This is a genomic window from Enterobacter sp. PL_is514 (genome assembly GCF_055816715.1).
The window spans coordinates 230049-345391 of sequence record NZ_JBVPGN010000030.1 but is presented as its reverse complement, the minus strand read 5'-3'; the positions used below and the strand labels follow the sequence as shown (position 1 = coordinate 345391).

The 115343-nt window shown below is 57.3% G+C and carries 102 protein-coding genes (1 of these 102 only partly in view); 69 read left to right on the top strand and 33 right to left on the bottom strand.

Annotated elements, in window-relative coordinates:
• The 3 genes in view from recO to acpS are tightly spaced (at most 33 nt apart) and all read left to right on the top strand, a layout consistent with a single transcriptional unit that may run on beyond the window.
• On the top strand, positions 1–254 hold the end of the coding sequence (gene recO, locus AC0TNG_RS10870; protein WP_473713475.1) for a DNA repair protein RecO. It extends 454 nt beyond the left edge of the window; the window shows 254 of its 708 coding nt (coding positions 455–708); its start codon lies off the left edge, out of view; its stop codon occupies positions 252–254.
• Between the two features lie 33 nt (positions 255–287).
• Positions 288–1019, top strand: a complete 732-nt coding sequence (gene pdxJ / locus AC0TNG_RS10865) for a pyridoxine 5'-phosphate synthase (RefSeq protein WP_024908623.1) — start codon at positions 288–290, stop codon at positions 1017–1019.
• On the top strand, positions 1019–1399 hold the full coding sequence (gene acpS / locus AC0TNG_RS10860; protein ID WP_023294331.1) for a holo-ACP synthase: 381 nt from the start codon (positions 1019–1021) through the stop codon (positions 1397–1399). The genes pdxJ and acpS overlap by 1 nt, the downstream gene beginning before the upstream one ends.
• Here the strand turns inward: acpS and AC0TNG_RS10855 are convergent.
• Both AC0TNG_RS10855 and AC0TNG_RS10850 read right to left on the bottom strand, forming a co-directional pair.
• Complete coding sequence (locus AC0TNG_RS10855; RefSeq protein ID WP_008502177.1) at positions 1396–1656, bottom strand: YfhL family 4Fe-4S dicluster ferredoxin; 261 nt, start codon at positions 1654–1656, stop codon at positions 1396–1398. The genes acpS and AC0TNG_RS10855 overlap by 4 nt on opposite strands.
• A 46-nt stretch (positions 1657–1702) precedes the next feature.
• Positions 1703–2551, bottom strand: coding sequence for a MurR/RpiR family transcriptional regulator (locus AC0TNG_RS10850; protein ID WP_023333056.1), 849 nt, complete (start codon positions 2549–2551; stop codon positions 1703–1705).
• Positions 2552–2668: 117 nt separating this feature from the next.
• Between AC0TNG_RS10850 and murQ the strand changes: the two genes are divergently transcribed.
• From murQ to tadA, 4 genes are read left to right on the top strand one after another with little or no spacing between them, the layout of a single operon-like run.
• Positions 2669–3562: an N-acetylmuramic acid 6-phosphate etherase gene (gene murQ / locus AC0TNG_RS10845; protein ID WP_157189601.1), complete on the top strand. Its 894-nt coding sequence runs from the start codon at positions 2669–2671 to the stop codon at positions 3560–3562.
• 11 nt (positions 3563–3573) lie between these two features.
• Positions 3574–4935 carry a PTS transporter subunit EIIC gene (locus AC0TNG_RS10840; protein ID WP_473702153.1) on the top strand — a complete coding sequence of 454 codons (1362 nt, stop codon included), beginning with the start codon at positions 3574–3576 and terminating at the stop codon, positions 4933–4935.
• A 3-nt stretch (positions 4936–4938) separates the two neighbouring features.
• On the top strand, positions 4939–5574 hold the full coding sequence (yfhb, locus tag AC0TNG_RS10835) for a phosphatidylglycerophosphatase C (RefSeq protein WP_024908626.1): 636 nt from the start codon (positions 4939–4941) through the stop codon (positions 5572–5574).
• A gap of 24 nt (positions 5575–5598) precedes the next feature.
• The gene (gene tadA, locus AC0TNG_RS10830) at positions 5599–6138 is read left to right on the top strand and encodes a tRNA adenosine(34) deaminase TadA (protein WP_032645359.1); all 540 of its coding nucleotides are present in this window, start codon (positions 5599–5601) and stop codon (positions 6136–6138) included.
• Here the strand turns inward: tadA and mltF are convergent.
• Positions 6026–7576, bottom strand: a complete 1551-nt coding sequence (gene mltF, locus AC0TNG_RS10825; RefSeq protein WP_032648672.1) for a membrane-bound lytic murein transglycosylase MltF — start codon at positions 7574–7576, stop codon at positions 6026–6028. The genes tadA and mltF overlap by 113 nt on opposite strands.
• Positions 7577–7843: 267 nt before the next feature.
• Between mltF and purL the strand changes: the two genes are divergently transcribed.
• From purL to glnB, 5 genes are all read left to right on the top strand, one after another.
• The gene (purL, locus tag AC0TNG_RS10820) at positions 7844–11731 is read left to right on the top strand and encodes a phosphoribosylformylglycinamidine synthase (protein ID WP_048991357.1); all 3888 of its coding nucleotides are present in this window, start codon (positions 7844–7846) and stop codon (positions 11729–11731) included.
• Positions 11732–12262: 531 nt separating this feature from the next.
• Positions 12263–13690, top strand: coding sequence for a two component system sensor histidine kinase QseE/GlrK (qseE, locus tag AC0TNG_RS10815; RefSeq protein ID WP_024908630.1), 1428 nt, complete (start codon positions 12263–12265; stop codon positions 13688–13690).
• A 1-nt stretch (position 13691) separates the two neighbouring features.
• Positions 13692–14429 (top strand): two-component system QseEF-associated lipoprotein QseG, encoded by a 738-nt coding sequence (qseG, locus tag AC0TNG_RS10810; RefSeq protein ID WP_024908631.1) that lies wholly within the window; start codon positions 13692–13694, stop codon positions 14427–14429.
• Positions 14416–15753: a two-component system response regulator GlrR gene (glrR, locus tag AC0TNG_RS10805; protein WP_021241871.1), complete on the top strand. Its 1338-nt coding sequence runs from the start codon at positions 14416–14418 to the stop codon at positions 15751–15753. Before qseG ends, glrR begins: the two co-directional genes overlap by 14 nt.
• Before the next feature lie 65 nt (positions 15754–15818).
• Positions 15819–16157 carry a nitrogen regulatory protein P-II gene (gene glnB / locus AC0TNG_RS10800; RefSeq protein WP_003860685.1) on the top strand — a complete coding sequence of 113 codons (339 nt, stop codon included), beginning with the start codon at positions 15819–15821 and terminating at the stop codon, positions 16155–16157.
• A gap of 80 nt (positions 16158–16237) precedes the next feature.
• On the opposite strand, the gene hmpA is transcribed toward glnB, so the two are convergent.
• Complete coding sequence (hmpA, locus tag AC0TNG_RS10795; protein ID WP_024908633.1) at positions 16238–17428, bottom strand: NO-inducible flavohemoprotein; 1191 nt, start codon at positions 17426–17428, stop codon at positions 16238–16240.
• A gap of 304 nt (positions 17429–17732) precedes the next feature.
• On the opposite strand from hmpA, the gene glyA reads away from it, so the two are divergent.
• The gene (gene glyA, locus AC0TNG_RS10790; protein WP_008502165.1) at positions 17733–18986 is read left to right on the top strand and encodes a serine hydroxymethyltransferase; all 1254 of its coding nucleotides are present in this window, start codon (positions 17733–17735) and stop codon (positions 18984–18986) included.
• 54 nt (positions 18987–19040) lie between these two features.
• Here the strand turns inward: glyA and AC0TNG_RS10785 are convergent, their stop codons facing one another.
• Positions 19041–19463 (bottom strand): DoxX family protein, encoded by a 423-nt coding sequence (locus tag AC0TNG_RS10785; protein ID WP_024908634.1) that lies wholly within the window; start codon positions 19461–19463, stop codon positions 19041–19043.
• A gap of 173 nt (positions 19464–19636) precedes the next feature.
• On the opposite strand from AC0TNG_RS10785, the gene AC0TNG_RS10780 reads away from it, so the two are divergent.
• A complete protein-coding gene (locus AC0TNG_RS10780; RefSeq protein ID WP_463727040.1) occupies positions 19637–20782 on the top strand; it encodes a 3-phenylpropionate MFS transporter in 1146 nt (381 codons plus the stop codon).
• Here the strand turns inward: AC0TNG_RS10780 and csiE are convergent.
• The gene (gene csiE / locus AC0TNG_RS10775) at positions 20777–22054 is read right to left on the bottom strand and encodes a stationary phase inducible protein CsiE (RefSeq protein WP_032648681.1); all 1278 of its coding nucleotides are present in this window, start codon (positions 22052–22054) and stop codon (positions 20777–20779) included. The two genes, AC0TNG_RS10780 and csiE, sit on opposite strands and share 6 nt — an antisense overlap.
• 125 nt (positions 22055–22179) lie before the next feature.
• On the opposite strand from csiE, the gene AC0TNG_RS10770 reads away from it, so the two are divergent.
• Both AC0TNG_RS10770 and AC0TNG_RS10765 read left to right on the top strand, forming a co-directional pair.
• Positions 22180–22818, top strand: coding sequence for a DUF1007 family protein (locus AC0TNG_RS10770; RefSeq protein ID WP_024908637.1), 639 nt, complete (start codon positions 22180–22182; stop codon positions 22816–22818).
• Complete coding sequence (locus tag AC0TNG_RS10765; protein WP_032648684.1) at positions 22809–23789, top strand: nickel/cobalt transporter; 981 nt, start codon at positions 22809–22811, stop codon at positions 23787–23789. Before AC0TNG_RS10770 ends, AC0TNG_RS10765 begins: the two co-directional genes overlap by 10 nt.
• A gap of 40 nt (positions 23790–23829) precedes the next feature.
• On the opposite strand, the gene suhB is transcribed toward AC0TNG_RS10765, so the two are convergent.
• Positions 23830–24633 carry an inositol-1-monophosphatase gene (gene suhB, locus AC0TNG_RS10760; protein ID WP_024908639.1) on the bottom strand — a complete coding sequence of 268 codons (804 nt, stop codon included), beginning with the start codon at positions 24631–24633 and terminating at the stop codon, positions 23830–23832.
• Between the two features lie 131 nt (positions 24634–24764).
• Between suhB and trmJ the strand changes: the two genes are divergently transcribed.
• From trmJ to sseB, 11 genes are all read left to right on the top strand, one after another.
• The gene (gene trmJ, locus AC0TNG_RS10755; protein WP_024908640.1) at positions 24765–25490 is read left to right on the top strand and encodes a tRNA (cytosine(32)/uridine(32)-2'-O)-methyltransferase TrmJ; all 726 of its coding nucleotides are present in this window, start codon (positions 24765–24767) and stop codon (positions 25488–25490) included.
• A gap of 218 nt (positions 25491–25708) precedes the next feature.
• Positions 25709–26200: a Fe-S cluster assembly transcriptional regulator IscR gene (iscR, locus tag AC0TNG_RS10750; RefSeq protein ID WP_024908641.1), complete on the top strand. Its 492-nt coding sequence runs from the start codon at positions 25709–25711 to the stop codon at positions 26198–26200.
• A gap of 119 nt (positions 26201–26319) precedes the next feature.
• Complete coding sequence (gene iscS, locus AC0TNG_RS10745) at positions 26320–27534, top strand: cysteine desulfurase (RefSeq protein WP_008502157.1); 1215 nt, start codon at positions 26320–26322, stop codon at positions 27532–27534.
• Positions 27535–27558: 24 nt separating this feature from the next.
• The gene (iscU, locus tag AC0TNG_RS10740; RefSeq protein ID WP_003860661.1) at positions 27559–27945 is read left to right on the top strand and encodes a Fe-S cluster assembly scaffold IscU; all 387 of its coding nucleotides are present in this window, start codon (positions 27559–27561) and stop codon (positions 27943–27945) included.
• Between the two features lie 13 nt (positions 27946–27958).
• Complete coding sequence (iscA, locus tag AC0TNG_RS10735) at positions 27959–28282, top strand: iron-sulfur cluster assembly protein IscA (protein ID WP_003860659.1); 324 nt, start codon at positions 27959–27961, stop codon at positions 28280–28282.
• 79 nt (positions 28283–28361) lie between these two features.
• On the top strand, positions 28362–28877 hold the full coding sequence (gene hscB / locus AC0TNG_RS10730) for a co-chaperone HscB (protein ID WP_473713473.1): 516 nt from the start codon (positions 28362–28364) through the stop codon (positions 28875–28877).
• 14 nt (positions 28878–28891) lie between these two features.
• On the top strand, positions 28892–30742 hold the full coding sequence (gene hscA / locus AC0TNG_RS10725) for a Fe-S protein assembly chaperone HscA (protein WP_024908643.1): 1851 nt from the start codon (positions 28892–28894) through the stop codon (positions 30740–30742).
• A 1-nt stretch (position 30743) separates the two neighbouring features.
• Entirely contained in the window at positions 30744–31079 is a 336-nt protein-coding gene (gene fdx / locus AC0TNG_RS10720; protein WP_003860652.1) for an ISC system 2Fe-2S type ferredoxin, read from the top strand.
• 1 nt (position 31080) lies between these two features.
• Entirely contained in the window at positions 31081–31281 is a 201-nt protein-coding gene (iscX, locus tag AC0TNG_RS10715) for a Fe-S cluster assembly protein IscX (RefSeq protein WP_003860650.1), read from the top strand.
• 60 nt (positions 31282–31341) lie between these two features.
• Positions 31342–32628, top strand: coding sequence for an aminopeptidase PepB (gene pepB / locus AC0TNG_RS10710; RefSeq protein WP_248165389.1), 1287 nt, complete (start codon positions 31342–31344; stop codon positions 32626–32628).
• A 141-nt stretch (positions 32629–32769) separates the two neighbouring features.
• Positions 32770–33546, top strand: a complete 777-nt coding sequence (gene sseB, locus AC0TNG_RS10705) for an enhanced serine sensitivity protein SseB (protein ID WP_032648693.1) — start codon at positions 32770–32772, stop codon at positions 33544–33546.
• Between the two features lie 17 nt (positions 33547–33563).
• Here the strand turns inward: sseB and AC0TNG_RS10700 are convergent, their stop codons facing one another.
• The 4 genes from AC0TNG_RS10700 to AC0TNG_RS10685 all read right to left on the bottom strand — a co-directional run bounded on the left by AC0TNG_RS10700 (position 33564) and on the right by AC0TNG_RS10685 (position 38197).
• A complete protein-coding gene (locus tag AC0TNG_RS10700; RefSeq protein ID WP_024908646.1) occupies positions 33564–34334 on the bottom strand; it encodes a MurR/RpiR family transcriptional regulator in 771 nt (256 codons plus the stop codon).
• Positions 34334–35182, bottom strand: a complete 849-nt coding sequence (sseA, locus tag AC0TNG_RS10695) for a 3-mercaptopyruvate sulfurtransferase (RefSeq protein WP_024908647.1) — start codon at positions 35180–35182, stop codon at positions 34334–34336. The genes AC0TNG_RS10700 and sseA overlap by 1 nt, the downstream gene beginning before the upstream one ends.
• A gap of 90 nt (positions 35183–35272) precedes the next feature.
• Entirely contained in the window at positions 35273–36640 is a 1368-nt protein-coding gene (locus AC0TNG_RS10690) for a 6-phospho-alpha-glucosidase (protein WP_473713472.1), read from the bottom strand.
• A 12-nt stretch (positions 36641–36652) separates the two neighbouring features.
• Complete coding sequence (locus AC0TNG_RS10685; protein ID WP_267217601.1) at positions 36653–38197, bottom strand: PTS transporter subunit EIIC; 1545 nt, start codon at positions 38195–38197, stop codon at positions 36653–36655.
• Positions 38198–38483: 286 nt separating this feature from the next.
• Between AC0TNG_RS10685 and AC0TNG_RS10680 the strand changes: the two genes are divergently transcribed.
• The 13 genes from AC0TNG_RS10680 to AC0TNG_RS10620 all read left to right on the top strand — a co-directional run bounded on the left by AC0TNG_RS10680 (position 38484) and on the right by AC0TNG_RS10620 (position 58115).
• Entirely contained in the window at positions 38484–43436 is a 4953-nt protein-coding gene (locus AC0TNG_RS10680) for an alpha-2-macroglobulin family protein (protein WP_267217602.1), read from the top strand.
• A 1-nt stretch (position 43437) separates the two neighbouring features.
• Positions 43438–45762: a peptidoglycan glycosyltransferase PbpC gene (pbpC, locus tag AC0TNG_RS10675; RefSeq protein ID WP_024908651.1), complete on the top strand. Its 2325-nt coding sequence runs from the start codon at positions 43438–43440 to the stop codon at positions 45760–45762.
• A gap of 156 nt (positions 45763–45918) precedes the next feature.
• Positions 45919–46350, top strand: coding sequence for a nucleoside-diphosphate kinase (gene ndk / locus AC0TNG_RS10670; RefSeq protein ID WP_003860625.1), 432 nt, complete (start codon positions 45919–45921; stop codon positions 46348–46350).
• Between the two features lie 169 nt (positions 46351–46519).
• Positions 46520–47686, top strand: a complete 1167-nt coding sequence (gene rlmN / locus AC0TNG_RS10665; protein WP_014171168.1) for a dual-specificity RNA methyltransferase RlmN — start codon at positions 46520–46522, stop codon at positions 47684–47686.
• A gap of 293 nt (positions 47687–47979) precedes the next feature.
• Positions 47980–48993, top strand: a complete 1014-nt coding sequence (rodZ, locus tag AC0TNG_RS10660) for a cytoskeleton protein RodZ (protein WP_024908652.1) — start codon at positions 47980–47982, stop codon at positions 48991–48993.
• Between the two features lie 26 nt (positions 48994–49019).
• Complete coding sequence (gene ispG, locus AC0TNG_RS10655) at positions 49020–50138, top strand: flavodoxin-dependent (E)-4-hydroxy-3-methylbut-2-enyl-diphosphate synthase (RefSeq protein ID WP_023308814.1); 1119 nt, start codon at positions 49020–49022, stop codon at positions 50136–50138.
• Positions 50139–50218: 80 nt separating this feature from the next.
• The gene (hisS, locus tag AC0TNG_RS10650) at positions 50219–51493 is read left to right on the top strand and encodes a histidine--tRNA ligase (RefSeq protein ID WP_023333028.1); all 1275 of its coding nucleotides are present in this window, start codon (positions 50219–50221) and stop codon (positions 51491–51493) included.
• A gap of 13 nt (positions 51494–51506) precedes the next feature.
• The gene (locus tag AC0TNG_RS10645) at positions 51507–52127 is read left to right on the top strand and encodes a YfgM family protein (RefSeq protein ID WP_473713471.1); all 621 of its coding nucleotides are present in this window, start codon (positions 51507–51509) and stop codon (positions 52125–52127) included.
• A 10-nt stretch (positions 52128–52137) separates the two neighbouring features.
• Positions 52138–53316: an outer membrane protein assembly factor BamB gene (bamB, locus tag AC0TNG_RS10640; protein ID WP_024908654.1), complete on the top strand. Its 1179-nt coding sequence runs from the start codon at positions 52138–52140 to the stop codon at positions 53314–53316.
• A 112-nt stretch (positions 53317–53428) separates the two neighbouring features.
• On the top strand, positions 53429–54904 hold the full coding sequence (der, locus tag AC0TNG_RS10635; protein ID WP_024908655.1) for a ribosome biogenesis GTPase Der: 1476 nt from the start codon (positions 53429–53431) through the stop codon (positions 54902–54904).
• Positions 54905–55205: 301 nt separating this feature from the next.
• A complete protein-coding gene (locus AC0TNG_RS10630) occupies positions 55206–56750 on the top strand; it encodes a peptide MFS transporter (RefSeq protein WP_024908656.1) in 1545 nt (514 codons plus the stop codon).
• Positions 56751–56808: 58 nt separating this feature from the next.
• Positions 56809–57843 (top strand): Gfo/Idh/MocA family oxidoreductase, encoded by a 1035-nt coding sequence (locus tag AC0TNG_RS10625; RefSeq protein WP_473713469.1) that lies wholly within the window; start codon positions 56809–56811, stop codon positions 57841–57843.
• 50 nt (positions 57844–57893) lie between these two features.
• Complete coding sequence (locus tag AC0TNG_RS10620) at positions 57894–58115, top strand: zinc ribbon domain-containing protein (RefSeq protein ID WP_024908658.1); 222 nt, start codon at positions 57894–57896, stop codon at positions 58113–58115.
• Here AC0TNG_RS10620 and AC0TNG_RS10615 read toward each other — a convergent pair.
• Genes AC0TNG_RS10615 through xseA form a run of 3 tightly spaced genes read right to left on the bottom strand, consistent with a single transcriptional unit; the run spans position 58112 to position 60914 of the window.
• Positions 58112–58462 carry a protealysin inhibitor emfourin gene (locus AC0TNG_RS10615; RefSeq protein WP_024908659.1) on the bottom strand — a complete coding sequence of 117 codons (351 nt, stop codon included), beginning with the start codon at positions 58460–58462 and terminating at the stop codon, positions 58112–58114. The genes AC0TNG_RS10620 and AC0TNG_RS10615 overlap by 4 nt on opposite strands.
• Positions 58463–59482, bottom strand: a complete 1020-nt coding sequence (locus AC0TNG_RS10610; RefSeq protein WP_473713468.1) for a M4 family metallopeptidase — start codon at positions 59480–59482, stop codon at positions 58463–58465.
• Between the two features lie 58 nt (positions 59483–59540).
• On the bottom strand, positions 59541–60914 hold the full coding sequence (gene xseA / locus AC0TNG_RS10605; RefSeq protein ID WP_417927682.1) for an exodeoxyribonuclease VII large subunit: 1374 nt from the start codon (positions 60912–60914) through the stop codon (positions 59541–59543).
• A gap of 159 nt (positions 60915–61073) precedes the next feature.
• Here xseA and guaB point away from each other — a divergent pair, with 159 nt between their 5' ends.
• On the top strand, positions 61074–62540 hold the full coding sequence (gene guaB, locus AC0TNG_RS10600) for an IMP dehydrogenase (RefSeq protein ID WP_417927681.1): 1467 nt from the start codon (positions 61074–61076) through the stop codon (positions 62538–62540).
• A 67-nt stretch (positions 62541–62607) separates the two neighbouring features.
• A complete protein-coding gene (gene guaA, locus AC0TNG_RS10595; protein ID WP_024908661.1) occupies positions 62608–64185 on the top strand; it encodes a glutamine-hydrolyzing GMP synthase in 1578 nt (525 codons plus the stop codon).
• A 146-nt stretch (positions 64186–64331) separates the two neighbouring features.
• Here the strand turns inward: guaA and AC0TNG_RS10590 are convergent, their stop codons facing one another.
• The gene (locus AC0TNG_RS10590; RefSeq protein WP_024908662.1) at positions 64332–64550 is read right to left on the bottom strand and encodes a DUF7661 family protein; all 219 of its coding nucleotides are present in this window, start codon (positions 64548–64550) and stop codon (positions 64332–64334) included.
• A gap of 278 nt (positions 64551–64828) precedes the next feature.
• Positions 64829–64999 carry a PAAR domain-containing protein gene (locus AC0TNG_RS10585; protein WP_155267921.1) on the bottom strand — a complete coding sequence of 57 codons (171 nt, stop codon included), beginning with the start codon at positions 64997–64999 and terminating at the stop codon, positions 64829–64831.
• A 222-nt stretch (positions 65000–65221) separates the two neighbouring features.
• Here AC0TNG_RS10585 and AC0TNG_RS10580 point away from each other — a divergent pair, with 222 nt between their 5' ends.
• The gene (locus tag AC0TNG_RS10580; RefSeq protein ID WP_473713467.1) at positions 65222–66769 is read left to right on the top strand and encodes a hypothetical protein; all 1548 of its coding nucleotides are present in this window, start codon (positions 65222–65224) and stop codon (positions 66767–66769) included.
• Between the two features lie 39 nt (positions 66770–66808).
• On the top strand, positions 66809–67402 hold the full coding sequence (locus AC0TNG_RS10575; RefSeq protein WP_237187866.1) for a hypothetical protein: 594 nt from the start codon (positions 66809–66811) through the stop codon (positions 67400–67402).
• Positions 67403–68000: 598 nt separating this feature from the next.
• Here the strand turns inward: AC0TNG_RS10575 and AC0TNG_RS10570 are convergent.
• Complete coding sequence (locus tag AC0TNG_RS10570) at positions 68001–68543, bottom strand: helix-turn-helix domain-containing protein (protein ID WP_024906931.1); 543 nt, start codon at positions 68541–68543, stop codon at positions 68001–68003.
• Positions 68544–68634: 91 nt separating this feature from the next.
• Here AC0TNG_RS10570 and AC0TNG_RS10565 point away from each other — a divergent pair, with 91 nt between their 5' ends.
• Positions 68635–69555: an NmrA family NAD(P)-binding protein gene (locus AC0TNG_RS10565; RefSeq protein WP_024906932.1), complete on the top strand. Its 921-nt coding sequence runs from the start codon at positions 68635–68637 to the stop codon at positions 69553–69555.
• 114 nt (positions 69556–69669) lie between these two features.
• On the top strand, positions 69670–70272 hold the full coding sequence (locus tag AC0TNG_RS10560) for a site-specific integrase (protein WP_024906933.1): 603 nt from the start codon (positions 69670–69672) through the stop codon (positions 70270–70272).
• 71 nt (positions 70273–70343) lie between these two features.
• Here AC0TNG_RS10560 and AC0TNG_RS10555 read toward each other — a convergent pair whose 3' ends face one another.
• A complete protein-coding gene (locus AC0TNG_RS10555; RefSeq protein WP_024906926.1) occupies positions 70344–71732 on the bottom strand; it encodes an MFS transporter in 1389 nt (462 codons plus the stop codon).
• A gap of 237 nt (positions 71733–71969) precedes the next feature.
• Between AC0TNG_RS10555 and AC0TNG_RS10550 the strand changes: the two genes are divergently transcribed.
• Both AC0TNG_RS10550 and AC0TNG_RS10545 read left to right on the top strand, forming a co-directional pair.
• Positions 71970–72371 (top strand): MarR family winged helix-turn-helix transcriptional regulator, encoded by a 402-nt coding sequence (locus AC0TNG_RS10550; protein WP_024906927.1) that lies wholly within the window; start codon positions 71970–71972, stop codon positions 72369–72371.
• A 110-nt stretch (positions 72372–72481) separates the two neighbouring features.
• Positions 72482–73492: an aldo/keto reductase gene (locus AC0TNG_RS10545; protein WP_024906928.1), complete on the top strand. Its 1011-nt coding sequence runs from the start codon at positions 72482–72484 to the stop codon at positions 73490–73492.
• Between the two features lie 99 nt (positions 73493–73591).
• Here AC0TNG_RS10545 and eamB read toward each other — a convergent pair whose 3' ends face one another.
• Positions 73592–74179: a cysteine/O-acetylserine transporter gene (eamB, locus tag AC0TNG_RS10540; protein WP_024906929.1), complete on the bottom strand. Its 588-nt coding sequence runs from the start codon at positions 74177–74179 to the stop codon at positions 73592–73594.
• Between the two features lie 105 nt (positions 74180–74284).
• On the opposite strand from eamB, the gene AC0TNG_RS10535 reads away from it, so the two are divergent.
• From AC0TNG_RS10535 to AC0TNG_RS10520, 4 genes are all read left to right on the top strand, one after another.
• Complete coding sequence (locus tag AC0TNG_RS10535) at positions 74285–75163, top strand: LysR family transcriptional regulator (RefSeq protein ID WP_024906930.1); 879 nt, start codon at positions 74285–74287, stop codon at positions 75161–75163.
• A gap of 547 nt (positions 75164–75710) precedes the next feature.
• Entirely contained in the window at positions 75711–76046 is a 336-nt protein-coding gene (locus tag AC0TNG_RS10530; RefSeq protein ID WP_323138570.1) for a YcgJ family protein, read from the top strand.
• A gap of 204 nt (positions 76047–76250) precedes the next feature.
• Entirely contained in the window at positions 76251–77447 is a 1197-nt protein-coding gene (locus tag AC0TNG_RS10525) for an NAD(P)/FAD-dependent oxidoreductase (RefSeq protein ID WP_473713466.1), read from the top strand.
• Complete coding sequence (locus tag AC0TNG_RS10520; protein WP_417927679.1) at positions 77447–77827, top strand: DUF1641 domain-containing protein; 381 nt, start codon at positions 77447–77449, stop codon at positions 77825–77827. The genes AC0TNG_RS10525 and AC0TNG_RS10520 overlap by 1 nt, the downstream gene beginning before the upstream one ends.
• A 70-nt stretch (positions 77828–77897) precedes the next feature.
• Here the strand turns inward: AC0TNG_RS10520 and AC0TNG_RS10515 are convergent, their stop codons facing one another.
• On the bottom strand, positions 77898–78731 hold the full coding sequence (locus tag AC0TNG_RS10515) for a MurR/RpiR family transcriptional regulator (protein WP_023338648.1): 834 nt from the start codon (positions 78729–78731) through the stop codon (positions 77898–77900).
• 292 nt (positions 78732–79023) lie between these two features.
• Here AC0TNG_RS10515 and AC0TNG_RS10510 point away from each other — a divergent pair, with 292 nt between their 5' ends.
• The 10 genes from AC0TNG_RS10510 (at position 79024) to iolB (ending at position 92146) form a co-directional block, all read left to right on the top strand.
• On the top strand, positions 79024–80529 hold the full coding sequence (locus AC0TNG_RS10510) for a CoA-acylating methylmalonate-semialdehyde dehydrogenase (protein ID WP_420278576.1): 1506 nt from the start codon (positions 79024–79026) through the stop codon (positions 80527–80529).
• 11 nt (positions 80530–80540) lie between these two features.
• Positions 80541–82466 (top strand): 3D-(3,5/4)-trihydroxycyclohexane-1,2-dione acylhydrolase (decyclizing), encoded by a 1926-nt coding sequence (iolD, locus tag AC0TNG_RS10505; protein ID WP_473713465.1) that lies wholly within the window; start codon positions 80541–80543, stop codon positions 82464–82466.
• A 301-nt stretch (positions 82467–82767) separates the two neighbouring features.
• The gene (gene iolG, locus AC0TNG_RS10500) at positions 82768–83754 is read left to right on the top strand and encodes an inositol 2-dehydrogenase (protein ID WP_473713464.1); all 987 of its coding nucleotides are present in this window, start codon (positions 82768–82770) and stop codon (positions 83752–83754) included.
• 31 nt (positions 83755–83785) lie between these two features.
• Entirely contained in the window at positions 83786–84715 is a 930-nt protein-coding gene (locus tag AC0TNG_RS10495) for a sugar ABC transporter substrate-binding protein (protein WP_008502118.1), read from the top strand.
• A 48-nt stretch (positions 84716–84763) separates the two neighbouring features.
• Positions 84764–86311 carry a sugar ABC transporter ATP-binding protein gene (locus tag AC0TNG_RS10490; protein WP_024907543.1) on the top strand — a complete coding sequence of 516 codons (1548 nt, stop codon included), beginning with the start codon at positions 84764–84766 and terminating at the stop codon, positions 86309–86311.
• A gap of 11 nt (positions 86312–86322) precedes the next feature.
• Entirely contained in the window at positions 86323–87351 is a 1029-nt protein-coding gene (locus tag AC0TNG_RS10485; RefSeq protein ID WP_473713463.1) for an ABC transporter permease, read from the top strand.
• 8 nt (positions 87352–87359) lie between these two features.
• Positions 87360–88493, top strand: coding sequence for a Gfo/Idh/MocA family protein (locus tag AC0TNG_RS10480; protein ID WP_473713462.1), 1134 nt, complete (start codon positions 87360–87362; stop codon positions 88491–88493).
• A gap of 12 nt (positions 88494–88505) precedes the next feature.
• Positions 88506–90410 carry a bifunctional 5-dehydro-2-deoxygluconokinase/5-dehydro-2-deoxyphosphogluconate aldolase gene (locus AC0TNG_RS10475; protein WP_473713461.1) on the top strand — a complete coding sequence of 635 codons (1905 nt, stop codon included), beginning with the start codon at positions 88506–88508 and terminating at the stop codon, positions 90408–90410.
• Between the two features lie 11 nt (positions 90411–90421).
• On the top strand, positions 90422–91312 hold the full coding sequence (gene iolE / locus AC0TNG_RS10470; protein ID WP_032675314.1) for a myo-inosose-2 dehydratase: 891 nt from the start codon (positions 90422–90424) through the stop codon (positions 91310–91312).
• Between the two features lie 9 nt (positions 91313–91321).
• A complete protein-coding gene (iolB, locus tag AC0TNG_RS10465) occupies positions 91322–92146 on the top strand; it encodes a 5-deoxy-glucuronate isomerase (RefSeq protein WP_090420154.1) in 825 nt (274 codons plus the stop codon).
• Between the two features lie 54 nt (positions 92147–92200).
• Here the strand turns inward: iolB and AC0TNG_RS10460 are convergent, their stop codons facing one another.
• From AC0TNG_RS10460 to AC0TNG_RS10450, 3 genes are read right to left on the bottom strand one after another with little or no spacing between them, the layout of a single operon-like run.
• Entirely contained in the window at positions 92201–92944 is a 744-nt protein-coding gene (locus AC0TNG_RS10460; RefSeq protein WP_473713460.1) for an alpha/beta fold hydrolase, read from the bottom strand.
• Positions 92945–92955: 11 nt separating this feature from the next.
• On the bottom strand, positions 92956–93423 hold the full coding sequence (locus AC0TNG_RS10455; protein ID WP_032646800.1) for a DUF6130 family protein: 468 nt from the start codon (positions 93421–93423) through the stop codon (positions 92956–92958).
• A gap of 51 nt (positions 93424–93474) precedes the next feature.
• Complete coding sequence (locus AC0TNG_RS10450) at positions 93475–94704, bottom strand: MFS transporter (RefSeq protein WP_463727059.1); 1230 nt, start codon at positions 94702–94704, stop codon at positions 93475–93477.
• Between the two features lie 97 nt (positions 94705–94801).
• On the opposite strand from AC0TNG_RS10450, the gene AC0TNG_RS10445 reads away from it, so the two are divergent.
• Positions 94802–95692 carry a LysR family transcriptional regulator gene (locus AC0TNG_RS10445; RefSeq protein ID WP_473713459.1) on the top strand — a complete coding sequence of 297 codons (891 nt, stop codon included), beginning with the start codon at positions 94802–94804 and terminating at the stop codon, positions 95690–95692.
• Here AC0TNG_RS10445 and AC0TNG_RS10440 read toward each other — a convergent pair.
• Positions 95689–95877: a YfgG family protein gene (locus AC0TNG_RS10440; protein WP_021241815.1), complete on the bottom strand. Its 189-nt coding sequence runs from the start codon at positions 95875–95877 to the stop codon at positions 95689–95691. The two genes, AC0TNG_RS10445 and AC0TNG_RS10440, sit on opposite strands and share 4 nt — an antisense overlap.
• A gap of 351 nt (positions 95878–96228) precedes the next feature.
• Between AC0TNG_RS10440 and AC0TNG_RS10435 the strand changes: the two genes are divergently transcribed.
• A complete protein-coding gene (locus AC0TNG_RS10435; RefSeq protein ID WP_473713458.1) occupies positions 96229–98469 on the top strand; it encodes an EAL domain-containing protein in 2241 nt (746 codons plus the stop codon).
• 4 nt (positions 98470–98473) lie between these two features.
• Here AC0TNG_RS10435 and ppx read toward each other — a convergent pair whose 3' ends face one another.
• The 4 genes from ppx to purM form a co-directional block, all read right to left on the bottom strand.
• Complete coding sequence (gene ppx, locus AC0TNG_RS10430) at positions 98474–100012, bottom strand: exopolyphosphatase (protein WP_473713457.1); 1539 nt, start codon at positions 100010–100012, stop codon at positions 98474–98476.
• Positions 100013–100015: 3 nt separating this feature from the next.
• Positions 100016–102076: a polyphosphate kinase 1 gene (gene ppk1, locus AC0TNG_RS10425; RefSeq protein WP_024907554.1), complete on the bottom strand. Its 2061-nt coding sequence runs from the start codon at positions 102074–102076 to the stop codon at positions 100016–100018.
• 207 nt (positions 102077–102283) lie between these two features.
• Positions 102284–102925, bottom strand: coding sequence for a phosphoribosylglycinamide formyltransferase (gene purN / locus AC0TNG_RS10420; RefSeq protein ID WP_032646794.1), 642 nt, complete (start codon positions 102923–102925; stop codon positions 102284–102286).
• Entirely contained in the window at positions 102922–103959 is a 1038-nt protein-coding gene (gene purM / locus AC0TNG_RS10415; RefSeq protein ID WP_024907556.1) for a phosphoribosylformylglycinamidine cyclo-ligase, read from the bottom strand. The genes purN and purM overlap by 4 nt, the downstream gene beginning before the upstream one ends.
• A gap of 266 nt (positions 103960–104225) precedes the next feature.
• Here purM and AC0TNG_RS10410 point away from each other — a divergent pair, with 266 nt between their 5' ends.
• From AC0TNG_RS10410 to AC0TNG_RS10395, 4 genes are all read left to right on the top strand, one after another.
• Complete coding sequence (locus AC0TNG_RS10410) at positions 104226–105656, top strand: 6-phospho-beta-glucosidase (protein ID WP_048991281.1); 1431 nt, start codon at positions 104226–104228, stop codon at positions 105654–105656.
• A gap of 215 nt (positions 105657–105871) precedes the next feature.
• Positions 105872–106498: a uracil phosphoribosyltransferase gene (upp, locus tag AC0TNG_RS10405; protein WP_008501641.1), complete on the top strand. Its 627-nt coding sequence runs from the start codon at positions 105872–105874 to the stop codon at positions 106496–106498.
• An 86-nt stretch (positions 106499–106584) separates the two neighbouring features.
• Entirely contained in the window at positions 106585–107874 is a 1290-nt protein-coding gene (uraA, locus tag AC0TNG_RS10400; protein WP_267217613.1) for a uracil permease, read from the top strand.
• 95 nt (positions 107875–107969) lie between these two features.
• Entirely contained in the window at positions 107970–108671 is a 702-nt protein-coding gene (locus AC0TNG_RS10395) for a DnaA inactivator Hda (RefSeq protein WP_166792068.1), read from the top strand.
• Positions 108672–108760: 89 nt separating this feature from the next.
• On the opposite strand, the gene AC0TNG_RS10390 is transcribed toward AC0TNG_RS10395, so the two are convergent.
• The 3 genes from AC0TNG_RS10390 to celB are packed head-to-tail and all read right to left on the bottom strand — an operon-like array spanning position 108761 to position 112458.
• A complete protein-coding gene (locus tag AC0TNG_RS10390; RefSeq protein WP_473713478.1) occupies positions 108761–110179 on the bottom strand; it encodes a leucyl aminopeptidase family protein in 1419 nt (472 codons plus the stop codon).
• Positions 110179–111135 (bottom strand): glycosylasparaginase, encoded by a 957-nt coding sequence (locus tag AC0TNG_RS10385; RefSeq protein WP_024907561.1) that lies wholly within the window; start codon positions 111133–111135, stop codon positions 110179–110181. Before AC0TNG_RS10385 ends, AC0TNG_RS10390 begins: the two co-directional genes overlap by 1 nt.
• 3 nt (positions 111136–111138) lie before the next feature.
• Positions 111139–112458, bottom strand: a complete 1320-nt coding sequence (gene celB, locus AC0TNG_RS10380; RefSeq protein WP_024907562.1) for a PTS cellobiose transporter subunit IIC — start codon at positions 112456–112458, stop codon at positions 111139–111141.
• Positions 112459–112604: 146 nt separating this feature from the next.
• Between celB and AC0TNG_RS10375 the strand changes: the two genes are divergently transcribed.
• Positions 112605–113429, top strand: coding sequence for a transposase family protein (locus AC0TNG_RS10375; protein WP_473713456.1), 825 nt, complete (start codon positions 112605–112607; stop codon positions 113427–113429).
• Here AC0TNG_RS10375 and arsC read toward each other — a convergent pair.
• Together arsC and bepA are read right to left on the bottom strand one after the other, a co-directional pair.
• On the bottom strand, positions 113426–113782 hold the full coding sequence (gene arsC, locus AC0TNG_RS10370) for an arsenate reductase (glutaredoxin) (RefSeq protein ID WP_024907564.1): 357 nt from the start codon (positions 113780–113782) through the stop codon (positions 113426–113428). The two genes, AC0TNG_RS10375 and arsC, sit on opposite strands and share 4 nt — an antisense overlap.
• 18 nt (positions 113783–113800) lie before the next feature.
• Complete coding sequence (gene bepA, locus AC0TNG_RS10365) at positions 113801–115264, bottom strand: beta-barrel assembly-enhancing protease (RefSeq protein WP_024907565.1); 1464 nt, start codon at positions 115262–115264, stop codon at positions 113801–113803.
• Positions 115265–115343: the final 79 nt, after the last annotated feature.

Sequence of the window (115343 nt, the reverse complement as noted above, 5' to 3'; positions counted from 1 at the left end):
CGGGCAGCGGTGACGAAGTGGAAGACACCATGACCTACCGCTACCGCGAAGAAAAGGGCTTCATTGCCAGTATCGTGATAGACAACAGCACCTTTACCGGGCGCCAGCTCCGGGCGCTGTATGAGCGCGAGTTTCCCGATCAGGATACCCTGTGCGCAGCAAAACGCTTTACCCGGATTGCCCTCAAGCCGTATCTTGGCGGCAAGCCCTTAAAGAGCCGCGAATTATTCAGGCAGTTTGTACCGAAACGTTAGACCACAGAATCGAAAAGAAAACCGAGGATTGTCATGGCTGAATTACTGTTAGGCGTCAATATCGATCACATCGCCACGCTGCGTAATGCGCGCGGCACGGCGTATCCCGATCCGGTTCAGGCGGCGTTTATCGCTGAACAGGCTGGCGCCGACGGCATTACCGTTCACCTGCGTGAAGACCGTCGCCACATTACTGACCGCGACGTGCGCATTCTGCGTCAGACGCTGGACACCCGTATGAATCTGGAGATGGCGGTCACCGAAGAGATGCTGACCATCGCCTGCGAGACCCAACCGCATTTCTGCTGCCTGGTGCCGGAAAAACGCCAGGAAGTCACGACCGAAGGCGGGCTGGATGTGGCCGGTCAGCTCGACAAAATGCGCGATGCCTGCAAGCGCCTGGCGGATGCCGGTATCCTGGTTTCGCTGTTTATTGACGCCGATTTCACCCAGATTAAAGCGGCAGCTGACGTGGGCGCGCCGTATATCGAAATCCACACCGGCTGCTATGCCGATGCCAAAAATGATGCCGAGCAGGCCAAAGAGCTGGAGCGTATTGCTAAAGCGGCCACCTACGCGGCGAGCCTGGGGCTGAAGGTTAACGCCGGTCACGGCCTGACCTACCACAACGTGAAGGCCATTGCCGCCTTGCCTGAAATGCACGAGCTGAACATCGGCCACGCCATCATTGGCCGCGCGGTGATGAGCGGCCTGAAAGAGGCGGTTTCAGAAATGAAACGCCTGATGCAGGAAGCGCGTCAGTAATGGCCATTCTGGGCTTAGGCACCGATATCGTTGAAATAGCCCGCATAGAAGCGGTGATCGCCCGCAGCGGCGATCGCCTGGCGAGACGCGTGCTGAGCGATAACGAATGGGCCATCTGGGAAGCGCATCAGCAGCCGGTGCGCTTTCTGGCAAAGCGCTTTGCGGTAAAAGAGGCGGCCGCTAAAGCCTTCGGAACCGGCATTCGTAACGGTCTGGCGTTCAACCAGTTTGAAGTGTTTAACGATGAGCTGGGTAAGCCAAGCCTGCGCTTATGGGGTGAGGCGCAAAAGCTGGCAGAAAAGCTGGGGGTGAATCACATGCACGTGACGATCGCCGATGAACGCCACTATGCCAGCGCGACGGTGATCATCGAAAGTTAAAGCTTGTCCGCGTGGTGCATCAGGACAAACTTATCCCACAGCTGTTCTTCGCTCTCGACGTGTGCCGGATCCTTCAGGATGGTATTCGGGATCGGGCACACTTTTTGACAGGTCGGCGTTTCATAGTGGCCGATGCACTCCGTGCAGCGGTCGCTGTTAATCTCATAAATGCTGTCGCCCATCGAAATCGCCTGGTTTGGGCATTCGGGCTCGCACATATCGCAATTAATGCATTTTTTGGTAATTAACAGCGCCATCAGGAAATTCTCAGAAACAACACAAACTGGGCGGGCATTATACGCGTCAAACCAGTTTCTTTACCAGTTCTTCGCTGTGACGAATGCGTTCGGGCGCACGCTCCAGATCCTGCTGCACCAGCGCCATAAACAGCAGGTCCGTCAGCATCATTTGTGCGCTGGTGGACGAGATAGCCGCGCTGCGCGTGGCCTGCTCCTCGGCAATGGTATATAAACAGCGCGTGGCCCGCTGCTGCAGGGCATTCGGCGTAAAACCGGTGATCGCCAGAATTTTACCGCCGACGCGCAGCGCTTCATCGGTGGCCATGTTGATCTCGCGGCGCTCGCCGGAATAGGAGATCGCCAGCAGCAGATCGTCAGGATCCATCGCCTGTACGGTCGCCAGCAGGGCGTGCATATCCTGCTCGACGATGGCGTTAAGCCCAATTTTTGTCAGCTTCCAGCCAAAGTTACGCGCCACAAGCCCGGACGCGCCGATGCCGGTCAGAATGATCCGCCGCGCGCCACGTAGCATCGCCACGCTCTCCAGCAGCTTCTCTTCCGTATTCACATCCAGCGTCGCATGCATGGCAGCCACGTTTTCTTTGATCAGCTTTTCGCCGACCAGCCGCATCGGGTCATCGCCGCGAATCTGATTATGCACCGGCATGGACTGCGGGTTAGGGTTACTGACCAGCGCTTCACTGATTGCCAGCTTGAGGGCAGGGAATCCCTTAAAGCCAATCTTCTGCGCAAATTTCACTACGCTGGACTGGCTCACGCCGGCCTCACTCGCCAGCTGCTGCGAGCTGAGATGGCGTGCGCGATCGGGTTGAGAAAGCAGAAAATCCGCCAGCTTCTTGTCGCTTTGGGCAAAGCCTGCGTAGCGCTGGCGAATGCGAATTAAACAGTTCATACGGTCTCCTGGCGAAAATGTGATTATCTGCGCAAATACGGATTTTGCTCGCCTGAATGAATTTTATATTCCATTATAGTGTGATTATTATGAATTAAAAATTCTTGAGGTACAAAAATGAATCTTGGCTCACTTGTTTCTGAAACGCGTAACCCGCAAACCATGGATCTGGATGCGCTCTCCACCCTGGAGCTGGTTCACCGCTTTAATCAACAGGATACGCTGGTCGCGCAGGCTGTGAAAGAGACATTACCCGAGGTGGCGAAAGCGGTCGATGCGGCGGCGAAATCCCTCAAGGCCGGTGGACGCATTATTTACATGGGCGCGGGCACCAGCGGGCGTCTTGGGGTCCTGGATGCGTCAGAATGCCCGCCAACCTTTGGGGTGCCGCATGGTCTGGTGGTTGGGCTGATTGCCGGTGGACCCGGTGCGCTGCTGAAAGCCGTTGAAGGGGCGGAAGATAACAAACAGCTCGGTGAAGATGATCTCAAAGCGCTGAACCTGACCGCGCAGGATCTGGTGGTTGGGCTGGCAGCATCCGGGCGCACGCCGTACGTCATTGGCGGGCTGGAATACGCTAACCAGACCGGTTGCACGACGGTCGCCATCTCCTGTAACCCAGGATCACCGATTGCACAGGTGGCCGCTATCGCTATCTCTCCGGTGGTTGGGCCGGAAGCGCTCACCGGCTCCACGCGCCTGAAATCCGGGACCGCGCAAAAGCTGGTGCTCAATATGATCTCCACCGGCGCGATGGTGAAGTTTGGGAAGGTGTATCAGAACCTGATGGTGGATATGCAGGCCACCAACGTCAAGCTGGTGGACAGAGCCTGCCGCATGGTGATGGAGGCGACGGGCGCAGGACGTGAAGAGGCAGAAGCGGTACTCAAGCAGACCGATCACGATGTTAAACCGGCCATTCTGATGATCTTAAGCGGGCTGGATGCGGCAAGCGCCAGAGCCAAACTCGATGCGCATAACGGCTTCTTACGGGCGGCATTAGAAAACTAACAGAGGCGTGTATGGACAAAACAGCAGCGCTCGCCAGCGATATCCTGCAGGGGATCGGTGGGGAACAAAATATTCAGCGTCTCGAAAACTGCATGACGCGCGTGCGCGTCGAGGTGCATAACGACGACCAGCTTGACGTGCCGCGCCTGAAGCAACTGTCCGGCGTCAGCGGCTACGTGAAGCAGGGGCAGCAGCATCAGCTGATCGTCGGGCCGGGGAAAGCGGCGCAGGTTGTCGATGCCATGCGGGCGCTGATGGGCGTTAGCGCGAGCGTGTCGATTGACGATGCGGAGCGCACCAAAGCGCAGGCGAAAGCCAAATACAAAGCCCCGATGAGCGATGCGCTGCGTCAGCTGGCAAACGTCTTCATTCCGCTGATCCCGGCGTTTATTGCCTCAGGCCTAATCACCGGGATCATCAATATTCTCAAGCGGCCGGATATTGTGGGGGATTTCGCCACGCAGTATCCGAACCTGCTGGGGATTCTGGGGATCTTCGGCAGCGCTGTTTTCGCCATCATGAACATTCTGGTTGGGGTCAATACCGCGAAGGTGTTTGGCGGATCGCTGGCCATGGGCGGCGTGATGGCGGGCATCTTGTCCAGCCCGCAGCTGGCGCAGATCACGCTGTTTGGTGAGGCGCTCCAGCCGGGCCGCGGTGGGGTGATCGCCGTGCTGCTGGTGGTCATCCTGATGTGCTGGATCGAGAAAAGGCTGCGCGCGGTTCTGCCCGGCTCTATTGAGCTTATCCTCAACCCGCTGCTGACTACGCTGATTACCGGTAGCGTAGCGATTGTCGCCCTCCAGCCGTTAGGCGGGTGGATCTCTGAAGCCATCGCCCACGGTGCGTCGCTGGCGATTGATCGCGGCGGCCTGTTAGTGGGCGCGGTGCTGTCGGGTACCTTCCTGCCCCTGGTGCTGACGGGCCTGCACCAGGGGCTGGTGCCGATCCACGTTGAGCTGGTGCAGTCGCACGGCTATAACGCGCTGCTGCCTATCCTGTCGATGGCGGGCGTGGGGCAGGTCGGCGCGGCGATTGCCGTACTGATGAAAACCCGCAACGCGCGACTGAAGAAAGTGATTAAAGGCGCACTCCCGGTTGGACTGCTCGGCATTGGCGAGCCGCTGATTTTCGGCGTTACGCTGCCGCTGGGTAAACCGTTCCTCGCGGCGTGTCTGGGCGGTGCGGTAGGTGGGGCATTGATCAGCTACTGGAAGGTCGCCACCGTTATCACCTTTGGGCTTTCCGGTTTACCGCTGGCATTAACCATCGTGACCGGAAAAGTGATGTTCTATCTGTTAGGCTATTTAGTAGCGGTGATCGCCGGGTTCCTGTTTACCTGGCTGTTAGGTTTCAACGATCCAGAGGAGTAAGGTTTGGCAAATCACGCGCGTCGCGTTGTCTTTTTCGACCTGGATGGAACGCTGCATCAGCAGGATATGTTTGGTACGTTTATGCGTTACCTGCTGCGGCGTCAGCCCCTGAATGCGTTGCTCGTGCTACCGCTCTTACCGGTTATCGGTATCGCGCTGCTGGTGAAAGGTCGTGCGGCGCGATGGCCGATGAGTCTGCTGCTGTGGGGATGTACCTTTGGGCACAGCGAAGCGCGCCTCAAACAGCTCGAAAAGGATTTTGCGCACTGGTTCCGCGGCCACGTCGCCGCCTTTCCGGTGGTGCAGGCGCGCCTGACTGGCTACCTCGACGCGAACGATGCCGACATCTGGCTGATTACCGGCTCCCCGCAGACGCTGGTGGAGCAGGTCTATTTTGATACCCCCTGGCTTCCGCGCGTGAATCTTATTGCCACGCAAGTTGCCCGCGGTTACGGCGGTTGGGTGCTGACCCTGCGCTGCCTGGGGCATGAAAAAGTGGTCCAGCTGGAGAAACGCATCGGTACGCCGCTGCGCCTGTACAGCGGCTACAGCGACAGTAAACAGGACAACCCGCTGCTCTATTTTTGCCAGCATCGCTGGCGCGTCACGCCATCAGGTGAACTCCAGCAACTCGAATAGTCTTATCCATAATGGGCGTGTATAATGCCGCCCGCTTTTCGACTGGAGTATCAACCGTTGTCCAACCCTGAACTCGACCATGAATACTGGATGCGCCATGCGCTGACGCTGGCTCAGCGTGCCTGGGACGAGGGCGAAGTGCCCGTAGGCGCCGTGCTGGTCCACAATAACCAGGTGATTGGTGAAGGGTGGAACCGTCCGATTGGCCGCCACGATCCTACTGCACATGCCGAAATCATGGCGCTTCGCCAGGGCGGTCTGGTGCTGCAAAATTATCGCCTGCTTGATACTACGTTGTATGTGACGCTGGAGCCGTGCGTGATGTGCTCCGGCGCGATGGTGCACAGCCGGATCGGGACTCTGGTCTTCGGTGCGCGGGATGAAAAAACCGGTGCGGCCGGTTCGCTGATGGACGTGCTGGGTCACCCGGGGATGAACCACCAGGTGAAGACTATCGGCGGGGTGCTTGCACCAGAGTGTTCGGGGCTATTAAGCGATTTCTTTCGAATGCGCCGTCAGCAGAAAAAGCAGCAAAAGGCAGAATTGAAGCTGTCGGACGATTAAGCTCGTCCGGCGCCACGACTGGGTAACTTTGGGCCAGCTGTTTGGCCTCTGTTGCCTCTTTCTCTTTCTCCAGCAGATACCCGACCAGGCTAATTTGATATTTACGGATATTTTCCACGTAGGCGTAGGCTTCATGTCCGCGCGCGTAGCCGTAAGTCAGCTTGTTATACCATGGCTTCTGGCTCAGCAGCGGCAGGCGCTGCTTAACGTCTGACCAGCTGTCCGGGTTACCTTTCGTTTTGGCCGTCAACGCCCGCGCATCCAGCATATGTGCGTAGCCCATATTGTAGGCCGCCAGCGCGAACCAGATCCGCTCCTCTTCCGGCACCGTTTCCGGGACTTTGGCCATCATATCCTGCAGGTAGCGCGCGCCGCCGCTGATGCTCTGTTCCGCATCGGTACGGTCATTGACGCCCAGGCTCAGCGCGGTATTTTTGGTTAACATCATCAAACCACGTACGCCCGTGGGAGACGTGGCCTGGGTATCCCAGTGGGATTCCTGATACGAAATAGCCGCCAGCAATTTCCAGTCAATCTCCTGGGCGTATTTTTCGAACAGCGGCTGCAGATCTGGCAGGACGCTGTCTACCGCGCGCAGGAAGCTGCGGGTGTCAACGTAGTCAAAGTCGTCACCGTGACCGAGGTACTTCTCCTCCAGGCGCGCCAGGGTACCGTCTTCATTGATGGTGTTGAAGAAATCAAGCATCGCGGCAGAGAAGGTCTGATCGTCATCAAGCTGGCTAAACCAGGTCACAGGCTGCTCGTCGGTGACGTCCAGCGCCACGGCGATTTCAGGATGCACCCGCTGGAACAGGCTGATCGCGACCGAATCGGCGATGGTGTAGGGCACTTTCTGGTCTTTTACCTGCTCCAGCAGCTCCGTCGTGCCGAGTTTCGGATCCACAGTCCAGCTCAGGTCGGGATATTTCTTCTCCTTGAGCTCACGCAGATCGTCAATCACCACGTGGCCAGGCGCAATCGTCAGTTGCCGATCGTCAATCGAGGCCAGCGAACGCGGGCGCAGGCCCCCGACGCGGTAAACCAGCTGCTGCGAAACGGAGTAGTAGGTCGGGCCTGGCTGGTAGTTTTTGCTGCGCTCGCTGTTATACACCAGCCCGGCGGCAAGCATATCGGCATCGTCGTTATCGAGGTCGTCAAACAGCTGGTTGATATTCTGGCGGACGGTGATTTTAAGCTTCACGCCAAGATAATCGGCGAACTGTTGTGCCAGCTCGTAATCCAGACCAATGATTTTACCGTTGATGTCGCTGTAAATCAGCGGAGAGTTGAGGGTACTGACGCGCAATTCCCCCCGCTCCTGAATGGCGGCGATACGGTTTTCGGCTTTGCCGAACCAGGGGATGGAAGGCCAGAGGGCCACTGCCAGCAGCAACGTTACAATGCCGATGAGCAGATAATTAATCTTTAATTTTTTCAATTAGTTAATTCTCTGCGACGCCGGTTGCCTCAGTCTGCTGTAGCCATGTTAATCATAAGGTTTGCCATTGAATGAGCGGCATTTTGCGTAAACTTGCGCCACTTGGCAACCAATTAGAGAGACTGGTCACATCTATTGTTAAATCTCTGTGCAAATTTTATTTCGACGCAAACGGTTTCGTCGGCGCTCAGGATTCTCTATAATGACGCCCGTTTTCCCCCCTTGCGCACACTGTAAGCGCCCCGGCGCTTCGAAGACGAGAGACTTATGATGGAAATTCTGCGTGGTTCGCCTGCACTGTCTGCCTTCCGTATCACTAAACTGCTGGCACGTTTTCAGGCGGCCGACCTTCCGGTAAGCAATATTTACGCTGAGTATGTCCATTTTGCTGACCTGAATGCCCCCCTGAATGCAGAGGAGCGCGTACAGCTGGAACGCCTGCTCAAGTATGGCCCAAGTCTGAGCAGCCATACGCCAACCGGCAAACTGATCCTTGCGACGCCTCGTCCGGGCACCATCTCCCCCTGGTCTTCCAAAGCCACCGACATCGCCCACAACTGTGGCCTGAGCCAGATTAACCGTCTGGAACGCGGCGTGGCGTACTACGTGGAAGCCTCTACCCTTAGCGAAGCACAGTGGCAGGCGGTTGCGGCTGAACTGCACGATCGCATGATGGAGAGCGTATTTGCCTCTCTCGATGACGCGCAGAAGCTTTTCTCTCACCATCAGCCTGCGCCGGTACAGAGCGTAGACCTGCTGGGGCAGGGCCGTCAGGCGCTGATTGACGCCAACCTGCGTCTCGGCCTGGCGCTGGCAGAAGACGAAATCGACTACCTGCAGGATGCGTTTGTTAAGCTCAACCGTAACCCGAACGACATAGAACTCTATATGTTCGCGCAGGCAAACTCTGAGCACTGCCGCCACAAGATTTTCAACGCCGACTGGATTATTGACGGCGAACAGCAGCCAAAGTCGCTGTTCAAAATGATCAAAAACACCATGGAGCAAACCCCTGACCACGTGCTGTCTGCCTATAAAGACAACGCCGCGGTGATGGAAGGTTCCGAGGTGGGCCGCTTCTTCGCCGATCGCGAAGCAGGGCGCTATGACTTCCATCAGGAGCCCGCGCATATCCTGATGAAGGTTGAAACCCACAACCACCCGACCGCGATCTCCCCGTGGCCGGGTGCGGCGACCGGCTCCGGCGGTGAAATCCGCGACGAAGGGGCGACCGGTCGTGGTGCAAAACCAAAAGCGGGTCTGGTCGGTTTCTCCGTCTCCAACCTGCGTATCCCGGGCTTTGAACAGCCGTGGGAAGAAGATTTCGGCAAGCCAGAGCGCATTGTGACCGCGCTGGATATCATGACCGAAGGCCCGCTGGGCGGCGCGGCGTTTAACAACGAATTTGGTCGTCCGGCGCTGAACGGTTACTTCCGTACCTATGAAGAGAAAGTGGACAGCCACAACGGCGAAGAGCTGCGCGGCTACCACAAACCGATCATGCTGGCGGGCGGGATCGGCAACATCCGTGCCGATCACGTGCAGAAAGGCGAGATCGTCGTCGGCGCGAAGCTGATCGTGCTCGGCGGCCCGGCGATGAATATCGGTCTGGGCGGCGGAGCGGCCTCTTCTATGGCCTCCGGCCAGTCTGACGCGGATCTCGATTTCGCCTCCGTGCAGCGTGACAACCCTGAGATGGAGCGTCGCTGCCAGGAAGTGATCGACCGCTGCTGGCAGTTGGGCGACGCTAACCCGATCCTCTTCATCCACGACGTGGGCGCGGGCGGTCTGTCTAACGCCATGCCGGAGCTGGTGAGCGACGGCGGCCGCGGTGGTCGTTTCAACCTGCGCGATATCCTGAGCGATGAGCCGGGCATGAGCCCGCTGGAAATCTGGTGTAACGAATCCCAGGAGCGCTACGTGCTGGCGGTTGCCGCGGACCAGCTTCCGCTGTTTGACGAGCTGTGCCGCCGCGAGCGCGCGCCGTATGCCGTCATCGGTGAAGCGACCGAAGAGCAGCACCTGACTCTGAGCGACACCCATTTCGACAACCAGCCTATCGATCTGCCGCTCGACGTTCTGCTCGGTAAAACGCCGAAGATGACCCGCGACGTAACAACCCGTAAAGCGGCGGGCAAAGCGCTGGATCGCCAGGGCATTACCGTAGCTGAAGCCGTTAATCGCGTGCTGCACCTGCCGGCAGTCGCTGAGAAAACCTTCCTGGTGACCATCGGCGACCGTACCGTGACCGGTATGGTATCGCGCGATCAGATGGTTGGCCCATGGCAGATCCCGGTGGCGAACTGCGCCGTGACCACCGCGAGCCTCGACAGCTACTACGGCGAAGCGATGGCGCTGGGCGAACGTACCCCGGTGGCGCTGCTGGACTTCGCGGCCTCTGCCCGTCTGGCGGTCGGTGAAGCGCTGACCAACATCGCCGCGACGCAGATTGGCGACATCAAACGTATCAAACTCTCCGCAAACTGGATGGCCGCTGCCGGTCACCCTGGCGAAGACGCAGGCCTGTATGAAGCCGTGAAGGCGGTGGGCGAGGAGCTGTGTCCTGCTCTCGGCCTGACCATTCCGGTGGGTAAAGACTCCATGTCGATGAAAACCCGCTGGCAGGAAGGCAGCGAGCAGCGCGAGATGACCTCTCCGCTGTCGCTGGTGATTACCGCGTTTGCCCGCGTGGAAGACGTGCGTCATACCGTTACGCCGCAGCTTTCCACCGAAGACAACGCCCTGCTGCTGATTGACCTGGGTAAAGGCAACAACGCGCTGGGTGCCACCGCTCTTGCGCAGGTTTACCGTCAGCTCGGCGACAAGCCAGCCGACGTGCGCGACGTGGCGCAGCTGAAAGGCTTCTACGACGCCATCCAGGCGCTGGTGGCGCAGCGTAAGCTGCTGGCCTACCATGACCGTTCCGACGGCGGCCTGCTGGTGACGCTGGCAGAGATGGCCTTCACCGGCCACTGTGGGGTTGAAGCCAACATTGCAACGCTGGGCGAAGACCGTCTGGCGGCGCTGTTTAACGAAGAGCTGGGCGCCGTGATTCAGGTGCGCGCGGCAGATCGCGACGCGGTTGAAGCCATTCTGGCGAAGCACGGTCTGGCAGACTGCGTGCACTATCTGGGTAAAGCCGTTCAGGGCGACCGCTTCGTCATTGAAGCAGACGGTCACGCCGTGTTCAGCGAAAGCCGCACCACGCTGCGTATGTGGTGGGCGGAAACCACCTGGCAGATGCAGCGCCTGCGTGATAACCCGGAATGTGCCGATCAGGAGCACAACGCGAAGGCCAATGACCAGGATCCAGGCCTGAACGTGAAGCTCTCCTTCGACATCAACGAAGACATTGCCGCGCCGTACATTGCGACCGGCGCGCGTCCGAAAGTGGCCGTGCTGCGCGAGCAGGGCGTTAACTCCCACGTTGAGATGGCGGCTGCCTTCCACCGCGCGGGCTTTGACGCTATCGACGTTCACATGAGCGACCTGCTGGCCGGACGTACCGGTCTGGAAGATTTCCAGGCGCTGGTGGCGTGCGGCGGCTTCTCCTACGGCGACGTGCTGGGCGCGGGCGAAGGCTGGGCGAAGTCCATCCTGTTCAACAGCCGCGTGCGCGACGAGTTCGAAACCTTCTTCCACCGTCCGCAGACCCTGGCGCTGGGCGTGTGTAACGGCTGCCAGATGATGTCTAACCTGCGCGAGCTGATCCCGGGGAGCGAAGCCTGGCCGCGCTTTGTGCGTAACCAGTCTGACCGCTTCGAAGCGCGCTTCAGCCTGGTGGAAGTGACCCAAAGCCCGTCTCTGCTGCTGCAGGGAATGGTCGGTTCACAGATGCCAATCGCGGTCTCCCACGGCGAAGGTCAGGTAGAAGTGCGTGATGCCGCGCATCTGGCTCAGCTGGAGAGCAAAGGTCTGGTGGCGCTGCGCTTTGTCGATAACTTCGGCAAGGTCACGGAAACCTACCCGGCCAACCCGAACGGCTCCGCCAACGGTATTACCGCGGTGACCAGCGAAAGCGGTCGTGCGACCATCATGATGCCGCACCCGGAACGTGTGTTCCGCACCGTGAGCAACTCCTGGCACCCTGAAAACTGGGGCGAGGACAGCCCGTGGATGCGTATCTTCCGCAACGCGCGTAAACAGCTGGGTTAAGTTTTAGGCAACTCCTGCAGGCCCGGTAAGCGTGAGCGCTACCGGGCTTTTTTGTCTCTGTCGCAAAATCGCGACAACCCTCTGGTTGGAGTGTCTCCAAAAGGAGACATTTAACTTATTGATTTATATATGGCAGTAAAGGTTCCCGTTAAGGTGTTGCTTAATAGCGACACTTAGCCTGGAAATCATTCAACCGATAATTAACCGGTTAAACGAGTAAAAATTATATATTTCAATGTGTTAACATTTTGTTTTGCGTTCTGGCACGGGTGTTGCATAATATTAATCAGTGGCTCATTCACCTTCTTATGTCAGCCCCTTCGGGACGCGCTACATAAACTTCGAATGACGCACAAAAAGGTGCCTGCCGTCCAACTACTGATCATAGCGATGCTTTATCAGGCCAGGGCGAAACGTCGAGTTAGGCACCGCCTCATTCCATGACAAAGCCGGGTTTTTACCCGGCTTTGTTGTATCTGAAGGGCAGACTCAGTTACGCTCTGCGTAAACCCCCATTAAGAGAGTAATGCGTTGAAACGCTGGCCCGTTTTTCCCCGCTCCCTGCGACAGCTTGTCATGATGGCCTTCCTGCTGATCCTGCTGCCGCTGCTGATCCTTGCCTGGCAGGCGTGGCAAAGTCTGAACGCGCTGAGCGCGCAGGCGGCTTTGACCAACCGCACGACGCTCATCGACGCCAGACGCAGTGAAGCGATGACCAACGCCGCGCTGGAGATGGAACGTAGCTATCGTCAGTATTGCGTGCTTGACGATCGGACGCTGGAAAAGGTGTATCAGAGTCAGCGCAAGCGCTATAGCGAAATGCTGGACGCCCACGCCGGCGTATTGCCTGACGACAAGCTCTATCAGGCGTTACGTCAGGATTTAAACGATCTTGCGCAGCTACAGTGCAGTAACAGCGGCCCGGATGCCGCCGCCGCCGCGCGTCTTGAAGCTTTTGCCAGCGCCAACACCGAGATGGTGCAGTCAACGCGCACGGTGATTTTCTCTCGCGGCCAGCAGCTCCAGCAGGAGATTGCCGAGCGCGGCCAGTTCTTCGGCTGGCAGGCGCTGGTGCTGTTCCTCGTGAGCCTCGGGCTGGTTCTGCTCTTTACCCGCATGATCATCGGCCCGGTGAAGGGGATTCAGCGGATGATCAACCGCCTGGGTGAGGGGAAATCGCTCGGGGATACGGTCGCCTTTAAAGGTCCGCGCGAGCTGCGATCCGTAGGCCAGCGCATTATCTGGCTGTCCGAGCGCCTGGCGTGGCTTGAATCACAGCGTCATCAGTTCCTGCGCCATATCTCCCATGAGCTTAAAACGCCGCTGGCCAGCATGCGCGAAGGGACGGAGCTGCTGGCGGACGAAGTGGCAGGACCCCTTACGCCAGAACAGAAAGAAATTGTCGAGATCCTGGATAACAGCAGCCGCAATCTGCAAAAGCTGATTGAGCAACTGCTGGATTACAACCGCAAGCTGGCTGACGGGGCGGTCGTTCTGGAAAACGTTGAGATTGAACCGCTGGTGGATATGGTGATATCCGCCCATAGCTTGCCAGCAAGAGCTAAAATGATGCATACCGGTGTAGAACTGAATGCGCCGACCTGTCTCGCTGAACCCATGCTCTTAATGAGCGTGCTGGATAATCTTTATTCCAATGCGGTGCACTATGGTACTGAATCCGGTAACATTTATATCCGAAGTTATACGAAGGGTTCCCGGGTGTTTATAGACGTCGCTAACACCGGCACCCCGATCCCCGATGACGAAAAAACCATGATCTTCGAGCCCTTTTTCCAGGGGAGTCATCAGCGGAAAGGTGCGGTGAAAGGCAGTGGTCTGGGCTTGAGCATCGCCCGGGACTGCATACGACGCATGCAGGGTGAGCTAAACATTGCCACGGACGAACGTTCGGATGTTTGCTTCCGTATTGAACTGCCCCTGAGCCGGAAAAATCAATAAAATGAATCTATGTCTGGTGAGTATGTCACACGTCTTTTCCCGCGCCGTACGCGCGGTGTTTTCCCGCAACACGCTTCGCCTGAGCCTGCCCTGTTTATTTCTGGCAGGGTGTGTTTCCCATGCGCCACAAAGTGCAATTAGCGATAAACAAGAAGATAAATGGCCCGATAACCAGCTGGCCGATTTCCTCTCAACCCGCTGTGACGATATCTGGAATCTGTCAGGTCATGACGTTGAAAGCAACCCGCTGTTCTGGCTGCGTGGAATAGATTGCGCCCAGCGTCTGGCCCCGGTAGACGCTCGCTCGAAGGCGGCGATGCTGGATGACGACACCTGGCAGGACGCCTTCAAGCGCGGCATTTTGCTGGCTGATGCGAAAATCACCCCCGTCGAACGGCGCGCCAACGTGACCCGACTGGACACGTTCGTGGTCAATCTTCCCGTGCAGGTACGCCCGGTATACCAGCTCTGGCGCGATGGGCAGACATTACAGCTTCAGCTGTCTGAAGAGCGCTCCCGCTACAGCAAGCTGCAACAGTCAACCGACAGCGAGCTTGATACGCTGCGTCAGCAGCAGCAACATTTACGTACGCAGCTCGATACCACAACGCGTAAGCTGGAAAACCTGACCGATATCGAAAGGCAGCTCTCGTCGCGCAAATATCAGCCGGGGAGTTCATCTGCGGCACCGGACAGCGATACGCCGAAACAAGAGGATGTGAAGCATGACGAGCCGTAAACCAGCCCATCTGTTACTGGTGGATGACGATCCCGGGCTGTTAAAGCTGCTGGGCATGCGTCTGGTGAGTGAAGGTTACAGCGTCGTGACCGCGGAAAGCGGGCTCGAGGGGCTTAAGATCCTCAGCCGCGAGAAAATCGATCTGGTGATAAGCGACCTGCGGATGGACGAAATGGACGGCCTGCAGCTGTTCGCGGAGATCCAGAAGCAGCAGCCGGGGATGCCCGTGATTATCCTGACCGCGCACGGGTCGATCCCGGATGCGGTTGCCGCGACGCAGCAGGGAGTATTCAGTTTCCTGACCAAGCCGGTGGACAAAGACGCGCTGTATAAGGCTATCGACAGCGCGCTGGAACATGCCGCCCCGGCGGGGGATGAAGCGTGGCGGGAGTCTATCGTCACCCGCAGCCCCGTGATGCTGCGTCTGCTTGAACAGGCCCGGATGGTGGCGCAGTCCGACGTCAGCGTGCTCATCAACGGCCAGAGTGGTACCGGGAAAGAGATCCTGGCCCAGGCGATCCATAACGCCAGCCCGCGCAGCAAGAACGCCTTTATTGCGATTAACTGCGGCGCGCTCCCGGAGCAGCTGCTTGAATCTGAACTGTTTGGTCACGCCCGCGGCGCATTCACCGGGGCGGTAAGCAGCCGGGAAGGGCTGTTCCAGGCCGCGGAAGGCGGCACGCTGTTCCTGGACGAGATTGGCGATATGCCCGCGCCGCTGCAGGTCAAGCTGCTGCGCGTGCTGCAGGAGCGCAAAGTCCGTCCGCTGGGCAGCAACCGCGACATTGATATTAACGTGCGAATTATTTCCGCCACCCACCGCGATCTGCCGAAAGTGATGGCCCGCAACGAGTTTCGCGAAGATCTCTACTACCGCCTGAACGTGGTGAACCTGAAGATCCCGGCGCTGGCGGAACGGGCGGAAGACATTCCGCTGCTGGCGAACCATCTTTTGCGCCAGGCGGCCGATCGCCATAAACCGTTCGTGCGCGCGTTTTCCACCGATGCAATGAAGCGGCTGATGGCCGCAAGCTGGCCGGGCAACGTGCGTCAGCTGGTCAACGTGATTGAGCAGTGCGTGGCGTTGACCTCTTCACCGGTCATCAGCGATGCGCTGGTGGAGCAGGCGCTGGAAGGGGAAAACACGGCGCTGCCGACGTTTGCCGAAGCGCGGAATCAGTTTGAGCTCAACTATCTGCGCAAGCTATTGCAGATCACCAAAGGCAATGTGACCCACGCCGCGCGCATGGCCGGACGCAACCGCACCGAGTTCTACAAGCTGCTGTCGCGCCACGAGCTGGAAGCAAACGATTTTAAAGAGTAATGCCGTATGGTACTGTGAGCAATCGATTACGAGGCAGCTTACAGGCAAGATTTTAAGGACCCACCATGAAAAAGATTGATGCGATTATTAAACCTTTCAAACTGGATGATGTGCGTGAAGCGCTGGCGGAAGTCGGCATCACCGGGATGACCGTGACGGAAGTGAAAGGTTTTGGTCGTCAGAAGGGCCACACCGAGCTTTACCGTGGCGCAGAGTACATGGTCGACTTTCTGCCGAAAGTAAAAATTGAAATCGTGGTCAGCGACGATATCGTCGATACCTGCGTGGATACCATCATCCGCACCGCGCAGACGGGCAAAATTGGCGACGGTAAAATCTTCGTCTTTGACGTGGCGCGCGTGATCCGTATCCGTACCGGCGAAGAAGACGACGCGGCGATTTAACGTTCTTGCCGGGTGGCGCTGCGCTTACCCGGCCTACAAAACTCTTCGTAGGCCCGCGCAAGCGAAGCGCCGCCGGGCGATTACAGCACCTTATGCGGGCCGAAGCACTCGTAATGAATGCTGTCTTTGTTCACGCCCAGCTCAACCAGCTGCTGAGCGGCATACTGCATAAACGCCACCGGCCCACAGACGTAGAACTGCATGTCCGGCGCGCTAAACGCCCCTTCCATCTGGCTTAAATTCATCAGACCTTCGCTGTCAAAGCGGGCATCTACGCGGTCTGCCTCCGTCGGCAGGCGATACCAGGTGTGCGCGGTGAAGCGCGGCAGGGACGCCCCGAGCGTTTTCACCTCATCCGCAAAAGCGTGCACGTCGCCGTTTTCCGCAGCGTGGAACCAGTTCACCTGCGCACCGTGGTGTGATTTTGCCAGCGTATCGAGCATCGCCAGCATTGGCGTTTGGCCGACGCCCGCAGAGATCAGCGTGACCGGTGTATTAGTGTCAACGGCCATAAAGAAGTCGCCCGCCGGTGCGGCCAGATGGACCACGTCGCCCACGTTCGCTTCGTTGTGCAGCCAGCTGGAAACCTGACCGCCGTCCTCACGCTTCACCGCAATGCGGTAGCCTTTGCCGTTTGGCTTGCGGGTAAGAGAATACTGGCGGATCTCCTGATGCGGGAAGCCTTCTGGCTTCAGCCACACGCCCAGATACTGGCCTGGCTGGTAATCGGCCACCGGCTGTCCATCCACCGGCTCAAACTCAAAGCTGGTAATCAATGCGCTGCGCGGGGTTTTCTCGACGATGCGGAACGCCCGCGTGCCTTCCCAGCCGCCGTTCTTGCTGGCGTTTTCGCTGTAGATCTGTGCTTCACGGTTGATAAACACGTTTGCCAGCACGCCGTAGGCTTTACCCCACGCGTCCAGCACCTCCTGGCCCGGGCTGAACATCTCGTCCAGCGTCGCCAGCAGGTGGCCACCCACAATGTTGTACTGCTCGGGTTGGATCTGGAAACTGGTATGTTTCTGCGCAATCTTTTCTACCGCAGGCAGCAGTGCAGCCAGGTTTTCAATATTGCTGGCATAGGCCGCGATGGCGTTGAACAGCGCTTCACGCTGATCGCCGTTACGCTGGTTGCTCATGTTGAATATCTCTTTGAGCTCCGGGTTGTGCGTGAACATGCGATCATAGAAATGGGCGGTGAGTTTAGGGCCGGTTTCCACCAGCAGAGGAATGGTGGCTTTTACGGTAGCGATGGTTTGAGCGTCGAGCATGAGCGCGTCCTTCTGATGTCACTTTAATGATGTATTTTAAATGCATCTTATAAAAAATACCCCTGCGTTGTAAATGGTTCTTTGCAAGATGAAAAATATGCATCACAAACCTGAAAAGAAATCCGCTGGAAAGGGCGAGAGCTTTATTCCTCAAACCCTTGCGTGGCGGGTAGGAAAACGTTTGCGTAAAATCGTTTGTCAAGACCTGTTATCACAGAACTAATCAGTTATACTGTTGCCCGTCGTCCAACAGGACTGCCTTTTCAGGCCAAAATTTACTTGTTAGCTGAGTCAGGAGATGCGGATGTTAAAGCGTGAAATGAACATTGCCGATTATGATGCCGAACTGTGGCAGGCTATGGAGCAGGAAAAAGTACGTCAGGAAGAGCACATCGAACTGATCGCCTCCGAAAACTACACCAGCCCGCGCGTTATGCAGGCGCAGGGTTCTCAGCTGACCAACAAATATGCTGAAGGTTACCCTGGCAAACGCTATTACGGCGGTTGCGAGTACGTTGATATCGTTGAGCAGCTGGCTATCGACCGTGCGAAAGAACTCTTTGGCGCTGACTACGCGAACGTGCAGCCGCACTCTGGCTCTCAGGCTAACTTCGCGGTCTATACCGCGCTGCTGCAGCCGGGCGATACCGTTCTGGGTATGAACCTGGCGCAGGGCGGCCACCTGACTCACGGCTCCCCGGTTAACTTCTCCGGCAAACTGTACAACATCATCCCTTACGGTATCGATGAGTCCGGTAAAATTGACTACGAAGACATGGCGAAGCAGGCTAAAGAGCACAAACCGAAGATGATCATCGGTGGCTTCTCCGCTTACTCCGGTATCGTTGACTGGGCAAAAATGCGTGAAATCGCAGACAGCATCGGTGCTTACCTGTTCGTTGATATGGCGCACGTTGCGGGTCTGATCGCCGCAGGCGTTTACCCGAACCCGGTTCCACACGCTCACGTTGTGACCACCACCACCCACAAAACCCTGGCGGGTCCACGCGGTGGCCTGATCCTGGCGAAAGGCGGTGACGAAGAGCTGTACAAAAAACTGAACTCCGCGGTGTTCCCAAGCGCGCAGGGCGGCCCACTGATGCACGTTATCGCGGCAAAAGCGGTCGCGCTGAAAGAAGCGATGGAGCCTGAGTTCAAGGTTTATCAGCAGCAGGTTGCTAAGAACGCCAAAGCGATGGTGGAAGTGTTCCTGAACCGTGGCTACAAAGTGGTATCCGGCGGTACTGAAAACCACCTGTTCCTGCTGGATCTGGTTGATAAGAACCTGACCGGTAAAGAAGCTGACGCTGCCCTGGGCCGCGCCAACATCACCGTGAACAAAAACAGCGTGCCAAACGATCCGAAGAGCCCGTTCGTGACCTCCGGTATCCGTATCGGTTCTCCGGCCGTGACTCGCCGCGGCTTCAAAGAAGCAGAAGTGAAAGAGCTGGCTGGCTGGATGTGTGACGTTCTGGACAACATCAATGACGAAGCGGTTATCGAGCGCGTCAAAGGTAAAGTTCTGGATATCTGCGCACGCTTCCCGGTATACGCATAATTCCTCTGCTTTGCAGAAATAAAAAAGGCCGCGCATGCGGCCTTTTTTTATGGCTTAACGCCGGTCAAGGGAAATAGCTCCTGGACCGACAATGGCCAGCAAAATAAAAGCACCGGCAATGCTGATGTTCTTGTAGAAGTTAATCATATTCGGTACGACCGCATCACCGGTCATATCCCAGTAGTGATGCCCAATCACCGCCGTTCCGAGGGTGTAGAACACAAACAGTACCGCGAGAGGACGGGTGAAAAAGCCCAGTACGATCAGAATGGCGGCAGGTACTTCCATCACCACCGCAATAATGGCCGCCAGCATGGGCATCGGCGTTCCCAGCGAGGTCATGTATTGTACGGTGCCGCTAAACCCCGTCAGTTTTGGATAACCAAAGATAATAAACAGCACGACAAGTGCGATGCGGCCAATGAGCAGCAGCAGGTGACGTGACTGGCCGAAATCGAGATAACGTAGTGAGTTCATGGCAGAAAAACCTCTGCAAGTGGAGTAATTTAAACGTAATACATATTTCCATTCCCTGCCATACGCCAGGCGACTGCACAAGATGTTAATTTTTCGTTAATTTATAGCAGGCTATCTACTTGCTTAATTTTTATATTCTCGCCAGACTATGGCCTCGATTTCGGGAGGGATTCATGGTCTTGTATTCCACGCGCTGGCTGGCGCTGAGTTATTTCACCTATTTCTTTAGCTACGGTATTTTTCTGCCCTTCTGGAGCGTCTGGCTCAAGGGTATCGGCCTGACGCCCGAGACCATCGGCGTCCTGCTGGGGGCCGGGCTGGTGGCGCGTTTCCTCGGCAGCCTGCTGATTGCCCCGCGCGTCAGCGATCCCTCCTTACTGATCAAGGCCGTGCGCATTCTTGCTCTGCTGACCCTGATCTTTGTGGCCTGCTTCTGGGTCAGCCACCAGTTTGCCTGGCTGATGGTGGTGATGGTCGGCTTTAACCTGTTCTTCTCACCGCTGGTGCCGCTGACGGATGCCCTGGCGAACACCTGGCAAAAGCAGATCACCATGGACTATGGTCGCGTGCGCCTGTGGGGCTCTATCGCCTTTGTGATTGGCTCGGCGCTGGTGGGCAAACTGGTCAGCCTTTACGATTATCGCGCCATTCTTGCCCTGCTGAGCATCGGTATTGCCTCGATGCTGCTGGGCATGCTGTTGCGACCGTCGGTGATGCCACAAGGGGAAAGCCGCCATCAGGAGAGCGCCGGCTGGCCCGCATGGCGGAGCCTGGTCGCACAAAGCTGGCGTTTTCTGGCGTGCGTGTGCCTCCTTCAGGGGGCACATGCGGCGTACTATGGTTTCAGCGCTATCTACTGGCAGGGGGCAGGGTATTCCGCTTCCGCCGTGGGCTATCTATGGTCGCTGGGCGTGGTGGCCGAAGTCATTATCTTTGCCCTGAGCAAAAAACTGTTCCGTCGCTTTGGCGCGCGTGACCTGCTGCTGCTTTCCGCCATGTGTGGGGTGGCGCGCTGGGGGATTATGGGCTGGACGACCGATCTGCCGTGGCTGATTGTGGCGCAAATTCTTCACTGCGGCACCTTTACCGTGTGCCATCTGGCAGCCATGCGCTATATCGCTGCGCGCGAGGGCGGGGACGTGATTCGCCTGCAGGCCGTCTATTCGGCAGTGGCAATGGGGGGCAGTATCGCGATCATGACGGTGTTTGCGGGATTCCTCTATCAGCATCTGGGGCACGGCGTCTTCTGGGTGATGGCGCTGGTCGCCTTGCCCGCCATCGTTGTTCGCCCTAAAGTGGCCGCCCGCGCGTCGCTATGATTCCAGCATGGCGCGAATATGTTCTTGCTGCTGCGCGTTCAATGTCTCAACGGCATGAATCAACGGCGGCGAGAACAGCGGCAGGGCCGTAGGGTAGGGGGTGATAACCAGCGCGGCTTCGCGCGGCGCTCCCTCTTTCTGAAAGGCCTGCAGCGTCAGGTAGCGAATATTGAGCGGCAGCAGCGTCAGCTCGCGAAGCTGCTGTTCGATCTGTTCCTCACTGGCTTTATCGTCTCCCGTCAGCAGGATCACCTGTTTTTCATGCAGGTCAGTCTCCTGCATCAGCCAGGCACCAAAAATCACCGCCACGAGGCTCATCTCTTCATCGGAAAAACGCAGGCCAAATTCCGCCTCCAGTTCAAACAGCGCCTCTTTCGTGGTGCGTAACAGTCGGGGATAAAGGCGGTGGATCTCCTCCGGCAGGTTATTGTCGATGCCGATCTCAAACAGCGAACGGTCCAGCGCCTGAGCCAGATGGATATACAGCTGATCGGTCAGCCCTTGTTCATCGCTGAAGTTCATCCCGGTCTGGGAACGAAAGCGGGCCACCATGCGCACGATGGCCCGGCGTAGACGCTGATCCTGCTGGTGCTTATCAAGCACCGGATCGGGGGTGCGGAGCATCATAAACAGCAGCGCCAGAAACAGCTGTTCATCCCCGTGGGCACCCTGCGGGACGCGCCGTCTCCAGTGGCGCACGATCTCCTGCGCCGTAAAATACTCCCCTCTCGACTGGGTCCAGCTGCGCTGAACGTGGGAAAACTGCGGCGTATTCCCGAGCTGGTGCTGAATAAGGCAGTATTGCAGATAAAGCTGTAAAAACTGGACGTCGCGGCATTCAAACTGGCGCTGGAGCTTGCGTGAGCAGAAGCCGATCAGTGCCCGCAGGTTCGCATCGTCGTAAAGCGGACGCGCAATGCCGTGTTGTTTAAGCGCGGTTTTTAATGCGGGGGTAAACTGGTGCGAGACGAACTGCGGGCAAAGCCGCAGCGCCCGGCGCAGCCAGTGCAGCAGGCATAAACGCTGATTCAGGGCTGTGCCTTCAATCCGGTAGCAGCCGTCGTGGTGCGTAACGATATCCAGCCGGTGATAGCGCTGGATTTCATCGCGCGTCTCGGCTATATCTTGCCGTGCCATCGCGTCATCCACGCCGTTGGCAGCGATTATGCTCTGTGCGGTGACGGCAGCATCGGGCAGGTAAAGCATCAAAAGCACCTGGCAGCGGCGCTGCGAACTGGAAAGCACAGATGGAATTTCAAGCGTCGTCATCATCTGTCGGGTATCCAGTGTGAATGTTTGATAAGAATAGCTAAAGGATGAGCGCTGAAAAGCGCGCCGGCAGGCCTTTCACTCAGGATTGCTGGGGAACATCACAGAATTTTTGACGTGAGGAATTGATGCAAACAGTTAAACAATGTGCGATGGCGTTATTTTTGGCGGTTATCAGCTTAACCGCCAGCGCACACCCTCACAGCTTTATCGACCTCAAAACCGAGCTTGTCACCGACGGCACGCAATTGAGCGGCCTGAAAATGCGCTGGACGATGGATGAAATCACCTCGGCCGATCTGCTCTACGATGCGGGAAATGCGAAGCCCGGCGATGAAATCTGGAAAAAGCTGGCGGCGGAAGTAATGGCCAACGTGCTCGGCCAGCACTACTTCACTGAATTCTGGCACAACGGGCAAAAGGTCAAATTTCTGAACCGACCCACGGAATACGGGATGACGCGTGAAGGGCACCAGGCGGTGCTGACGTTCGTGCTTCCGCTGGCGCATCCGCAGCCGCTGGCGGGGCAAACGTACCGCTTTTCCACCTTTGACCCTACCTACTATGTTGACATGCGCTATGACAAAGACAGCGACGTACGGCTGCCGGACGCGCTGCAAAAAAGCTGCAAAATTGGCGTACACACCCCGAAACCGAGCGAAGAGACGCTGAACTTTGCGGTCTCGCTTGATAAAGAAGATGCCCCACCCGAGGATATGGAATTGGGTAAACAGTTTGCGCAGGAGGTGACGTTACAATGTCAGTGATCTCCTCTCCGGTTCGGAAACCGCGCCGCTGGCTGCACCTCTGGCCGCTGGCGCTCTTTTTACTGTTAGCAACTGGCGGTGCGCTGTGGCTGTGGCAGGCCTGGCCGCAGGTCATGATGAAAAGCATTATCTGGCAGCGTGAGGTTAACCAGCAGATGAGCGGTCTGCTGAAGGCGGTGGCGGAGAACCCGACCAAAGCGGGTGGTTCCCTGCTGGCGTTCAGTTTTGTCTATGGCGTTCTGCACGCCCTGGGGCCGGGGCACGGCAAAATCGTCATTACGACCTGGCTCGCCACCCATCCGTCAAAGCTGAAATCGAGCATCGGCCTGACGCTGGCCTCCTCGCTGCTGCAGGGCGGCGTGGCGATTGCGCTGGTCGTTGTTGTGCTTTCACTTTTGCAGCTTCCGGCGCGCCAGCTGCACATGAGCAGCTTCTGGCTTGAAAAAGGGAGCTATGCGCTGGTGGGCCTGCTGGGGCTGATCCTCTGCTGGCGGGCGCTGAAAAAGCTGCGCGTGCTGCTGCAAAAGCCGAAATTCAAAACCTTTACGCCGCACCACGTTCATGATGAAAACTGCGGCTGCGGACATCAGCATTTGCCCACGCAGGAACAATTACAGAACGGCGACGACTGGCGCGCGCGGCTGGTGATTGTTCTCTCTATGGGCATGCGCCCGTGTTCGGGTGCCATCATGGTGCTGCTGTTCAGTAAGGTGATAGGCGTGTTCGGCTGGGGCATGCTGTCCGCGCTGGCGATGGCGGCAGGAACCTCTCTCACCATTTCGTCTTTAGCGCTGCTGGTACACAGCTTCCGTCAGCTGGCGGTCAAACTCAGCGGCAATAAAACGCCGGTGCTGTGGCGGCAGGTTGGCTGGACAACGCTCGCGCTGGCGGGCGGGGTGATTCTGCTGGTAGCGGCGGTAACGATGTGGATGAGTGCGGTGCCGGTGGGAAGGGGATTGCGGCCTTTTTAGTTTCAATTCCCTCTCCCACAGGGAGAGGGAATTACCGGGATTAACGCTTCAGCGCATCGCTCAGTTCATCACGCATGTTTGCCAGCATGGCTTTAACAACGCGTGGGTTACCCGCAACGATGTTGCCGGTAGACAGATAGTTATGGCCGCCGGTGAAGTCGCAAACAATGGCGCCTGCTTCACGTGCGATCAGCTCGCCCGCTGCAAAATCCCATGGCTTCAGTGAGAGTTCGAAGTAACCGTCAACGCGGCCGGTGGCAACATAGGCCAGATCCAGCGCAGCAGAACCGGTGCGACGGAAGTCCGCGCATTCGGTGAACAGTTTGCCCAGGATATTCATATAGGTGGTCGCGTGCTGTTTTGCCTTGAACGGGAAACCGGTCGCCAGGATGGTGCCGTCCAGATCGCGTGCGTTGCTGCAGCGCAGACGGTAGCCGTTCAGCTGTGCGCCCTGACCGCGGGTCGCGGTGAACAGTTCGTTACGCATTGGATCGTACACAACGGCGACTTCAGTACGGCCTTTAATGCGTACTGCGATAGACACAGAGAAGTGTGGCAGGCGTTTGACGAAGTTGGTGGTGCCATCCAGTGGATCGATAACCCATTGAACATCCTGATCGGTACCTTCATGTTCACCGCTTTCTTCGGTGATGATGGTGTGCTGTGGGTAAGATTTGCGGATCGTTTCGATAATAATCGCTTCTGCGGCTTTATCGACGTTCGTCACGAAATCATTGCTGCCTTTCTGGCTGGTTTCTACGGAGTCTGGCGTTTCGTAGTGTTTGGCAATTACATTACCCGCCTTGCGCGCTGCGCGCACGGCGATGGTCAGCATCGGATGCATCGGTCTCTCTCACTGGATGTTAAAGAACAGGAAAATCGGCGCAGAGTATAGCAGTGGGATCGGATTATGTCTCCCGTTTATGATAATATGCCCGAATATTCTTCAGACGCTGAATTCAGACATTAAAAATTATGCTGCAAAACATTCGAATCGTGCTGGTCGAAACATCGCATACCGGCAACATGGGCTCCGTTGCCCGCGCTATGAAAACCATGGGCTTAACGAACCTGTGGCTGGTTAACCCGCTGGTGAAACCCGACTCGCAGGCTATCGCGCTGGCGGCCGGGGCCAGCGACGTGATCGGCAATGCCCAGATCGTCGACACCCTTGACGAAGCGCTGGCCGGCTGCAGCCTCGTTGTGGGTACCAGCGCACGTTCGCGCACGCTGCCGTGGCCAATGCTCGATCCGCGCGAATGCGGCCTGAAAAGTGTCTCGGAGGCAGAACAGGCGCCGGTTGCGCTGGTGTTTGGCCGCGAGCGCGTTGGCCTGACCAACGACGAGCTGCAGAAGTGTCATTATCACGTCGCGATTGCGGCAAACCCGGAGTACAGCTCGCTGAACCTGGCGATGGCGGTGCAGGTTATCGCTTACGAAGTCCGTATGGCGTGGCTGGCAACGCAGGAAAAAGAGGTCGAGCCGAAAGAAGAGACGGCTTACCCGCTGGTGGACGACCTTGAGCGTTTCTACGGTCACCTGGAGCAGACGCTGCTCTCAACCGGCTTTATCCGTGAAGGCCACCCGGGCCAGGTAATGAACAAGCTGCGCCGTATGTTTACCCGCGCGCGTCCGGAAAGCCAGGAGCTGAACATCCTGCGCGGGATTCTGGCGTCGATTGAGCAGAAGAATAAAGAGTAGTGCCGGTTTGTTTTCTCTCTCCCTGTGGGAGAGGGGCGGGGTGAGGGCATCAGGCCGCACCTGTATTATGAAGGCACAGAAGGTTAAATACCTGACTAAAACAGTCAAGTAAATAGTTGACCATTTTAGTCAGGAATGTCAGACTTGGCCCTGCTATGCAATACCCCATTTTACTATAAAAAACCCCGGGCAGGGGCGAGTTTGAGGTTAAGTAAGACATGAGACTGACATCTAAAGGGCGTTATGCCGTGACCGCGATGCTGGACGTTGCGCTCAACTCCGAAGCGGGCCCGGTTCCGTTGGCTGATATTTCTGAACGACAAGGGATCTCCCTCTCTTATCTGGAACAGCTGTTCTCCAGACTGCGTAAAAATGGACTGGTTTCCAGCGTTCGTGGCCCAGGCGGCGGTTATCTGCTGGGTAAAGACGCGGGCAGTATTGCAGTTGGTGAAGTGATTAGCGCAGTTGACGAATCCGTTGACGCGACCCGTTGCCAGGGTAAAGGCGGCTGCCAGGGCGGCGACAAATGCCTGACCCACGCGCTGTGGCGCGATCTGAGCGACCGTCTCACCGGCTTCCTGAACAACATCACCCTGGGTGAACTGGTCAATAACCAGGAAGTTCTGGATGTCTCTGGTCGTCAGCACAGTCAGGATTCCCAACGCAGCACCCGCGCGCAGGACGCTATCGACGTCAAACTGCGCGCGTAATAAAACGATAAGTATTTCAGAATCAGGCCGGGGCGAAGACTCGCCCCGTGTACTCGGTCGTACATCCAGCCGGTTGCCTGATTCCTTGCATTGAAGCGATGTACGGAGTTTAAAGAGCAATGAAATTACCGATTTATCTCGATTACTCCGCAACCACGCCGGTGGACCCGCGTGTTGCCGAGAAAATGATGCAGTGTCTGACCCTGGACGGAAACTTTGGTAACCCAGCTTCCCGTTCACACCGTTTTGGCTGGCATGCTGAAGAGGCGGTTGATATCGCCCGTAATCAGATTGCTGACCTGGTGGGTGCCGACCCGCGTGAGATTGTTTTCACCTCCGGTGCGACCGAATCCGACAACCTGGCGATCAAAGGTGCAGCTAACTTTTATCAGAAAAAAGGCAAGCACATCATCACCAGCAAAACCGAACACAAAGCCGTGCTGGACACCTGCCGTCAGCTGGAGCGTGAAGGGTATGAAGTCACCTACCTGGCGCCACAGAGCAACGGCATCATCGACCTGAAAGAGCTCGAAGCGGCTATGCGTGATGACACCATTCTGGTCTCCATCATGCACGTCAACAACGAAATCGGCGTGGTGCAGGACATCGCGACCATCGGCGAAATGTGCCGCGCGCGCGGTATCATCTACCACGTAGACGCGACCCAGAGCGTGGGCAAACTGCCTATCGACCTGAGCCAGCTGAAAGTAGACCTGATGTCCTTCTCCGGCCACAAAATCTATGGCCCGAAAGGGATTGGCGCGCTGTACGTTCGTCGTAAGCCACGTATCCGCATCGAAGCACAGATGCACGGCGGTGGTCACGAGCGCGGCATGCGTTCCGGTACGCTGCCTGTTCACCAGATCGTGGGCATGGGCGAAGCCTACCGCATTGCAAAAGAAGAGATGGAAACCGAGATGGCGCGCCTGCGTACGCTGCGTAACCGTCTGTGGGACGGCGTGAAAGATATGGAAGAAGTGTATCTGAACGGCGATCTCGAGCAGGGCGCTCCGAACATCCTCAACGTCAGCTTCAACTATGTTGAAGGCGAATCGCTGATTATGGCGCTGAAAGACCTGGCCGTTTCTTCCGGTTCTGCCTGTACTTCTGCAAGCCTTGAGCCATCCTACGTGCTGCGCGCGCTGGGTATGACTGACGAGCTGGCACACAGCTCTATCCGTTTCTCTTTAGGTCGTTTCACTACCGAAGAAGAGATTGACTACACCATCAAGCTGGTTCGCAACTCCATTGGCCGTCTGCGCGACCTTTCTCCACTGTGGGAAATGTTCAAGCAGGGCGTGGATCTGAACAGCATTGAATGGTCACATCACTAATCGGTACATAAGGAGAATTCAATCATGGCATACAGCGAAAAAGTCATCGATCATTACGAAAACCCACGCAACGTTGGCTCTTTTGACAACAGCGACGAATCTGTTGGTAGCGGCATGGTCGGTGCGCCGGCGTGTGGCGACGTGATGAAGTTGCAGATTAAAGTCAACAATGAAGGTATCATTGAAGACGCGCGTTTCAAGACCTACGGCTGCGGTTCTGCTATCGCGTCCAGCTCCCTGGTCACCGAATGGGTGAAGGGCAAGTCTCTGGACGAAGCACAGGCAATCAAGAACACGGATATTGCTGAAGAACTCGAACTGCCACCGGTGAAAATTCACTGCTCAATTCTGGCAGAAGACGCGATCAAAGCCGCCATTGCGGATTACAAAAGCAAACGTGAAGCAAAATAATTGAGGTTTGAGTATGTCGATTACCCTTAGCGACAGCGCTGCCGCGCGAGTAAGCTCTTTTCTGGCGAACCGTGGTAAAGGCTTTGGCCTGCGACTGGGCGTACGTACCTCCGGCTGTTCTGGTATGGCTTACGTACTGGAGTTTGTTGATGAACCGGCGTCTGACGACACCGTGTTTGAAGACAAGGGCGTGAAGGTGGTGGTCGATGGCAAAAGCCTGCAATTCCTCAACGGCACTCAGCTGGACTTCGTTAAAGAAGGCCTGAACGAAGGGTTTAAATTCACGAACCCGAACGTCAAAGACGAGTGTGGTTGCGGCGAAAGCTTCCACGTTTAACCGCGCGTCATCCGAAACCCCACCGTGGCGTACCCGCTGCGCGTGGGGTTTGTTATAACAGGCTACCCCTGAGATTGTTATGGATTACTTCACTCTCTTCGGACTTCCCGCTCAATACCCGATTGATCTCCAGGCGCTGACGATCCGCTTTCAGGATCTTCAGCGTCAGTACCATCCGGACAAATTCGCGAGCGGTACTCAGGCAGAGCAGCTGGCTGCGGTTTCCCACTCTGCGACCATCAACCAGGCCTGGCAGACGCTGCGTCACCCGCTGGCGCGCGCTGAATATCTGCTCTCGCTCCACGGTTTTGATCTGGCGAGCGAACAGCACACCGTGCGCGACACGGCATTTCTGATGGAGCAGCTGGAGCTTCGCGAAGAGCTCGATGAGATTGAACAGGCCAAAGACGAAGCGCGTCTGGAAAGCTTTATTACGCGCGTGAAGGGCATGTTCGATATCCGCCATCAGCAGATGGTGGAGCAACTGAACAACGAGACCTGGGACGTGGCGGCAGATACTGTGCGCAAACTCCGTTTTCTCGATAAACTGCGAAGCAGTGCTGAACAACTCGAAGAAAAGCTGCTCGATTTTTAATTTCGGAAGCAATTATGGCCTTATTACAAATTAGTGAGCCTGGCTTAAGTGCCGCACCGCACCAGCGTCGTCTGGCGGTGGGTATCGATCTGGGCACCACCAATTCCCTCGTGGCGACCGTGCGCAGCGGCCAGGCGGAAACGCTGGCCGACGAGCAGGGCCGCCATCTGCTGCCTTCCGTGGTCCACTACCAGCAGCAGGGTCACGCGGTCGGCTATGACGCCCGCGCCAACGCCGCGCGCGATCCGGCCAACACCATCAGCTCCGTCAAGCGCATGATGGGCCGCTCGCTGGCCGATATTCAGACCCGCTACCCGCATCTGCCGTATCAGCTGCAGGCCAGTGAAAACGGCCTGCCGATGATCGCGACCGCGGCCGGTCTGCTGAACCCGATTCGTGTTTCTGCTGATATCCTCAAGGCACTGGCAGAGCGCGCCACGGCAACGCTCGGCGGCGACCTGGACGGCGTGGTGATCACCGTTCCTGCGTACTTTGACGATGCACAGCGTCAGGGCACCAAAGACGCCGCGCGTCTGGCGGGCCTGCACGTGCTGCGTCTGCTGAACGAACCGACGGCTGCGGCGATTGCCTACGGCCTCGACTCCGGTCAGGAAGGGGTCATTGCGGTTTACGATCTCGGCGGCGGTACCTTTGATATTTCAATCCTGCGCCTGAGCCGTGGGGTATTTGAAGTGCTGGCAACCGGCGGGGATTCCGCGCTGGGTGGCGATGACTTCGACCATCTGCTGGCGGACTACATTCGCGAGCAGGCGGGCATCAGCGATCGCAGCGATGCGCGCGTACAGCGCGAGCTGCTGGATGCGGCTATTGACGCCAAAATCGCCCTGAGCGATGCGCAGACGGTTACCGTGAACGTTGCGGGCTGGCAGGGTGACATCACCCGCGACCAGTTCAGCGATCTGATTGCCCCGCTGGTGAAACGCACCCTGCTGGCCTGCCGTCGCGCATTGAAAGATGCGGGCGTTGAGGCGAACGAGGTGCTGGAAGTGGTCATGGTAGGCGGTTCGACCCGCGTGCCGCTGGTGCGTGAGCGCGTGGGCGAATTCTTTGGCCGCACGCCGCTGACCTCCATCGACCCGGACAAAGTGGTTGCCGTGGGCGCCGCAATCCAGGCCGATATTCTGGTCGGCAACAAGCCGGACAGCGAAATGCTGCTGCTGGACGTCATCCCGCTGTCGCTGGGGTTAGAAACCATGGGCGGCCTGGTGGAGAAAGTGATCCCGCGTAACACCACCATTCCGGTGGCGCGCGCGCAGGAGTTCACCACCTTTAAAGACGGCCAGACCGCGATGTCCATCCACGTGATGCAGGGTGAGCGGGAGCTGGTGCAGGACTGCCGCTCTCTGGCGCGCTTTGCGCTGCGCGGAATTCCGGCGCTACCTGCGGGCGGGGCGCACATTCGCGTCACCTTCCAGGTGGATGCCGACGGTCTGCTGAGCGTCACGGCGATGGAAAAATCCACCGGCGTGGAATCGTCCATCCAGGTGAAGCCGTCCTACGGCCTGACCGATGGCGAAATCGCCTCTATGATTCAGGACTCAATGAGCTACGCCGAGCAGGATGTGAAGGCGCGTATGCTGGCGGAACAAAAAGTGGAAGCCGCACGCGTGCTGGAAAGCCTGACCGGCGCGCTCGCTGCCGACGCCGCGCTGCTCAGCGCCGCTGAGCGTCAGGTAATTGACGAAGCGGCCGCGCGCTTAAGCGTGGTCGCTGAAGGCAATGACGCTGACGCAATAGAAGAAGCCATTAAAAACGTTGATAAACAAACCCAGGACTTTGCTGCTCGCCGCATGGACAAATCTGTCCGCGTCGCGCTGAAAGGCCAGTCCGTGGACGAGGTTTAATATGCCAAAGATTGTAATTTTGCCTCATGCGGACCTCTGTCCGGATGGCGCTGTTCTGGAAGCGAAGACCGGCGAAACCATTCTCGATGTTGCCCTGCGTGCAGGTATCGAAGTGGAACACGCCTGTGAAAAATCCTGTGCCTGCACCACCTGCCACTGCATCGTGCGTGAAGGTTTTGACTCTCTCGCCGAGAGCACCGAAGACGAAGACGACATGCTGGATAAAGCATGGGGTCTGGAGCCAGACAGCCGCCTGAGCTGCCAGGCTGCGGTGACCGATGAAGATCTGGTCGTGGAATTCCCACGTTACACCATCAACCACGCACGCGAGCATTGATATGGGACTGAAGTGGACAGACAGCCGTGAAATCGGCGAAGCGCTCTACGACGCGAACCCGGATCTCGATCCGAAGACCGTACGATTCACCGACATGCATCAGTGGATCTGCGATCTGGAAGATTTCGACGACGATCCAAACGCATCCAATGAAAAAATTCTGGAGGCGATTCTGTTAGTCTGGTTAGATGAAGCAGAATAAATAACAAAACGGGCTGCCTTCAGGCGGCCCGTTTGCTAGTTGCTAATAAGGAAAAATAAAATGACCGAAGCGATGAAGATTACGCTCTCTACGCAGCCCGCCGACGCGCGCTGGGGCGAGAAAGCCAGCTACAGCATCAACAACGACGGTATTACCCTGCACCTGACGGGCAACGATGATTTGGGCCTGATCCAGCGCGCCGCGCGTAAAATTGACGGTCTGGGCATTAAGCATGTCTCCCTGGAAGGCGAAGGCTGGGACACCGACCGCAGCTGGGCATTCTGGGCAGGCTACAAAGGCCCGAAAGGCACCCGCAAAATTGAGTGGGCAAACCTCGACGAAGCCGGTCAGAAAGAGCTGGAAAGCCGCCTGCAAATTATCGACTGGGTGCGCGACACCATCAACGCCCCGGCGGAAGAGTTAGGCCCTGAGCAGCTGGCGCAGCGCGCGGTTGACCTGCTGTGCGGCGTGGCGGGCGACAAGATGTCCTACCGCATCACCAAGGGTGAAGACCTGCGCGAGCAGAACTACATGGGTATTCATACCGTGGGCCGTGGTTCTGAGCGTCCACCGGTGCTGCTGGCGCTGGACTACAACCCAACCGGCAATAAAGACGCCCCTGTCTTTGCCTGCCTGGTAGGTAAAGGTATCACCTTCGACACCGGCGGCTACAGCCTGAAGCAGAGCGCGTTCATGGACTCCATGAAGTCCGACATGGGCGGCGCGGCCACCATCACCGGCGCGCTGGCGTTTGCGATTACCCGCGGTCTGAACAAGCGCGTGAAGCTGTACCTGTGCTGCGCGGACAACATGGTGAGCGGTAATGCCTTCAAGCTGGGCGACATCATTCGCTACCGTAACGGCAAAAACGTTGAGGTGATGAACACCGACGCCGAAGGCCGTCTGGTGCTGGCCGATGGCCTGATCGACGCGTCTGCCCAGAAGCCAGAGCTGATTATCGATATGGCGACCCTGACCGGCGCGGCGAAAACCGCGCTGGGTAACGACTACCATGCGCTGTTCAGCTTTGACGACAAGCTGGCCGCTCGCCTGCTGGCAAGCGCCGCTGCTGAAAATGAACCGTTCTGGCGTCTGCCGCTGGCCGAGTTCCACCGCAGCCAGCTGCCGTCCAACTTTGCCGAGCTGAACAATACCGCCAGCGCGGCGTACCCTGCGGGCGCAAGCACCGCGGCAGGCTTCCTGTCTCACTTCGTTGAGAATTATCATGAAGGCTGGCTGCACATCGACTGCTCCGCAACGTACCGTAAAGCCGCGGTTGAGCAGTGGTCTGCGGGCGCAACCGGTCTGGGTGTGCGTACCGTGGCGAACCTGCTGACGGCTGAGTAATCTTTTTAGCCGGGTGGCGCTACGCTTACGCGCGCCTTCGGAGTCATCATATTGCCCGGCGGCGCTGCGCTTGCACGGGCCTACGGTTTTGTAGGCCGGGTAAGCGAAGCGCCACCCGGCGTTTTTTGAAGTAGCCAAACTATGTCAGACACCAAAAACGAATTAGAAACCCTGCTGGAGCAGGCGGCGACCGAGCCCGCCCACCGTCCGGCTTTTTTCCGCACGCTGCTGGAATCCACCGTCTGGGTGCCGGGCACCGCGGCGGAAGGTGAGCAGGTTGTCGAAGACAGCGCGCTGGATCTGCTGCATTGGGAGAAAGACGACGGCACGTCGGTGATCCCGTTCTTCACCTCGCTGGAAGCCCTGCAGGAAGCGGTAGAAGACGAACAGGCGTTCGTGGTAATGCCGGTGCGTACCCTGTTTGAAATGACGCTGGGCCAGACGCTGTTCCTCAACGCTAAATTGCCGACCGGGAAAGAGTTCACGCCGCGTGAAATCAGCCACCTGATAGGTGAAGAGGGCAACCCGCTCAGCACCCAGGAAGTGCTTGAAGGGGGTGAAACGCTGCTGCTGTCTGAGGTGGCCGAGCCGCCCGCGCAGATGATTGATTCCCTGACGACGCTGTTCAAAACGCTCAAGCCCGTCAGGCGCGCGTTTCTCTGCTCCATCAAAGAGCGCGCGGACGAAAAGCCGGTGCTGTTGATCGGTATTGAGGCCGATGGCGATTTCGACGAGATCGTTCAGGCTGCGGGCAGCGTGGCGACCGACACGCTACCGGGCGATGAGCCGATTGATATTTGTCAGGTGAAAAACGGTGAGAAGGGTATCAGCCACTTTATTACCGAGCACATCACCCCGTTCTACGAGCGTCGCTGGGGCGGCTTCCTGCGCGATCTCAAAACCAACCGCATCATCTGATTTCAGCGGGGTGAATGTCACCCCGTTGCTTCCAGCAGCAGTAAATCCATCAGCAGCACCAGATTCGACTCAAACGACGTCACCCCTGCGGCTTCGGCGGCGTAGTGTACCGCTTCGTCATAGAGCGCAAAGTGAACGTCGGCCATCTCTGCCAGCGTGTTGGCCGAGGCGCGGGTAAACGCGACGATGGTCATGCCGACGTTTTTGGCAATCCGCGCTTTATCCAGCACCTGCTCCGTTTCGCCGCTGCGCGAGACGGCAATAAACACCTGATAGCGCGCGGCGTTGCTGAGGAAAATATTCCTGCTGTCCCCCGGTCCGGAGATAAACGCCGTTTTGCCCAACACCTGCAGCTTCTTGGTCAGGTACTCCGCAAAGAGATAGGAAAACCCAGCCCCGTAGAGAAAGAAGCTCTCTTTCTGGCGCAGCAGGTCGGCAAACTGCTGTCGCTTCTCCTGCGTGACCCACTGAAAGGTGTGCTGATAGTTGGCGATAAACTGATTAAACAGCGCCGGAAGCTCGGGACGCGATTGCCCCTGAACGGCAATGTGCGGCGTGTCGGAGAGCAGCTGCTTGCAGTGCCAGATAAACTCGCTAAAGCCGCTGAACCCCAGCTTCTGACACAGCCGCATGATGGTGGCGGTAGAAACAAACGTCGCCTGAGCAAGCTCTCGCACCGTGATGTTGCCCACCAGCAGCGGATGCTCCGTGAGGTGGGCGAGGACGCGATACTCCGCGCGGGTCAATGACGCTCCGCGCGTCAACAGCGTGGCCAGGCGGTTATCCATTATTTCGCGGGTTCGACAGGCAGGTCGTCTCGCGCACCCCATTCGCTCCAGGCGCCGTCGTAGAGCGTGACGTCGTTCGCGCCGAGCGTGGCGAGCGCCAGGATCACCACGCAGGCCGTGACGCCGGAGCCGCAGCTGGCAATAATCGGACGATGTAAATCCACGCCAGCACGGTCAAAAATGGCGCGCAGCTCGTCGGTGGTTTTCAGCTCGCCCTCAAACACCAGGTCGCCCCACGGCACGTTCAGCGCGCCCGGAATATGTCCACGCTTCAGCCCCGGACGCGGTTCATCCGCTTGGGCATTGAAGCGCGGAGCAGGACGGGCATCGACGATTTGCGCCGTTTTTTCATGGCTCACGACCAGCACGTCGGTCAGGCGTTTTACCACGTGGGTGTCAAAGGTCGCGTCGAATTCACCTTCCGGCAGCGCCACATCGCCCTGCTGAAGCGGCAGCTCGTCGCGCTTCCAGCCCGCCAGCCCGCCCGCCAGAATCGACACTTTTTCCACGCCGAAGTTCTTCAGCATCCACCACGCGCGCGGTGCGGAGAAGAGGTTACCTTCATCATAGACAACGAGATGTTTGTCTTTGCTGATGCCCAGCTCGCGCATCGCCACGGAAAATGCTTCCGGGCGCGGCAGCATGTGCGGCAGGGGAGAGGTGTGATCGGAGAGGGCTTCGATATCAAAAAATACCGCGCCAGGCAGGTGCCCTGCACGGTATTCCGCGACCATATCGCGAAGGTGTTCCTGCCCGGCCGGGGCCATACGCGCGTCGATAATCTGAACTTCCGGATCGTCGCCGTGCTCAATCAGCCAGTCGGCGGCGACAAAATATGAGGTGGACATGGGTTGCCTCCATTCTTTTCCGTAAAAAAGGATTGTCGGTGTTTTTTCTGACACCGACAAGCAAACCACGTTCAACTCGCGAGCAAGCCCCTATTTTTTCACCGTTTCGCCGTCCTGCCAGGCTTTTTGCAGCGCAGGCCAGTAGTCGCGGTTGGCCTCGATCATCTCATCCAGAATTGCTTTCGCATGTTCCATGGTCGGCACGGTGCGGTTGAGGGTGAATGCCTGCAGGGCTTTCTCATAGCTGCCTTCGATAGTCGCCTCCACCAGCAGCTGTTCAGAGGCGAGCTGCTGTTGCAAAAGGGTCTGATGGAACAGCGGCACCTGACCGACGCGAATCGGTTCCGGGCCTTCGGAGGTGATATAAGCGGGTACTTCCACCACGGCATCGTAAGGCAGGTTGGTAATCGCGCCGCGGTTTTCCACCATCACCAGATGGCGGCTTCGCAGGTTAAAGGCCAGCGAGCGGGCGACATCGACGATAAACTCGCCGTGCACGCCCACGTGGAAGGCATCCGGCAGGATCCCGGTGCGCTTATACTCTTCGGCGGCGGCGAACAGCTTTTTCTCGCGCCCGTCCATCACTTCATTGGCGCGGGTATAGTCCGGGTTCTGGTGCGCCACAATCTGGTTCGGCATCAGGTAATACTGCAGATACGGGTTCGGCAGATACTCCGGGAAGTTGTCCATAATCGGCTTAATGTTGCGCCAGGTCTTCACCCAGGAGGGATCGGAATGCTGCGGGTCGGTTTTGGCCGCATCTTCCGTCAGCAGGCCAAACTTCGCGATATGCTTACGCAGCGCCGGGAGCTTGTCTTCGCCGTCCACCAGCACGCGGGTAAACCAGCCGAAGTGGTTCAGGCCGAAGTAGTCGACTTCGAGCTTGTGGCGATCGACGCCCAGAATCGCCCCCATATTGCGCATCGCGGCTACCGGCATATCGCAGATGTTCAGCACCCGCGCGTTCGGGCGCAGGCGGCGTACGCTCTCCGCGACGATCGCCGCCGGGTTGGAGTAGTTCACGATCCAGGCCTTCTCGTGCGCGTAGCGATCCACCAGATCGATAAGCTCCACCATCGGCAGGATCGTGCGCAGTCCGTACGCCAGACCCCCGGGTCCGCACGTTTCCTGGCCGACCACGCCGTGACGCAGCGGGATCTTCTCATCCTGCTCGCGCATTTTATACTGGCCGACGCGCATCTGGGCGAAGACGAAATGCGCGCCGCTGAAGGCCACTTCCGGGTCGCTGGTGACGGTAAATTTGATACTCTGGCTGTGGTCGCGAATGACCTTCTCGACGACGGGCGCAATGGTGTTCTGACGCGCCTCGTCGATATCGTAAAGGCGAATTTCGGCCAGCGGGAAATCCTGGAGGCGCACCATCAGGCTTTTCACAATACCCGGCGTGTAGGTGCTGCCGCCGCCGGCAATCGACAGGATAAATGGGGGTGTAAACATCTTTAGCTCCTTTCAGAGAAACGTCTCAACGGCTTCTCGCATTTTTTTGACGTGCAGCCCGTAGACCACCTGAACGTTGTTACCTTGTTTGATAATCCCTTTCGCGCCGGTCGCCTTCAGCCGCGGCTCGTCGATGATGGCGACGTCCTTCACCGTGACGCGTAAGCGGGTGTAGCAGTTATCCACCACTTCAATGTTTTCCCGACCGCCCAGACCCACCACGATGGACTCGCCCAGCCCGTCGTTATTGCCTTTAGCCTGGTACTCCTGCTTGCTGTAGAGGCGCGTCTCCTGGTCCTCATCTTCACGGCCCGGCGTTTTCATGTTGAAGCGCAGGATCAGGAAGCGGAACACCACGAAGTAGAGAGCAAACATGATCAGCCCGACCACGATGTACATCGGCCAGTTGGACTTCTCCGTGCCGAGCGGCAGGTTGTAGAGGATGAAGTCGATAATCCCGTTGGCACCGATGGCGTGAACGCCCAGCAGCGAGAACAACATCATGCCGATGCCGGTCAGCACCGCGTGCACCACGAACAGCAGCGGGGCGACGAACAGGAAGGAGAACTCAATCGGCTCGGTCACGCCGACCAGCAGCGAGGTCAGCGCCGCCGGGATCAGAATGGCTTTCGCAATGGCTTTACGCTCCGGCTTTGCGGTCATATACATCGCCAGCGCGGCGGCAGGCAGGCCGAACATCTTGCTGATGCCGCGCGCATCCCACACCACGGTGCTGCTGAGCTGCTTCACGTCCGGACAGGCCATCTCGGCGAAGTAGATATTGCGCGCGCCCTGATAGGTCGCGCCGCACACCTCCTGCGTGCCGCCCAGCTCGGTATAGAGGAACGGCGTATAAACCAGATGGTGTAGTCCGGTGGGGACCAGAATGCGTTCCAGGAAACCGTAGATTGCCACGCCAAACGGCCCGGAGCCTTTGATGGCCAGCGCCAGGGTGCTAATGCCGTGCTGGGCAAACGGCCACAGTTCGCTCATCACCACGCCGAGCAGCATGGAGACGGGGAGCATGACGATAGCGACAAAACAGTGGCCGGAGTAAATCGCCATCGCGCCGTTAAACTGTACGCCGGAGTATTTGTTGTACAGATACCCGGAGAGCGCACCAGTCAGGATCCCGGCAAAAACGCCCATCTCCAGCACCTGCACGCCCAGCACCATGGTTTGTCCGGCCGCTTTCATCTGAGCAGCTGGCGCCAGCGCGCCCTGCAGCTGCAGCGTGACGTTCATGGCGTTGATGAATACGACAAAGGTCACCAGACCAATCAGCGCGGCATAGCCTTTATCGCGCGTCGCCAGACCAATCGGAATACCAACGGCAAACACCAGCGCCAGGTTCACCAGCACCGACACGGCAGATTTCGCGATAAGCTGACCAATATGCTGAATCAGGGGATGGCCAAGAAACGGCAGATACTCCGCGAGATTACCGTTACCCAGCACGTTACCAAAGGCGATAAACAGACCGACGATCGGTAAGATAAGTACCGGTCCGTACAATGATTTTCCAAAATTTTGTAGGGCGTTCACGGCTCGTTTCATGGCTTTCTCTCTTATTGAACCGCGCACTCGGGGTGCGTCATGGTCATAAAACTAGCAGTCTTCAGGCGCGCTTATCCAGCTATCTTCTTGTTTTAAAAACAAATGACGTAAAAGGTTACATGTGACGTTATGTGCTGTGATCGCGGTTCCATCACGGCGTAGCGGCGTGTTGCCATTCTGCGAGGCGCTTTCCAGATTCTAAAATTGGACTTTTTGAATTAATGAAACTTGCGGATAATACTTATCCGGACGACGACCAACAGGCTCCATGGGCCAGGGACAAAGGATGAAACCGTTTCGCTTAGCCGCGCTCTCTCTCGCGCTGCTTACCACGTTTACGCTTGTCGGCTGTGATAACAGCGACGATAAATCTCAGGCTGCGGCTCCCGCGGCATCCACCGCATCCACACCGAAAGCCGCGGAAAAGCCAAATGCTGAAACGCTGGCTAAGCTCGCTGCCCAGAGCCAGGGAAAAGCGCTGACCCTGCTGGATACCTCTGAAGTTCAGCTCGACGGTGCCGCCACGCTGGTGCTGACATTCTCGGTTCCGCTGAATCCCGATCAGGATTTCGCGAAAACCGTGCACGTCGTGGATAAAAAAAGCGGCAAGGTTGACGGGGCGTGGGAACTTGCGCCTAACCTGAAAGAGCTTCGCCTGCGCCATCTTGAGCCCAACCGCAACCTGGTCGTCACCGTTGAACGGGGCCTGCAGGCGCTGAACAAGGCGACGTTCGGCATTGATTATGAGAAAGCCCTGACCACCCGGGACATTGAACCCACCGTTGGTTTTGCCAGCCGCGGCTCGCTGCTGCCGGGTAAGGTGGTGGAAGGTCTGCCGGTGATGGCGCTCAACGTCAACAATGTTGACGTCAACTTCTACCGCGTGAAGCCGGAATCGCTGGCCTCTCTTGTCAGCCAGTGGGAGTACCGCAACTCGCTGACCAACTGGGAGTCCGATAACCTGCTGAAGATGGCGGAGCTGGTTTACACCGGTCGATTCGATCTTAATCCGGCGCGCAATACGCGCGAAAAATTGCTGCTGCCTCTGAAGGATATTAAACCTCTCCAGCAGTCTGGCGTTTATATCGCGGTCATGAACCAGGCCGGGCACTACAACTACAGCAACGCCGCGACGCTCTTTACCCTGAGCGATATCGGCTTGTCCGCTCACCGTTATCATAATCGCCTGGACATCTTCACCCAGAGCCTGGAAAACGGTGCGGCGCAGTCCGGCGTCACCGTCACCCTGTTGAACGATAAAGGGCAGACGCTTGCCGAAGCGAAAAGCGACGGCGATGGCCACGCAAAGCTTGAGACCGACAAAGAGGCCGCGCTGATCCTGGCCAGTAAAGATGGCCAGACCACGCTGCTCGATCTCAAGCTGCCGGCTCTTGATCTGGCGGAGTTTGATATCGCAGGGAGCCCGGGCTACAGCAAGCAGTTCTTTATGTTTGGCCCACGCGATCTCTACCGCCCAGGTGAAACGGTGATCCTCAACGGTCTGCTGCGCGACAGTGACGGTAAGCCACTTCCGGATCAGCCTGTGAAGCTCGACGTGCTGCGTCCGGATGGACAGGTCGCTCGTACGATTGTCGTCAAGCCAGAGAACGGTCTCTATCGCTTCAACTATCCGCTGGACAGCGGGGCGCAGACCGGTATGTGGCATATCCGCGCCAACACCGGCGATAACCTGCAGCGCCTGTGGGACTTCCACGTCGAAGACTTCATGCCAGAGCGCATGGCGCTCAACCTGAGCGGACAAAAAACGCCGGTTTCACCACAGGATAACGTGGACTTTAACGTGGTGGGCTATTACCTGTATGGCGCTCCGGCCAACGGTAATTCTCTGCAGGGCCAGCTCTTCCTGCGTCCGCTGCGTGACGCGGTGGCAGCGCTGCCGGGCTTCCAGTTTGGCGATATCGCCGAGGAGAACCTGAGCCGCAGCCTGGATGAGGTGCAGCTTACGCTGGATGAGCAGGGGCGTGGACAGGTTTCTACCGAAAGCCAGTGGAAAGAAGTGCACTCTCCGCTGCAGCTGATTCTGCAGGCCAGCCTGCTGGAGTCCGGCGGCCGCCCGGTAACGCGTCGCGCTGAGCAGGCCATCTGGCCGGCGGCTGAGCTGCCGGGTATTCGCCCTCAGTTCGCCAGTAAAGCCGTTTACGACTACCGCACCGATACCACCGTCAACCAGCCGATTGTTGACGAGAACGGCAACGCCAGCTTCGATATCGTTTACGCCGATGCCAGCGGCGCGAAAAAAGCGGTGTCCGGTTTGCAGGTTCGCCTGATCCGCGAGCGCCGTGACTACTTCTGGAACTGGTCTGAGAGCGAAGGCTGGCAGTCTCAGTTCGATCAGAAAGACCTGGTCGAAGGCGAGCAGGAGTTGACGCTCAAGGCCGACGAAACGGGTAAAGTCACCTTCCCGGTGGAGTGGGGTTCATACCGTCTGGAGGTGAAAGCGCCTGATGAGATGGTCAGCAGCGTACGCTTCTGGGCAGGGTATAGCTGGCAGGATAACAGCGACGGCACCGGGGCTGCGCGCCCTGACCGCGTGACGCTGAAGCTGGATAAGCCAGCCTATCAGCCGGGCGACACCATCAACCTGCACATTGCCGCGCCAGCCGCAGGCAAGGGCTATGCGATGATCGAGTCCAGCGAAGGGCCGCTGTGGTGGAAGGAGATCGACGTACCGGCAAACGGGCTTGATCTTGCTATCCCGGTCGACAAGGCCTGGAAACGTCACGATCTCTACCTGAGTACGCTGGTGGTACGGCCTGGGGATAAATCCAAATCTGCCACGCCGAAACGCGCGGTTGGCCTGCTGCATCTGCCTATGGGCGACGAAAATCGCCGCCTGAATATTGCGCTTGATAACCCGCAGAAGATGCGTCCAAACCAGACGCTCTCGGTGAAGGTGAAAGCCAGCGTGAAAGAGGGGGCCGTCCCGCAGAAGGTGAACGTTCTGGTCTCGGCGGTGGACAGCGGCGTGCTGAACATTACCGATTACGTCACGCCGGATCCGTGGCAGGCTTTCTTTGGTCAGAAGCGCTACGGCGCGGATATTTACGATATCTACGGTCAGGTCATTGAAGGACAGGGCCGTCTGGCCGCGCTGCGCTTTGGTGGCGATGGGGATGAACTGAAGCGTGGCGGCAAACCGCCGGTGAACCACGTCACCATTATTGCCCAGCAGGCGCAGCCGGTCACGCTGGATGCCAACGGGGAAGGCACGATTACGCTACCGATTGGTGATTTCAACGGCGAGCTGCGTCTGATGGCGCAGGCCTGGACGGAAGACGATTTCGGCAGCAGTGAAAGCAAGGTTATTGTGGCCGCGCCGGTCATTACCGAGCTGAATACCCCGCGCTTCCTGGCAAGCGGAGATACCTCGCGGCTGACGCTGGATATCACCAACCTGACCGACAAGCCGCAAACGCTTAACGTCGCCCTGACCTCTACCGGCAAACTGGTGCTGGAAGGCGCGCAGCCGCAGCCGGTTCAGTTGCCGCCAGGGGCGCGCAGCACGCTGTTTATTCCCGTGCGCGCACTGGACGGTTATGGTGACGGTGAAGTGACCGCGCAGGTGACCGGTCTGCAGCTTCCGGGCGAGACTTTCGCACCGCAGCAAAAGAGCTGGAAAATCGGCGTGCGTCCGGCGTTCCCGGCGCAGACGGTGAATACCGGTGCCATGCTAAACCCCGGCGAATCCTGGACCGCACCGGCGCAGCACAGCAAAGGTTTCTCTCCTGCCACCCTGCAGGGGCAACTGTTGCTGAGCGGCAAACCACCGCTCAACCTGGCGCGCTATATTCGTGAACTGCAGGCCTACCCGTACGGATGCCTGGAGCAAACCACCAGCGGACTGTTCCCGTCGCTCTACACCAACGCGGCGCAGCTTACTGCACTTGGCATCAAGGGCGACACCGATGACAAGCGCCGTGCAGCGATTGATATTGGCATCTCCCGTCTGCTGCAGATGCAGCGTGAAGACGGTGGTTTCGCGCTGTGGGATAAAAACGGTCCGGAAGAGTACTGGCTGACGGCCTACGTGACCGACTTCCTGGTACGCGCGGGCGAGCAGGGTTACAGCGTGCCTGCCGATGCAGTGAATAACGCCAATAGCCGCCTGCTGCGCTATCTGCAGGATCCGGGCATGATGTCTATTCGCTACAGCGACGATACTCAGGCCAGCAAGTTCGCTGTGCAGGCCTATGCCGCACTGGTACTGGCACGTCAGCAAAAAGCGCCGCTGGGCGCGCTGCGTGAAATCTGGGATCGTCACGGTCAGGCGGCTTCCGGTCTGCCGCTGATGCAGCTGGGCATGGCGCTCAAACTGATGGGCGATGCGCCGCGCAGCCAGCAGGCGCTGGACCTGGCACTTAAAACGCCGCGTAACGACAGCAAAAACTGGATGGCCGATTATGGCAGCCAGCTTCGCGATAACGCGCTGATGCTCTCTCTTCTCGAGGAGTACAAGCTGCTGCCGGATGCGCAAAATACGCTGCTGAATGCCCTGTCTGAACAGGCCTTCAGCCAGCGCTGGCTGTCAACGCAGGAGAGCAACGCGCTGTTCCTGGCAGGACGTTCGCTGCAAACCTTGTCCGGTACGTGGCAGGCGAAAACCTCTCTGTCTGAGACAGCATCAGGCGGCGATAAGTCACTGGTGCAAAACGTGAACGGCGACGAGCTTGGCGCGCTGCAGGTCACCAATACCGGAACGACACCGCTGTGGGTGCGTCTGGACAGCACCGGTTACCCTGACTATGCCCCTCAGCCGAGCTCGAACGTGCTGCAGGTTGAACGTCATATCCTGGCAACCGATGGCAGCAGTAAATCGCTCTCTTCCCTGAAGAGCGGCGAACTGGTGCTGGTGTGGCTGGAAGTTAAAGCCAGCCAGAACGTGCCGGACGCGCTGGTGGTGGATCTCCTCCCTGCGGGTCTGGAGCTGGAAAACCAGAACCTGGCAAGCAGCAGCGCCAGCCTGCAGGACAGCGGTAGCGAAGTGCAGAACCTGCTCAGCCAGATGCAGCAGGCGGATATTCAGCATATGGAATTCCGCGATGACCGCTTTGTGGCTGCCGTGCCGGTAAACGAAGGTCAGCCGGTCACGCTGGTCTATCTGGCCCGTGCCGTGACGCCAGGAACCTACCAGGTGCCGGTTCCGATGGTCGAGTCTATGTATGTGCCGCAGTGGCGGGCAACGGGGGCGGCCAGTGGCCCGCTGATTGTTGTTCCGTAATATGCGAATGGCACGTTTGACACGCTCCCGCTGGCTGTGGCTGGCGGGAGCGCTTCTCGTTTTATGGGGGCTGATTGTCGCCGCCGACCGCCTGTGGCCGTTACCGCTGAAAGAGGTTAACCCCGCCCGGGTCGTGGTGGATGAGAAGGGCACGCCGCTGTGGCGCTTTGCGGACAGCGACGGGATCTGGCGCTATCCGGTGACGATCGAAGAGGTCTCTCCCCGTTATCTTGAGGCGCTGATCCAGTACGAAGATCGCTGGTTCTGGGATCACCCCGGCGTAAACCCGCTCTCTGTCCTGCGCGCCGCCTGGCAGGATCTCAGTTCTGGCAAAGTCGTTTCTGGCGGCAGTACGCTGACCATGCAGGTGGCACGCCTGCTGGACCCGCATCCGCGCACCTTTGGCGGCAAAATTCGTCAGCTCTGGCGGGCGATGCAGCTGGAGTGGCACCTCTCTAAACGCGACATCCTGACGCTCTATCTCAACCGCGCGCCGTTTGGCGGTACGCTGCAGGGCGTCGGGGCGGCAAGCTGGACGTATCTGGGCAAGCCGCCGTCGCAGCTCAGCTATTCCGACGCGGCGCTGCTGGCGGTGCTGCCGCAGGCACCGAGTCGTTTACGCCCGGATCGCTGGCCTGAACGGGCCGAAGCGGCGCGCAATAAAGTGCTCGACCGCATGGCGACGCAGGGCGTCTGGTCCGCGAAGCAGGTCAAAGAGTCCCGTGAAGAATCGGTATGGCTGGCGCCCCGGCAGATGCCGCAGCTGGCGCCGCTCTTTGCGCGCATGATGCTCGGCAAAAGCCGCGACACGAAAATTGTCACCACGCTGGATGCCGGGCTACAGCGGCAGCTGGAAGAGCTGGCGATGAACTGGAAATCCCGCCTGCCGGCACGCAGCTCGCTGGCGATGATCGTGGTCGATCATACCGATATGAAAGTGCGCGGCTGGGTCGGATCGGTGGATATTAACGATGACAGTCGTTTTAGCCACGTGGATATGGTCAATGCGATCCGATCCCCGGGATCGGTGTTGAAGCCCTTTATCTACGGTATGGCGCTGGACGATGGCCTGATCCATCCCGCCTCGCTGCTCCAGGACGTTCCCAGAAAAACCAGTGATTATCGCCCCGGGAATTTTGACAGCGGGTTCCACGGGCCGGTCAGCATGAGTGAAGCGCTGGTGCGCTCCCTCAACCTGCCCGCGGTACAGGTGCTGGAAGCCTACGGACCAAAACGATTTGCCGGTATGCTCAGTAACGCAGGTTTGCCGCTGATCCTGCCCGCGGGGGCACAGCCGAATCTCTCCCTGATCCTCGGTGGGGCAGGCGCGCGGCTGGCAGATATCGCCGCTGCCTACAGTGCCTTTGCCCGACACGGTAAGGCGGGACGGCTGCGCCTGCAGCCGGGCGATCCGCTGACTGAACGTCCGCTGTTATCATCAGGCTCGGCGTGGATTATTCGCCGTATTCTGGCCAATGAAGCGCAGCCGCTACCGGATAATGCGCTACCGCAGGTTGCGCCCCTGGCGTGGAAAACCGGCACCAGCTACGGCTACCGTGATGCCTGGGCCATCGGTCTGAATGCCCGCTACGTGATTGGCATCTGGACCGGACGACCGGACGGCACGCCGGTGGCGGGGCAGTTTGGTTTCGCCAGCGCGGTTCCGCTATTAAACCAGGTCAATAACCTGCTTCAGTCGCGCTCAACGGTAGACGAAGCCCGCCTGCCTCGCGACCCGCGTCCGGAGAGCGTCGGGCGGGGCGTGATCTGCTGGCCGGGTGGCCAGCCGCTGCCGGAAGGCAGTGAAAACTGTCGACGTCGCCTGTCGACCTGGCTTCTGGAAGGCGGTGAACCGCCCACGCTGCTGTTGCCGGAGCAGGAAGGCATACGCGGCATTCGTTTCCCGGTCTGGCTGGATAAAACGGGTAAACGTGTGGCGGCAGATTGCCCTGATGCAACTGAAAAAGTCCTGGATGTCTGGCCGCTGCCGCTGGAACCGTGGCTGCCCGCAACCGAGCGTCGCGCGGTACGGATCCCGCCTTCATCAACAACCTGTCCTCCGCTGTCGCAGGACTCACCTGCGCCACTCATCCTGACAGGCGTACGCGAAGGGGCCGTTATCAAACGTCTGCCGGGTGAATCCCGCGTTTCGCTACCGCTTCAGGCGACCGGCAACAGCGGTGAGCGCTGGTGGTTTTTGAACGGTGAACCGCTGAGTGTGAAGGGAAGGGTTTACACATTACAGCTTGATAAGTCGGGCGATTATCAGTTACTCGTTATGGATGAGACCGGGCAGGTCGCGACGGTGAATTTTACGCTGCAGTGATCTGAAAACAGCTTTCAGATGTGAGCTGTTGCTAAAACTCGTCTTATTTTAAAAAAATGTTACCTGAATCCATAGGCAATGGCGCTATTGCTCATTATAATCCGCGCCACACCATACTCAGGTATGCAAAACAACAGAACATTGACAGAGGTTATCATGGCTATTGAACGTACTTTTTCCATCATCAAACCAAACGCGGTGGCAAAAAACGTTATTGGCAGCATCTTCGCTCGCTTTGAATCTGCAGGGTTCAAAATTGTTGGCACCAAAATGCTGCACCTGACCGTTGAGCAGGCTCGCGGCTTCTATGCAGAGCACGAAGGTCGTCCATTCTTTGACGGCCTGGTGGAGTTCATGACCTCCGGTCCAATCGTGGTATCCGTGCTGGAAGGCGAAAACGCAGTACAGCGTCACCGCGACCTGCTGGGCGCAACCAACCCGGACAACGCGCTGGCAGGTACTCTGCGCGCTGACTACGCTGACAGCTTCACCGAGAACGGCACCCACGGTTCTGACTCTGTTGAATCTGCTGCACGCGAAATCGCTTTCTTCTTCGCAGAAGGCGAAGTGTGTCCACGTACCCGTTAATTTAACGGTTTCGTTTACACATTATTTTCGTAAATGCCGCGTCCAGACGTGGCATCCCTGCGCCAGACTTTGTACAATGCAACGCCCCGGACGAGCAGACCGCTTTCCGGGGCGTTTCTATTCAACCCTCCATGGGCCATAACGTGTAACAACGAGGCCGGAAAATATTATGTCTGAACTAGTGAATACCTCCGAAGTCGCCATTCCTGCGGTTCCCAATAAAAATGGAAAAATCAACCTGCTGGATCTGAACCGTCAGCAGATGCGCGAGTTCTTTAAAGAGATGGGCGAAAAGCCGTTTCGTGCCGATCAGGTCATGAAGTGGATGTACCATTACTGCAGCGACAATTTTGATGACATGACTGACATCAACAAGGTCCTGCGCAACAAGCTCAAAGAAGTGGCTGAAATCCGCGCACCGGAAGTGGTGGAAGAGCAGCGCTCCGCAGATGGCACTATCAAATGGGCGATTGCGGTCGGCGATCAGCGCGTTGAAACTGTCTACATCCCGGAAGAAGACCGCGCGACGCTGTGCGTCTCCTCCCAGGTTGGCTGTGCGCTGGAGTGCAAATTCTGCTCAACCGCGCAGCAAGGCTTTAACCGTAACCTGCGCGTGTCAGAAATTATCGGCCAGGTCTGGCGTGCCGCGAAAATCGTGGGCGCGGCAAAAGTAACCGGCACGCGCCCTATCACCAACGTGGTGATGATGGGGATGGGTGAGCCGCTCCTGAACCTGACCAACGTTGTTCCGGCGATGGAAATCATGCTGGATGACTTTGGCTTTGGTCTGTCCAAGCGTCGCGTCACGCTGTCTACCTCAGGCGTTGTGCCTGCGCTGGACAAGCTTGGCGACATGATTGACGTTGCGCTGGCGATCTCCCTGCATGCGCCAAACGATGAAATTCGTGACGAAATTGTGCCGATCAACAAAAAGTACAATATCGAAACCTTCCTCGCCGCAGTACGTCGCTACCTGGAGAAATCCAACGCCAACCAGGGCCGCGTGACCATCGAGTACGTGATGCTGGATCACGTCAACGACGGCACCGAACATGCGCATCAGCTGGCTGAACTGCTGAAAGATACGCCGTGCAAAATCAACCTGATCCCATGGAACCCGTTCCCGGGCGCGCCGTATGGCCGTAGCTCGAACAGCCGTATCGACCGTTTCTCCAAGGTGCTGATGGAGTATGGTTTCACCACCATCGTGCGTAAAACCCGTGGTGATGACATTGATGCCGCATGCGGACAGCTGGCAGGTGATGTCATTGACCGTACTAAACGTACCCTGCGTAAACGCATGCAGGGCGAGACGATCGCGGTTAAAGCTGTTTGATTATTATGCACTCGCGGCGCATTATCTGCGCCGTGAAGCATAACCTTACTGAATAATCAGTCAGATTCGTGATGACTGATCAATAATTACGGTGCGTTTCATTCGACTTTCGGGCAGTATGTAACGACGTAACAACAGTTTAGCCGTACGGGCAGGGCTGTACTGTCATCTCCGGGCTGACAGTCTTATACTCTCTGTTCAAGGTTAACTGACCAGAAGTTTCGCGGTGCGGGTGGCATTGTGACTCACCGGCGCCTGAACCCTTATTTTTCACGTACCAGTAGTTGTAGCGAATGAATACTGAAGCCACTCACGACCAACATGAAGCACTCTCCACTGGCGTTCGTCTTCGCAACGCCCGTGAACAACTCGGACTCAGCCAGCAAGCCGTTGCGGAACGCTTGTGCCTGAAGGTTTCCACGGTTCGCGATATTGAAGAAGATAAGGCGCCTGCCGATCTGGCTTCAACGTTCTTGCGCGGTTATATCCGCTCTTACGCAAAACTGGTGCACATCCCCGAAAACGAATTACTGCCAATGATGGAGAAGCAGGCGCCGGTCCGTGCAGCAAAAGTTGCGCCGATGCAGACCTTCTCCCTGGGGAAACGTCGTAAAAAACGTGATGGCTGGCTGATGAGCTTTACCTGGCTGGTGCTGTTTGTGGTCATCGGTCTGACCGGTGCATGGTGGTGGCAAAACCACAAGGCGCAGCAGGAAGAGATCACCACCATGGCCGATCAATCCTCGGCCGAACTCAACCAGGCCGGAAGTGAGAACGGCCAGAGCGTGCCGCTGAATACCGACGGCGCAGCGTCCTCCAGCGAGCCACAGACCGCAGCGCCAGACGCGTCGGCGACCGGTGCAGCACAGGCCCCGGCAGCAACGGCTAACACCGCTGCGCCGCAGGCTCAGGATCAAAACGCGGTTGTTGCCCCTTCTCAGGCGAATGTTGATACGGCGGCGAACGCGCCTGCGGCTACTCAGCCTGCAGACAATAGCGCAGCGACTCTGCCAACCAGCCCGGCGGGTACGGCGACAGCAGCCGATCCCAACGCGCTGGTGATGAACTTCAGCGCCGACTGCTGGCTGGAAGTAACTGACGCGACAGGTAAAAAACTGTTCAGCGGCCTGCAGCGTAAAGATGGCACGTTAAACCTAACCGGCCAGGCTCCTTATAAACTTAAAATCGGCGCTCCGGCAGCGGTACAGATCCAGTATCAAGGAAAACCTGTCGACCTGAGCCGCTTTATCAGAACTAACCAGGTTGCACGTCTTACCGTTAATGCCGAACAATCAGCAGCACAGTAACAGACGGGCAACGCGGGAGATTTTTCATGCATAACCAGGCTCCGATTCAACGTAGAAAATCGAAACGGATTTACGTTGGGAATGTGCCAATCGGCGATGGGGCACCTATCGCCGTTCAGTCGATGACCAACACGCGCACCACCGATGTGGAAGCGACGGTCAATCAAATCAAAGCATTAGAACGTGTAGGCGCGGACATTGTTCGCGTCTCCGTCCCAACCATGGATGCCGCTGAGGCGTTCAAACTGATCAAACAGCAGGTCAGCGTTCCGCTGGTGGCTGATATCCACTTCGACTACCGCATCGCACTGAAAGTGGCCGAATACGGCGTCGATTGCCTGCGTATTAACCCGGGCAACATCGGTAACGAAGAGCGTATCCGCATGGTTGTGGACTGCGCCCGCGATAAAAATATTCCTATCCGTATTGGCGTTAACGCCGGTTCCCTGGAAAAAGATCTGCAGGAAAAATACGGTGAGCCTACGCCGCAGGCGCTGCTCGAATCCGCGATGCGCCACGTCGATCATCTCGATCGTCTCAACTTCGATCAGTTCAAGGTCAGCGTAAAAGCGTCCGACGTGTTCCTTGCCGTAGAATCTTACCGCCTGCTGGCAAAGCAGATCGACCAGCCTCTGCACCTCGGGATCACCGAAGCGGGCGGCCTGCGCAGCGGCTCTGTAAAATCCGCGATCGGTCTGGGGCTGCTGCTCTCTGAAGGGATCGGTGACACCCTGCGCGTCTCGCTGGCGGCCGATCCGGTCGAAGAGATCAAAGTCGGTTTCGATATTCTGAAATCACTGCGTATTCGCGCGCGCGGGATCAACTTCATTGCCTGCCCAACCTGCTCACGTCAGGAGTTTGATGTGATCGGGACGGTGAATGCCCTTGAGCAACGTCTGGAAGACATTATCACCCCGATGGACGTTTCCATCATTGGCTGTGTGGTAAACGGTCCGGGTGAAGCACTGGTGTCAACCCTGGGCGTAACCGGCGGTAACAAGAAAAGTGGTCTCTATGAAGATGGCGTTCGTAAAGATCGTCTGGATAATAGCGACATGATCGACCAGCTTGAAGCCCGCATCCGCGCCAAAGCCGCCATGATGGACGAAACACAGCGTATCAGCGTTCAGCAGGTTGAAAAATAACGTGATGGGAAGCGTGCCGCTTCCCATGTATGATTGAACCCATTCTTTGGGTTTTTTTTGTATATAGAAAGAGAATAAACGTGGCAAAAAACATTCAAGCCATCCGCGGCATGAACGATTATCTGCCTGGCGAAACCGCCATCTGGCAGCGCATTGAAGGCACACTGAAGCAGGTGCTCGGCAGCTACGGTTACAGCGAAATCCGTTTGCCGATTGTAGAGCAGACCCCGTTATTCAAACGCGCGATTGGTGAAGTCACCGACGTGGTTGAAAAAGAGATGTACACCTTTGAGGACCGCAACGGCGACAGCCTGACCCTGCGTCCGGAAGGTACGGCGGGCTGCGTACGCGCCGGCATCGAACATGGTCTTCTGTACAATCAGGAGCAGCGCCTGTGGTATATCGGCCCGATGTTCCGCCACGAACGTCCTCAGAAAGGTCGTTATCGCCAGTTCAATCAGCTGGGTGTGGAAGTCTTTGGTCTGCAGGGCCCGGACATCGACGCCGAACTGATTATGCTGACCGCCCGCTGGTGGCGTGCGCTCGGTATCGCCGATCACGTTTCCCTTGAGCTGAACTCTATCGGTTCTCTGGAAGCTCGCGCTAACTACCGCGATGCGCTGGTTGCGTTCCTGGAACAGCATAAAGAGAAGCTGGACGAAGACTGCAAACGTCGCATGTACAGCAACCCGCTGCGCGTTCTGGATTCCAAAAACGCGGATGTTCAGGCCCTGCTGAACGATGCGCCTGCGCTGGGCGACTACCTGGATGAAGAATCTCGCGAACACTTCGCGGGCCTGTGCAAGCTGCTTGAAGCGGCAGGCATCGCCTATACCGTGAACCAGCGCCTGGTGCGCGGTCTGGACTACTACAACCGTACCGTGTTTGAGTGGGTGACCAGCAGCCTCGGCTCTCAGGGCACCGTATGCGCGGGCGGCCGTTATGACGGTCTGGTTGAGCAACTTGGTGGTCGCGCAGCGCCTGCTGTGGGCTTTGCTATGGGCCTTGAGCGACTTGTTTTGCTGGTTCAGGCAGTTAATCCGGAATTTAAAGCAGAATCCGTTGTCGATATATACCTGGTGGCCTCAGGCGCGGAAACGCAGTCTGCGGCGATGCAGCTTGCCGAACGCGTGCGCGATGCGCTGCCGGGCGTTAAGCTGATGACCAACCATGGCGGCGGCAACTTCAAAAAACAGTTTGCTCGTGCCGATAAGTGGGGCGCAAGTATTGCACTGGTGCTGGGCGAGTCCGAAGTGGCTAACGGCGAAGTGGTGGTGAAGGACCTGCGCTCTGGTGAGCAGACAACGGTAACGCAGGACGGCGTTGCGGCGCACTTGCGCACTCTATTGGGCTAAGGAGAAGGACTGCGTGGAAATTTACGAGAACGAACACGATCAGGTCGACGCGATTAAACGCTTCTTTGTTGAAAACGGCAAAGCGCTGGTTGTTGGGGTTATTTTAGGTGTCGGTGCGCTGGTGGGCTGGCGTTACTGGAACAATCATCAGGCAGATTCCGCGCGCGGCGCGTCCCTGTCCTATGAAAATACCGTGAGCGCAATTCGTGCCGATCAGCCGCAAACGCTGACGGCGGCAGAGAAATTTGCGGCTGACAACAAAAACACCTACGGTGCACTGGCTGCGCTGGAAGTGGCTCAGCAGTACGTTGATAAGAACGAACTGGATAAAGCCGCTGCTCAGCTCTCTCAGAGCCTTGCTGCGGCCAGCGATGATAACCTGAAAGCGTTGATCAATCTGCGCCTGGCACGTATTCAGGTTCAGCAGAAGAAAGCTGACGATGCGCTGAAAACGCTCGATACCATCAAAGGCGAAGGCTTTGCTGCCATCGTTGCCGATCTGCGCGGTGAAGCACTGCTGAGCAAAGGTGACAAAGCGGGCGCGCGTAAAGCGTGGCAAGCTGGCGTAGAGAGCAATGCTTCACCTGCGCTGAGCGAAATGATGCAGATGAAAATAAATAATTTGTCCGTCTGAGAGGGACCCGATGCAATTGCGTAAATTACTTCTGCCAGGACTGCTTTCTGTTACGTTATTGAGTGGTTGTTCACTGTTCAGTGGCGAAGAAGACGTTGTGAAAATGTCCCCACTGCCGACGGTTGAAAACCAGTTTACCCCATCCACCGCGTGGGATGTCTCCGTGGGCAGTGGGATTGGTGATTTCTATTCCAACCTTCATCCGGCCTATGCAGACAGCGTTGTCTATGCCGCTGACCGCAAAGGTACCGTGAAAGCGGTGAACGCCGATGACGGGAAAGAAGTGTGGTCCGTTAACCTGGCGGAAAAAGACGGCTGGTTCTCGCGTAAACCTGCACTGCTGTCTGGCGGCCTGACCGTTGCCGGTGGCCACGTCTACGTTGGCAGCGAAAAAGCGCAGGTTTATGCGCTGAACAGCAGCGACGGCTCCATTGCCTGGCAAACAACCGTAGCGGGTGAATCCCTGTCTCGTCCGGTGGTGAGCGACGGCCTGGTGCTGATTCATACCAGCAACGGCCAGCTGCAGGCGCTGAACGAAGCGGACGGCCTGGTGAAATGGACCGTTAACCTGGATATGCCAGCACTCTCTCTGCGCGGCGAATCCGCTCCGGCTACCGCATTTGGCGCTGCCATTGTGGGCGGTGACAACGGTCGCGTGAGCGCAGTGCTGATGCAGCAGGGCCAGATGATCTGGCAGCAGCGTATCTCTCAGGCCACCGGCTCAACGGAAATTGACCGTCTGAGCGACGTAGACACAACGCCGGTCATCGTTAACGGTGTGGTTTACGCGCTGGCCTATAACGGCAACCTGACCGCGCTGGATCTGCGCAGCGGCCAGATCATGTGGAAACGTGAGCTGGGCTCTGTGAACGATTTTATCGTTGAGGGTAACCGTATCTATATGGTTGACCAGAACGACCGTCTGCTGGCTCTGAGCACCGAAGGCGGCGTAACGCTGTGGACGCAAAGCGACCTGCTGCACCGTCTGCTGACCTCGCCAGCGCTGTACAACGGTAGCCTGGTTGTGGGCGACAGCGAAGGGTATATGCACTGGATCGATCCGGATAACGGCCGCTTTGTTGCACAGCAAAAAGTCGACAGCTCTGGTTTCCTGACCGATCCGGTTGTGGCCGATGGCAAGCTGCTGATTCAGGCAAAAGACGGCACGCTGTACGCGATCACGCGTTAATTACCCGGCGGTTGTAGTATACTAAACGGCTCCTGTTCACTCAGGAGCCGTTTTGACATTTTTAAAAACGCCGCGAAAGCGACGTTATTTTGAATTTTATGAGGCTTCAAACATGGTACCTGTGGTCGCGCTTGTCGGGCGCCCTAACGTTGGAAAATCCACTCTTTTTAACCGTTTAACACGCACCCGTGATGCGCTGGTTGCGGATTTCCCGGGGCTGACGCGTGACCGTAAGTACGGTCGTGCAGAGGTGGAAGGACGCGAGTTCATCTGTATTGATACCGGTGGTATTGACGGCACAGAAGACGGCGTTGAAACCCGCATGGCGGAACAGTCGCTGCTGGCGATTGAAGAAGCGGATGTGGTGCTGTTTATGGTGGATGCTCGCGCTGGCCTGATGCCGGCGGATTCCGCTATCGCTAAGCACCTGCGTTCACGCGAAAAACCGACCTTCCTGGTGGCGAACAAAACCGACGGCATCGATGCCGATCAGGCCATCGCGGATTTCTGGTCTCTGGGCCTGGGTGAAATCTACCCGATTGCGGCATCGCATGGCCGTGGCGTCACCAGCCTGCTGGAAACCGTTCTGCTGCCGTGGGTTGACGAAGTGAACCCGCCGGAAGAAGTAGACGAAGACGCTGAATACTGGGCGCAGTTCGAAGATGGAGAAGAGGGCGAAGAAGAAGAGCCTGAAGACGACTTCAACCCGCAGGATCTGCCGATCAAGCTGGCAATCGTGGGCCGTCCAAACGTAGGTAAGTCTACGCTTACTAACCGTATTCTGGGTGAAGAGCGCGTGGTCGTTTACGACATGCCGGGCACCACCCGCGACAGTATCTACATTCCTATGCAGCGCGATGAGCGTGAGTATGTCCTCATCGACACCGCCGGGGTACGTAAGCGCGGAAAAATCACCGATGTGGTGGAAAAATTCTCCGTTATCAAAACCCTGCAGGCGATCGAAGATGCTAACGTCGTGCTGCTGGTCATCGACGCACGCGAAGGGATCTCCGATCAGGACCTCTCTCTGCTCGGCTTTATCCTCAATAGTGGGCGCTCACTGGTTATCGTGGTCAACAAATGGGATGGCCTGAGCAACGAGGTTCGTGAGCAGGTGAAAGAGACCCTCGACTTCCGTCTGGGCTTTATCGACTTTGCCCGCGTGCACTTCATCTCTGCGCTGCACGGTAGCGGCGTCGGTAACCTGTTCGAATCCGTGCGTGAAGCGTATGACAGCTCCACCCGTCGTCAGAGCACCGCGATGCTGACGCGCATCATGAACATGGCTGCAGAAGACCATCAGCCGCCGCTGGTGCGCGGCCGTCGCGTGAAGCTGAAATATGCCCACGCCGGTGGTTATAACCCGCCAATCGTGGTGATCCACGGCAACCAGGTGAAAGACCTGCCGGATTCCTACAAGCGCTACCTGATGAACTACTTCCGTAAATCGCTGGACGTGATGGGCACGCCTATCCGTATCCAGTTCAAGGAAGGGGAAAACCCGTTCGCCAACAAGCGCAACACCCTGACGCCAAACCAGATGCGTAAGCGTAAGCGCTTGATAAAGCACATTAAGAAAAGCAAATAAGCTTTGCCGCTCTCATGAAAGCCCGCGATTATCGCGGGCTTTTTTTTTGCCGAATCATACCGCCGGTTTTCTCAGTGTGAAGTCAATCACTATTCACTTTTAACCATGTTTAAATCTAAGAAAGTAGACAATCGTCGAATTTTCATCTTAAAGTCCAGGGTCCGGTACTAGACAAAACTAGCGCCTGGTTATCAAATGGTTAACTAACCTTTCGCCGCACGTAAAAAATCGGCCAGATACGTAACTGGCCGGCGTACCTGCTGGTGTTTACAAGCACGACGACATACCTTTCGGGAGAATTATGCAATCCACTGTTAATCAAAAAGAGAGCCGAACGTTCTTCGGCCACCCGTATCCGCTCGGTTCCCTGTTCTTCACCGAGATGTGGGAGCGTTTCTCGTTTTACGGCATTCGTCCATTACTGATCCTGTTTATGGCCGCCACCGTCTATGACGGCGGGATGGGCCTGGCGCGTGAAAACGCCTCGGCGATTGTCGGTATCTTTGCCGGTACCATGTACCTGGCCGCGCTGCCGGGCGGCTGGCTGGCGGATAACTGGCTCGGTCAGCAGAGAGCCGTCTGGTACGGTTCGATTCTGATTGCGCTCGGTCACCTGTCGATTGCGCTCTCGGCGGTGATGGGGAACAACCTGTTCTTTATCGGCCTGATGTTCATCGTGCTTGGTTCCGGACTGTTCAAGACCTGTATCTCGGTGATGGTCGGCACCCTGTATAAAAAAGGCGACGCGCGTCGTGACGGCGGCTTCTCGCTGTTCTATATGGGCATCAACATGGGCTCGTTCATCGCGCCGCTGATTTCCGGCTGGCTGATTAAAACCCACGGCTGGCACTGGGGCTTTGGTATTGGCGGTATCGGGATGCTGGTGGCGCTGATTATCTTCCGCGTGTTTGCCGTTCCGGCAATGAAACGCTATGACGGCGAAGTCGGCCTCGACTCCACCTGGAATAGCCCGGTGGTGAAGCGTAACGGCGTAGGCGTTTGGCTGCTGGCGCTGGCGGCTGGCGTGGCAACGATCGTAACGCTGATTGCGCAGGGCGTGATTGTGATTAACCCGGTCGCGGTGGCCAGCGTGCTGGTCTACGTGATCGCGGCGTCCGTTGCCCTCTACTTCATTTATCTGTTTGTTTTTGCTGGCCTGAACCGTAAAGAGCGCGCCAGACTGCTGGTCTGCTTTATTCTGCTGATCTCCGCGGCGTTCTTCTGGTCCGCGTTTGAACAGAAGCCAACCTCATTCAACCTGTTTGCCAACGACTACACTAACCGCATGATCGGCGATTTTGAAATCCCGGCGGTGTGGTTCCAGTCAATCAACGCCCTGTTCATCATCCTGCTGGCACCGGTGTTCAGCTGGGCGTGGCCGAAGCTGGCGAGCATGAACATTCGCCCGAGCAGCATCACCAAGTTTGTTATCGGTATTTTGTGTGCCGCAGCGGGCTTTGGCCTGATGATGCTGGCGGCACAAAACGTGCTGAGCAACGGTGGGGCGGGCGTGTCGCCGTTCTGGCTGGTGGGCAGCATCCTGATGCTTACGCTCGGTGAACTGTGTCTCAGCCCGATTGGCCTGGCGACCATGACGCTGCTGGCGCCGGAGAGAATGCGCGGTCAGATGATGGGGCTGTGGTTCTGTGCGAGCGCGCTGGGTAACCTGGCGGCGGGCCTGATTGGCGGCCACGTGAAGGCCGACCAGCTGGATATGCTGCCGGATCTCTTTGCGCGCTGTTCCGTCGCGCTGCTGATTTGTGCCGCGGTACTGATCGTCCTCATTGTTCCGGTACGCCGCATGCTGGAAAATGCGCAGACTAAACCGGCAGCTAACGCCTCATAAACCTCGAGCTTGCCGGGGCGGCGTTATGCCCCGGCAATTTACTCAACGAGGTAAGAATATGCTGTTAGGGTTTGTGGGTCTTGGCGCAGTCGTTGAAACAGCTTACCTGCCCGCAATACGAAAATGCTTTGATAATCTCCCTCACTGTTTAGGCTTTGATATCCAGCCCGTAAAACAGCCGGAGGGGGTAACGCGTTGTGCCACACTGGCTGAACTCCTCTCCCGGCCGCTTGATACCCTGTTTATTACCACGGCGTCGCTGCACCATCTTGAGGTACTTGAACACGCTCTCGCCTCATCAGTTTCCCGCATCGTGGTTGAAAAACCGATTGTCGCCACGCTGCCCCAAATCGAAAAGCTCAACGCGCTGCTGGCAAACCCTGACCTCGCATCCCGCGTGCTGGCGCTCGATCACTGGATGGCGCGCATCGAAACGGTGAAGCGGTCGCTGGTTGGCAATGTCTCTGACATCGTCAAAATCGACGGCTTTTTGCAGGAGCCGAGCGGAGTTAACGCCGCTGGGGAACCCATCGCGCTTAACTTTGCCACCGGCGAGCCGGACACCCGTTCGCTTCGTCACCCTGATGGCGTGATTCTGGATATCGGCACGCACGTGCTGGCGATGCTGCGCGAAACGGTGCGTTATCTGGGCGGGAATGATGAGATGACGTTACAGGTGGTGACGGCTAAAAACCGCCTGGGCCGCGATATCGCAAAAGGCGACCTGACCACGGCGGAGGGCGAGGCGCATCTGCAGGGCCGCATCAGCGGCGTGCCGGTGGATATCTGGCTTAATAAATATGCGGGACCCGCTGGCGGGCAAAAAGGTTTACGGCTCTGGTTGCGTGACGGGCGGACCATCAGTTACGACCGGCGCGGCGCTGAAGATGTGCTGGAGATGATCGATGGCGACACGCGCCAATGCTGGACAATTCCCGGCTCGATCTACGAGCACTGTCTTGCAGAGCAGATCCTGGGCGCCAACAGCCTTTTTGAACGGGATCCGCACGAGGTGAGCCGCACGACGCGCCGCCGAATCGAGGAAGTTGAGCTGCTGCTGACCTTGCAGCAACAGCTGCGTGGCCCGCACTGAACGCAACGTGGTAAAATTATCGCAGACCTCAACGCTTTGAAGGAGTCACCATGACGATTACCTGCCCGGATTGCCGGGCACCGCTTGAGCCCGTGAACGGGGTGGCACACTGCGAGAGCTGTAATAAGGATATTGCGCTTGAAGCTCGCTGCCCGGAGTGTCATCAGCCACTCCAGGTCTTAAAAGCCTGCGGGGCGGTGGATTATTTCTGCCAGAACGGCCACGGTCTTATCTCTAAAAAACGCGTGGAGTTTGTTCGGGCCGAAGGTTAATCGCACACGCAGCCTTCACCTTTCTTCCACAGCTCGACCAGCGACTCGGGCGCTTCCTGCTCCGGCACCAGCACGATGATATCGGCGTAGTGCGCCTGATTTTGCCCGGTCCAGATAATCTGGATGCGGAAATAGCGCTGGTCGCCGCTGCCGGGTGACGAGGCCTGTCCCGGCGGCTGGCCGCGCGGAAAGGCCTGCTCCAGGATGCTCACCAGACGCTGGCGCTGGGCCTCATTGAGCGAGGAGAGCGCGATGGTGCGCTGGCCGCTCAGCTTAGGAATAAAAGCGACGCCGCCTTCCCGGGCCAGCTCAACCACGGCGTCATCCGTCAGTTCCGGAACCTGCATTTACAACACTCCCACCTGTTCCCAGGCTTGTTTAATGGCCGCCCCAACGTCGCCGCCGGAGAGTTTCTCTCCGTGCGCGATTGTCAGTTTTGCGAAGGCCTCAAAATCCGCATCCTGCGCCAGATTGCGATCGCAAACCGTGTCGTACCAGGCATAACCCGCTTTTTCCCAGGCGTAGCCGCCGATCGCCGTCGCGGCCAGATAAAATGCCCGGTTGGGGATGCCGGAGTTCAGATGCACGCCGCCGTTATCCTCGCGCGTTTTGATGAAATCTTTCATGTGCGCGGGCTGCGGGTCTTTGCCAAGCAGCGGATCGTTGTAGGCGGTGCCGGGTTCAGACATTGAGCGCAGCCCTTTACCATTGATCCCTTTCGCCAGCAGCCCTTCACCAATCAGCCAGTCCGCTTTATCGGCGGTTTGCTTCAGATGGTACTGCTTCACCAGGGAGCCAAACACGTCCGACAGCGACTCATTCAGCGCGCCGGACTGCTCAAAGTAGATAAGCCCGGCTTCGGTCTCGGTCACGCCGTGGCTCAGCTCGTGCGCCACCACGTCGATGGCGATGGTAAAGCGGTTAAATATTTCCCCGTCGCCGTCGCCAAATACCATCTGCTGACCGTTCCAGAAGGCATTCTGATATTCCCGACCGTAGTGAACGGTGCCGGTTAAAATAAGCCCTTTGTTATCGAGCGAATTGCGCTGATATTCTTTCCAGAAGAAATCATGGGTAATACCCAAATAATCGTAAGCTTCATCCACCGCTACATCGCCGTTCGACGGCTGGCCTTCGTAACGCACCTGCGTACCCGGCAGCTCCTGGGTCTGCTTCGCGTCGTAAATATCGCGCTCCAGCTGTCCGGCTTTATTCACGTGCGGCGCGGCGGGTTTGCCGGGCATGTGGGCCATCAGCGTCTGGACGTGGGTTAAGGTCTGGCGGGCACAGCGCTGCTGCGGCTCGGAACCGCTTTCGATAATACGACGAAGAATATAAGGGGGAATAACGCTATAAAGATGGGGCATGCTGCTCTCCTTATTAAAAAAGGGAATAGCAGCAGTATAGTAAGTAACTGGCGAAGAATTATCCGGTTTTACGCTGACGCGTCTTTTTCGCCGGTTTAATTGATTTAACTTCGCTTTCTACCCAGCCGTCTGAAAGACGCGTCGTCACCACATCGCCGGTATTTACCTGTTTGGTCTGCTTGAGCACCTTGCCGTCCGTCGCCGTCGTCACGCTATAGCCGCGCGCCAGCGTGGAGAGGGGGCTGACCGCTTCAAGGTGGGTCACCGCATTGCCAAAACGTTCGCGGGTGGTGCTCAGTCGGGCGCGGAGAGTCTCTGCCAGACGATACTCCAGCTGCTGGATCCGCGTTTGCGCGCGATAAATTTTCGGCTGCGGGTTCTGCTGGTTCAGGCGCTGCGTCACGCGCTGCTGGCGCGACACCGCGCGCTTAAGCTGCGCGTCCACCGCCACGTTCATGCGCTGGCGCAGGCGCTCCAGCACGGTCTGCTGACGCGCCAGACGCAGCTGCGGGTGCTGCTGCTGAAGACGGTGATGAAGCTGGGTAAAGCGGCGGGTACGGTTGGCAAGGAAGTAGTCCATCGCCATCTCAAGACGCTGCTGGCCGTTCTGAATCTGACGCAGCAGCTCCAGCTGGTTTCGGCTGACCACTTCCGCCGCCGCGGACGGCGTAGGCGCGCGCAGATCCGCGACAAAATCGGCTATCGTCACGTCCGTTTCGTGGCCGACGGCGCTCACCACGGGGATAAGGCTGGCAAAGATTGCCCGCGCCACGCGCTCGTCGTTAAAGCTCCACAGGTCTTCCAGCGAGCCACCACCGCGCCCGACGATTAATACGTCGCACTCCTGACGGGCGTTCGCCAGCTCAATGGCGCGCACAATCTGGCCCGGCGCATCGTCACCCTGCACGGCGGTTGGGTAGATGATGACGGGCAGGGAAGGGTCGCGACGCTTCAGTACGTGCAAAATATCGTGCAGTGCCGCACCGGTTTTCGAGGTGATAACCCCAACGCAGTGGGCAGGGGAGGGCAGTGGTTTTTTATACTGCTGCTCGAACAGCCCCTCGGCAGAGAGCCTGGCTTTTAACTGTTCATACTTCTGCTGCAGCAGGCCTTCGCCCGCAGGCTGCATGCTTTCGACGATAATCTGATAGTCGCCGCGCGGCTCATACAGGGTGATATTGGCGCGAACCAGAACCTGCTGCCCATGCTGAGGGCGGAACGTCACGCGGCGGTTGCTGTTGCGGAACATCGCGCAGCGCACCTGGGCGGTGTCGTCTTTTAAGGTAAAGTACCAGTGACCGGAGGACGGCTGCGTGAAGTTAGAGATCTCACCGCTGATCCAGACCTGCCCCATTTCCTGCTCAAGCAGCAAACGCACCGTCTGATTAAGGCGGCTGACGGTATAAATTGAGGGGGATTGAGAGGATAACATGTGAGCGGGATCAAATTCTAAATCAGCAAGTTATTCAGTCGATAGTAACCTGCTGAGAGGTGAGCGCAAGCATTTTTTTTAAAAAAGTGTGGATGCAATCGGTTACGCTCTGTATAATGCCACGGCAATATTTAACCACCCAGGTCAGAGATATTGCCCATGCTACGTATCGCTAAAGAAGCACTGACGTTTGACGACGTCCTCCTCGTTCCCGCTCACTCCACCGTTCTGCCGAATACTGCCGATCTCAGCACGCAGTTGACGAAAACCATTCGCCTGAACATTCCTATGCTCTCTGCGGCAATGGACACCGTGACTGAAGCGCGCCTGGCTATCGCACTGGCACAGGAAGGTGGCATTGGCTTTATCCACAAAAACATGTCTATCGAACGTCAGGCGGAAGAAGTTCGCCTGGTGAAGAAACATGAATCCGGCATCGTGTCTGACCCACAGACCGTTCTGCCAACCACTACGCTGCACGAAGTGAAGGCCCTGACCGAACGTAACGGCTTCGCCGGTTACCCGGTTGTGACCGAAGAGAACGAGCTGGTCGGTATCATCACCGGTCGTGACGTGCGTTTCGTGACTGACCTGAACCAGCCTGTCAGCGTGTACATGACGCCAAAAGAGCGTCTGGTCACCGTTCGCGAAGGTGAAACCCGCGACGTGGTGCTGGCAAAAATGCACGAAAAACGCGTTGAAAAAGCGCTGGTCGTCGACAGCAACTTCCACCTGCGCGGCATGATCACCGTTAAAGATTTCCAGAAAGCAGAACGTAAACCGAACGCCTGTAAAGACGAGCATGGCCGTCTGCGCGTTGGCGCTGCGGTTGGCGCAGGTGCCGGTAACGAAGAGCGCGTTGACGCGCTGGTTGCTGCGGGCGTTGACGTCCTGCTGATTGACTCCTCTCACGGCCACTCCGAAGGCGTTCTGCAGCGTATTCGCGACACCCGTGCCAAATACCCTGACCTGCAGATCATCGGCGGTAACGTGGCCACTGGCGCAGGCGCTCGCGCGCTGGCTGACGCTGGCTGCAGCGCGGTGAAAGTGGGTATCGGCCCAGGCTCTATCTGTACCACGCGTATCGTGACCGGCGTGGGCGTTCCACAGATCACCGCGGTGTCTGACGCGGTTGAAGCGCTGGAAGGCACCGGTATTCCGGTTATCGCTGACGGCGGTATCCGCTTCTCTGGTGACATCGCTAAAGCCATCGCCGCTGGCGCCGCTGCCGTGATGGTGGGCTCCATGCTGGCCGGTACCGAAGAATCCCCGGGTGAAATCGAACTCTACCAGGGCCGTTCTTACAAATCCTACCGCGGCATGGGCTCCCTGGGCGCGATGTCCAAAGGTTCATCTGACCGTTACTTCCAGACCGATAACGCCGCTGACAAACTGGTACCGGAAGGTATCGAAGGTCGCGTTGCCTATAAAGGCCGTCTGAAAGAGATCATTCACCAGCAGATGGGCGGCCTGCGCTCCTGTATGGGTCTGACCGGCTGTGGTACCATTGACCTGCTGCGTACCAAAGCGGAATTCGTACGCATCAGCGGTGCGGGTATCCAGGAGAGCCACGTTCACGACGTGACGATCACCAAAGAGTCCCCGAACTACCGTCTGGGCTCCTGATAAGTTTCCGCGCCCGGCTTCTGCCGGGCGCTCTGTTTTTGTTTCACTTGCCTCGGAATTAGCGTCAATGACGGAAAACATTCATAAACATCGCATTCTCATCCTGGACTTCGGTTCTCAGTACACTCAGCTGGTGGCGCGTCGCGTACGTGAACTGGGCGTTTACTGTGAGCTGTGGGCGTGGGATGTCACGGAAGCACAGATTCGCGAATTCAATCCAAGCGGCATCATCCTGTCCGGCGGCCCGGAAAGCACCACCGAAGAGAACAGCCCGCGCGCGCCGCAGTACGTGTTCGAAGCTGGCGTGCCGGTATTCGGCGTTTGCTACGGCATGCAGACCATGGCCATGCAGCTGGGTGGTCACGTAGAAGGATCTAACGAGCGCGAGTTCGGCTATGCGCAGGTAGAAGTGGTGACCGACAGCGCCCTGGTGCGCGGTATCGAAGACTCCCTGACCGCAGACGGCAAACCGCTGCTGGACGTGTGGATGAGCCACGGCGACAAAGTCACCGCTATCCCGTCTGACTTCGTCACCGTTGCCAGCACCGAGAGCTGCCCGTTTGCCATCATGGCGAACGAAGAAAAACGCTTCTACGGCGTGCAGTTCCACCCGGAAGTGACCCACACCCGTCAGGGTATGCGTATGCTGGAACGCTTCGTGCGCGACATCTGCCAGTGTGAAGCGCTGTGGACCCCGGCAAAAATCATCGACGACGCTGTTGAGCGTATCCGCCAGCAGGTTGGCGATGACAAAGTGATCCTCGGCCTTTCCGGCGGCGTGGACTCCTCCGTGACCGCGATGCTGCTGCACCGCGCCATCGGCAAAAACCTGACCTGCGTCTTCGTGGACAACGGTCTGCTGCGTCTGAACGAAGCCCAGCAGGTGATGGACATGTTCGGTGACCACTTCGGTCTGAACATCGTTCACGTGGAAGGCGAGCAGCGCTTCCTGGACGCGCTGAAAGGCGAGAACGATCCGGAAGCGAAACGTAAGATCATCGGCCGCGTGTTCGTGGAAGTGTTCGACGAAGAAGCGCTGAAGCTGGACGACGTGAAGTGGCTGGCGCAGGGGACCATCTACCCTGACGTGATTGAATCTGCCGCATCCGCTACCGGTAAAGCACACGTCATCAAATCTCACCACAACGTGGGCGGCCTGCCGAAAGAGATGAAGATGGGTCTGGTTGAACCGCTGCGCGAGCTGTTCAAAGACGAAGTGCGTAAGATCGGTCTGGAACTGGGTCTGCCGTACGACATGCTCTACCGTCACCCGTTCCCGGGGCCGGGTCTGGGCGTGCGCGTGCTGGGCGAAGTGAAGAAAGAGTACTGCGACCTGCTGCGACGCGCGGACGCTATCTTCATCGAAGAGCTGCACAAAGCTGACTTGTACAACAAGGTAAGCCAGGCATTCACCGTGTTCCTGCCGGTTCGCTCCGTCGGCGTGATGGGCGATGGCCGTAAGTACGACTGGGTTGTTTCCCTGCGTGCGGTGGAAACCATCGACTTCATGACCGCGCACTGGGCGCACCTGCCGTATGACTTCTTAGGCCGCGTGTCTAACCGCATCATCAACGAAGTGAACGGTATTTCCCGCGTGGTGTATGACATCAGTGGTAAGCCACCGGCTACGATTGAGTGGGAATGATTTCCTAACAGGAAATGTCTGGTACTAACAGGTTCTAAATTATCTCTAAGCCCGCGGATTGCGGGCTTTTTTTTGGGCGGTGGCTGACAACACCATCTCAGGTGAGTGCCTGGAGCGGGCGCAACGTAATGCTATCCATTCAATCCTTATTCGATGCGTACCACATTTGGATGACGATCGGTTGCGGCTTCATGGAAAATGTCACCCAGCCAGTCGGCAATCTCGCCTTCAGTCATATCGTCTGGAATAGCGATGTCATAGAGTCGAGAAAACTTTCTCTCCGTCAGGTCAGCACGAAATACCAGCCACCGATCATGCTTACGTTGAACGCCAATATGCCGTCCAAAAACGTTATATATCAGCATATGCAATCTCCGATCATGCTAGTGAGTTCCTGTAGTTAAGATACCTACGTTAGATCAGGCCAGAGAGTAAATCGTACAAATATGAAAGGTCAGCGTTCGTACCTCGCTCACAGCGGACATCATGCTTCTGTATCTGCTCTGTCTGCTCTGTGCCAGGAGCGGACCTATCATATTCGCCAACCGCCGCTTCGATAAAGCTATCTATGGTAGGAAGATAATGTCCAGGTAACATTTCATCAATATTTCGTTCGCCAACGAAGCATCCATTATTTCTCTCACTATACCCCGTCATGCGTACTGTCGCCGTCGGTGTGCTTATCGAATGGGATTCCATCCACCAGCGCAGGTAAACCTTTGATGGTAACGAGCGGTTCCCCCGCAACAGCCGGACAGGGTGAAAACCCTTCGTGTCCCGAGCAGATGGCACCCTGAACTGCGATAATTGACATTGTGTGATCCGGTAATAAATTTTGTATGAGGCTAACAGGACTTCACCGGTCACTGATGGGGGCCTAATCGGGGAAAGAGGTGATACTAAAGTTTGAATTCTTTCTCTGTTATAAGCGGTTTTAGTTATGGAGTGAAAATTACCCTGAATTAATTATTAATCATGCGGCTGTAACTATTTTGCATAGAAATCATCCTTACTTATCCTACTGAGGATAGTTATTATGAAAAGAAGCAATAGTTTTATGCAGTTGAGTGCAATAGCCCTTGCCCTTGGTCCTGTTTTATCTTTTGCTGAAGATACGAAACCAACAATACCTCCAAACATAACGATTATATGTTCCCCTAGTTATGCTTATAACCAGCCAGATCAGGCATCCCCACCAACACCAGCAACGTCAACGCCTGCACCAGCGAGACCAATATCCGGGGGCAATATCTCCGATAAAATGAAGATGCAAGCTTATGATTTTTGGGGTATAAAAATTCCAGAATTTTTACCGATTCCGCCTCCACTTCCAATTCCAATTCCGCTTCCAAACCCAGTTCCACACTCAGTTCCAAACCCAATAGATTTGCTCCCTGGGGGTAAAGCATTGTCTAACCTACCTACCTGGGAGCAGGTATTTGGCAATCATAGTGACTCTGATCCTTTTAAAAATGCTGTTACCGCTGCCGCGACACTCGTTGATGGAGAAACAAAACGTCAAATCGACGTAATTAAGAAAACTGTCGATAATGCAACCAGAACATTTGTCAAAGCGGTCAATGATGTCGCGAGTACTTATGATAAAGCATGGAAAGATATTGGTGCCCAAGCTCAAAGAAGCTTTAATGATCTCACTGAGGCCGGGGCAGCTATTGTGCACTTTGCAGGGAATGAACTTAGTTCACAATATGCACTATTGAACAAGGCTGAGAATCAGATCAAAGAGGGGAAAATAATCGATGCTATATGGTCGACGACTGTGGCACCGTTTCATGATTCTGAGAAGAACTTATACGATGCAATGCAGGAGAGCCATGTCTTAGACCAGGCTATCACATCAGCCGCTGCTTTCTACGGAGGTCCTGCTGGTGCAGCCGCTGTTGCTGCATGGAAAGTCATGCGCCTCACTGGTGACATTAACTCTGCATTACGTGCGGGTGCTCTTGCCGCAGTGGTACAACAAGGTGGGGCTATTGTTAATGGCATGCCTGACGGCACTATATCTGAAGTAGTGAAGAAAGCAGCAATAGCCGGGGCTGTTGGCGGTGTCGCTGTAGCTGTCTCCGGTGGAGATGAACAGGCAATCACGGATGCATTTTTGAAATCATCAGGCAACGTTCTCATCCAGGATGCGCAAAGCCAGGTTGGCGAGATTGTAAAAGGCAATCCCAATATAAGCGCTGCCGCTGAAACAGTGGGCTGTATTTCTGCCCGTAATGTAAGTTGCCTTGCCGATGTCCCCTATGTAAAAGATGCAACCGGCAAATTAACAGAACAGGTCTCACCTGCGTTAGCCGATATTAAGGGAAGGGTAGACGAAGTCACTGGCAAGTGGACTGCTATGAAAACGCAAGCGGAAAAGGATGTCAATGAATGGTTAACCAGCATACCTAAACTCCCTGGTTTGGATGCTATTCCTATAGCAAACAACACTGCTGTAATCACCTGGACTCTTGGCAAAGAGGACGAGTTAAAAAATGGCATCCCTACGGTCGTAATTACGGCAATAGGTGATAATGTGCCGTTCATTTCAAAAGCAACATATACACAAATCCAGAAGTAGAGATTATTACGGGCCGATATTTTATTTAGGTAGGTATCTATGAAATATGTGAGCGCAGTAGTTCTTTTGGCAATACCTGGAATTGTGTATTCGGGATGCCCCGTAGCCCCCGCTAACACATCTTCAGATAACGCTAAAAATTCGTATATCAAATCACTTTCCGGGCTTATGAAGTGTGAAGAATCCCTCCCAGCCAATGACAAGAGCCCATGCAATTTTTTTGTCGCCAGGGGGCTAAGCCAGATCTGGCATGTGGAGGATTTTGGCAAAGATGATGGTCCCTTTCTGACCGCAAACCAGATTTGGGATAAGGTTAACTCAGGAAATACAAACTGGAAAAAGCTCGGACCTGTATTAGACGAAGATAACAACTTATGTGCACAGAGTATGGCGAACGGCGGATGGGCTGTTATCGCTGTGATGAAAGTGGAGGGCGGCACCGGGCATGTAGCCCTTGTGATACCCGGAGACCCGAAACAAAGTGCAGCCTGGGGGATGTTAGCAGCCAATTCTGCCAGCTTCAGGCTCAATGATCCGAAAGCATCATATGTGGATAAGATATTGAGTAGCAGCTTTGGCAAAGAAAACGCGAAGCGTGCAGTATTCTTCTATCGAAGCCCTATCAATATTTGATAAATAAACACAATAATGCACACTAAGTGGTCATTATGTTGTCATTTAGTGTGCGCTTTATGTGTGTTAAATGGTCATAATAATAAAGTGTTAGCATGATATGATCTTAAGCTCAGCGTCCACGTACCTGTAGAATTATGGTGGCCTGTCGGGGCCGATCTCGGTCGGGCCGGTTTCTGTGGCCCGGTAGTTCGAACCTATCAGGTCACCACCAGCGAGTTTCGCAGCTCCGGTACGGGATAATTCCTTTCTCGTAAGGCGGCAAAACCATTCTCTTGATGAGGGATTAACAATATCGCGCAGTAGATTCTGATTGGCAATACGCGATTACTGTAATTTTGCTAAAGATAAGTGGTCCAAATATCGTTACACTTTTAGCAGCCCACATCTACCTCCTCAACAAACTGGCTGACGGCCATCTCTTCATGCGAGCACCTCTCCATGATCCAAAACACATCGATGTAAGCATGCATTCCGAATGTCCGCACCTCGCTCTCAGCAGACCTTCAACCGTAAAAGCATGTCCGCTCAGTGCCTGGAGCGGACGTTCAAGTCATAGTTAATGACATACTTTGTGGAAATCGAAAAATTAGATATCTCAGGATCTTCTAAGAAGACCCGTGTACAGAATTGACAAGACTCGTTCTTTTATTTTTTCACGCTCTTTCAAGTCCCTTCCACAGAGTATTGCCCCTAACATCGAAGATATTAGTGGGAAATCCTCAGGCACAAGATCATGACGTAGGTTTCCTTTTCCTGACTCTTCAGAAAGACATTTAGCTGCTGTACGGATAAATCGTTCACGGCCGAGATTAGCGGCCATCGACTCTCTCCCGGCAGACCGCCAGTACTCTGACAAAACGGGACTTATTACGAGATTCTGGGCAATATGTTCAATCAGAGCACAGGCCGAATACTCGCCGCCTTCTTCACTCTGTTTAAATTCCATTCGCGCAAGTGACCTGTCCAGTAGTGCATCCAGCAACGCCTGTCTGTCTGGAAAGTTTCGATAAAACGTTCCCTGTCCCACCCCGGCCCGTTCTGCGACATATTCAAGTGGTGTGCTGATCCCACGCAGGCCAAATTCCATTTCAGCTGCATCAAGAAGTTTTTCCCGACGCAAGGCTGCATCTCGCCTCATAACCAACCTCTGAGTAAAATGACTACGATTGACAAAGTGGAGTATTTCCTCCACTTTAAGATTATTGGAACCAATTAGCAAGTGAGGAACTATGTCTGATAATCATTCCCGTATTGTACTTGTCACTGGCGCGACAGGCATGCAAGGGGCCGGTGTCGTAAAAATGCTCATATCCTGCGGATACCACGTTCGTGCTCTTACTACTGATGCAGGCAGCGAAAAGGCTCAAGCACTTAGCTTGATTGGCGCTGAGCTTTTTGAGGGAAGTTTTGAAAACCAGACCTCACTGGACAGAGCCCTGAAGGGGGCGGAATCTGTATTTTCGTTGCAACTGACTGATCCCTCAGGTCAGCATCGTGAGGTAATACAGGCTATATCACTGATCGAAGCAGCAAAAAGAAACGGATTAAAACACTTCATCCAGAGCACTGTTTCAGGGGCGGGCCAACATGCAAGTGCCGACTGGTTTAAATCGGATAAATGGTCGGCCAATTATTGGAATGACAAAATGGCTGTTCAGGACGAGGTCAGAAAAGCCGGGTTTGAAAGATATACAATCCTGAAGCCAGCACTGTTTATGGAGAACTTACTCCCTCCGAAAGCAGCGGGAATGTATGTTGGTCTTGATTCAGGCCGCCTGATTTCCCGGGTACCACCAGATGTCAGATTAGCCTGGATATCCTCAGAAACTCTGGGATACGCGGTGCGTTTTTCCTTAGACAATCCCAATGTCATGAATGGATGCGAACTGGAGCTGGCGGACACGCTGGCTACGCCAGTTGAGATAGCTGCGGAACTTACGCAGGTGACAGGACTTCCCGTGACATACGAATATGGCGATTGTCAGACCATGCTTGATATGGGGTTCAGGCCAGGTGTGATTAATGCTCAGGAATGGCAGGCAGAAGTCGGTTATCCGGCTTTACCTGAGATGGCTAACAGGAAAGGCATCAGCACCTTATCTTTTCGCGAGTGGGCAATGCTGCATAAAGATGAGTTTCAAGTTTCCTGACTGACCTGAGCCCAAGGATACCGGCTATGTCATTATCCTTGGACTCAAGGCGTCCGCTGTTCGCTCATAAGGGACAACCATACTCAAATCTCCCACATTGCAGGAGATTTGAGTATGAACACGTCACCGTGGAATAAAGACCGTATCATAGGCCAAAAAAGACCACTTCAGATATCTCATATCTGGGGGATTCGAATCCGACTTGAACTGGAAGGTAAAACGCGTGATTTAGCTCTGTTCAATATGGCCTTAGACAGTAAGCTACGAGGCTGCGATCTGGTGAGCCTCAAAGTATCTGATGTTGCATATGGTAGCTCGGTTTCAAGCAGAGCTACGGTGCTGCAACAGAAAACCGGTAGCCCTGTGCAATTTGAGATAACCAAAGGGACAAGAGAAGCTGTTGCTGCATTGATAAAGCTTGGCAATTTGCACAGTAAAGACTTCTTGTTTCGGTCTCGGATCGGAACTAACCGGCACATATCAACCCGACAATACAGCCGAATTTTTCATGGGTGGGTAGAAAAGCTTGGTCTCGAAGCTTCGCTTTACAGCACACATTCCATGAGAAGAACAAAACCTTACTTGATATACAAGAAAACCAAGAATCTCCGGGTGATCCAACTTCTGTTGGGCCATAAGAAACTGGAAAGCACAGTCCGTTATCTGGGCATCGAAGTCGATGATGCGTTAGAGATATCTGAATCGATTGAAGTCTAAGGTTGTCAGGGCTGCAACAGCAGCCCTGTGCCAGGAGCGGACATTGACTTGCTCCCGTGTTGCTGAGGCATTTACTTTTTCGGGGAAATTTTGCGGCGCAGGTAATTCGCCGACAGCGCCGCAATAAGGCCACACAGGCTCATCAGCAGCCAGGCTGCATGGAAGGATTCGGGTGCAGCAGCTTTACCGCTTAGAGCAACAAAAAGCGCAACGCCGATCGCCGCACCAATCTGGCGTGAGGTGTTGATCAGCCCTGTTCCTGTCGAATACATATGGGCCGGAAGCCCGGAAACCGCACCTGCCATAAAGCCCGTCTGCGCGATACCCGCACCGAGTCCGGTCATAATCAGTCCGGGCAAATAGTTCAGTAACCAGGCATTATCGGTATGGTCGCTGAGCGTTAAAAACCACCAGAGTCCACTCAGGAAGTACAGTACGGAGCCTGCGACAGCAAGGTTCTGTGGAGTGGCCTTTACCCTCCCGATAAGCAGCGAGGCGACAACGGCGGTGCCGGGTCCCGCAGCAAAAGCAAGACCTGCCTGTGCGGCGGTCAGGTGCCATGCCTGGGTCAGAAACATCGTGCCGCCAAGTAACATAACGGCAAAACTCATATAAAAACATCCCATGCCTATTGTTGCCGTTGTGAAAGCCCGGGAATGGAACAGACTCAGGTCGAGAAGAGGACGGGAGGATTTCAGGCAGTGGTACACAAATACCGTCAGAACGACGATGGCTCCCATACTTCCCGCGAAAATAGCGGCTTTGTGGGTGCCCCATTCCGAAGTATGAGCTATGGTGGCGGTGAGGAGAGCTATTCCTGACGTCAGGAGTACGCTTCCAGCAATATCGGGGGCAGGCCCGGTATGCGGTGCACTTTCTTTCAGGTATCGGGTACAGATGAGAGCCCCAATCACGATGGGCACGTTGATGAAGAAAATCAGATGCCAGTCCGCCTGAACCAGAAAGCCACCCAGGACAGGGCCCGCCGCGGCCGCAACCGAGCCGGTGGCTGCCCAGAACCCGATCATCTGCTTATGCTTCTCCTGAGGATATGCACCCAGTAGTAGCCCAAGGCTTGTCGGGATGAGCATGGCCGCAGCAACCCCCTGTATTGCCCGCGCGGCGATGAGTATCCAGAGCGTGGGCGCCAGCCCGCAGAGCAGGCTCGACAGACCAAACAGGGCCAGACCTACCGAGAAAATAGTCCGTCGGCCGTACCGGTCAGCAAAACGGCCGCTCAGCACCAGAGTGGAGGCAAAACAGACTGAGAAGATCGTCAGAATCAGTGACAGTGTGGCCTCGGGGTGTTCGGGAAAACTTCGGCTGATCGACGGGAAGGCAAGATTGACGACAAATAAGTCCAGTGAGCTCAGGATGCTGCCCAGCCCGATTGAAAGCAGGCCAGCCGGGTGAATACGTGACGGTGAACTCGATGCTATGGTTGATGAATTAATGGCCATGTTTCCTCTCTGAACAAAGCGCTGTCCGCTGACTACGGGTATAACAATATACGTGTATATACCCACATATTGCGATCAGCGTCAACGCTTTCCAGCAGGTCAATAAACCTTCGGGTTCAGCCAGGGAGTCACTGCATCAAATGTTTATTTTCCGGTGTCGCATTCTGGACTCAGATCTAATGCGGGTATACGCTCTTAAATCCCTTTTGTTATCTGATCTTGATATGGGCACTGGATATGAGTTCTCCCTGCTACTGTAAAAATCTGCGTGATTTCACACGTAAGATGACCGCGATTTACGATGCCGAGCTGGATGCCTATGGCATCAATATTGCTCAGTATTCGTTGATGAGGCTGGTGATAAACAATAATCCCGTAAGCCTTACCCGGCTCGGTGATATCGCCGGGCTGGATCGTTCTACGGTAGGACGAAACGTCACCGTTCTGGCGCGTCAGGGGTGGTTGCAGGTTGACCGTGATGGTATGGACAAAAGGCAGCAGCAGGTCTCTATCACCCCTGAAGGTGAAGCGCTTATCAGAGACGCGTTTCCGTCCTGGCAGCGCTGCCAGCACATCATTGAAGAACGTCTTGGCGCGGACAACGTCATGGCGCTGCAGAACATTTTTCACCAAATCTGAATTGCAGGTTGTCAGCGTAAAAGAATAAGATGATATATGGGTATATACCCGCTAATCCAGGTCTCCTTCAAAGACATGGTAAATCATAAACATAAGCAAGAGGTGACAATGTGAAATATCAGATCCTTGGCAATACAGGCGTTCGAGTCTCTTCAGTAGCCCTGGGAACGGCAAATTTTGGCATGCGGTGGGGATACGGCGCATCGTTAGACGAAAGTCGGGCGATTTTAGATGCTTTTGCAGAGGATGGCGGTAACTTTATAGATACGGCTGATGTGTATCAGTTCGGTGAATCAGAAGAGTTTCTGGGGGCCCTCCTTCAGGGACGCAGAGAGAATTTCTTTCTTGCGACAAAATATTCGAGCGGCGCATCTAAAGCAGCTGGCGGGCTGGTTACAGGCAACAGTCGCCGGGCGATGGTGTCTTCGGTGGAGTCGAGTCTGAAGCGGCTTAAAACCGATCGTATCGATTTATACTGGGTTCATCATCCTGACGATATTACGCCGTCAGAAGAACTGGTACGGGGGCTTGAAGATCTGTCCAGAGCCGGAAAAATTCTTTACGCCGGTTTGTCCAATTTTTCGGCCTGGCGGCTGGCACGCGCAGCAACGCTTGCCGAGCTGTCTCGCGCGGTGCCGATTGTCGCCTCTCAGTTCCAGTACAGTCTGGTTTCACGTCAGCCCGAACGTGACATGCTGAAAGCCTGTCAGGCGCTGCAGATAACACCCATAACCTGGTCCCCGCTGGGCGGTGGAATGCTCACAGGCAAATACCGCGCCGGTGAAAAAGGCAGGGCAGAAGGGATGGGCGGAAAGGTATTCCAGGCGGAAAACAACGAACAGCGGAGCGCCATTCTTGACGAGGTTCTGGCTATAGCCACTGAAAACGGGGCAAGCCCGGACCAGGTAGCTATTGCCTGGGTTGCTGCACAGGAATGTATCCCTATTATTGGCCCCCGGACCCAGGCGCAGTACGTCAGTAATGTGGGGTTTTCAGGGGCGAATCTCACAGAGGCACAAATCGACAGGCTGAACAGCGTCAGCCAGTTTGACAATGACATTAAAACTGCCCCCGTGCAGGCATTACTGGGGCATGTTATACCGGGTAAACCCGTGGCATAACATTAGGGCTATAGCCCTGGGGGATAAACTGACATCAGAACTGTTGTCAGTTTATCCGACTGAAATGACGGGAACAGGATCAAGCGAACTGTATGTGTTTCACAACAACATATCCACTGCGACCAGTACCAGTGCCCCTGCAAGGATCCTATTGACCAGGCGACCGTGCTGGCGAAGAAGCGCCTGAAAAAGGTGTCCTGCTGCCGCCCAGCAGAGGTTGCCAAAAACACCGATCAAAGCCAGCAGAACGCTGATCAGAATAATCCAGACCTGACTGCTGGTATAGGGAATGACGAAAGTAGAGAGCGCCGTTACTCCATAAAGGATGATTTTTACATTCGCAAACTGCAGTAAAAAACTGGTTCTGAAGCTCAGTGGGACGTCAGAACGGGTGTTATTTGCAGGCTGGCTTCGGGCTATTTTCAGTGCCAGCCAGAGAATATAAATCACGCCTAACCAGGTCAGCCAGTGGGTTACGGAAGGCAGTGTCCGGGTTATCGCCACGGTAAATAAGGCGCACAGGAGCATAATAATGAGAAATCCAGCCCCCATGCCAGCCAGTGGACGTAGGCTTTTATGAAACCCGTGAGTATGCACGCAGCTCAGAGCCAGAATGTTATTAGGACCTGGGGTAAGTGCAGTGATGAAAGTATAAGCCAGAAAAGCGCCAGCAATTGAAAGTGACATAATAACTCCTCTTTTTTTTTTAATTTAGAGGATGCCAATAAGAAAAAATATTGAATGTTTTCGCATTCATGATTCAACATTATGAATACTTCACAGGAGACAATCTTGGACTTACGTCGTTTGTTAACCCTCAGGACCATTCTGGAAGAAGGATCGTTTGCCAAAGCAGCCAGTAAACTTTGCTGTACGCAGTCAACGGTTACATTTCAGATCAGACAACTTGAGGCCGAATACGGCGTTCAGCTGTTTGAAAAAATTGGTCGCCGCATGGTGCCAACGGATGCCGCCAGGAATATGATGCCCCATATTCATGAAATGATGGTCGTTATAAATAGCATTAAGCAGGCTGTCCAGCGAAACGATGAACCGGAAGGTGAATTGCGCCTTGCCGTGGGCGAGACGCTGCTCTCCTACAAGATCCCGCAGGTGCTGAAGAGTTTTAAGAAAAGAGCGCCGAATGTGTTGCTGTCTCTGCAATCCCAGAACTGTTATACAATCCGTGACAGCTTGCTGGCCAATGAAATTGATTTGGGGATTTTCTATCGTGTGGGCAATGATGCTTCTCTCATTATGGAAAACTATGGCGAACATCCTCTCGTGCTCGTTGCCTCTCCCGAATTAGCACTGGTTGATTTCACTCGGGGAAATCAGCATATCCCCGTTAGTTTCATTATTAATGAAAAACAATGTGTATTCCGTCTGATGTTTGAATCTGTCCTCAGACAAAGAAAAATAACGATTGACTCCACCATTGAACTCATCAGCATTGAAAGCATTAAGCAGTGCGTGATGGCTAATACAGGCGTGACGTACTTACCGCGATTCACGGTGGAGAAAGAGCTGCGTGCCGGACTGTTGCAAGAACTTCCTCTGTCACCACGCCCTGAAACCCTTTCTGCAGTGTGTGCTCATCACTCAGGTAAGGTCATTACGCCAGCAATGGAGCTGTTTATTCAGTCCTTACGGGAGAGTCTGGATGCCTGATCGCTGCCCTCGTATTGCTTTGCAGGATTGCCCTGTCGGTTTTAGCAGTAGAGAGGGCTGACAATGATTAACGGCCAAAGGATGTCACGTTGGGCCGGCTCCCCGGAAGTCCAGGTACGGCTGATGACACTAGGTCAATTTTGCCTTTCATTTTCAGGAATGCGCGGCGTGCTCTGACCTGCTTCCGGTTGATTATCAGATGCCAATTTTAGTCATGGATCCCGGCTGTTATGACAAATGCGAACTTCCGCTGTTCGCTCACATCAGACCTAACCCGCCCCACAAGCCCACTCCGTGTAGAGCGAATTAGTTCAGGTCTCTAAAATCGCATGATTCACCTGAATAGGGCCCTTACAATTGCCTCCGAGCTGAACTTGCGACGAATGTTTAGGTCAACAAAAAGCTAAACGGGGCATTTCCTGTTGAAACTCAGAACCATCCGGGATATTACACCCCTTATGAATGGTTCCACCGCGCCCGGCGTAAAGCCGACACTCATTAACCAACGGAGATTATCATCTTGAACAAATCAATACTCGCATGCTCTGTGGCCGCACTGCTGGCCGTGTCCGCCATGTCCGCCCAGGCCAGGACCCCCGCCAGGCTCAAGTCGCCAGTATCGGGCGTGCTCTGCGACCGCTATGTATGCGCCAATGACAAGGGATTATCCCGCGCGTTGACAGAGACGTATCTCGGTAAGAAGGCTGCTGCAAACGAGGTGTTCACGTCGAGCAATGTCGATCTGACCGAATTCACCTTTGCCAACGGTATTTTCTGCGATGTGAAGGAGCGACTGTGCCGTGAAGATCGCTATTATGGCGCGAACGGACAGCGCTCAGGGGCGGTCTCTAAAAAGTACACAAAGCTACTCTTTGGCGAATAATGGTAATGAAAAGAGACTGCGTTATAGGGATATAAATTATACTTTGCAGTATATTTTATAAATAATGATGTGGTTATCAAAATTAAATTTCTCGTGGAAGGTTATGTTGCGGAATATTGCTCTGTTACTACGCTTTAGCTGAGCGTAACAGTGAAGCGGTCTGGTTACGTGAATTCCCATTCACTACCATGAGCGAATAAAGAAATGAAAAACCGCATAATGATTGTCGGCGGCGGCACGGGAGGAACAATTGTCGCCAACCTTCTGGCCAGGAAATTACGACGTGAAATTGCCGCCGGTCAGGTAGAGCTGGTACTGATTTCCGAATCACCAGTGCACTACTACAAACCCGCCTTTATGTACGTCGCCTTTAACCTCTTCCATCATCATGAGCTGGCCCGGCCTGAACGGCAGTTACTGAGTCCTGAAATTCAATTTATTACAGACAGGATTGAATCTTTCGATTTTAAGCAGCGTCTGCTTTACGGTGCCAGTAAGCGACAATACGACTGGGACCTGCTGGTTATCGCAACCGGCTGCACGCCTTTTACACAAAAAATCCCCGGCCTTGCCGACGCGGGCGATCATTTTTATCAATACGCGGCGGCCAGGCAATTAGCGCATAAGCTCGCCACCATCAAAAAGGGGCGAATATTTATTACCGTCTCTTTTCCTGAAACGCCGAATGTTCCCCACCAGTGCGGCATTGCCCCTATTGAAACCACGCTGATGGTTGACGACTATCTGCGCCAGCGTGGGGTGCGTAATCAGGTTGAGATTGTTTATACCTATCCGACCGTCGCGCAATTATTGCGAAACTGTCTGTTCCTGCAGCGTCCGGTGGGGGAGGCGCTGGGTGATATTTTTGCCGCTAAAGGAATACAGCATCAGCGCGGTTTTACCTTAAGCCATGTCGATCCTGACAGCAAAATTGCCTATTCCGCCGAGGGCGATTCACAGAACTTCGACATCCTGATGGCAACGCCTCCCATCAGGGCGGTCGAAGCGGTGCGTGATACGGGACTGAGTGAGGTTCAGAACGGTGAAGGCTGGCTGCCGACGGATCACCAGACGCTCGGCGTCTACGGCTTAGAAGGCGTGTATGTGATCGGCGATACCGTTGACCTCCCGATCAGTAAAGCGGGAGGGTCGTGCCACAACCAGGCGCCCATCATTGCTGACAACATTGTGGCGGAGCTGTACGGCAGACCGCCCGGAAGCGGTAACCATTATGATGGACGGGTTCAGGCCGTCGCGCAGATGGGGCTCTGGGCCGGCATGCCGTTGGTATATGACTATCGCAATGACGTGACCCCCATGCCGGCGACAAAACTGGGCGGCATGCTGCGAAACGGTTTTAACCGTGGACTGTATTGGGGCGTCGTGAGGGGGATGTTCTGATGAGTGACCAGGAACAGTTACTAAAAAGCCTTGCCCCGCTTATGGCGGGCAACCGCCTGAATAATCTGGTTGATCTGCTCGCCGTCGTCGCAGACCTGCTGGACATGGCCGATAGCGCGATGGTCGAAAAACTGGCTGGCGTTTTTGAAGATGTCGTGACCGTCGGCTGGGAAGGGGGAACCGCGCTACGCATGGCGTGGGGAGAGCAAATTAACCGGGAAGGTGATATCTCGCTTCGGCAGGTGTTCACCATGCTTAACGACCCTGATACCCGCCGCGGCATTATGCTTTTACTGCGGGTGTTACAGATTACGGGGCAACGTCTGAATTCCCTCTCTTCCGTCAGTTATTCTGATTGCCCCGAGTTAAGGAGCCGTTAATGTCTGGCTGATGCTCTTCAGGCGGTCGGGTATCGGCTATGCCTTACCCGGCCCACCAAAGTGCATTGGGCTATTTCTCCCCGCCACCTAACCGATACGCCAGCGCTACCACCAGCGACTGCACCAGGCACAGCGTTGCCGACTGAGACCGAAACGCGTCCACCTGCGCCTCTTTCACCACAAAGCAGAGATCGCTGAACGTCGCCAGCGGGCTGATTTGGCTGTCCGTAATCACAATCTGCCGCGCGCCAACGCTGGCGGCGGTTTCGCTGACCATCACCGTCTCTTCCGCGTACGGCGAGAAGCTGATCGACACCACAATGTCGCGCGCCTTAATGCGGCTAATCTGCTCGCGCAGCATGCCGCCCATGCCGTCGAGCAGGATAGGGCGGCACTCCAGATGGCTCAGGGCATAGGTAAGGTACGCGGCGACGCTAAAGGATCGACGCAGTCCGGCGATGTAGATGGTGTCGGCGTCGGCCAGCAGCTGTACCGCGCGCTCCAGCATCTCCGGTTCGGCGCGGGCGGCCAGCTGCTGCAGCGCCTGCGCGTTTGAACGGGCAAACTCCTGCAGGATATCGAGCGGCGTTTCCGGCACGGCCTCGCTCTCCATCTCGCGGAACAGCCGGGCGCGGTCGCTGTAGCTGGCGGTCTCCTCCACCAGGTTCATGCGAAACAGCTGTTTCATTTCGTTGAAGCCGGTGAAGTCAAAGGCGTTGGCAAAGCGGATCAGCGTCGAGGGCGGCACGTCGGCGCGCTCGGCAATGACGGCAACCGTATCGAAGGCCACGCTGTTGGTATTGTCCAGCACGTAGCGGGAGACCTGCTGCAGCCTCTTGCTCAGGCTATCGTAGCGATCGCGGATTTGCTGCTGCAGTTCGTTCAGGCTGGTTGCTGTCGTCATCTTATCCCCCAAATACAGTCATATGATTCTAAACGCAAAACCGCGTCTTTTAAATGTCGGCCATCCATCTGGCAGCAAAAATGAAACAGAAGCTTCAGTCATTTCCTCGCCCGAAATCCCTTAATAGCGCACGCTGCGTCAGTGGTGCTGGCTGTTAACATAAAAATCCATCCTTGATCACAATAATCATCATTTATTTTATTTCAACTTAAAATGGAATATTTGTTTCATATATAGTGGTCAGTACACAGTGTTCAGGTCACAGTCACGTATCAACAGCGAGAGGTTAAGGATGGAGACGGTAGCGAATTTTATTCACGGCGAATGTGTCACCGGTTCAGGCCAGCGCGTTCAGGCGATCTTCAACCCGGCCACCGGCGAGCAGATCCGCCAGGTGGTGATGAGTACGGCACAGGAAACGGAGCAGGCGATTGCCGCCGCGCAGCAGGCGTTTCCGGCGTGGGCGCGTCATGCTCCGCTTAAGCGCGCGCGCGTGATGTTCCGCTTCAAAGCGCTGCTGGAAGAGAACATGGATCGCCTGGCCCGCCTCATCAGCGAAGAGCACGGCAAGGTCTTCTCCGACGCGGTGGGCGAGCTGACCCGCGGCCTGGAGGTGGTGGAGTTTGCCTGCGGTATTCCGCATCTGCAAAAGGGCGAACACTCGGCGAACGTCGGTACCGGCGTTGACAGCCACTCGCTGATGCAGCCGCTCGGGGTCTGCGCCGGGATCACGCCGTTTAACTTCCCGGCTATGGTGCCGATGTGGATGTTCCCGATTGCGCTGGCGACCGGCAACACCTTCGTGCTGAAGCCGTCGGAAAAAGATCCTTCACTCGCGCTCGCGCTGGCGCAGCTGCTGAAAGAGGCCGGCCTGCCGGACGGCGTCTTCAACGTGGTGCAGGGCGATAAGGAGTCCGTTGACGTGCTCCTGACCGACCCGCGCGTGCAGGCGGTGAGCTTTGTCGGCTCCACGCCGATTGCGGAATACATTTACCAGACCGCCTCCACCCACGGTAAGCGCTGCCAGGCGCTGGGCGGCGCGAAAAATCACTGCATTTTAATGCCGGATGCGGACATGGAGATGGCGACCAACGCCATCATGGGCGCGGCCTACGGCGCGGCGGGGGAACGCTGCATGGCGCTCTCGGTGGTGCTGGCGGTGGGGGATAACACCGCCGATGACCTCTGCGCCCGGCTGGAAAAACAGATTGCCGCGCTGCGCGTCGGACCGGGTCTTGACCAGACGCCGGAAAACGAAATGGGACCGCTTATCTCCTCCGCACACCGCAGCAAGGTGCTGGGCTATATCGACAGCGGGGAAGCGCAGGGAGCGAAACTTCGCGTGGACGGTCGCGGCTTCAGCGTGAAGGGGCACGAGCAGGGTTACTTCGTCGGGCCGACGCTGTTCGATAACGTCACCCCGGAGATGACCATCTATAAAGAAGAAATTTTCGGCCCGGTGCTTTCTGTGGTGCGCGTAGCAGATTACGCCAGCGCGGTGGACCTGATTAACCGCCATGAATATGGTAATGGCTCGGCGATTTTCACCCGCGACGGCGGCTGCGCGCGCCGCTTCTGCGAAGAGGTGCAGGCGGGCATGGTGGGCGTCAACGTGCCGATCCCGGTGCCGATGGCATTCCACAGTTTCGGCGGCTGGAAGCGCTCCATCTTCGGGGCGCTCAACGTCCACGGCAACGACGGTGTGCGTTTCTACACCCGAATGAAAACCATCACCGCGCGCTGGCCGGAAATGCAGCAGGAGACAGGCGCTGCGTTCTCCATGCCGACGCTGGGCTGACAGGAGGCGTTATGCAAACCGAACGTATGACCATGGCCCAGGCGCTGGTCCGGTTCCTTAATCAACAGTACGTTAGCGTGGATGGTCACGAGATGCCCTTCGTGGAGGGCGTCGCCACCATCTTTGGACACGGCAACGTTCTGGGTATCGGCCAGGCGCTGGAGCAGGATCCCGGCCATCTGCAGGTGATGCAGGGCTGCAACGAGCAGGGCATCGCCCACATGGCGACGGGATTCGCCAAACAGCACCGCCGTCAGCGCATCTTTGCCGTCACCTCCTCCGTCGGGCCGGGCGCCGCCAATATGGTCACGGCGGCGGCAACCGCCACGGCGAACCGTATTCCGCTGCTGCTGCTTCCGGGCGATATCTACGCCAGCCGCCAGCCGGACCCGGTGCTGCAGCAGATTGAGCAGTATCACGATCTCAGCATCAGCACCAACGACTGCTTCCATCCGGTCTCCCGCTACTGGGACCGCATCAACCGTCCCGAGCAGCTGATGAGCGCGATGCTCAGCGCGATGCGAACGCTTACTGACCCGGCTGATACCGGTGCGGTGACGATTTGCCTGCCGCAGGACGTGCAGGGGGAAGCGTGGGATTACCCGCTAAGCTTCTTCGCGCGTCGCGTGCACCACATCGAGCGTCGTCCGCCCGATCCGCAGCGTCTGGCGCAGGCGCGGGCGCTGATCGCCCGCAAGCGTCGTCCGCTGGTGGTGTGCGGCGGCGGGGTGCGCTATTCCGGCGCACATGAGGCGTTTCGCGATTTTGTCGAGACGCTGCAACTGCCGTTTGCCGAAACCCAGGCCGGAAAGGGGGCGCTGGTAAGTGACCACCCACTTAACCTCGGTGGCGTAGGGGTGACGGGCGGAATGGCGGCCAACCAGCTCGCGCCGCAGGCTGACCTGGTGATTGGTATCGGCACGCGCCTGACCGACTTTACCACCGGCTCCAAGGCGCTCTTTTCCCATCCGGACGTCGAATTTCTGCTGCTGAACGTGGCCGAGTTTGACGCCCTGAAGCTGGACGCCACGGCGCTGATTGCCGACGCTCAAACCGGGCTCCAGGCATTGACCCACGCGCTCGGTGATTACCGCAGCGGCTGGGGAGAGGCGATCGCTGAGGCGAAATCCGCCTGGCGCGACGAGTGCCGTCGCCTGTGGGATCGCCAGTGGCGTCCGGACGACGCCCCTGAAGTGGCGGGGCACCTGGACGCGCAGCTGGCGGAGTACGGCGAGACGCTCAACACCCGCCTGACCCAGACGCGGGTACTGGGGCTGATCAATCAGCATATTGAAGATAACGCCATCGTGGTGGGCGCGGCCGGTTCGCTGCCAGGGGATTTACAGCGCCTCTGGCAGGTCAAAACGCCGGACAGCTATCACCTGGAGTACGGCTACTCCTGCATGGGCTACGAGATTGCGGCAGCCATCGGCGCGAAGCTTGCCCGACCCGAGCAGCCGGTTTATGCCATGGTGGGGGATGGCTCCTACATGATGCTGCACTCCGAGCTGCAAACCGCTGTGCAGGAGGGGATTAAGATCACCGTTCTGCTGTTTGATAACGCCAGCTTCGGCTGCATTAACAACCTGCAGATGGGGCATGGTATGGGCAGCTTTGGCACGGAAAACCGCCATCGCAACCCGGAAACCGGACGGCTTGACGGGCCGCTGGTGAAGGTCGATTTTGCGCAAAACGCGGAGAGCTACGGCTGCCGCGCCTGGCGGGTGCACGACGAGCAAACCCTGCTGGCGGCGCTGGAAGCGTCACGTGCCCATCCGGGCCCGACGCTGCTGGACATCAAGGTGCTGCCGAAGACCATGACCCACGACTACGCCTCCTGGTGGCGAACCGGTGATGCGCAGGTGGCGGAATCGTCTGCCGTGCGTGAAGCCGCGGAGCAAACGCAGGCGCAGGTGAAAAAAGCCCGTCAGTATTAAGATTTTCCGCCGTAACGAAATTTTCATTTCATTTTCCCCTCACCCTAACCCTCTCCCCAAAGGGGAGAGGGTATGGTGTGGTGCACTCTTTTCTCCCTCGCCCCTTTGGGGAGAGGGCCGGGGTGAGGGGAGCTGCTGTATGTCCTCCCATGTTGTGAGATTGATAACAAAATTTATCTCATTCATCTCAAAAGTGTTAACCCACACTCAAAAACATAACTTTCACTATTTATAAAAATGAAATAAATGTTTTATTTATAGGGTCGTTAGTTCACAGCATTCACCAACACCGGGAGCCGTTATGTTTAACATTGCTTTACTGGGCGCTGGCCGAATTGGCCAGGTACATGCAGCTAACATCGCCAGCCACGGCGCGACCACGCTCTGGTCCGTGGTTGACCCGAATCAGGAATTTGCCACCCGCCTCGCCGCGCAGTATCAGGCCCGCCAGCAGAGCCTGGAGGAGGCGATGACCGACCCTAACGTTCACGCCGTGCTGATCGCCTCCGCGACCGATACCCACGCCGACCTGATTGAAATGGCCGCCCGCCACGGCAAGGCCATCTTCTGCGAAAAGCCGGTCCACCTTGACCTCGCCCGCGTGCGCGACTGCCTGAAGGTGGTCAAAGAGTACGACGTGCCGCTGTTTATCGGCTTTAACCGCCGCTTTGACCCGCAGTTCCGCCGCGTGAAAACCGACGTGCAGGCCGGGCGCATCGGCAAGCCGGAATCGCTGCTCATCATCTCCCGCGACCCGTCTCCACCGCCTGCGGAGTACGTGCGCGTCTCCGGCGGCATGTTCCGCGATATGACCATTCACGACTTTGACATGGCCCGCTTCATCATGGGCGAAGAGCCGGTGTCGGTGTATGCCCAGGGCAGCAACCTGGTCGATCCGGCGATTGGCGAGTCGGGGGACATCGATACCGCGTTTATCGTCCTGAAATACGCTTCCGGCGCGATGGCGACCATCGTTAACAGCCGCCGTTCATCTTACGGCTACGACCAGCGCCTGGAGCTGCACGGCTCCGAAGGGCTGCTGTGCGCGGGCAACATTCTGGAAAACCAGGTGCAGCACTACGGCAAACAGGGCTGCACCAGCGCGCTGCCGGAACACTTCTTCCTGCAGCGCTACAAATCCGCTTACGCCGCGGAATGGGAACACTTTGTTGCGGTCCTGCGCGGCGAAGCGGTACCTGACTGCAGCGGCGATGATGGTGAACGTGCGCTGTACCTTGCGGATAAAGCGCTGGAGTCGTTGCGTACCCAGCGCGAGATCGTCCTCTAAACACAACAACCCTACACAGAGAGACATAATAATGAAAAAACTGATCGTAGCCGCCCTCATCGCCATGACGTCCGGGGCCGCCCTCGCCGAAAACGAGCAAATTGTTTTCAGTACGCCAAACCTGGCCATGCCGTTTGAAGTTCACATGCAGCGCACGGCGGTGAAAGCCGCAAAAGAGATGGGCGTGAAGCTTCAGGTGCTGGACGGGCAGGGCAGCTCGCCGAAGCAGGTGGCTGACCTGGAAAACGCCATCACCCGCGGGGCGCAGGGCTTTATCGTCTCCCCGAATGACGTGAACGCGGTCTCCAGCGCGGTGGATGAAATTCAGGATGCGAAGCTGCCGGTGGTCACCCTTGACCGCTCCGTCGACAGCCAGAAGAAGGTGCCGCACTTTGGCGCCAACAACTACAAGGGCGGCCAGGCGATTGGCGACTTCGTCAAAACCAAATTCCCGGACGGGGCGGAAATCATTCTGCTGACCGGCCAGCCGGGCTCCTCCTCCAACATCGAACGCACTAAAGGGATCCGCGACAGCCTGAAGGCGGGCGGGGATAAGTACAAGATCGTCGCCGATCAGACCGGCAACTGGATGCGTTCTGAAGGGATGCGCATCGTGGAAAGCGTGCTGCCCTCTCTGCCGAAACGCCCGCAGGTAATCCTCTCTGCTAACGACGACATGGCGCTGGGGGCGATTGAAGCGCTGCAGAGCCAGGGCGTGAAGCCGGGCGAAATTCTGGTCACCGGCTTTGATGCGGTGCCGGAAGCGCTTGCCCGCGTGCGCGACGGCTGGCTGGCGGTGACGGCGGACCAGCGTCCGGGCTTTGCGGTGCAGACGGCGATGAGCCAGCTGGTGGCCAACGTGCGTGAGAAGAAAGCCATCACCGGTGCCGACTACCCGCCGACGCTGATCACCAAAGAGAACCTGCAGCAGGCTGAGCGTATCGGTGAGGCCGGTAACTAATATGTCCCGAGCCGCCTCTGGCGGCTCATCATGAGGAGGAGCAGACTGATGTCGCAACCCTTACTGAAAGTGACCGACCTGGCAAAAAGCTTTTCCGGCGTCTGGGCGTTAAGCAGCGCCCAGCTGACCGTCGGCGCGGGCGAGATCCACGCCCTGCTGGGGGAAAACGGGGCGGGTAAATCCACGCTGCTGAAGGCGCTCGCGGGGGCGCAGCCGCAAACCCGCGGGGATATCTGGTTCAACGGCGAAACGCTGCCGGTGGACGACTCCCCGGTGGAACGGCAGAACAAGGGCATTATCACCATCTATCAGGAATTCAACCTGCTGCCCAACATGACCGTCGCGGAAAACATGTTTCTCGGGCGCGAGCCGCGTAAACGTAACCTGATCGTCGACGAAAAGGCGGTTAACCAGGAGGCGCAGGTCATTCTCGATTACCTGCAGCTGAACGTTGCGCCGACCACGCCTGTCGCCCGCCTGAGCGTCGCCCAGCAGCAGATGGTGGAGATCGCCCGGGCGCTGACCCTCAACGCCCGGTTAATCATTATGGACGAACCTTCCGCCGCGCTGAGCGATAGCGAGGTGGAAAGCCTGCACCGCGTGGTGCGCGAGCTCAAAAACCGCGGCGTGAGCATTATTTACGTTACCCACCGTCTGCACGAAGTTTTCCAGCTCTGCGATCGCTTCACCGTTTTCCAGGACGGCCGTTTCACCGGCACCGGCGCGGTGGCGGAGACCAACGTCGAACAGCTCATCCGCCTGATGGTCGGACGCGACGTGGCCTTTAACCGTCGTCCCGCCAGCGAAACGCATCATGAGGACAAACCCGTCCGCCTGGCGGTGAAGGGGCTGAGCCGCGAAAAGCCGCCGCTGGATCCGCACGGCATCGCCCTGCACGACATCAGCTTCCACGTCCACGCCGGGGAGGTCTTAGGCATTGCCGGGCTGGTGGGCGCCGGGCGCACCGAGGTGGCGCGCTGCCTGTTTGGCGCGGACGCGTTTACCGCCGGGAGCTTTGAGCTGGACGGCGTACCGTACCAGCCGCGCGACCCGCTCTATGCCCTCGACCAGGGTGTGGCGCTGGTACCGGAAGACCGCAAAAAAGAGGGGGCGGTGCTGGGACTGTCGATTCGCGACAACCTGTCGCTCTCCTGCCTCTCCTCGCTGCTGCAGTGGCGCTGGTTCGTGAACACCCGCAAAGAGGACGATCTGATCGAGTCCTACCGCAAAGCGCTGCAGATCAAAATGGTCAACAGCGCGCAGGAGGTGCGCAAGCTCTCCGGCGGTAACCAGCAAAAGGTGATCCTCGCGCGCTGCATGGCGCTCAACCCGCGGGTGCTGATCGTCGATGAGCCGACGCGCGGCATCGACGTGGGGACCAAATCGGAAGTGCACCAGGTGCTGTTTGACATGGCGAAAAAGGGCGTGGCGGTGATCGTGATCTCCTCCGATCTGCCTGAAGTGATGGCGGTGTCAGACCGGATCATCACCCTCAGCGAAGGCCGGGTGACCGGCGAGATCCATGGTGACGACGCTAACGAAGAACGGCTGATGACGATGATGGCCATCAACCACAACGCCCTGAACGCGGCATAACGGAGTTTCTCATGACGCAGATGATTTCTAAAACGCAGGCCCCGGTCAAACGCGCCGGACGCATCGATCCCATCGCCTTCTTCGAGCGCTTCGGGGTACTGATTTTCATGATCCTGCTGCTGATCTTCTTCCAGTCGCAGAACAGCAACTTTTTCTCTGAACGCAATATTTTCAACATACTGACCGAAGTTTCCATCTACGGGATCATGGCTGTGGGGATGACCTTTGTCATCCTGACCGCCGGGATTGACCTCTCCGTGGGCTCCATTCTGGCGGTCTGCGCCATGACCGCGGCGTACGTGATTAAGGGCGACAACTTCACCACCGTCGATCCGAACGCCTGGGGCGGCATGAGCTGGCTGATTGGGCTGGGGATTTGTCTGGCGATGGGCACGGCGATTGGCTTCCTGCACGGTCTGGGCGTGACCCGCCTGCGCCTTCCGCCGTTCATCGTGACCCTCGGCGGGATGACCATCTGGCGCGGCCTGACGCTGGTGATCAACGACGGCGCGCCGATTGCCGGTTTCGATCAGGGCTACCGCTGGTGGGGGCGCGGGGAGCTGCTCGGCATCTCCATTCCGATCTGGATCTTCGCCATCGTCGCCCTCGGCGGCTATCTGGCGCTGCATAAAACCCGCTGGGGCCGCTTCGTCTACGCCATCGGCGGTAACCCGGAGGCGGCGCGCCTGGCGGGGGTGAACGTCAAGCGCGTGCTGGCCAGCGTCTACGTGCTGATTGGCTGCCTGGCGGGGCTGGCGGGCTTCATTCTGAGCGCGCGTCTGGGGAGCGCCGAGGCGGTGGCCGGGATCTCCTTTGAGCTGCGCGTCATCGCCTCGGTGGTGATTGGCGGCACCTCGCTGATGGGTGGCTACGGGCGCATCGGCGGCACCATTATCGGCTCCATCATCATGGGGATTCTGATTAACGGCCTGGTGCTGATGAACGTCTCGGCCTATTACCAGCAGATTATCACCGGATTAATTATCGTTCTGGCGGTGGCGTTTGATACCTACGCCAAGAGCCGTCGCGGCGCACTGTGAGGATCACGATGAAAGAGGTTCGTATTGGATTGATTGGCACCGGGTATATCGGCAAGGCGCACGCTATCGCCTATGCCCAGGCCCCGACGGTGTTCAACCTGCGTGGCAGGCTGGTGCGCGAGATGGTGGCGGAAGTCACGCCGGAGCTGGCGGCAGCGCGCGCGCAGGCGTTTGGCTTCAACCGCTCCACCGGCGACTGGCGGGCGCTGGTGGCCGACCCGGCGATTGACGTTGTGGATATTTGCTCACCCAACCATCTGCATAAGGAGATGGCGCTGGAGGCGATCCGCCACGGCAAGCACGTCTACTCGGAGAAGCCGCTGGCGCTGAACGCCCACGACGCGCGCGAGATGGTCGACGCCGCGAAGCGGGCCGGGGTGAAAACGCTGGTGGGGTTCAACTACATGAAAAACCCGACGGCGCAGCTGGCGAAGGAGATTATTGCCCGCGGCGAGATTGGCGAGGTGATCCACTTCTACGGCACCCACAACGAAGACTATATGGCCGACCCGCGCTCGCCCATTCACTGGCACTGCTTTAAAGAGACCGCCGGGCTGGGGGCGCTGGGCGACCTCGCGGCGCATATCGTCAACATGGCCCAGTACCTGGTCGGGGAGATTGAGCAGGTCTGCGGCGACCTGAAGATCGTGGTCCCGGAACGCCCGGCGAAGGCCGGCTCGTCGGACATGGTTGCCGTCGAAAACGAGGATCAGGCCCACGCGATGGTGCGCTTCGCGGGCGGGGCGCAGGGCGTGATTGAAACCTCCCGCGTCGCCTGCGGCCGCAAGATGGGGCTGTCGTATGTTATTACCGGAACGAAGGGCGCCATCAGCTTCACCCAGGAGCGCATGGGCGAGCTGAAGCTCTATCTGCATGACGATCCGGTAAACCGTCAGGGGTTCCGCACCTTACTCGTCGGCCCGGCGCACCCCGACTACGCCGCGTTCTGCATGGGCGCAGGCCACGGGATTGGCTTTAACGATCAAAAAACGGTGGAGGTGCGCGACCTGGTGGACGGGATTGCCGCCGACGTGCCGATGTGGCCGGACTTCGAAGAGGGCTGGAAGGTGTCGCGCGTGCTGGACGCGATTGCGCTCTCGCACCGGGAAGGCCGCTGGCTGAACGTGAACGACATTGTCTGATGAGGTATCAACGTGGAAAAGCAGTTTGATGTGATATGCATGGGCCGCGTGGCGGTAGACCTCTACAGCCAGCAGATTGGTGCCCGTCTGGAGGACGCGTCGAGCTTCGCCAAATATCTCGGCGGGTCGTCGGGCAACGTGGCGTACGGCACCGCGCGTCAGGGTTTACGTTCGTCGATGCTGGCGCGCGTCGGCGATGAACATATGGGCCGCTTCCTGCGCGAAGAGCTCAACCAGGTGGGCTGCGATACCAGCCATCTGATCACCGATAAAGACCGCCTCACGGCGCTGGTGCTACTCGGCATTAAAGACCGGGACACCTTTCCTCTTATTTTTTATCGCGATAACTGCGCGGATATGGCGATTACCGCCAGCGATGTGGACGAAAGCTACATTGCCTCCGCACGTTGTCTTGCCATCACCGGGACTCACCTTTCTCATCCTCAGACCCGCGAGGCGGTGCTGACAGCGCTGGGCTATGCCCGCCGTCACGGCGTGCGCACGGTACTGGACATCGACTACCGTCCGGTGCTGTGGGGGCTGACCTCCTTAGGCGACGGTGAAACGCGCTTTATCGCCGCCGATAAGGTCACCCGCGAGCTGCAGGAGGTGCTGCACCTCTTTGACGTCATTGTCGGCACCGAAGAGGAGTTTCACATTGCGGGCGGCAGCACGGAGACCCTGCAGGCGCTGGGGCAGGTGCGCTCAGTCAGTGAAGCTACGCTGGTCTGCAAACGCGGTGCGCTCGGCTGCTCGGTCTACACCGACGCCATTCCGCCCCGGCTGGACGACGGCCTGACGGTGACCGGCGTGCGCGTGGAGGTGCTGAACGTCCTCGGGGCGGGGGACGCGTTTATGTCCGGCCTGCTGCGCGGCTACCTGAACGATGAGGGCTGGGAGCAGGCGTGCCGCTACGCCAACGCCTGCGGCGCGCTGGTGGTCTCGCGCCACGGCTGCGCCCCGGCCATGCCGAGCAAAATCGAGCTGGATGACTATCTCACCCGCGCTGCGAACGTGCCGCGCCCGGATCTCGACCCGCGTCTTAACCACCTCCACCGGGTGACCACCCGCCGCCGCGAGTGGCCGGAGCTGTGCGTGATGGCCTTCGACCACCGCAGCCAGCTTGAGGATATGGCGCTGCAGTGCGGCGCGTCGCTTAAGCGCATTCCGGCGCTGAAGCAGCTGATCCTGCAGGCCAGCCGCGAGGCGGCGAGCCGCGCGGGGCTGGAGGGCAAAGCCGGTCTGCTGTGCGACGGCACCTTTGGTCAGGACGCGCTGAACGCCATCACCGGGGAAGGGTGGTGGATTGGTCGCCCCATCGAGCTGCCGGGCTCGCGTCCGCTGGAGATGGAGCATGGCAACATCGGCACCCAGCTTATCAGCTGGCCGCAGGAGCATGTGGTGAAGTGCCTGGTCTTTTTCCACCCGGAAGATGCCCACGGCCTGCGCCTGGAGCAGGAGCAGAAAATCGCCGAGGTGTACCACGCCTGCTGCCAGTCCGGGCACGAGCTGCTGCTGGAGGTGATCCTGCCTGCGACCATGCCGCGCAGCGACGAGCTCTACCTGCGCGCCATCTCCCGCTTCTACAACCTCGGCATTTACCCGGACTGGTGGAAGCTGCCGCCGCTCTCCGCCGACGGCTGGACGGCGCTGAGCGAGATTATCGAACGTCGGGACCCGCACTGCCGCGGGGTGGTGATCCTCGGTCTGGACGCCCCGGCGGAACAGCTGCGCGCCGACTTTAAAGCCGCAGCGGGGCAGACGCTGGTGAAAGGCTTCGCCGTGGGGCGCACGCTGTTTGGCGATGCCTCCCGCGCGTGGCTGAAACACGATATTGACGATGCGCAGCTGGTGGCGCGCATCCGGGACAACTACCTGCAGCTTATCGCCTGGTGGCGCGAGCGCGGACACGCATAATGGAGACGACAATGAGTGTACAACTGGGCATTAACCCGCTGACGTGGACGAATGACGATCTGCCTTCTCTCGGCGCGGAAACGTCGCTGGAGACCTGCCTGAGCGAAGGGAAAGAGGCCGGTTTCGCCGGTTTCGAGCTGGGCAATAAGTTCCCGCGCGAAGCGCGCCTGCTTGGCCCCATCCTGCAGCGCCACGACCTGCAGCTGGTCTCCGGCTGGTATTCCGGCCGCCTGCTGGAGCGCAGCGTGGAGGAGGAGATCGCCGCCGTGCAGTCCCACCTGACGCTCCTGCGCGAGCTGGGGGCGAAGGTGCTGGTCTTTGCGGAAGTGAGCGGCTGCATTCACGGCGAGCAGCAGACCCCGGTGCACCTGCGCCCGCGCTTCCCGCAGGCGCGCTGGAAGGAGTACGGCGAGAAGCTCACCGAATTTGCCCGCTACACCCAGCAGCAGGGCGTGCAGATTGCCTACCATCACCATATGGGCACGGTGATTGAGTCCGCCGACGACGTGGACAACTTGATGACCCACACCGGCGACGCGGTGGGGCTACTGCTTGATACCGGCCATCTGACCTTTGCCGGGGCCGATCCGCTGGCGGTGGCGCAGCGCTGGGCGTCGCGCATCAACCACGTTCACTGCAAAGACGTGCGCGCCGACGTGCTGGCGGACGTGAAAAACCGTAAAACCAGCTTCCTCGACGCGGTGCTGAGCGGCGTCTTTACCGTGCCGGGCGACGGCTGCGTGGATTATCCGCCGATTATGCAACTGCTGAAGGCGCAGGACTATCACGGCTGGCTGGTGGTCGAGGCGGAGCAGGATCCGGCCATCGCCCATCCGCTGACCTATGCCCGTCTGGGGTATAACAACCTGAGCCGCCTGGCGCGCGACGCCGGACTGATTTGAGGAGGGGACATGTCACGTCTGTTATCACGCTGGCAACAGCCAAACGCGGAGGGGCGCACTCAGTCCGTCACGCCGGAAAGCGCAGGGTGGGGATACGTCGGCTTTGAGGCGTATGAGCTGCAGGAGGGGCAGACGCTGACGCTGCCCGCCGTCCGCGAAGAGCGCTGCCTGGTGCTGGTGGCAGGACGCGCCTCCATCAGCACGCCTTCCGCGCAGTTTAACGACATCGGCGAGCGGATGAGCCCGTTCGAGCGCATCAAGCCGTGGGCGGTGTACGTCACCCCGCAGGAGACGGTGCAGGTGAAGGCGCTGACGACGCTGGAGCTGGCGGTCTGCGCCGCGCCGGGCAAGGGCACGCATCCGACACGGCTGATTGCCCCGCAGGATATCGCCGGCGAAGCGCGCGGTAAGGGGCACAACCAGCGCTACGTGCATAACATTCTGCCGGAAGACAAGCCCGCCGACAGCCTGCTGGTGGTGGAGGTCTGGACCAACGAGGGCTGCACCAGCTCGTACCCGAGCCACAAGCACGACACGGATAATCCGCCCCAGGAGACTTACCTGGAGGAGACCTACTACCATCGCCTCAACCCGGAGCAGGGGTTCTGCATGCAGCGGGTTTACACCGACGACAGAGCGCTGGATGAGTGTATGGCGGTCTATAACCGTGACGTGGTCATGGTGCCGAAGGGCTACCACCCGGTGGCGACGATGGCCGGGTATGACAGCTATTATCTCAACGTGATGGCCGGGCCGGTGCGCAAGTGGATGTTCACCTGGGAAGAGGACCACGCGTGGATTAATCGGGATTATCCCGCGGATGGCGGGCGCTGAGGCTGTTTTTTGCCGGGTGGCGCTGCGCTTACCCGGCCTACAATTCGCAAAAAATTACTTTGCTTCAATCGCCTGCTCAATCGTCCGGGCAACGATCTGCGGCTGGCTCACCATCGACACGTGGCTCGCTGCCACCTCGGCGGTTTTCGCATGGATCGTCTTTGCCATCGCACGCTCAAGATCGGGGTTGATCATTCGATCATTCTTGCTGACCACAAACCAGCTCGGTTTATCATGCCACGCCGCATGGGCGACCTTTTCACCAAACGCCTCGGCCTTAATCGGCCCCTGCGTCGCTGCAATCGTGTTTTGAATGTCTGGCGTCACATCCGGCGCGAAATCCTTCCTGACGGCGTCCGTTGGCAGATATAAATAGCCGTCCGCCGTTTTGGCAATGCCCGCGCTGCCCGGCGGCGCAGGGAATCTTTCTGCCAGATCCGCCGTCGACTGACCGGAATCCGGCGCGAACGCCGCCACATACACCAGTGATTTTACTCGCGCATCGTTGCCTGCTTCGCTAATCACGGTGCCGCCCCAGGAGTGACCCACCAGTACGACATCCCCCTGGGCGCGTTCGATGGCTCGTCGCGTGGCGGCAACGTCATCTTTTAGCGACGTGAGCGGTAGCTGGACGGCAATGACCTCTGCGTGCTGTTTCTGCAACAGGGTAATGACCTTATTCCAGCTGCTGCCGTCGGCAAACGCGCCGTGTACCAGCACGACGCTGGTTTTGCTCTGTGCAAAGGCGCTGGCGGAAAGCGCCAGCAGGCCTGCCGTCAGTACAGACAGTGCTTTCATTTTCAGATTCCTTAAAAATGGTGGACCGCCGCGTGGGGCGGGACGGTGAATTCAAGGGTTTTGTGGTCGAGCGGCTTGTGCGTCGGGTCGGCCAGAATAATAGTCACCTTGTGTTTACCGGCGGGCAGCCCCACCAGGATCACCGGCTCTCCGCTGGCGTCAGCCCAGTGCCACGGCGCGTCATCCACCACCACGTGAATGTGCCCGATGCGCGGGGTGACCTTGAGCGCGTCGGGCCCGAACACCGGCTCGATGCGCAGGTTTTCGGCGCGGTACTGGATAAACACCGCGCCTTTGCTCAGCGGCCCGGCAAGCGGCGGATCGACGATCAGTTTTGCAGGCGGCTGCGGCTGCGCCAGCGGGGCAACGGCGGCGGGGCCGTTAACGTCCGCGGCGCTCAGATTGTCCAGCGGTGTGGCCTGGACACGTGCTACAGATGTCAGGACAAGCAGGGGGAAAAGTACATAGCGACGAATCATTGCTCTCTCTCCTCATCGGTTCTCAATGGCGACAGGGAAAGAAAACCATTTTTATGTATCGGAGATATTTGCCGGAGGGGGCGTTTTGTACCCGTTTGTCACCGTGGTCCGCGGGATACAGTGCGATACACTTTGCCTGCCGGGACGGCGCACAATGGCTATCGCCAGCCCGGCAATCACCAGCGTCAGCCCCGTTGAAACCCACATTGCACCCGCGATCCCCAGCGTTTTATTCAGCCACGCATAGGCAAACGGCGAGGCTGCCGCCATCAGCTGGCCGGGGATAAGCAGCATGCCGGTGCGACGGGCATAGCTTTCCGCGCTAAACAGTTCCAGCGGCAGCGTGGCTTTCACGATGGTGACCAGCCCGTTGATGGCGCCATAGCCCAGCACAAAACCGGCCGCGCACCAGACAAACTGGGAACTGCTTAGGCCAACCAGAAAGCAGAGCGGCATGGCGAGCGCGGTGAAAAGGGTCAGCCTGAACGGCGTTAAGTGTGCGCCTGCCAGCACCTCCATAGAGCGAGCGCCCGTCTGGCCGATCCCCCACAGCATGCCGATGGCGACCGGCAGGCCGAAGTGGGCAATAAACTCCGGCAGATGGGTGGAGGTGCCGTTAGAGACAAAGGTGATGAGGGCAATGAAGGCGGCATAAAGCCAGCCGTTGCGCCGCTCGTTGTTCAGGGGCGGCGCGGCGACCTGTGTCGTTACCGTCAGCCGCTGACGGGGGAGCGTTCTTATCAGCGCCGCGCTCAGCAGGCCGAAGAGAGCATAGACGCGCAGCGCCTCCTGCCAGCTCATCACCTGAAGCAGAGCATCGCCCAGCGGCCAGAAGACGACGGAAGCCAGCCCGCCCGTCAGCGTGACGCGGGAGATCGTTCTTCGCGCCTGCTGTCCGTAAAGATTCACCAGCGCGGCGAAGAGCGCATCGTACAGCGACAGGCGCATTCCTACGCCGGTGACCAGCCAGGCGCAGTACCAGCCAAATAGCGCCTGGGTATACGCCATACATGCGCAGCTTGCGGCGATCAGCAGCGTGCCGCTCATCACCACCGTCTGGCCGCCAAAGCGTGCCAGCAGGCGGGCCACAAAGGGGGAAACCGCCGCCATCACCAGCATCGCCAGCGTCAGGCCGAGGTAAATCTGCGGTGACGACCATCCCCGGTCGGCTGCAATGGCCAGCGCAAAGGTGCCGGGCATATAAAACGAGATCCCCCAGTTGATGAGTTGATTACATCCCGCCATGAGGGCGAGGCGGCGTGGCAGGGCAGGTGTTTCCATTATTTTTCATTCCGCTATGCAGTTGTCCTGAGCATAACGGGCGCGGTATTGTGCTGGCAGGGCCGTAACCTTATGCGCGGTATAAGAGAAACTTTGAATGACGACGCTTAATCTGGGCTATCTCGCCACCTTCCGTCTGGTGATCCAGCGCGGCAGCTTTTCAGCGGCAGCGGACGTGCTGGGCATTTCACAGCCCGCCGTCAGCCTGCAAATACGCCAGCTGGAGCAGTTTCTGCAAACGCGGCTGGTAGAGCGTACCGGGCGTGGGATTAAGGCGACGGCCGCCGGGCAGGCTTTGCTGACGCATGGGGAGCGTATTCAGCAGGCGGTGGATGACGCCATCCGGTCCGTGAGTGCGTTCAGTCACGACGTGAGCGGCACCATTACGCTTGGCACGGGGGCAACGGCCTGCATCCATCTTCTCCCGCCCCTGCTGGAGCAGCTGCGCCGCGACTATCCGCTCCTGAGCGTGGGGGTGACAACGGGCAACACCCTCGACATCGTCAGGGCCATCGAAGAGAACCGTCTCGATGTGGGGCTGGTCACGCTGCCGGTGAGCGGCAGAGCGCTGGACGTCATGCCGGTGATGGACGAAGAGTTTGTGTTTATCGCCTCGCGGGAGCAGCAGGATGTTTTCCGGGATTTCACGCCGGAGGCGCTGCACGCTCATCCGCTGATTGCCTTTGAATCAGGCAGCGGGACCCGGGCGCTGATCGATGGCTGGTTTGCAGCCAGTGGATTAGCAATCGCGCCGGTGATGCAGCTTGGCAGCATCGAGGCGATCAAACGCATGGTTCGCGCGGGGCTGGGCTACAGTATTGTGCCGCGAATGGCGGTCGAACAGGATGTCGATCGTGAAGGGCTATGCGTGATGTCGCTGATGCCCATGCTGCAGCGGCAGCTGGCGGTGGTCATGCGGCAGGATAAAATCCTCAGCAAAGGGATCGCGGCCCTTATTCGGCTCGTGCAACATCCTTTGGCGGTTTAGCGGTCAGCGGTGTCGACGGTCAGGCTGGATTGCTGCGACTGGGTTTTATCCTGATGGTGGTACCAGGCGCCAATCGAAGAGTAAACGAAGCGGCCAAAGAAAAACAGGAAGCTGATGAGCAGTATGATGCGGGTCATTCGGGTGTTAAATCGATGTCGTTTGCGCATACGCGTGACCTGACTCACTCTGTTTTTCCTGGGTAAGCCCTTTTGGGCGATAAGGATATTAAGGCACAGCGGGAAGATGGGGTCAATTCTGTAATGTGTAAATAACCGTCAATGTTTACATTAATTAATGTTATTGAGATTAATTAATACATTTACCATATTGATAATATGAAGAAAATAATTGTAGAAAAACGTCGCAAAACGTTATTTGCGTAAAGTAGTTTGATTTATGTCAACGGATTCCTGGCCCTGATATTTAAAATCCTTCCTCCACACTGTTCGCCCGGCACGCTGCCGGGCGGGACGTACGTCAGGTCGGATGCCTGTCTTTATTTCCCTCTGGAGCGATAGGGGTTTAACCGGGCATCTATGAACATTCTCGCTTTCCTGAAAAAAAATGAAAACCGCTGGTGGGCATTGCCGCTTATTTTACCGGTGGTTTTACTTCCCGTGCTGAGCATTGCGAATACGCTCACGCAGCTGGGCGACGGCATTGTGGCACTCTATTATTTACCCCTCTCATTTTTGCTTTCGCTGATGATGTTCTTTGGCCTGGAAGCGCTGCCCGGGATCGTATTGTCACTGTTTATCCGCTATTACCCCTCGGTCGGGATGTTTGAAACCGTCGCCGGCGTGCTCCATTTTATCGTCCCTTTAGTGCTCAGCTGGGGCGGCTACCGGGTGTTTGCGCCCAGACGGAATATGACCGCGTACGGCGACATCCGGCTGATGGCGCAGCGTATCTTCTGGCAGGCTTTCTGCCCCGCAACGCTGTTTCTGTTGCTATTTCAGTTTGCGGTGTATTTAGGCGTGTATGAGAGCCGCCAGAGCCTGGCGGGATTAAACCCTCTTAATATTCGCACGCTCATCAACTACCAGGCGCTGCTGGTCAGCGGACTGACGGGCGTGCCGCTGAGCTATCTGCTGATCCGCCTGATTCGTCATCCGCGCTATCTTAAAAGCCTTATCTCGCAGGTCCGTTCCCAGATAGACAAAAAGGTGACGATCGTTGAGTTTCTGGTGTGGGCAATCGCGCTTGGCGGGCTGCTTTCGCTGCTGCTGCTCCCGATGAATGAAAACAGCTCCATTTTTACCACCAACTACACCCTGTCGCTGCTGATGCCGGTGATGCTCTGGGGCGCGATGCGTTTTGGCTATAAGCTGGTGTCGCTGATCTGGATACCGGTGCTGCTGGTGTCTATTCACTATTTTTACCACTATATCCCGGTGAACCAGGGGTATGACATTCAGCTGGCGATCACCTCTTCCAGTTACCTGGTCTTCTCGTTTGTGGTGATTTATATGTCGATGCTGGCGACCCGGCAGCGCGCGGTGAACAAACGCTCCCGCAGGCTGGCGCTACTCGACCCGGTCGTCCATATGCCTAACCTGCGGGCGCTGTCGCGTGAACTGGCGAAAAACCCGTGGTCGGCTCTCTGCCTGCTGCGCATTCCGGAGCTGGAAATTCTGGGCCGAAATTACGGCGTGTTGCTGCGCATTCAGTACAAACAGCAGCTGGCGCAGTGGGTGAATGGCACGCTCCAGCCCAACGAGCAGGTGTATCACCTCACCGGGTATGACATGGCGGTACGGCTCAATGCGGAATCACACCAGCAGCGGATTGAAGCCCTGGACGAGCATATCAAACAGTTTCGCTTTGTCTGGGACGGGATGCCGCTGCAGCCGCAGGTGGGCGTGAGCTATTGCTATGTCCGGTCCCCGGTTAACCATCTTTATCTGGTGCTGGGCGAACTGGGCGTGGTTGCCGATCTGTCGCTCTCCTCCAACCATCCGGAAAATCTTCAGCAGCGTGGTGCCGTCCATTTGCAGCGCAGCCTGAAGGATAAAGTCGCGATGATGAGCCGCCTGCAAAAGGCGCTCGATAACGACGAATTCACCCTGCTGGTTCAACCCGTTCTCGGCCTGCGTGGCGATCGCTATCACGAAGTCCTGCTGCGGATGCCGGATACAAACGGGCTATTGATCTCTCCCGACCAGTTCCTGCCCGTCGCGCAGGAGTTTGGTCTCTCCTCGCGGGTGGATTTGTGGGTGCTGGAGCATACCCTGCGCTTCCTTGCAGCGCATCGCGAAACACTTCCCGGCCAGCGCTTTGCCATTAATCTGGCCCCGTCGACCGTGTGTCGGGTGCAGTTCCCGCTTGAGGTAAGTCGCCTGCTGGCAAAATACGCCATTGAGCCGTGGCAGCTGATTTTTGAGGTGACGGAGTGCAGCACCTTCGGCAGCGGGGAGCAGGCGCTACATATTCTCCAGCAGCTGCAGAAAATGGGGGTACGCATTGCGATTGATGATTTCGGGACCGGCTATGCAAGCTATGCGCGGCTGAAAAGCGTGGATGCCGACATTCTCAAGATCGACGGCAGCTTTATCCGCAATATCGTCAACAACAGCCTGGATTATCAGATCGTGGCGTCTATCTGCCATCTGGCGCGCATGAAGAAGATGCTGGTGGTGGCAGAGTATGTCGAGACCGAGGAGATAAGTAGCGCGGTTCACGCGCTAGGCATCGATTATGTGCAGGGCTATCTGATTGGCAGGCCAGCGCCGCTTGAGTCACTGCTGGAAACGGAGGCGTCCTGCGCGGACGCCTGAACCGTTACGCGGCGACGTCGGCGCTCTCTTCTTCAATTTTGAGCAGCCAGCCGGTGACCGATTCCCAGTATTGCTGCTCTTTTTCCAGGTCCAGCAGGACCAGCGCGTTCTGGCTGAACCAGTCGTGCGGGAAGCTCAGCGTCCAGTGATGGTCGTCGGTTTTAAGCTTCAGCGTGGGCGGCGTGGTGGTGGCCTGGCGCTGGTTATTGAGCAGCACGCCCAGGCGTAGCAGCTGAATAAGCGGCAGGAACTGCTTCTTCTTGAACAGCGTGAAGCGCGGCAGATCGTCGAGCTTGATGGCTTTGCGGTGATAACGCACCAGGGTCGCCATCATGGTTTGCTGTTCCTGGTTGAAGCCAGGCAGATCGCTGTTTTGCAGAATGTAGGCCGAATGGCGATGCATCCCGCTGTGGTTGATGTTCAGCCCCACCTCGTGCAGCATCGCGGCCCATTTTAACAGCGCGGCAAGCTGCGGGTGTGCGAGCTTCGGATTCTGTTCTTCCCACTGTTCGTACATCTGCACCGTGGTGTCCAGCACGCGCTTCGCCTGCTCGCGGTCGATGTTGTACTGGTTGGCCAGGCTTTGCGCGGTACGGCTGCGAATATCCTGATGGCGGAAGCGGCCTTCCATTTCGTACAGCACGCCTTCGCGCAGCGCGCCGTCGGAGAGACGCAGTTCCTTAATCGCCAGCGCATCAAACACGCCGCACAGGATCGCAAGCCCCGGTACGAAGACTGATTTACGCTCATCGGACAGGCCCGGCAGGCTCAGGGCGTCGAAGCTTTTATGCTTCAGCACCTCTTCGGTGAGCAGAGCCAGGCGTTCAGGGGTAATAATCCCGTCTTTTTCACCCATCGCCAGCAGCACTTCATGCGCGGCTTTAATCGAGCCGGACGCGCCCAGCGCCACGTTCCAGCCCTGAATACGGTACTGCCAGGCCAGGTTTTCCAGCTTCTGGACGGCCGCCATACGCGCACGCTGGAAGTTCTCGCGGGTGATGGTGCCGCCCGGGAAATACATCTGCGCGAAGCTGACGCAGCCCATACGGCGGCTTTCCACCAGGCGAGGCTCAAAGTCTTCGCCGATCACAAGCTCCGTTGAGCCGCCGCCGATATCGATAACCAGCTTGCGCCCTTTTTCCGGCTGGGTGTGCTCAACGCCCATGAAAATCAGACGCGCTTCCTCGTTGCCGGAGATGATCTCAATCGGGTAGGGGATCACTTTTTCAGCTCGCTTGAGGAACTCCGGCGCGTTTAGCGCCTGGCGCAGGGTGTGGGTGCCCACGATGCACACGCTGGAGGGCGAGAAGCCCTGCAGGCGTTCAGCAAACAGCGACAGGCAGTTTAACCCACGCTCCATTGCCTCTTCGCTGAGCATGCTGCGTTCATCAAGGCCATCCGCCAGGTGTACCCGCTGCTTCAGACGACCGATGATCTGCAGCGCGCCATCAACCTCACGGGCGATGACCATGTGGAAACTGTTAGAGCCAAGATCGACCGCGGCGAATTCCTGCGGGCGTGGGGTCTTATCATTTATCGGCATAGGTTAATCGGGTTGCTCGAGTGATTTGATATAGTCGTAAATCGCCAGTTGCGACCGCACTTTGCGGCGGTTGCCGCGCGGTACATAGCGATTACTGAGTTCTTTGTCGATATAGCGTGCTTTCACGGTATCGCTGAACAGAATCTCGATGATGTCGAGGATCTGCTGCTTCAGGCGCGGATCCAGCAGCGGTGCCGCGACTTCAATTCGGTAGTCAATATTGCGCGTCATCCAGTCTGCCGATGAGAGATAGACCTGTTTATCACCCGCATTATCGAAAATATAGACGCGATCGTGTTCCAGGTAGCGGTCAACAATGCTGATCACGCGAATATTGTCGCTGATGCCTTCCAGTTCCGGGATCAGCGAGCACATGCCGCGGATCAGCAGATTAACCGGCACGCCGGAGCTGGACGCCGCGTACAGCCTGTCCACCAGCCCTTTATCAACCAGGTTGTTAAGCTTCAGCGTGATGCCGGACGACAGCCCTTTCTGGGCATTGGCGATCTCTTTATCGATCATATCGTACAGCAGACGGCGCGAGTTCTGCGGCGAGACCAGCAGATAGTCAAAGTTCACCGGACGGTACGGATTCTCAATAAAGTTAAAGACCCGGCGCACTTCGTTAGTGATGCGGGCATCGGCGGTCAGCAGCGAATAGTCGGTATAGATTCGCGCCGTTTTCTCGTTAAAGTTCCCGGTACCGATGTGGGCGTAGCGCACTACCTCGTCGCCCTCTTTACGGGAGATGAGGAACAGCTTGGCGTGAATTTTTAGCCCCGGCGCGGAGAAGATGACGTGCACACCGGCTTCCGTCAGACGACGCGCCCAGTGAATGTTCGCCTCTTCGTCGAAGCGCGCCTGCAGCTCAACCACCACGGTGACTTTTTTGGCGTTGTGCGCCGCATGGATCATCGCGTCGATGATGCGGGAATCTTTTGCCACGCGGTAGATGTTGATTTTGATCGCCAGCACGCTCGGGTCGAACGAGGCCTGACGCAGCAGTTCCAGCACGTGCTCAAAGGTGTGATACGGATAGTAGAGCAGGACATCGCGTTCGCGGATGGCGTCGAATCCGTTGCGGAATTTATCGAACCACAGATGGCGCAGGCGCGGCAGCGGCTTGTTCACCAGATTGGCTTTGCCGACGTTCGGGAAGCCAATAAAATCTTTAAAGTTGTGGTAACGACCACCCGGTACGATGGAGTCATAGCGCGAAATGGTCAGCTTCTCGCGCAGCATTTCCACCATGGCGTCCGGCATATCGCGCTGATAGACAAAGCGTACCGGCTCGGCCGTCAGGCGCTGTTTCAGGCTGGACGACATCAGCTCCATCAGGCTGGCTTCCATCTCGTGCACCAGGTCATATTCGGCGTCACGGGTCATCTTCATCGAGTAGGCGTTTAACGCATCGTAATCGAAGAAGCCCTTGAAGATATCGTCCAGACAGTAGCGCAGGATGTTATCGAGCAGGATCATCGGCTTGCGTCTGCGCGGGGTTTCCGGCGGCAGGTTCACAAAGCGCGGCACCTTGTCGGACGGGATCTCCAGCAGCGCGTAACGGATGGATTCACCGCGAATAATTTCCACGGCCAGATAGGTGTAGTCATCTTTCAGGAACTGCACCAGATCGGTTTCGCGGTTGATCAGAATCGGGGTAATGTGCTGGCGCAGGTACTGTTTAAAGTAGTGGCGCAGCCAGTTTTGTTGGTTAACGGAAAGCTGACGTTCGTTAATCAGGAAGATTTGATTACGCGCCATCTCCAGCAGCAGTTCGTTATACAGGCCGTCAAATTCCTGATCGGCTTTCAACACGCGGGACTGAATTTTGCCCAGCAGGTGCCGCGAGTGCGAGTTTAGGCCCTGTTCTTCGCTGATGATGATGCGCCTTTTCAGCTCGGCAAAGCGAACCTTGTAGAACTCATCCAGGTTGTTGGAATAGATGCCCAAAAAACGCATGCGCTCGATCAGCGGGTTACTTTTGTCTGCCGCTTCCTGGAGTACACGTTCGTTAAATGCTAACCAGCTTAGCTCTTTCTCGATATATAACTTTTCCTGACCCATTACAGCTCACACTCCAGTTCAATCACAGGACGTGGTAAATCCGTCTCGTCCTTATTATGGCGAGCATTTCCACGATATGTCCAACAGTGCCAGAAAAGTATGACAGTTATTTTTTTTGTTGGGGATTTTAGAAGGTTGGAGAAGGGGATATCGGGTAATGCAATGAACAGGTCGGGTAAGCGCAGCTGCGCTACCCGACATAACAAACTACTCTTCGGCAGCATGACCCTGCGGGGGTAACTTCACGCCATCCAGCCAGGCTGCGCCGTCGCGCATTTCGAGACGCCCGTCGACAAACCAGCTTACCACCAGCGGGTAAATGGCGTGCTCCTGGGTCTGCACGCGTTCGGTCACGTCTTCTTCGCTATCGCCGTCAAAGACCGGGACTTTGGCCTGCAGGATCACCGGACCGCCGTCCAGCTCGTCGGTAACGAAATGCACGGAGGTGCCGTGCTCCTCATCGCCGTTTTCCAGGACCTGACGATGGGTGTGCAGGCCGGGATATTTCGGCAGCAGGGAAGGGTGGATATTCAGCAGACGTCCGGCGAAGTGTTCTACAAAAGCCGGGCTCAGAATACGCATATAGCCCGCCAGTACGACCACGTCCGGCGCGTAGGCATCAATCTCATGCACCAGCTCGCGGTCAAAGGCTTCACGCCCGGCGAACTGGCTGGCTTCCAGCGCGTGCGCAGGGATGTTCGCTTCCCGCGCGCGCTCAAGGCCGAACGCGTCGGCCTTGTTGCTGAAAACTGCCCGAATGGTGCCATTGATTTTCTTCTGTTTGCAGGCGTCAATTATCGCCTGCAAATTGCTTCCGTTGCCGGAAATGAGCACCACGATGTTTTTCATTCAATGACCACACGCTGTTCGGAATCGGAGGCTTTAATCGTACCGATTTTCCACGCGTTTTCACCTTTTTCAGTCAGCAGCTTGACCGCTTTATCCGCTTCGCTTGCCGGCAGGGCGATAACCATGCCCACGCCGCAGTTAAAGGTGCGGTACATTTCGTGGGAGCTCACGTTGCCTGCGGTCTGCAGCCAGTTAAACACGGCTGGCCACTGCCATGAGGATTCGTCGATTACCGCCTGGGTGTTGTCCGGCAGAACGCGCGGGATGTTTTCCCAGAAGCCGCCGCCGGTCAGGTGAGCGATAGCGTGAACGTCGACGTTCTCGATAAGCTCAAGCACGTTTTTCACGTAGATGCGGGTCGGGGCCAGCAGATGGTCAGCCAGCGGTTTACCGTCAAGCTCGGTCGTCAGCGGGTCACAGCCGCTCACTTCGATGATTTTACGCACCAGGGAGTAGCCGTTGGAGTGCGGGCCGCTGGAGGCCAGCGCGATCAGCACATCGCCATCGGCCACTTTGCTGCCGTCGATAATTTCTGATTTTTCTACTACACCGACGCAGAAGCCCGCGACGTCATAATCTTCGCCGTGATACATGCCCGGCATTTCCGCGGTTTCACCGCCAACCAGCGCACAGCCAGACTGCAGGCACCCTTCGGCGATACCGTTGATCACGCTTGCCGCGGTATCTACGTCCAGTTTGCCGGTCGCGTAGTAATCGAGGAAGAACAGCGGCTCTGCGCCCTGAACCACCAGGTCATTCACGCACATCGCGACCAGATCGATACCGATCGTGTCGTGACGTTTTAAATCCATCGCCAGGCGCAGTTTAGTGCCTACACCGTCAGTTCCCGAGACCAGAACAGGTTCACGATATTTTTGCGGCAGCGCGCACAGTGCGCCGAATCCACCCAGACCACCCATCACTTCCGGGCGGCGGGTTTTTTTCACCACACCTTTGATTCGGTCAACCAGCGCATTACCTGCGTCAATATCAACACCGGCATCTTTGTAGCTGAGAGAAGTTTTGTTGGTCACGGCTTAAATCCCCACGCGATTGCATAGCTAGTAAGAAAAATCGGCGCAATTCTAACAGTCCAGGCAAACGTTTGCGAGCCTATTCTGGACGTAGGGATCTTTTTTTACGCGCAGCCTGCCAGTGCGCCCAAACTTGCGTCTGTTCACGAAAATGAAACCGGTTTCGGTATTCTCCTTGCAACCCGAAACGGCTTTGCACATCATTCAACTGAAACCGGTTTCTGTAATTGTTTTTGCAGAAAATAACGCAGAATGAGGGAAAGTGAATGTCAGGATTTAAAGCAGATTTTCTGTGGGGCGGTGCGGTTGCGGCGCACCAGCTCGAAGGCGGCTGGAAAGAGGGCGGCAAGGGGGTGAGTGTGGCCGATGTGATGACCGCAGGCGCGCACGGCGTGCCGCGTGAAATCACCAACGGCGTGCTGGACGGGAAAAACTACCCTAACCATGAAGCCATCGATTTCTACCACCGCTATAAAGAAGACATCAAACTCTTTGCCGAGATGGGGTTCAAATGCTTCCGCACCTCTATTGCCTGGACGCGGATCTTCCCGAAAGGCGACGAGCTTGAGCCGAACGAGGCAGGCCTGAAATTCTATGACGACCTGTTCGACGAGTGTCTGAAGCACGGCATCGAACCGGTTATTACCCTGTCTCACTTCGAGATGCCGTTCCATCTGGTCACGGAATACGGCGGCTGGCGCAATCGTAAGCTGATCGACTTCTTCGTTCGTTTTGCAAAAGTGGTTTTCCAGCGCTATCAGCACAAGGTGAAGTACTGGATGACCTTTAACGAGATCAACAACCAGGCCAACTTCCACGAAGACTTTGCCCCATTCACCAACTCGGGGCTGAAGTACGCGCCGGGCGAAGATCGCGAGCCGGTAATGTTCCAGGCCGCGCACTATGAGCTGGTGGCCAGCGCGCTGGCGGTGAAGGCGGGGCGCGAGATTAACCCGTCCCTGCAGATCGGCTGCATGATTGCCATGTGTCCTATCTATCCACTGACCTGCGCGCCGGACGATATGATGATGGCGATGAATGCCATGCACCGCCGCTACTGGTTCACCGACGTGCACGTGCGCGGCAAGTACCCGCAGCATCTGCTCAACTACTTCGAACGTCGCGGCTTCGCGCTGGATATTACCGAAGAAGATAAAGCGGCGCTGACGCAGGGCTGCGTGGACTACATCGGGTTTAGCTATTATATGTCCTTCGCCACCAAGGCGACGGCGGACAACCCGCAGCTGGATTACGACGAGAGCAAGAGCCTGGTCTCTAACCCGTACGTGCAAAAATCCGACTGGGGCTGGCAGATTGACCCGGTGGGGCTGCGCTACTCCCTCAACTGGTTCTGGGATCACTACCAGCTGCCGCTGTTTATCGTTGAGAACGGCTTTGGCGCAATCGACGTGCAGGAGAGCGACGGCACGGTGAACGACCAGTACCGCATTGACTACCTGGCCGCTCACATCCGCGAGATGAAAAAAGCGGTGGTGGAAGATGGTGTAGACCTGATGGGCTATACCCCGTGGGGCTGTATCGACCTGGTGTCTGCCGGTACCGGTGAAATGAAAAAACGCTACGGCTTTATCTTTGTCGATAAAGACAACGAAGGCAACGGCACGCTGAACCGCAGCAAGAAGAAGTCGTTCGACTGGTATAAGCAGGTGATTGCGAGCAACGGGGATAACCTGTAATTGTCGGGTGGCGCTAACGCTTACCCGACCTACAATACACGTAGGCCCGCGTAAGCGCAGCGCCACCGGGCAGAACCCGCACCCAAGCCGGAACTCAGCCTCCGGCTTTTTTGTCTTTGCTTGATCCCTGTCAAGCAACATGGGTATGGCCTAATCCGAAAAAAGCGGTATAATCCCGCGATTTTTTTGCGGATGCCATTCAGAGGAGAAAGAGAATGAAGATTGTGGAAGTGAAACACCCACTCGTTAAACACAAGTTGGGCCTGATGCGTGAGCATGACATCAGCACGAAGCGTTTTCGCGAACTGGCCTCTGAAGTCGGCAGCCTGCTGACCTACGAAGCGACCTCCGATCTGGAAACGGAAAAAGTCACCATCGAAGGCTGGAACGGCCCGGTGCAGGTTGAGCAGATCAAAGGTAAGAAAATTACCGTTGTGCCAATCCTGCGTGCCGGTCTCGGCATGATGGAAGGCGTGCTGGAGCACGTGCCAAGCGCGCGCATCAGCGTGGTGGGGATCTACCGTAACGAAGAAACCCTCGAGCCGGTTCCTTACTTCCAGAAGCTGGTGTCCAACATCGACGAGCGTATGGCGCTGGTGGTTGACCCGATGCTGGCAACCGGCGGTTCAATGATTGCCACCATCGACCTGCTGAAAAAAGCGGGCTGCAGCAGCATTAAAGTGCTGGTGCTGGTTGCGGCACCGGAAGGGATCGCGGCGCTGGAAAAAGCGCACCCGGACGTTGAGCTGTATACCGCCTCTATCGACCAGGGCCTGAACGAGCACGGGTACATCATCCCGGGGCTCGGCGATGCCGGCGATAAGATCTTTGGTACGAAATAATCGAATAACGATAAATAAGCCGACTTTGATAGTCGGCTTTTTTTTGAATAAAACACCAACAACGATACTACTCAGAGGAAAACACTATGACGCGCCGTGCTATCGGGGTGAGTGAAAGACCGCCGCTTTTACAGACTATCCCGCTTAGTTTGCAGCACCTGTTCGCCATGTTTGGCGCAACCGTGCTGGTGCCAATCCTGTTCCACATTAACCCGGCTACCGTGCTGCTGTTCAACGGCATCGGTACGCTGCTGTACCTCTTCATCTGTAAAGGCAAAATTCCGGCGTATCTCGGGTCGAGCTTCGCCTTTATCTCGCCGGTGTTGCTGTTGCTGCCGCTGGGTTATGAGGTCGCGCTGGGCGGCTTTATCATGTGTGGCGTGCTGTTCTGCCTGGTCTCCTTCATTGTGAAGAAAGCCGGTACCGGCTGGCTGGACGTGATGTTCCCCCCTGCAGCGATGGGCGCCATCGTGGCCGTCATCGGTCTCGAACTGGCGGGCGTCGCGGCGAATATGGCCGGTCTGCTGCCTGCTGACGGCCAGTCACCGGATTCCAAAACCATTATCATCTCGCTGGTGACCCTGGGCGTAACGGTGTTTGGTTCCGTGCTGTTCCGCGGTTTCATGGCGATTATCCCGATCCTGATCGGCGTGCTGGCGGGCTACGCGCTCTCCTTCGTGATGGGCGTGGTGGATACCACCCCGATTGCCGAGGCGCACTGGTTCGCGCTGCCAACCTTCTACAGGCCGCGCTTTGAATGGTTTGCGATCTTCACCATTCTGCCTGCGGCGCTGGTGGTGATTGCGGAGCACGTCGGCCACCTGGTGGTAACGGCGAACATCGTTAAGCGCGATTTAATCCGCGACCCGGGTCTGCACCGCTCCATGTTTGCGAACGGTTTCTCCACCATCATCTCCGGTTTCTTTGGTTCTACGCCAAACACCACCTACGGTGAAAACATCGGCGTGATGGCGATTACCCGCGTCTACAGCACCTGGGTTATCGGCGGCGCGGCGATCATCGCTATTCTGCTCTCCTGCGTCGGTAAGCTGGCGGCAGCGATTCAGATCATCCCGGTTCCGGTGATGGGCGGCGTTTCTCTGCTGCTGTACGGCGTGATCGGTGCCTCCGGTATTCGCGTGCTGATTGAATCCAAAGTGGATTACAGCAAGGCGCAGAACCTGATCCTGACCTCGGTGATCCTGATTATCGGCGTCAGCGGCGCGAAGGTGCACATTGGTGCGGCCGAGCTGAAAGGCATGGCGCTGGCGACCATCGTCGGCGTGGGCCTGAGCCTGATTTTCAAGCTGATCTCGGTAATTCGCCCGGAAGAACAAATTCTGGACGCGGACGACAGCGAAAAAGCACCACATTGATCCTTTAACCGGGTGGACGATCCGCCCGGTTCTCTCCTTGCAGGTTCCGTGTTAAACTCCATGCCGATTTTATGTAAGATCTGGTTGAGGTACTTCTGAACGGACCGGCACAGCTCTCTCTGCCACTCTATCTCCCTGACGACGAAACTTTCGCGAGTTTCTGGCCGGGTGATAACCCCTCTTTACTGGCTGCACTGCAAAACGTGCTGCGCCAGGAACACAGCGGATACATCTATATCTGGTCACGCGAAGGCGCGGGGCGCAGCCACCTGCTGCATGCCGCCTGCGCGGAGCTTTCGGCGCGCGGCGATGCGGTAGGCTACGTGCCGCTGGATAAACGTACCTGGTTCGTGCCTGAGGTGCTTGAGGGAATGGAACATCTCTCGCTGGTGTGCATTGATAATATCGAATGCGTGGCGGGGGATGAGCCGTGGGAAATGGCGATCTTTAACCTCTACAACCGCATTCTGGAATCGGGGAAAACACGGCTGCTGATCACCGGCGATCGTCCGCCTCGTCAGCTGAATCTGGGACTGCCGGATCTGGCGTCTCGCCTGGACTGGGGCCAAATCTACAAGCTCCAGCCGCTGTCGGATGAAGATAAGCTTCAGGCGTTACAGCTGCGCGCAAAGCAGCGCGGGTTTGAGCTGCCGGAGGACGTAGGGCGCTTCCTGCTGAAGCGTCTGGATCGCGAAATGCGCACCCTGTTTGATACGCTCGATCAGCTCGATCGCGCCTCCATTACCGCCCAGCGCAAGCTGACCATCCCGTTTGTGAAAGATATTCTCAAGCTTTGAATTTGCTCGCCCGGTGTCGGCTGCGCCTTACCGGGCCTACGAAAACCTGCCGCACTTTGTAGGCCGGGTAAGGCGCAGCCGCCACTCGGCTAAAGATCCCCCATTAGATGCTCAACCAGCAGTGGAATCGGTCTTCCCGATGCCACGCTTCGCCCACTTTCACGCCACAGCGCCGTACCGCTGATGTCCAGATGCGCCCACGGAATAGTTGGCGGGCAGAAGTGATGCAGCAGCCACGCCGCCGAGGCGCTGATCGCCGCATTGTTGGTCGGCGTGTTGCACAGATCGGCAATCGCGCTGTCGGTCTGCTTTTTCAGCCGCGCATCCAGCGGCAGGGACCACACTTCATCGCCGCTCTGCTTACCCGCCAGCGTCAGCGCCGCGCGCAGCGGTTCATCCTGCGTCATCAGCCCGCTCAGCTCATACCCCAGCGCCTTCACGACCGCACCGGTTAACGTGGCCATATCAATGATATAGCGCGCCTGCGGATGCCGCTGGCTGGCCCAGGCGATGGCGTCCGCCAGCACCAGTCGGCCTTCGGCATCGGTGTTGTTGATTTCAACGGTGATCCCGTTGCAGGCCGTTGCTACCGTGCCGGGCTGCATGGCGTCCGGGCCGATGGCGTTTTCCGCCAGCGCCAGCACGCCCATGATGCGTACGGGCAGCGCCAGCTCTGCGACGGTCAGCATCAGGCCCAGCACGTTAGCCGCACCGCACATGTCGTATTTCATGGTGTACATGCCCGCGCCTTCCTTCAGCCACAGGCCACCGGTATCAAAGGTAATGCCTTTACCCACATAGCAGCGCACCGGGCCGTCGTTGACACCATCATAATGAATCGCCAGCAGGCGCGGCGGACAGGTCGCCCCTTTGCCGACGGCGTGCAGCAGCCCCAGACCGTCCTCAACGATTTGCTTTTCATTCAGCACTTCGCACCGCAGGGCAGGGAAGGCGGCACACAGTTTTTGCGCCTCTTCCACCACAAACTGCGGCGTGCAGCGGTCGGACGGGGTATCCGCCAGACGTCGCGCCGCGACCATGCCGTGGGCGATGGCCTGCTGCTGGCGGAAAATAACCGCCAGTCGCTCCTGCTGTTCGGGTAAGCAGAGCGCGGCGATGCGCTCAAGACGGACGCTGTCGCTGGTTTCCTTCAACTGCAAATCGCTAAGCCTGTGCGCCTGATTAAAGAGAAAACGCAGCACCTGCGCCAGCACCACATCGTCGATATCAGTCACGTCCAGTATCAGCTCGGGACTGACGGGCGAGGCCAGCAGCGGGCGCAGCGCCGTCAGTAATCCTTCGGTCAGGCTATCCTGCCAGAGCGCATCGGGCAGCAGGGTGATCCGGGCAAACGGGGCGCAGCCAAAGCGGGTGTCAGCGATGCTGGCAGACTCGCGCATTTCCGCGACAAGCGCCGTTTCGGGCAAAAGCGTACAGGAGGCGGAGGCAATCAAATGGCTCTGCGGCTTCGCGTCGGAAAGCGCGGTGATAAACTGATACGTAATCATCATGACTCCTCAATCGGCGCGCGGATCCGCGCGGCATAGGCCTGCATCCACTCATCGTCTACCGCGTGATAATGCGTTTTCTCCCGCAGGCGTTCGGTACGAAAAACGGTGAGGGGCTGGCGAGCCGTCGCCACCACGAACGAAAAGGTTTTGATGTTGGTAGCGGCACCAAATTCGCCCCTGTTGTTCATGCACACCACGGAGAGATCGCCCACGCGACCAAAGCGCGACATCAGCTTGTCCTCCAGTTCGAACACTACCGAATCCGCCGCCTGCTGCGGCGTCATACCCTGCGCCATGCGGCGAACGATTTCGTAACTGGTGCAGCCTTTCATCAGATCTTCACCGACGCCCGTGGCGGTGGCGGCGCCGGTTTCGCTGTCACAGTAAAAGCCGGAGCCGATGATCGGCGAATCGCCGAGTCGACCGCGTTTTTTCATGAACAGGCCGCTGGTGGAGGTAGCGACGCTCATTGAGCCCTGTTTATCGAGGCCGATAATGCCGACGGTGTCATGTCCGTCGTAAGGGCTTAAGCCCTTATCCAGCGTTTCGCGGCAGCGTTTGCGGTAGTGCTGCATGGCGCGGTCGGTGAGCATGGTTTTGTCGGCAAAACCCTGGCTCAGCGCCCATTCCCTCGCGCCCTGGCCGACCAGCAGGCTGTTGTAGCGCTGGCGGCTTAACGCATGCGCCACGCGCACCGGGTTGGCGATATCCACCAGGTTGCCCACGGCACCAAACGCCAGCGTGTCGCCGTCCATATAGGCGGCGTCCAGCTCCACCTCGCCATTTTCGGTCGGCAGCCCGCCGTAGCCGACGGATTTATAAAACGGAAAGTCTTCGACGGCGGCGACGGCATCCACCACCGCTGCCGAGACCGGTTTCCCCGCAGCCAGCGCAGATGCAGACTCGGTGACGCCTTCAAGCGCCATTCGCCAGGTCGCGATAATTCCCCACATGCGTTACTCCTGTTTTGCAAGGGTGGTGTCGGTTTGCGTAACGGTGGCCATTTCCGCCGCGCGGTACTGTTTGTCCACGATACGCATAAAAGGCAGATACAGCATGGCGCCAATCAGCAGGTTGATAAGCTGCATCACGCTGCCGCTCAGGTGCCCGGTGACGATAAAACCGCTGATGACCGGCGGCAGCGTCCAGGGAATAAACACCCCGGTGGTGACGGCAACCGCGCCAATCTTCATCGCCGCATACTGCACGGTGACCAGCACCAGCGGCACCAGGTTGAACGGGATAAGCATGATCGGGTTCATGATCACCGGCAGGCCAAACAGGATCGGTTCGTTGATGTTAAACACCGATGCCCCGGCGCCGAGGCGCGCCACTTCACGCATGTTTTTGCTGCGGGCGAAAATCAGCATTGCAATCACCAGCGACAGCGTGGCCCCCGCGCCGCCCATCCAGATCATGTCAAAAAACTGTTCGGTGATAATGTGCGGCGGCGTCGTGCCTGCCTGAATCGCGGCGATGTTGTCGGTCTGATTCTCCATCCACAGCGGTCGAATGATGCCGTTGATCATCGAGCCGGAGTTAATGCCCACTGACCACAGAATGGTGATGCTGAACACCGTCATCAGCGCGCCAAAGTAAGAGGTGCCGTAGTGGCGCACCGGCGTGGCGACCACTTCGTAAATAAACTGGTGGATGGTGTTGTAGTGGGTGTTTTCAAACACGATGCGGATACCCAGAACCAGAATCATCACCAGCAGGGCCGGGATCAGCGCGGCGAACGACTCCTGCACCGCCGGAGGCACGCCGTCCGGCATTTTGATCACCAGTTTTTTGCGCTTGAGCCAGCAGAACAGCTCCGTCCAGAGCAGGGAACCAATCATCGCCACGAACAGCCCTTTGCTGCCAATCCATTCCACCGGAATGACGGTAATACCGCCGTTCTCCGCCACTTTGATAAAGGGCGTCAGGATGAGAAAGGCGACCAGCGCCAGGATGCCGCAGGAGATGCGATCCTCGCCATAGTGTTCCGCCAGGCGGAAGGCGACCAGGAAGCTGATGAACAGCGACATGGTGGAGAACACCGCGTTGAACGGGATTTCGATAATGGCGCTCCAGCTCTCACCAAAGGCCTGAGACATAAACTGTTGATAGGCTTGATTCGGGAACGACGAGATCACCAGCAGAATAGAGCCGACGATGATAAACGGCATGAAGGAGACGTAGGCGCCGCGAATGGCCCCGAGATGCCGCTGCTGGGCCGTTTTGGCCGCCAGCGGCATCAGTTTTGCTTCAAGAAATCCCAGAACATTGTTCATTGTGAACTCCGTACAAGATTGAGGGGTGTTGTTTGTGTTATGTCTGAGGATTATCAGTGAAGCGTGGCGAGCGAAAGGTGAAATCGGTCACAAAGCAATCGCTGATATAGTATAAATCTCACAAGATTGGTTCTGAGGATCCTGCGATGGAAATTAAACTGCATGCTAATGCCACCACGACGCCGCGCATCCGTCGCTATCTTCAGCAATCAGATAAAAGCGACAGGGAGCTGGCCGTTGAGCTGGGGATCTCGGTCACTACAGTCAGGCGCTGGCGTAACCGCGACCAGGTTTCGGATAACCACACGACGCCAAAAGTGATACACAAAGCATTGAGACAGGAGCAGGTTGCGCTGGTTAATGCCCTGCGGGATATCACGGGTGCCCCGCTGGACGAACTGCTGCAGATGGTCAATAACGGACTCGGGATCGCCGTATCCCGCGCGACCCTGAACCGCTACCTTAAACCGGCTTCGGTAAAGCAGAAGGGCGCGACGTTGCAGGGGAAAAAGGCGCTGAAGGCAGGCATCGTACCGCAAAAACTCCTGTTACATCATCAGCCTCTGTCTCTGCATATGGACGATGGCGGGGAACAGCATCTGCTCTGGGCGCGTGAACCCGTGAGCGGCTGGTGCTCCGCCCGGCTGTACGCGGGCATTTCTCCACAGCTGCTGGTCCACTGGGTGAACGACGTGCTGGAAGCCTGTCCGGCTGATATTCAATCTATTGAGACTTTTGGTTTCGAGGTGAAGCTTGAGAAACGCAATACCGCCGTGACAGTGCATCCACAGCAATACCCCGCCGTTCCGGTTGCTCTGCCGCTATGCGACATCATTCCACGTCTGAACAGTGAACCGGCAGGCGAGCTGTTGATCCAGCTGTGCGAATTTTACAACCGGGAGAAAGCCCAGAAAAAGTTGGGAGAGAGTACGCCGCAGGCCTTCTTGGAAGCGCTGCGGCATAAGGACTAGAGGATCTCGAGCACGTCTTCCGGCGGACGTCCAATGCGCGCCTGGCCGTTCGCCACCACAATCGGGCGCTCAATCAGCTTTGGATTTTCAACCATCGCCTGGACCAGCTCAGCCTCGGTGAGACGGTTGTCATCCAGGTTAAGCGACTTATACAGATCTTCTTTCTGGCGCATCAGTTCTCTTGCACTGCCCATTCCTAGCATGTGCAGTAGCTGGCGGAGGGTCTGCGCGTCAGGTGGGGTGTCAAGGTACAGCACCACCTCCGGCTCCACGCCGTTAGACTTTAACAGGCTCAGGGTATCGCGGCTCTTGGAGCAGCGAGGGTTATGATAGATTTTTACGGCGTCTGTCATGACGTGAATTCTCCTTTATTACATCTTCTCGTACGGCTTAAAGCGCTGCTGCAGACCGCGTAGCTGATCGATACGCGCGTCGTAGCGAGCCTGCTGGAGGCTGCCGAGTTTGACCTGCGAGCTGGCGCTGCTGAGCGCGGAAATCGCCTGATCGAGGCGGCCTACCAGAGCAAAACCTTCGGCACGCGCCGCCAGCTCCTGATCGCGGTTGCCGAGCTGGGCTTCCGCCTGAGCGAGCAGATCCCAGCCGTTTTGATCGTCTTTATTATTAAAGGTGTAGCGGTTGAGGATGGTCGCCGCCTCGCCGGGCTGGCCGCCCTGCAAGTAAGCGTTCGCCAGGTTAAGCTGCAGCACCGGGTTGGTACGGACATCTTTCGCCCCTTTCAGGCGGTTAATCGCATCGGCAGGCTTCTTCTGCCCCAGATCGATATCCGTCGACAGATCGAGGTACCACGGATTGTTCGGCTCGGCTGCCAGAAGCGGCTGCAGCGCCTTACGCGCCTCGTCGTATTTGCTTGCTTCCATCGCCTGGAGCGCCTGACCATACTGCGCGGCGTTCTTCTCGCGCACGTTGCCTTTCGCCAGGGTATCCAGCAGGTCGCTGGTGAGCTGGTTACGCCCGGAATTGTACATCCCCAGCGTTCTCACCTTCGCCATGTAGAAATCCTGTGAAGACTGGACCACGACCGGGCGCATCTGGTTGGCACGGTTACGCGCGTCCGACAGACGGCTTTCCGGCAACGGGTGGGTCAAAAGAATTTCCGGCGGACGGGAAGAATAACGCGCCTGATCGAGCAGTTTTTCGAGGAAGCTCGGCATGGCCTGCGGGTCAAAGCCCGAACGCTGCAGCACCTGAATCCCGATGCGGTCCGCTTCCTGCTCGTTCTGCTGGGTGAAGCTGATCATCCCCTGACGCGTTCCCGCCAGCGTACCGGTCAGGGCCGCCATCCCGGCCTGCGGGCTGGCCATCGCCAGCAGAATAGAGCCCAGTGCGCCCACCCAGGTGAGGGGGGCGTTACGTTTCTGGTCTTCCATCGCACGCGCCAGATGGCGCTGGGTGACGTGCGAAATTTCGTGCGCCATTACCGAGGCCAGCTGGCTTTCGTTGTCAGAGTAACGGAATAACGCCGAATGCAGCACCACGTTACCGCCAAAGAAGGCGAAGGCGTTGATTTCGTCGTTATTGATTAAATAGAAATGGAAGGGGGTTTTTACCGAGTCGGCGTGCGAAACCAGACGCATCCCCAGCCCGTTAATGTACTGTACCAGCAAAGGGTCGTTAATCAGCGGGGCGCTGCCGCGCAGCTGGCGAACATAGTAATCCCCCATTTGCATCTCTTGCCCAATAGAGAGCGTGCTTCCTGCTGTGGTGCCCATGTCCGGCAATGTATCGGACGAGTCAGCAAAAGCGGGCAACACCTGACCGACCGTCACCGCGGCAATCAGTGTCGCAACCAGTGTTTTTCTCAACTGCCTGAACATAACCACTGTCCTGTATGTTGGATGTGCTAATTTGACCGATGAACCGGTATATCGTTCATCTCTGCTGCTCTGGGAGTGT

What these genes read in the sequence shown, in the direction of transcription:
- pdxJ (WP_024908623.1), top strand. Translation starts at nt 288, where the DNA reads ATGGCTGAATTACTGTTAGGCGTCAATATCGATCACATCGCCACGCTG.
- acpS (WP_023294331.1), top strand. Translation starts at nt 1,019, where the DNA reads ATGGCCATTCTGGGCTTAGGCACCGATATCGTTGAAATAGCCCGCATA.
- AC0TNG_RS10855 (WP_008502177.1), bottom strand. Translation starts at nt 1,656, where the DNA reads ATGGCGCTGTTAATTACCAAAAAATGCATTAATTGCGATATGTGCGAG.
- AC0TNG_RS10850 (WP_023333056.1), bottom strand. Translation starts at nt 2,551, where the DNA reads ATGAACTGTTTAATTCGCATTCGCCAGCGCTACGCAGGCTTTGCCCAA.
- murQ (WP_157189601.1), top strand. Translation starts at nt 2,669, where the DNA reads ATGAATCTTGGCTCACTTGTTTCTGAAACGCGTAACCCGCAAACCATG.
- AC0TNG_RS10840 (WP_473702153.1), top strand. Translation starts at nt 3,574, where the DNA reads ATGGACAAAACAGCAGCGCTCGCCAGCGATATCCTGCAGGGGATCGGT.
- tadA (WP_032645359.1), top strand. Translation starts at nt 5,599, where the DNA reads ATGCCGCCCGCTTTTCGACTGGAGTATCAACCGTTGTCCAACCCTGAA.
- purL (WP_048991357.1), top strand. Translation starts at nt 7,844, where the DNA reads ATGATGGAAATTCTGCGTGGTTCGCCTGCACTGTCTGCCTTCCGTATC.
- qseG (WP_024908631.1), top strand. Translation starts at nt 13,692, where the DNA reads ATGAATCTATGTCTGGTGAGTATGTCACACGTCTTTTCCCGCGCCGTA.
- glrR (WP_021241871.1), top strand. Translation starts at nt 14,416, where the DNA reads ATGACGAGCCGTAAACCAGCCCATCTGTTACTGGTGGATGACGATCCC.
- glnB (WP_003860685.1), top strand. Translation starts at nt 15,819, where the DNA reads ATGAAAAAGATTGATGCGATTATTAAACCTTTCAAACTGGATGATGTG.
- hmpA (WP_024908633.1), bottom strand. Translation starts at nt 17,428, where the DNA reads ATGCTCGACGCTCAAACCATCGCTACCGTAAAAGCCACCATTCCTCTG.
- glyA (WP_008502165.1), top strand. Translation starts at nt 17,733, where the DNA reads ATGTTAAAGCGTGAAATGAACATTGCCGATTATGATGCCGAACTGTGG.
- AC0TNG_RS10785 (WP_024908634.1), bottom strand. Translation starts at nt 19,463, where the DNA reads ATGAACTCACTACGTTATCTCGATTTCGGCCAGTCACGTCACCTGCTG.
- AC0TNG_RS10780 (WP_463727040.1), top strand. Translation starts at nt 19,637, where the DNA reads ATGGTCTTGTATTCCACGCGCTGGCTGGCGCTGAGTTATTTCACCTAT.
- csiE (WP_032648681.1), bottom strand. Translation starts at nt 22,054, where the DNA reads ATGATGACGACGCTTGAAATTCCATCTGTGCTTTCCAGTTCGCAGCGC.
- AC0TNG_RS10770 (WP_024908637.1), top strand. Translation starts at nt 22,180, where the DNA reads ATGCAAACAGTTAAACAATGTGCGATGGCGTTATTTTTGGCGGTTATC.
- AC0TNG_RS10765 (WP_032648684.1), top strand. Translation starts at nt 22,809, where the DNA reads ATGTCAGTGATCTCCTCTCCGGTTCGGAAACCGCGCCGCTGGCTGCAC.
- suhB (WP_024908639.1), bottom strand. Translation starts at nt 24,633, where the DNA reads ATGCATCCGATGCTGACCATCGCCGTGCGCGCAGCGCGCAAGGCGGGT.
- trmJ (WP_024908640.1), top strand. Translation starts at nt 24,765, where the DNA reads ATGCTGCAAAACATTCGAATCGTGCTGGTCGAAACATCGCATACCGGC.
- iscR (WP_024908641.1), top strand. Translation starts at nt 25,709, where the DNA reads ATGAGACTGACATCTAAAGGGCGTTATGCCGTGACCGCGATGCTGGAC.
- iscS (WP_008502157.1), top strand. Translation starts at nt 26,320, where the DNA reads ATGAAATTACCGATTTATCTCGATTACTCCGCAACCACGCCGGTGGAC.
- iscU (WP_003860661.1), top strand. Translation starts at nt 27,559, where the DNA reads ATGGCATACAGCGAAAAAGTCATCGATCATTACGAAAACCCACGCAAC.
- iscA (WP_003860659.1), top strand. Translation starts at nt 27,959, where the DNA reads ATGTCGATTACCCTTAGCGACAGCGCTGCCGCGCGAGTAAGCTCTTTT.
- hscB (WP_473713473.1), top strand. Translation starts at nt 28,362, where the DNA reads ATGGATTACTTCACTCTCTTCGGACTTCCCGCTCAATACCCGATTGAT.
- hscA (WP_024908643.1), top strand. Translation starts at nt 28,892, where the DNA reads ATGGCCTTATTACAAATTAGTGAGCCTGGCTTAAGTGCCGCACCGCAC.
- fdx (WP_003860652.1), top strand. Translation starts at nt 30,744, where the DNA reads ATGCCAAAGATTGTAATTTTGCCTCATGCGGACCTCTGTCCGGATGGC.
- iscX (WP_003860650.1), top strand. Translation starts at nt 31,081, where the DNA reads ATGGGACTGAAGTGGACAGACAGCCGTGAAATCGGCGAAGCGCTCTAC.
- pepB (WP_248165389.1), top strand. Translation starts at nt 31,342, where the DNA reads ATGACCGAAGCGATGAAGATTACGCTCTCTACGCAGCCCGCCGACGCG.
- sseB (WP_032648693.1), top strand. Translation starts at nt 32,770, where the DNA reads ATGTCAGACACCAAAAACGAATTAGAAACCCTGCTGGAGCAGGCGGCG.
- AC0TNG_RS10700 (WP_024908646.1), bottom strand. Translation starts at nt 34,334, where the DNA reads ATGGATAACCGCCTGGCCACGCTGTTGACGCGCGGAGCGTCATTGACC.
- sseA (WP_024908647.1), bottom strand. Translation starts at nt 35,182, where the DNA reads ATGTCCACCTCATATTTTGTCGCCGCCGACTGGCTGATTGAGCACGGC.
- AC0TNG_RS10690 (WP_473713472.1), bottom strand. Translation starts at nt 36,640, where the DNA reads ATGTTTACACCCCCATTTATCCTGTCGATTGCCGGCGGCGGCAGCACC.
- AC0TNG_RS10685 (WP_267217601.1), bottom strand. Translation starts at nt 38,197, where the DNA reads ATGAAACGAGCCGTGAACGCCCTACAAAATTTTGGAAAATCATTGTAC.
- AC0TNG_RS10680 (WP_267217602.1), top strand. Translation starts at nt 38,484, where the DNA reads ATGAAACCGTTTCGCTTAGCCGCGCTCTCTCTCGCGCTGCTTACCACG.
- pbpC (WP_024908651.1), top strand. Translation starts at nt 43,438, where the DNA reads ATGCGAATGGCACGTTTGACACGCTCCCGCTGGCTGTGGCTGGCGGGA.
- ndk (WP_003860625.1), top strand. Translation starts at nt 45,919, where the DNA reads ATGGCTATTGAACGTACTTTTTCCATCATCAAACCAAACGCGGTGGCA.
- rlmN (WP_014171168.1), top strand. Translation starts at nt 46,520, where the DNA reads ATGTCTGAACTAGTGAATACCTCCGAAGTCGCCATTCCTGCGGTTCCC.
- rodZ (WP_024908652.1), top strand. Translation starts at nt 47,980, where the DNA reads ATGAATACTGAAGCCACTCACGACCAACATGAAGCACTCTCCACTGGC.
- ispG (WP_023308814.1), top strand. Translation starts at nt 49,020, where the DNA reads ATGCATAACCAGGCTCCGATTCAACGTAGAAAATCGAAACGGATTTAC.
- bamB (WP_024908654.1), top strand. Translation starts at nt 52,138, where the DNA reads ATGCAATTGCGTAAATTACTTCTGCCAGGACTGCTTTCTGTTACGTTA.
- der (WP_024908655.1), top strand. Translation starts at nt 53,429, where the DNA reads ATGGTACCTGTGGTCGCGCTTGTCGGGCGCCCTAACGTTGGAAAATCC.
- AC0TNG_RS10630 (WP_024908656.1), top strand. Translation starts at nt 55,206, where the DNA reads ATGCAATCCACTGTTAATCAAAAAGAGAGCCGAACGTTCTTCGGCCAC.
- AC0TNG_RS10625 (WP_473713469.1), top strand. Translation starts at nt 56,809, where the DNA reads ATGCTGTTAGGGTTTGTGGGTCTTGGCGCAGTCGTTGAAACAGCTTAC.
- AC0TNG_RS10620 (WP_024908658.1), top strand. Translation starts at nt 57,894, where the DNA reads ATGACGATTACCTGCCCGGATTGCCGGGCACCGCTTGAGCCCGTGAAC.
- AC0TNG_RS10615 (WP_024908659.1), bottom strand. Translation starts at nt 58,462, where the DNA reads ATGCAGGTTCCGGAACTGACGGATGACGCCGTGGTTGAGCTGGCCCGG.
- AC0TNG_RS10610 (WP_473713468.1), bottom strand. Translation starts at nt 59,482, where the DNA reads ATGCCCCATCTTTATAGCGTTATTCCCCCTTATATTCTTCGTCGTATT.
- xseA (WP_417927682.1), bottom strand. Translation starts at nt 60,914, where the DNA reads ATGTTATCCTCTCAATCCCCCTCAATTTATACCGTCAGCCGCCTTAAT.
- guaB (WP_417927681.1), top strand. Translation starts at nt 61,074, where the DNA reads ATGCTACGTATCGCTAAAGAAGCACTGACGTTTGACGACGTCCTCCTC.
- guaA (WP_024908661.1), top strand. Translation starts at nt 62,608, where the DNA reads ATGACGGAAAACATTCATAAACATCGCATTCTCATCCTGGACTTCGGT.
- AC0TNG_RS10590 (WP_024908662.1), bottom strand. Translation starts at nt 64,550, where the DNA reads ATGCTGATATATAACGTTTTTGGACGGCATATTGGCGTTCAACGTAAG.
- AC0TNG_RS10585 (WP_155267921.1), bottom strand. Translation starts at nt 64,999, where the DNA reads ATGTCAATTATCGCAGTTCAGGGTGCCATCTGCTCGGGACACGAAGGG.
- AC0TNG_RS10580 (WP_473713467.1), top strand. Translation starts at nt 65,222, where the DNA reads ATGAAAAGAAGCAATAGTTTTATGCAGTTGAGTGCAATAGCCCTTGCC.
- AC0TNG_RS10575 (WP_237187866.1), top strand. Translation starts at nt 66,809, where the DNA reads ATGAAATATGTGAGCGCAGTAGTTCTTTTGGCAATACCTGGAATTGTG.
- AC0TNG_RS10570 (WP_024906931.1), bottom strand. Translation starts at nt 68,543, where the DNA reads ATGAGGCGAGATGCAGCCTTGCGTCGGGAAAAACTTCTTGATGCAGCT.
- AC0TNG_RS10565 (WP_024906932.1), top strand. Translation starts at nt 68,635, where the DNA reads ATGTCTGATAATCATTCCCGTATTGTACTTGTCACTGGCGCGACAGGC.
- AC0TNG_RS10560 (WP_024906933.1), top strand. Translation starts at nt 69,670, where the DNA reads ATGAACACGTCACCGTGGAATAAAGACCGTATCATAGGCCAAAAAAGA.
- AC0TNG_RS10555 (WP_024906926.1), bottom strand. Translation starts at nt 71,732, where the DNA reads ATGGCCATTAATTCATCAACCATAGCATCGAGTTCACCGTCACGTATT.
- AC0TNG_RS10550 (WP_024906927.1), top strand. Translation starts at nt 71,970, where the DNA reads ATGAGTTCTCCCTGCTACTGTAAAAATCTGCGTGATTTCACACGTAAG.
- eamB (WP_024906929.1), bottom strand. Translation starts at nt 74,179, where the DNA reads ATGTCACTTTCAATTGCTGGCGCTTTTCTGGCTTATACTTTCATCACT.
- AC0TNG_RS10525 (WP_473713466.1), top strand. Translation starts at nt 76,251, where the DNA reads ATGAAAAACCGCATAATGATTGTCGGCGGCGGCACGGGAGGAACAATT.
- AC0TNG_RS10520 (WP_417927679.1), top strand. Translation starts at nt 77,447, where the DNA reads ATGAGTGACCAGGAACAGTTACTAAAAAGCCTTGCCCCGCTTATGGCG.
- AC0TNG_RS10515 (WP_023338648.1), bottom strand. Translation starts at nt 78,731, where the DNA reads ATGACGACAGCAACCAGCCTGAACGAACTGCAGCAGCAAATCCGCGAT.
- AC0TNG_RS10510 (WP_420278576.1), top strand. Translation starts at nt 79,024, where the DNA reads ATGGAGACGGTAGCGAATTTTATTCACGGCGAATGTGTCACCGGTTCA.
- iolD (WP_473713465.1), top strand. Translation starts at nt 80,541, where the DNA reads ATGCAAACCGAACGTATGACCATGGCCCAGGCGCTGGTCCGGTTCCTT.
- iolG (WP_473713464.1), top strand. Translation starts at nt 82,768, where the DNA reads ATGTTTAACATTGCTTTACTGGGCGCTGGCCGAATTGGCCAGGTACAT.
- AC0TNG_RS10495 (WP_008502118.1), top strand. Translation starts at nt 83,786, where the DNA reads ATGAAAAAACTGATCGTAGCCGCCCTCATCGCCATGACGTCCGGGGCC.
- AC0TNG_RS10490 (WP_024907543.1), top strand. Translation starts at nt 84,764, where the DNA reads ATGTCGCAACCCTTACTGAAAGTGACCGACCTGGCAAAAAGCTTTTCC.
- AC0TNG_RS10485 (WP_473713463.1), top strand. Translation starts at nt 86,323, where the DNA reads ATGACGCAGATGATTTCTAAAACGCAGGCCCCGGTCAAACGCGCCGGA.
- AC0TNG_RS10480 (WP_473713462.1), top strand. Translation starts at nt 87,360, where the DNA reads ATGAAAGAGGTTCGTATTGGATTGATTGGCACCGGGTATATCGGCAAG.
- iolE (WP_032675314.1), top strand. Translation starts at nt 90,422, where the DNA reads ATGAGTGTACAACTGGGCATTAACCCGCTGACGTGGACGAATGACGAT.
- iolB (WP_090420154.1), top strand. Translation starts at nt 91,322, where the DNA reads ATGTCACGTCTGTTATCACGCTGGCAACAGCCAAACGCGGAGGGGCGC.
- AC0TNG_RS10460 (WP_473713460.1), bottom strand. Translation starts at nt 92,944, where the DNA reads ATGAAAGCACTGTCTGTACTGACGGCAGGCCTGCTGGCGCTTTCCGCC.
- AC0TNG_RS10455 (WP_032646800.1), bottom strand. Translation starts at nt 93,423, where the DNA reads ATGATTCGTCGCTATGTACTTTTCCCCCTGCTTGTCCTGACATCTGTA.
- AC0TNG_RS10450 (WP_463727059.1), bottom strand. Translation starts at nt 94,704, where the DNA reads ATGGAAACACCTGCCCTGCCACGCCGCCTCGCCCTCATGGCGGGATGT.
- AC0TNG_RS10445 (WP_473713459.1), top strand. Translation starts at nt 94,802, where the DNA reads ATGACGACGCTTAATCTGGGCTATCTCGCCACCTTCCGTCTGGTGATC.
- AC0TNG_RS10435 (WP_473713458.1), top strand. Translation starts at nt 96,229, where the DNA reads ATGAACATTCTCGCTTTCCTGAAAAAAAATGAAAACCGCTGGTGGGCA.
- ppx (WP_473713457.1), bottom strand. Translation starts at nt 100,012, where the DNA reads ATGCCGATAAATGATAAGACCCCACGCCCGCAGGAATTCGCCGCGGTC.
- ppk1 (WP_024907554.1), bottom strand. Translation starts at nt 102,076, where the DNA reads ATGGGTCAGGAAAAGTTATATATCGAGAAAGAGCTAAGCTGGTTAGCA.
- purN (WP_032646794.1), bottom strand. Translation starts at nt 102,925, where the DNA reads ATGAAAAACATCGTGGTGCTCATTTCCGGCAACGGAAGCAATTTGCAG.
- AC0TNG_RS10410 (WP_048991281.1), top strand. Translation starts at nt 104,226, where the DNA reads ATGTCAGGATTTAAAGCAGATTTTCTGTGGGGCGGTGCGGTTGCGGCG.
- upp (WP_008501641.1), top strand. Translation starts at nt 105,872, where the DNA reads ATGAAGATTGTGGAAGTGAAACACCCACTCGTTAAACACAAGTTGGGC.
- uraA (WP_267217613.1), top strand. Translation starts at nt 106,585, where the DNA reads ATGACGCGCCGTGCTATCGGGGTGAGTGAAAGACCGCCGCTTTTACAG.
- AC0TNG_RS10390 (WP_473713478.1), bottom strand. Translation starts at nt 110,179, where the DNA reads ATGATTACGTATCAGTTTATCACCGCGCTTTCCGACGCGAAGCCGCAG.
- AC0TNG_RS10385 (WP_024907561.1), bottom strand. Translation starts at nt 111,135, where the DNA reads ATGTGGGGAATTATCGCGACCTGGCGAATGGCGCTTGAAGGCGTCACC.
- celB (WP_024907562.1), bottom strand. Translation starts at nt 112,458, where the DNA reads ATGAACAATGTTCTGGGATTTCTTGAAGCAAAACTGATGCCGCTGGCG.
- AC0TNG_RS10375 (WP_473713456.1), top strand. Translation starts at nt 112,605, where the DNA reads ATGGAAATTAAACTGCATGCTAATGCCACCACGACGCCGCGCATCCGT.
- arsC (WP_024907564.1), bottom strand. Translation starts at nt 113,782, where the DNA reads ATGACAGACGCCGTAAAAATCTATCATAACCCTCGCTGCTCCAAGAGC.
- bepA (WP_024907565.1), bottom strand. Translation starts at nt 115,264, where the DNA reads ATGTTCAGGCAGTTGAGAAAAACACTGGTTGCGACACTGATTGCCGCG.